Below are 115,343 nucleotides of genomic sequence, written 5' to 3' on the forward strand. Positions count from 1 at the left end.
GTTACCCTCCTCCAGATTTATTTAAAGCGGATAGGTTTTTTAGGGAATGTAACAAGTACATTTAACCAGGAAACAGAGGATGCCGTCCGTACCTTCCAGCAGAAATATGGTCTGAGTGTAGATGGAATTTCAGGTCCTGTAACAGCAAATAAATTATTAGACGTCCTGAAGTGATGAGAAAATGCTTGAATGATTAAAGAATCATGGCGGAATCATGTCCTTAACATAGAACAGTCATGATTCCGCCATCCATATTTCTATTTAATTTTTCTATAAAACTAAAAAATCCCAGTCACTCCTTAACTGCCTGATAGGAAAGATACAGAAAAGTAGCAAACTGTCCACGGGTGACAGCCTCCCGCGGCCGATAATTATTAAGCTGATTGGTAATGCCTAAATCTGCTAAAATTTGTACATTTTCTTTATGACTCTTGCCGACATTGCCTAAGTTGATGTCTACATGAGAAGCTTGATATTTTTCAAGGTCAAAGGCATTAACAAGGGTGGATGCCATTTGTTGTCTCGTTAAGGACTGACCTGGTAAGAATTCTCCATCTCTCCCTTTGAAGATTCCATTTTTGTCAACTGCATGAATAAACTCGGCGTATGGATGATCTGTGCTGATATCCTTAAACATTGACGTTTCTTTGGTTAGTTCCTCTGTTTTCAAATCCAGTGCTCTGGTAAACATAATAGCCGCATGAGCACGGGTGAGGCTTTTGCCAGGGCCGAATGAACCATCTTCATAGCCCTTAATCCCTTTATCAGATATCCAATGAACACCTTCATAATGCGTGTCCCCTGGTGATATGTCCCGATAATATAATGATTGTGCTGCCGGTTCTGTTGATATTCCCATTAATATGGTAGAAACCCCTCGTTCAGATCCACCGGAAGGAGAATTCACCACACTTATCTTTTCATCACCTAGTTGTCGTACGGCCATGGTAGTGGATCCACCTCCATCCAGATTCAAAGCATATTCAGCACCTAAATCTACTAAATACCTGGCAAATTCTGATAGATTCATCCCCCGGCTGTATCCTGGCTGGCGGCCATCTACGGTGACAAAAAAGACCTTTTCGCCTGTAGCATCAATCGCAACGGCTGTTCTTGGTGCCACTAATGAAGCACGATAGCTATCCGGATTCATACTTAAAGAGACTTCCCCATCCTTCACAAGTCTTGGCCCGCTTGCCAGCATAAATTCTGAGTGCATCCATTCACTATTTATATCAATGGATAGATTAATAGAATCACCAGCTTCCAAGTTTGAAAGAATTGTTCTTCCGTCTCCATTACCTGAAAGGACAAAGCCATTTTCAGGAATGGCTACATCCGTCTGATCCCCTTTTTTATAAATGGCCACAACCTCTCCGTTATATGTCTCCCCAAACTGTAAATCGGGTGCAGCAGTTGTTTTAATCACAACTTCTCTTCCATATGGATTGGTGTCGGCATAGCCATTATGATAGCTTGATGTATATAAAATGAGATTATCTTTTTTTCTTTCTTTATTATGGCTGGTGATTTCATATGTATGCCCCTGATGTTCAAACATCAAATCAAGATCATACTCTGCGATTTTAGCTTGTCCATTTTTATCGATTCCAAAAGCAATGGATTCGTTTACATAGGCTTCATTTGATTCACCCACTTTGCCCGCGCTAATCAGGCGATTATCTTTGGAAATCAGATTCATGGGTTCTCCGTTACGGGTGTAATAAAAACCCCCATTAATCGCACCCGCAACCTGATGTCCATCCTGATGATATTTCATGGCCTGTGACGTTGTTTCCTGCAATGTGGTTAAAGATGATGGATAGCCAACCTCTACATTCGTATATGTATCACTTAAGTCTATTTCCATGACACGCATGGAATTAGGAGAATCCTGTTGACCTACCTGTAATTCCTGATAGTAAGTTCCACTTGATACCTGGTACTCATCCTTTACCGTTGATGCCTGTATATGTATGGCATGAAATGTAAATCCTAAAATTAACAGACAACATATTAGAAGTCTTAACCTGTTCGCTCTTTTCACTATATGCCTCTCCCCTATTACTTATAGTCCTAGACTTATTTTAACAAAAATATCGACAATTTTTTATATTATTTTTAAAATAAACATAGTTAAAACTTGATGTACTTGAAACACAGGATACTTTAAAGCATAATAAACAAGTGATAAATTGAAACGCGAGGTGCCATAATATGAGCAAGATTCAAAGAAATGAACCCTGTCCATGCGGGAACGGCAAAAAATATAAGAAGTGCTGCGGTATGTTCCAGAGCGATGAAGTGAGCCTGATTAATGAAGAACTGACTCACTTGCATCAGAAGTTCATTTCCTTTTCACAAGACCATTATCAGGAAAAAATTGATAAACTCGTGGAATCCTATCTGAGTCCGGAACTAAAGAAACATAGCGACCTGGCTGATATCTTTAGAATGGGGGTTACAATCTGGATTCTCATAAACGTGTCTTCATTTGAAAATCATCGTACTTTATTAAATCTCTTTCTGGAGCAACAGGATGCACCATTACATCCTCAAACGTATAAGAGAATGGAAAACTGGATAAGTCGACAGCCATCTGTCTATAAAATCTTGAGTACTAATAAAGAAACCCATTATGTAACTATCGAGGATTTAAGAGACCATAAGACTTATTCCATTCGTTACTATGAAGGGAATGAATTTATCGAGGGAAGTGTGCTGATTGGTACACTGGTTCCGTTTATCGAGGCTCAGAACTTCCTTTACAGCATGATTAAGTTATATCCACAAGATGAGGAAAGTGTGCCACAGCTATTGCAGGAATATACGGAAAAGGATGGCGGTTTAGCCGAACATTTCCCTGCCTTTTTAAACGACGCTCTCCTGCTTGGTCACGACGGGGGTGAAACAAACCCACAGTATGAAGAAGTGGTCCAAATATTTGCCGATCACATGGTCGATAAGGAGATGAGTGATGAAGTTATCCTAAAAGGGATTTCTCTTTGGAATCAATACAGCCAGAAGGAACATCCATCTTTGAAAAAGCCGGAATCATACGCAGCAGCTTTAGAGTATTATGTGCAGAAGGTTGTATTGAAGAATGAAACGGTTACGCAATCTCAAATTGCCGAGGAATATGGTGTGCCTCATGGGTCGGTGTCTAATAATTATCGGAAATTGTCTAATGTGTTGGCGTGATTGATAAAGGGATGATTACTTGGGGGCCTTATCATCGGCAGGTAGCATACGAATTACAAGTTCCTAAGTCAAATACTGGGGTGAGCACATCGCTCACTCCTAATTTATGCGATCCGAAATGTTATATTTTGACTGATGATGTAATAACACATTTATTCTGAAGCGGCTAAATAGTCTAAAACCAAATGCATTTCTTTTAATCCAACAGGGGCCAATTGCTTCGCTGTTTCAAACCACAAGCATAAAGCTTTCTTTAAGCTCTGTTTAATTCACTTGATTTTTCCCTGTAGTAATTTATGTACCATAACTGCTTGTCGGTTAAGTTCTCATAATGCTTATAAAACACGTGTTGCATTCGTTTACACTTCTTACGATCGTAATCATCAAACTCAATTTGCACCTTCCGTCGAACTCTTTCTAAAGCCCAATAGATATACCGACAAAAGTGAAATCGATCAGCTACTACAATTGGTCGTCCCAGGGCTTGATCAACAGCTGCTTTGAAGGAATGACTCATATCCATGACGACGAACTCAACGTTATCTCCATGTTCTCGTACATAGGCCATTAGTGTCTCTTTTTTTGTGGTCTTTCTAAATCTCTAATGGCTTTCTTTCAACCGAATCGGCAATAACGGTTTGTTACTTTTCGCCACTTGCATCTCCCTTATATTCATCTATCGCAATAACCTAAGGTAACTTCTTTGTTTCACTTAACATCGAAGCACTAACCTGATCAAAACGGCGCATAACCGTTGTAGGAGAGGTGTCGAAGCGATCTGCGGCATCCTTAAAGTTCTTACCATTGATTAACTCACTACCTATCGCCTGGTTAAACTATAGAGACTGCCTATGATAACGCTCCACAATCGAATTATCTTCATAAAACCGTTTACCGCAGTTTTCATTTTCACAAACATACCGACGTTTTTGGTAAAATAAGACTGTTCGTCTACCAAAAATATGATTATGTTTAATCTTTTGTACACGGTAATCATGGACTCGATCCGTAACTTGTCTACAACACGGACATTGGTGAGGTACACGCTCCAACTCCACATGAAGTTGATAGTACGCGGCTTTCTCGAATGTTGGTAATGATAAACTCTCCTAATCCTGGTAAAGAAAAATTAGAATGCAATTGCACGCATCTCCTTTTTGTGGTTGTTTATTGGTCTAAACAAAGTCTAACAAAATTAGGAGATTGCGTGTTTTCTTATGCCCCGAAAAGTTATCAGAAAATTGTCGGCACCCCAACATATATTTTAGAGCCAATTTAAAAGTCTGTAGATTTGGGTGTCTACAGGCTTTTTTGTACAAGTTTTCTTCAATACCCACTTAGTTATATAAAACCTAGAGACGAGCAATCCCAATGTTTGAAAAAGAAGCCCTGCAGAGATTGATCTCCACAAGACTTCCATACATTCCAATTTAGTTCCTTAGAGCGGCGGGGGAACTGACCCCTATATTTAATTTTGCAAATTTGATTAGGCATGAATAATAGCTGCTAATATACCAGGAAAATGGCTACCAATAAATACAAACCATTTAATATTATTCCTGTAATCCCCATCCAAATCATGGAATCAGTACTTCTATTAAACCTTGAAAGTCCGATTGTTGATATTATTAAGCCTGTAAATGGAACAATAACAATAAATGATAAAAATATAGATATAATTCCTAGCGAGAAACCTATTGCACATAATTTATTTACACTTTTATTAGTTGTGTACTCCATGTTTATACCCTTTCTTTTTCACTTTTAACACGAGGAAAGTCCTCCCTTTATGGAGAACACGAAGTCCCTCTAAATGCGGACATTGCCACACTTTCAAAATTCGACAAAATTCGGGTGGTGACAGGCACCGTAACTACAATTTATAATATACTGCCTTTTCTTCTTTCATATTAAGTGCGTTTTTTGTATCGAATATTATATTGGAGAACTTTTTAATTCTATCCAGGTCGAATGTTGAGTGATCTGTTAAGATAATGACTACATCGTAATTACGTAATTGTCTATAGTTTACGTCTTTTACATTGTATGTCTTACTGGCTGACTTTAGAGTTGTGACGTAAGGATCAAAGATATCAACCTGGCCATTATATTCTTCCAGCGTATTTACTAGGTTAAAAATAGGAGATTCTCTTACGTCAGAAATATCCTTCTTATACGTTGCACCTAAAATAGCAATTTTACTATTATTCATCGTAACATCTATATCATTTAAGATACGCATTAGCTTGTTGACAGTATAATCATTCATTTGACTATTTATTTCACCAGCAGTGTTGATAAGTCTTGTATTCACACTATAGTCCTTTGCTTTATAAGTTAAATAGTAAGGGTCTACCGGAATACAGTGGCCACCAATACCAGCAGTTGGATAAAATGCCATGAAGCCGAATGGTTTTGTTTTAGCTGCATCAATTACTTCCCAAACATCAATGTTCATCTTTTCACTGACTTCTGCTAACTCATTAGCTAATGCAATATTTACGAAACGGAATGTATTTTCAAATACTTTTGCCATCTCTGCAACTTTTGTAGATTCTACTACGTGTGTAAGCCCACTAATAAACAGTTCTGCAACTATACCACAATGTTCTGTATGCCCACCAATTACTCTTGGTGTGTTACGTAAGTCGTATACTTTATTAGAAGGGTCAATTCTCTCTGGGGAATAAGCAACAAAGATATCATGACCAACCTCAAAACCTTTTTCTTCTAGTTTATTCACAACATATTCTTCTGTTGTTCCCGGGTAAGTTGTACTTTCAAGAATAACTAAACTACCAGGCCTTACATTTTCAGTAACGTCATTCATTGCAGATTCAATAAACCTCAAGTCTGGCTGCTTATGTTCATCTATAGGTGTGGGTACACATATCGTAATGACATCTACAGTATTCAATTGTGAAGCATCTGCTGTTGCTTTTACCATTCCGCTTTTTACTAATTTACTTAATTCAGACGTTTCTACGTCATCAATATAGCTAATTCCATTGTTAATATTATTAACTTTAGACTCATCTTTATCAAATCCAACTACATTAAATCCATAAGATGCCCGGTGTATTACGTTTGGAAGCCCTACATAGCCTAATCCTATAACACCAACTACAGCCGTCTTTTCTTCAATTTTATCCTTCAGACGATTAAAATAAGCTAATTTATTTGTCATTAAAGTTGACAATGATATTCCTCCAATTTCAAATTAATTATCTGTTGGTTTCTCTATTCATTTAAGACTTCATATACTACTAATTACCTTGTTCCCCAGTTATCTGCTTTTATGGTTAATAATGAAAATACTCGTACTGGGAAAAGGATTAGCATATGCATTAATGCAAAAAATGGTGAGAGTAAATAAACTAACGGATTTCTAAATACATAGTAAATTCCACCAGCCAATGATGATAATGTTAGATAAGCCATAGAATATATTAGGAGAAGATATAGTGCAGTTGTAGATCCAGTTAACAAGGAAACCAAACTGGAAATTCCAAAGATTAGCCACACGAATCCTTCTGCTAATACCCAAAACAGAACGTTTGGTCTCTTCCAGGCAAATTTTAATGTCTCTAACGTATATAAATAAAAGGATTTATTCCATCTAACTTGCTGCTTAAAGAACTTACCTGTTTTTTCCGGTACATCGGTAATACATAGTGCGGTGCTTTGATATTTAGTTTTACCACCATTTTCTAAGGACAGCATGGTTAAGCATCTGTCATCCCCTGCATCCATTTTGATCCCCATCGCAGTTCCTTCTGCAAAACGATCTAAATTATTTAATATAAAGTTCTTTCGATGCATTGATAACGCACCAGAACATACTAATACAGAGTTCGTCACTGATTGTGCACCTCTACCAATTCGAAATGCACTGGTATAAAGGATATCTTGTAATCTAGTAATTAAGCTATCTTTACTATTCCTTGGGTTAATATGACCAACCACAGATGTTACTTTTTTATCTCTAAAAGGTTTTAACAGTTCTCTTACTGCATCTGGATAAATATATCCATCTGAATCACTAAGCATTAAGATATCGCCTTCTGCTCGCTTGAATGCCCAGGTTTGAGCAGCCCTCTTACCCTGATTCTTAGTAAAGCGATGCGCGGTGATTTTAGGTAAATGTGAGTCAGGCTTTTTTTCATTTATAGCTTTAAATTCTTCAGACATTTTTACCGCTGTTTCATACGCTTCAATACTATCACTACCATCATCAATAAAAATTATTTCGTGGACAGGATAGTCTTGATTTACAAGGCATTCAATCGACTTCTTAACACTTTCGGTACCTTCGTTGAAACTAGGTAATACGACAGAAACTTTATGATCAGAAAGTGGATCTTTCTTTACTGATTTATAGAAAAAAGAAATCACAACCTTTAATAAGAAATAGATGAATGATATAGAAGTAAGAAGTCCTATATAATAATCAAAGTCCTTAACAAGGTTGTGATCAATAACTAGTGTCATTAAATATATACAAAGCAAAAATATTGTAATTGCTATTGTCTTTCCTAAAAAACTATCCATAAATAGATTTTGAGTGCTTCCTAGCTGATTGGCAGTTGCATTTGATTTTCGATAATCAAATTGCATTCTATCTCCCCTTTTTTAATATGAACTTCTTTGGTGTCACAAGGATTAATTTTAGTACAAAGGAACTATAAAATCATCAAGTAATTTTTGCTAAAGAAATACATACTAGGATAGGAAAATTCTATTAAAAAATATATACATTTATACGGTATATTGGTAAAATAATGTTAGGCTACCTTGCATTGCTAGCCTATACTTATTTTATAGAAGGGATTAAAACAACATGAAAAAAAACTTTTTTATTACAATCCTATCTTTTATTTTGTCAGTTGTTTCTTTAACCTCATTCGAAAGCGTTTCAGCACAATCAATTGTAAGTCTGTCTTCGATTGATAAGAATAATGAGATAATGAAAGAAAATCAATTACTAGCAACAGAAAATTATCGAACGTGGGTTTGGAATACAAAAGAAGTTATTTACGATAGAGAAGTCTTTCTTCATAACCTATTAAAAGAAAACGTAAATCGCATTTACCTGCAAATAAATCGGGATATTTCAATGCATGATTATCGACGTTTTGTACAATCAGCAACAAATCATGGTATTTCCGTCTATGCATTAGAAGGATCACCCAAATGGTTGGATAACAATAACAATCGGAACTTACTTTTTAAAAAATGGATTAAAAAATACCAGCAACGTGCTCTTCAATCACAACAATTTGAGGGAATTCACCTTGATGTCGAACCTTATTTAAATGATATTTGGGACATAAATCAAAATAAGGCCATAGAAAAATATCAAAATATCTTACATCAATATAAATTTTTCACTGAGCGATTAGACATCAATTTTGATGTGGACATACCATTTTGGTTTGATGGAAGGTTTTATAAATCTGACAAATATGGTGAGGGGCGTCTAAGTGATTGGGTTATTCAAAATACCGATGGCGTAACGATTATGGCTTATCGTAACTTTTCTGAGGGTAACAATGGTATTATTAAGCTCGTTTCGAACGAGTTAGACTTTGCAGAAAGCATTAACAAAAAAGTCGTTATTGGTGTTGAAACTAAACAATCAGGAATTCCATACTTATCCTTTTATAATTCAGGACATGAATTGATGTATAATGTATTTAACGAGGTAACCAACCATTATATGAATATGTCAAGTTTTGATGGTTTTGCTATTCATAGTTATGAGGGTTTACAGGCATTGGAATAATAATCCTAAATAAAATTTTTTATACATAAGTGGTGAGCATTTAGCTCACCACTTATGTATAAAAAACGTTTTTTCTTCAAAATCCCATAATGATTTTCCCAATAGTTATTTATACTCGTTCTTTCTTTTCTCACTTACTATGCTGAAAGGAGACCACAAATATCTCGTGACACAATCAATCTTATAGAGCGTGTATATAAGGAAAATCCATTACTATCGTCCGAAACGATTCATGAAAAACTAAAACTTTTAGGTTTAAAAAATCCTCCAGCACCGCAAAATACTTCCCAGATACCAGTAAGCCGCCTACTCAAAAACAAATACAGTCATGGAAAACATTTTTGAATAATCATCGAAGTGAAATTTGAGCGGCTAACTTTTTAACGATTCCTACATTAAAGCTTGACGTTCTTGATGTGATTATCCAACACAAAACCATTCATTTGCTGTAACAAAAAATCCAAATGCTGAATGACTGAAGCAACAATTTCGTAATGCTACTCCTTTTGATTGTTTATAGCAAACTAAAAATGTAGTCTTTGGAGTTAATTTATGTAGTTACCGAATGAGGGGGCTATAAAACGATAGAAAAGAATACTGTCCTTTCTGCCATGTAAACTTGCAAGGTGATCCAATACCAGAAGAACAACAGCATCACTACGAATCAACACACTTTAGTAGAAAAATCGGCATTTCCAGTATAGAAGAGGATTGGATAGTTAGATGACAGTGTCCTGATTGTGGATGGGAATGGTAGCGCGCGTAATATCCAGTTTTAGGCTTCCAAATTTAAAAACCTTATTTACTTTTCTTTGTCCAAACAATATTGTGCATATTTTCTTTCCTAAGTTGACCACCATGTGAAATAGTGTCATCATGTCTATCCATTTCGGCTAATAATTCATATACATCATCTTCATTAATATTTAAATGCTCAGCAACAGTTTTAGTTTTTGCAACCATTGAGATATTAATGAACTTTAAAGCTTTTTCTTTTAATTTATCTTTTCTACTTACATCATGGTTACCGCCATCGTTATTTATGTTTCCATTATCATCTACCAAATCAGAAAGCGTTTTTAACTTTTCGGAATATTCGTCTTTAAACGCCTGAAATTCATTTAACAACTCAATATTAGATTCACCAATATCCCTCTTACTCTTCTGTAAAATATGGTCTATGTAAACTGCTGCAATTGGTATTAACACACCAACTATTGCCCCAGCCCACTGTCCAATAGCACTAACTGCATCCCAACTAGTTTCGAGGTTCGGAGAGTATGTTATTCTAAACCCAAGAATATATAATACAGACATTAATATCGCTATTACTAAAGTAAGCCAAAAATAAACTGACTTAACCACTTTCATAATAATTTTCTTTATATTGTTCATTTAATCACCACACAGGTTTAAGAGTATCCTCATTATATTTTAATAATTACAGGAAGTAACTTTCCCAATTTAAAAGTTTAATAGATAGATGATCCCAGTTTGTTAATTGGTCAAATCACCCCAGTAATTTTCATTATTACACTTGCCATAAGTACAAGTGTGCCACATCTATTTTGTTATTTATATCAAGAGCTTCACTTGGAATTAGATAAGCCTTTTCACCATAGGTAACTTCATAATCACAGGAAAGACATTCTTTTTCATTTTCGTTCAATCCATATGGTCTCTCGATTAATAAATAACCCTTTTCGATTTTGAAGGTCGAATTTGTAATCCTATATCTAACACTTCGTTTTAACCTTATTTCATTAGATATATCTAGAAGGTTATTGTCACCCAAATCATCTACAAACAACGTAATATTGGCTTTTATATCATCATAATAAGTTCTTCTTATTGACTCCCAGTATAAACTTGTACTCATTGACGGTTTCACGAACTCTAGTATTAATGAATAGATTAATTCCAGACCTAGTTTTGTGATTATTAATTGAAATTTAGTTTTTTTATTAATGTAAGAACAAGTTATTTCATTGTTCTTTATAATAATCGAGTTCTTTGAATGAACCGAAGCATTTCTTAACAATTTTAAGATTCTAAATAGCTGACTTAAAATAAGTTCATCATCATTAGTTTTAGGCAGCCTTTTATGTCGTTGCCTAAATGATTTACCATCTAGTTCCGGATAAAGTAAATCAACTTTTGCATCTAAAATACTAAAAAAGAGCATTATTCCTAAATGGACGTTATCAGAAATGTTTGCAGTATTTACATAAACTACTTCCGAGTCTGACATTAGTAGTGAAGTTGTATTCCCTTCGTATGTAACGGTTCGTGTCTCTGGTGTATGAATGCGGGTATTCGTCCTTTCAAGAAACGATACTGTTTGTTTTATAAAATCATCAATCATATTTTATCACCACTTCCCTTGAGACGATAATTGTTATTTTTAAATACGCACTTTATTAATATTTACTCACCAAAAACCACCCATTCTTTAGTTGCTCCCTATTATAGTAAAACCGCTCATTATCCTCATGCCTCGTCACTATTCCGACTGCTGCTTCAACAATGGCTTGTCCAGCCCAGTTTCCCATTCCATTGTCGGCGCATATCTTGGGTAATAATCTGCTCTTCCTTCTGCAACTAAACAAAACTTGAGAGAACTTCCTGATGAAACAACTTCTACCGTTCCATGCTTTGCTTCTAATTTTTTAATAAATGCTGAGACCTGCTCGCAACGATACGTGTAACCTCATTGTCTTCAACAATAGGCAATCGTTCACACTAATGTCTATTAATTTTTCCTCACTCGTTATGGAGACTTTAGAAGCATTCACTAGCTTATATAAACTGGAAAAAATGTTCTATAACCAATTAGCTATCTATCGTTGTGCTATAATCCAAATTCTCAATAGATTGTATTAATCCATTCACTTGTTTCTCTACTTGCATTGCTTGCTCCATGACTTTTTCCATTTCACCTACTACCTCATCAGTTGCTCTAAATCCATTTGGTTTGATGGAAGCGACATTTGATTCGTGTTCTAGGGTGTATTCTAACGACTGCACCATATCAAATAATCTTACATGAAGTCCTCGCTTTAATTCTTGAATAAGTAATTTATTCGTTAGTTCTACACCTTCCTCTTCATACTGTTCCTTTATTTCATCCATTGCAACTGAGACTGACTCAGACATAAATGGACTATCTGGCTCTAGTTCTTCAACGTTTCTTCTAAACCAGATGGAGTAGAGATTCTTGTTAAATGTAGCAAACACAGAATGGAACATATTAATACTTAGAATCGATGGCAATTCCTCGTCACCTGTCCAACCGTATTCCTTTATTTCATCCTTTAAGGTTTCCTTCATTACTTTCTCAATGTCACCCTTTAGACTCTTAGGTACTTTACCAAAACCTAGTTCTTGTCCGATTTTATTTATATGATCCTCCAACCAATCAGCTAAATCATCGAAGTCCATGATATCTTGTAATTCAAATCCATAACTCATCAAAGAATCTCCTTTATACGTTCTACTATTCTTTCATTATATCATTGTGAGAGAAACTATAGAAACCAAGAATCAGATGGTTTGAGCAGCGTTGTTAAATTCTTTAAAATAAGCTAAAATAATATTCAAAAAATGCGGAGTGATGTCGAATGTTTAATCTTAATGGCAAAGCTTTGTATCAATACCTTAAAGATTGGTTACGTTATTTACTAGATTTCTTTAGACTCTGTTTAACATCAAATTATAAACTTAGAATGGAAGTAATTGCACTAAGAAGCCAATTATCTCTTTACGAACATCACTATGAAACTCATAATCTACCGAAACCTAAATCATCTCCTGCCTTTAGACAGCTTTGGGTCTTGCTTTCAAAGTATTTACCAGACTGGAAATCAATCCAACGCATGTTTAAACCGGATACGATTATAAAATGGCATCGTACAGCTTTTTCCGTTTATTGGGCAAAAAAATCACAGAAAAAAGGAAGACCACAAATATCTCGTGACACAATAAATCTTATAGAACGCGTACATAAGGAAAATCCGTTACTATCACCTGAAAAGATTCATGAAAAACTAAAAATTTTAGGTTTGAAAAGTCCTCCAGCACCGAACACTATTGCAAAATACTTCCCAGATACCCGCAAATCGCCTACTCAAAAACAAATACAATCATGGAAAACATTTTTGAATAATCATCAGAGTGAAATTTGGGGGACTGACTTTTTGACGATTCCTACTTTAAAGTTTGAGGTTCTTTATGTGTTAGTGATTATCCATCATAAAACACGCAAAATCATTCATTATGCTGTAACAAAAAATCCAAATGCTGAATGGCTGAAGCAACAATTTCGTAATGCTACTCCTTTTGATCAAAAACCAAAATACTTAATACATGACAATGATCCTGTCTTTCGTTCAAAGGAATTTCAAGCATTTCTAAGAGCTTCTGGAATTCAATCAAAAGGAACTTCCTTCCATTCACCGTGGCAAAATCCCTATGCAGAAAGAGTGAATGGTACGTTGCGACGAGAACTGCTTGATCATATTATTCCATTAAACGAAAACCATCTGGAGCGTTTATTAAAGGAATACATTGATCAATATTACAATACAGAACGCACACACCAAGGAATCAACGATAAAACACCAGTTCCATCACCTGAATATATACCTATAGATGCGGAGAATATAAAATTAAAAGCAACTCCTATACTGAATGGACTTTACCATAAGTATAATAGAGTTGCTTAAATTGCCAGCACAGCCTAATTGAATATTTTAACTATCCAAGCCTTTTTAAAAACCGGAATTTAAAAGGCTTATTTGTCATGCCATTTTTTATATTTTGCCTTCCTTAATGAAGGCCTCATACGAAACGTTTCTGGAGATTTCCCCTTCTTTTACCGTATTTCAGCATTAAACTTTTACTAATTTGGTAGATTACTAACTACTTTTAGTTACGGATGGACTTTTTGAAGGCGACAGGGATAGGTGTCATCTTATAGATGGATAAATTCTATCTAACTATCATATAACAAAATAAGCAAGGAGATTAACTTCCCCCTGCTTATTACAAACTATTATTTCATGTGAAATAATTTATATTTATTTTTCTACTGAAACAGAATCTCCAGCTTTAACATTGTAATCATTTGTATCTTTAAGAGAATCAGCCAATCCATCATCATCAGATACATCAACAATTTTAGCAGAAAGGTCATTTCCATCTACTACATTTGTCCAGTTTGATTCCGAAGGTGTAACTGTAAGAACTAACTCATTACCAGATGCTTCAGCTGACACTGTATCAGGTATAGAACCACTACCATCCCAGTCAATTGTATCGTTAGTTGATTCAAGAGTTAAATCACTTACATCAAAAGTAGTGTCATCTACACTTTCACTAAACGTGAGTTTAAGTATATTAGATGATACTAGCTCAGCACCTTGAAGTGTTGCAGGAGTGTTGTCAGAAACTAAAACTGAATCTGATGTTGCTGTTACTACATTCCCATCAGCATCTTCTACGCCAGAAACTGAAAGAATGGCATTTGTTCCTGAAGAATCTCCAATATTTACACTGCCCTCTGGCAATTCAATAACAACTACGTGCTTATTAGAACTATCATCTTTAATGTAGATGTCTGCATTGCTTGGTAATGCATCACCATCTAATTTATAGTTTGATAAATTAAGAGCAGATGTTGTATCTAGCTCTACACCAGAACCATCAACTTTATAAGCAATTTCAAATGTATTTGGAGTTGTTCCTGTAACAGTTGCGTTTAACTCAGGTTCCTCTGATTCTTCAGCATCAACGCTTACACTAGTAGTTGCTAATGCATTTTTGTTATTTTCAACTAAGTCAGCAACTGCTCCACTTTCTAAACGGAAAGTGTATGTTCCTGCCTCAAAAGCATTACCAGAAGAAAGTTCTACATCAACTTTTGTATTATCATCTTCGTTTGAAGAAATAGATAAACCTGAAACATTTATACCATCACGGCGTACAACAAATTGTGAATTCTCTTCTACAGTTACACCTTCGCTAAATTCTAATGTAATCGTCTTGTTATCATCAGATACACTTGCACCAGATACTGTTGGAGCAACTGTATCTTTTGTCATTGTAACATCGTGAGAAGATGCATCATTTTTGTTTCCATAAACATCAACTAAACCATCATCAGCAAATACAAGAGATAAATCTTGACTTGTATCATTTCCATAAAGGTCAGCTGACGTGAAGTCAATATCAAATGATTTTCCAGTAGTATCACCAGGAGTAACTCTTACTTTATCAGGAGCAAATGCTGCTCCGTCTTTCATAACTGTTAGAGCACTTCCAAGGTCAGTTTTTGCATCAGCGCTTATGGAACCCAATTTTTTATTAAATACAATTCTTAAGGAGTCTGAATCGACTTGTTCTATGGAGCTAACATCAAGAGCAGATGTGTCTTTTGTAAATGTCACAGAACCATTATAAGATTCTAAGTAATTACTATTATAGTCGGTCGCTCCAGCAATATATAGAGTAGCATTTGAACCAGTTTCTACAGATGCAGGTCTATCAAATGTTAATTCAGTAATTGGTGCTGTTGCAGTGTCAAATGAAACAGGCTTACCATTTACACGTAATACTTCTGGTGTACCGTCAATAGCTTCAGAAAGTTTTACCGTGACTTTATCTGTTGATGCATCATATGATACTTCAGATACTTCTGGTGAAGTTACATCATCTACATTAATGTTATTAATAAATGGTGCAATTGAATCACCTGAAGTTGTTTTAACTGTATCATTAACTGTTACAGTATATTTCCCATCAAAAAACTCTGTACCGTCAGCATTAGTTATTGTGAGTGTTTTTTCGTCCTCACTTAATTTTCCTTCTAAATTAGAAAACGTAATAGATTCAGCTTCAGCGTCACCTTCAATTGAAATAGCAGAAGATAGTAAGGAATAATCATCACTTGCTGCATCAGTAAAAAGTGTATCTCCGTCTACCGCTTGGTTAAACTGAACTTCAATTTGCTTAGCGTTAATCGCACTTACACTCTCAACTTTTGGTTCAGCGTTAAGTACTTGATTAGTCTGATATAAGAAAGTAGCAAATTGTCCACGAGTTACTTCTTCGTCTGGACGGAAATCATCTAATTGGTTAGTGATTCCTAGGTTTGCTAGAATTTGTACACTGGTTTTATGAGTTGGGTGTACATTCTCAAGGTTAACATCTACATCTGCTCCATTGTCTTCAAGACCAAATGCGTTAACGATTGTAGACGCCATTTGTTCACGAGTTAGAGCACGATCTGGTGAGAATTCGTCGTTGCTGTTACCTTTGAATACACCTTGCTCTCCTGCACCAGCAATGTAATCTGCGTAAGTGTGGTCTGAAGAAACATCAGAGAAATAGTCACTTACATCAGATGCGCTTGGCAGATTGTTTTCATAGCCTAGTACTTTAGCGAAAAAGATTGCTGCATGCTCACGAGTTACGGAATCTTTTACACCGTAAGATCCATCCTCATAACCTTGGATCCCTTTTTCTACAACATACTGCACACCATCATAGTGAGAGTCACCTGGTTGAACATCAGTGAATTCACTTGCGTCTGTTGCCGCAGATGCTACAGGAGCGATTGCTGCAACTGCAGCTGTTGCCGCGATGGATGAGGCAGCAAACTTGCGATAAGTCTTTTTGTTTGACATGTAATGTAATCCTCCCTTTAATTACTTGATTTAGTCTATTTGGACCTAGACTACTTTCTATTCAGTTTAGTATGTAAGTCTAGGAAAATAGCTTTCCTAACCTAGAAATAATTGGTTCTTAAAATAGTATAGAGATTAGTAGAATATTTGTCAACAATAATCACCAATAAATCCAATTTCCTGCAAAGTTGGCTGTTTGAAAGGCGAACCTCTTTTCTAGGACAATTACTATTGTACTAGATTTCAGTTTATTTTCAAGTGTAACAATGTGGTAAATTTACTGGTAATATCACCTCCGATAGGTTTTTTTTACCAAATGGAATTAAATTCACCGTAAGTCCGGGGTTATGTGCATGATACACAAATTTTATTTATGAAATGTGCTGTTACTTTCCATTCCTCCTCTCACTCTCTAATGGTTAACTGAAACCTGTATTATGATGCCGGCATTAGTTAAACCTCCTACACAGAACCAAACGCCTTCTGTCGGAAAAGAATCAAAATTACACATAACAAGGTATAGTGAACCATGCTTTCAGTCCACTATACCTGTAGAATCTCAGATGTGTATTTTACTGTTAATGGCATTACGTCTTTTACCACCTGTTCAAACTAATAATATAATGGGAGAAATAAGCAAGGATATATGATTTTTTCACTAATACTAACTTATTAGGTCATCCCCACCATTATGATAACTACAAATATATTCTTATGTGCTATAATAAATGGCGAAATTTGTTTTAAAATGGGGAGATGTCTTTGAAATCAACGTCAACCATATACCTAATCTGGAAACAGCTGAGACCACAGCAATGGTCCAAAAACGTGCTTTTATTTTCAGCATTACTCTTTGCTCAGGAGTATGGGAACATAAATGCTCTCCTTCTATCGGTATTCAGTTTTTTTGCGTATAGTTTAACAGCGAGCAGTATCTATATCTTTAATGATTATAAAGACATTGAGTCGGATCGCAATCATCCTGTAAAGAGATACCGGCCCATGGCTTCCGGTTTACTGAAGCCTAAGCTTGCTTTGGGTATTGGGGCGGTACTGCTACTCGGCTCACTCAGTACTTCTTTTATTGTAAATCCGATTTTCTTCCTTATATTAATCGTCTATTTTGTCACAAATATAATGTACAGCCTGTACCTTAAACATGTGGTTATTATAGATATGATGATCATTGCCTTTGGTTTTGTATTAAGGGCTATTGGCGGGGCTGTAATTATTGAGGTTCCCTTTACACCATGGTTCTTATTATGTGCGATGCTTCTGTCCCTGTTTCTTGCTATCGGAAAACGCCGGCATGAGCTGGTGTTATCCATGGAGGAAAACAAGTCCCATCGTAAGGTTCTGGAGAATTACTCTTTGCCCTTTTTAGACCAGTTAATTAGTATTGTTTCATCTGCGACCATTGTAAGCTATGCAGTTTTTACATTTACATCCAGAAACTCTCCTTATTTAATGTGGACAATCCCCTTTGTGATCTATGGGATTTTTCGCTATCTTTATTTAATCCATATTAAGAAACTGGGAGGTGCACCGGAGAAAATCTTATTAGAAGACAAGCATATTCTAGCCACAGTTATTTTATATACCATGAGTGTGATTGTTATTCTTACTTATTTTTCATAACGTAATGAGAGAAAGGACTTGATGAAGGTGACAAAACCAGTAAAGAAGAAGATATCAGGCTGGGGGAATTATCCGGTTGAATCATGCTTTGTATACCGTCCGGAAAATGAAACAGATATTCACGATATTATAGAAGGCACTCAGGATTTTTCTCACATTGCTTACGGTCTTGGCCGCAGCTATGCAGATACAGCTCTTAATAAGGACCAGGGGGTTATTCGCCTGGAGCAGCTTAATCATTTTCTGCATTTTGATGAGGATCAGAGGCTTCTCACCTGTGAAGCTGGTGTTACATTGAGTGATATTATTGATGTATTTTTGCCCAGGGGCTATTTTCTTCCTGTTACCCCGGGCACAAAACTGGTTACGGTCGGAGGGGCGATTGCCAATGACGTCCATGGGAAAAATCATCATGTGGATGGCTGCTTTTCTGAATTTGTGACCTCTTTTGACTTATTAACCGGAAGTGGAGAGGTTATGACGTGTAGCCGTGAAGAGAATTCGGAAGTGTTTTGGGCAACGGTCGGTGGCATTGGATTAACAGGGATCATCCTTCGTGCCACGATTAGCCTCATACCCGTCGAAAGTGCCTTTATTAATGTGACCTATGAGAAGGCAGGCCATTTAGATGAGGCTTTCGATAAGTTTATCGAAAATGATCAAAACTATAAGTACTCCGTCGCCTGGATTGACTGCCTAAGTTCAGGCTCATCCCTTGGCCGTTCCGTGTTAATGCGCGGCGATCACGCCAAACAAAGCGACTTGCCGATGAACGTGCAGGATCCTTATGCCTTACCCAATAAGTTTCCATTAAAAATGCCGGTTCATGCACCGGGAATGGCTCTTAATTACTGGAGCATATCCGCATTTAATCAACTTTATTATTCCTCATTTAAAGATGAATCTAAGCTGGAGGATTTAACATCGTTCTTCCACCCATTGGATGCGATAGATGATTGGAATAAGCTATATGGAAGAAACGGGTTTGTTCAATATCAGGCTGTCTTTCCTAAAGACCAGCAGCCTAAGGAAGGAATCCGCAAGCTGCTTGAACGGTTAAGCTCGGACAAACGCTCATCCTTTTTAGCGGTTTTGAAGAGTTCCGGACAAGCTAATCATGGAATGCTGTCCTTCCCGATGGAGGGATATACGTTAGCGTTGGATATTCCGAACAAAAAAGGACTGTTTCCTTTCTTAAAAGAATTGGATGAAATTGTTCTTGCCCACGGTGGGCGTGTATATCTGGCTAAGGATGCCAGCCTGGATGAGGAGACCTTTAAGCAAATGTATCCACGCTGGGAGGAATTCCTGAACGTTAAACAGCAAGTGGATCCTAAAGGGGTTTTTCGTTCGTCTATGAGTCGCAGGTTAGGACTTACCGATTAATCCTCTACAAATCCACTTCAACATTAAGATAGGAGGTTGCGTATATGCGCACAATTTTAATATTAGGTGCTACATCAACGATTGCACAGGCTACTGTTCGCAAATTAGCAGCTCGCAGCAACATGAACTTTGTACTGACGGCAAGAAATACAGAGGAGTTAAAACCCTTAAAACAGGACTTGGAAATCCGCTATTCAGCATCCGTTATTTTGAAGTCCTTTGATGCCTTGAATTTTGATCAGCACGAAACCTTTTTTTCTGAGGTTATTGAGGAGGCTGGGGATATTCACGGAGTGGTCCTCATGTATGGGGCAATGACTGATCAAAAGCAAGCAGAAAACGACTTTTCAGCAGCCCGCAATATGATTGATGTGAATTATACATCCGCGGTTTCAATTCTTAACATAGCAGCGAACTATTTTGAGGAAATGAAGCGTGGGTTTATCTGTGCTGTTTCTTCTGTAGCCGGGGATCGGGGACGGAAGAGCAATTATATCTATGGATCAACAAAGGCTGGATTGAGTGTATATCTGCAGGGATTGCGCAACCGTCTCCATGCATCAGGAGTACAAGTACTGACCGTTAAGCCGGGGATGGTGGATACGAAGATGACTTATGGTGTTGTCGAAAACTCTAAGCTGCTCGCTGATCCGAACAAAGTGGCTACTGATATTCAAAATGGACTGGTTAAACGAAGGGATGTTGTTTATACCCCATGGTTCTGGTTTATCATCATGGGTATTATTAAGCTGATTCCGGAAATAATCTTTAAACGGACCGATATATAATGAAAGAATCCGTGAATCAGCCTTTATCTAATCTGGTCTCCAAGCTTATCCTAGGTGTAATCGCGGGGATTATCGTGACGGCTGCTTTTCTGTTCTTCACCGATTTGCAACAGGTCACCAGTCATATTCGTGCCATTCCTGTTGGGTATTTGCTCACAGCTTTTCTCTTAACATTAGGAAGTTACTTGTTACGACTGTGTAAATGGCATCTTTTTTTCAAGTGGTCAGGTTATTCTATCCCCTTGAAATATAATACAACGGTGTTTTTTATTGGCCTGATGATGTCCATAACTCCAGGGAAGGCAGGAGAACTGATTAAATCTTATTTATTACAGCAAAAAGCCGATGTTCCTTACCCAGTGTCGATTTCAATTGTCTTTTTTGATCGATTGACAGACCTTATCGCGATGGCGGCCCTGCTTGGAATCGGCTTGTTTGCGTATCCCTTTGGCGCCACTTCTTTTCTTATTTTTGTTGTGCTCTTAATTTTTTTCTTTGTCGTGGTACGCAGGGAAGGTTTTATTAAGCAAACCATCAATCTGTTGACGAAGCCGGATAAGCTGCGCCGCTTCAGAAAGAGTCTATTAAACTTCTACCAGCAGGTTTATTATCTGCTGCGCTTTCCTCTGTTAAGCTCAAGCTTTTTTATCAGCTTTCTGGCCTGGCTGCTGGAATGCATCAGTTTATATGTTGTAGTAGCCGCCTTCTCACAGGAGTTCTCGCTGGTTCAAAGCATCCTGACCTTCAGTCTCGGGACACTGGCAGGTGCTCTATCGATGATTCCGGGCGGATTGGGAGCGGCAGAAGGAAGTATTACAGGGCTTCTCATCTATTTTGGTATTACCGGTAGTCTGGCCGTGAGTATCGCCCTGATTATCCGATTTGTGACTTTATGGTTTGGTGTAGGTATTGGTATCATTGTCTTTTTCGCATCTGATACCTTCAAATCATTGCGATCGAAAAAAGAGAGTTCATGATGTTTCAATAAGGAGAGAGTTCATATGCCGTATTTTTTAGCACCCTTTGCCGGTTGGCTGGCTTCCGGTTCTCTGAAATTCTTAATCCATTATTTTAAATTTGGAAAAGATGCCCGGCAGCATACCGGTAATGGTGGCTTCCCAAGTACACACACAGCAACGGTTTCTTCCACTGCCTTTTTAATTGGTCTGGGGGAAGGATTTCTCTCCCCTGTTTTCGGATTGGCTGTGACCGTATTATTTATCGTCATTCTTGATGCAACAGGCCTTAGAATTGCCGTTGGAAAACAGGCATTCATTATCAATCGCCTCCATTCAGATGATAGTGGAAAGAAGCTGCGTGAGCGAATGGGTCACAGCCTTACAGAAATTATCGGCGGATTAGTGGTTGGTCTACTGGTCAGTCTTATCCTTTATTACGTATTTCAATGGTGGGGGTGGATGTAGTTGGGGATACAGCTAAAATCAATATTTACAAAAACAAATACAAGTATGCTGGCTATCTATCTCCTGCTGAGCCTTTTTATTCTTAGCCAATCCTACTTGAATCAGGATGGCTATGTCAGCTCAGATTCTGCGCATTATCTGCAAATGGCACTGAATTTATTACACGGAAATGGAATGACTACACCTTCCTATGTTCCGGATATAAGTACATATTTTGCTACCTGGCCGGTGGGTTATCCCGTGCTTATTGCAGGGATATCTTTCCTGACAGGAATCAGTGTGTTTTGGGCTTCCAAGCTTGTAAATCTTATTATGCTGGGTCTTTCGTTTGTGTTAATCAAACGTTTGTTTAAGGCCCGTGCGCCAGTTGTCGTCATGATTTTTTTCATTAGTACATTTACTGTGGATTTTTCCTACACCTGGTCAGAGGTCCCTTTTTTCTTTGGGATGATTTGGCGATTCACTTTGTGGAAACCCAACAGTATAAGTACGGCATCCATATGATGCTTGCCGCTCTTTTTATGTTTCTAATGCGCTATATTGGACTGATCGGTGCCGGAATTGTCGGTTTATTAGGCTTCTATTATCTGTTTAAAAAGCAATGGCGGAACATGGTGATTTGCTGGTTTGCCGGATCTATTCCACTAGTGCTCGCTGGTTTATATCTATTAAAAAATTATGCAGACACAGGTTTAATGACCGGGATGGAGCGTGTTCCATCCATCGAGACTCCTGCTGAATTTCTATACATGCTTTATGAAGGGATTATGGGCGAAATGAACATTTTCTCCACTGATTCCAATATATTTATGCAGGAAAGTCTGATTTTCGTTCTTCTGTCAGTATTTATCTTTATTCGCTGGAAGCATATCAAGTCCTTATTTCAAATTCAGCAGTACCATATTCCTTTTCTGTTCTTATTTACAGGAATGGTTTACTTTATCGTGATTGTTTATATGAGATGGAGTGCTTATTTCGATCCGTTGGGGTTCAGACTCTTAGCTCCAACAACACTAATGGTCTGGTTATTTTTAGTCGGATGGATCGCTCAGGTGAAGGAAGAAGCATGGAGAAGATGGCGCAGTACCCTTATTGTGATACTTGGAGCAGCCTGTCTGTTTAATATTGGTTACAAAAGCTTTACTTCTCTTCAGGATGCGACTCCAACCTATCAGGAAACCATATCTGAGGTTGAAGAAATGTACAATAATCTCCCTGAAGACAGCATCGTTGCGTTTGAAAATATTCACGCCCGATATGTCCGGCCCGATCTTCAGTATATAAAGGTTCATTTTAGACCTTATTTTGCCGAGGATGAAACCTATAAACATTTTATGAATCGTATCACTCCCAACCATGCACAGGGAGTATATTTTGCTGTACCTACTTTCAAAGAGTACCGATTTCATCAGAGTTTTGTGGAGTTGATGGAAAATGCGGAAGCTAGGGAAGACTTTATTAAAGTTGAATAATGGACATCTATAAAAAGCCCAGACCATTTCATATGGTTTGGGCTTTGTTTGATAAAACACTTTTTAAATTTAAGGAAGGTAAATAAATCCTCTTACCTATAAACCAAAAACCAGCCATTCTTCAAATTCTCGCGATTATAATAAAACCGCTCTTCATCTTCATGTCGAATGACCTTACCACCGGCTGCTTCCACAATGGCCTGTCCTGCCCCTGTATCCCATTCCATCGTTGGGGCGTAGCGTGGATAATAATCAGCCTTCCCTTCAGCTACGAGGCAAAATTTCAGGGAGCTTCCCGCTGACACAACATCCACAGTTTTGTTGTCCTCTTTGAGAGAATCAATGAAAGCTTCTGTATCCTCGGACATATGGGAGCGGCTGGCGACAACATGGGTGACATCTGAATAGGTTGTAAGCGGGAGCTGCTGACTCTTTTGAATCAGATCCTCTTCGCTCTGTAATTCTGTCTTGGAAACGTCCTCCAGCTTATAGCCGCCAAGATCCTTCTTACCAAAGTAAAGCGTATCCAGTGCAGGTGCATAAATCACACCCATAGTCGGATATTTCCCTTCAATAAGGGCAATATTGACGGTGAACTCGCCATTTTTCTTAATGAATTCCTTCGTTCCATCCAGGGGGTCCACCAGCCAAAACTGCTTCCAGTCCTTTCTTTCCTGATAGGGAATTTCCGCGCCCTCTTCACTTAAGATTGGAATTTCAGGATAGGCAGCTTCCAACCCATTCACAATTGTCTGGTGGGAGCGTTGGTCAGCAATGGTTAGAGGGGAATCATCGTCCTTCACCTCTACCGTATATTCCTGCTCATAAACATCCATAATTTCCTGTCCTGCTTTTAGGGAAATGCGTGTTAACTGCAGTAAATCAGCCATTTTGAATCATCCTTTCTCTTTGGCGGGGACGGGGACGGAGGGACAGGTTCCTCGTCCCGCTGATGGGTGGGACAGGGAACCTGTCCCCCTGTCCCACTTAGAGATAGCCATTCTCTTTCAGGTAGTCTACAATCTGCTGCACGGATTCTTCCAGGGACTGCTGATCGGTTTCGACAGTGATTTCCGGATTCCCTGGTTCTTCATACGGAGCATCAATTCCAGTGAATCCTTTGATTTCTCCTGCTCGTGCCTTTTTATAGAGTCCCTTTGGATCACGGGCTTCGCAGGCTTCTACACTGGCCTTCACAAATACTTCAATAAATTCACCATCATCAAGCAGTTCCCTCACAGCATCCCTGTCCTCACGGTAAGGAGAAATGAATGCTGTCAGTGTAAACAGGCCTGCATCAACCATCAGCTTGGCTACCTCACCGATGCGGCGGATGTTCTCTTTACGGTCCTCAGGGCTGAAGCCGAGGTTTTTATTTAACCCATGACGAACGTTATCCCCGTCTAATCGATAGGTGTGAACGCCTTGTTTATACAATTCCTTCTCCAGTTCAACAGATACCGTGGACTTCCCGGACCCGGATAGTCCGGTAAACCATAACACCGCACTCTTATGTCCATTCAGCTTCTGTCGTTCTTCCTTTGTAACCTTTGAATCATGCCAGACAATGTTTTCTGATTTTGCCATTGTTTTAACCTCCTAAAACCATACAAAATTTACAATACTTACGGTCGTAAGCATCACGATAATACTTAATGGTGCACCTATCTTTATATAATCGATAAACCGGTAGCCTCCCGGTCCATAGACAATCGTATTCGTCTGATAGCCAATGGGCGTGATGAAGCTGGCTGAGGCTGAAATGGCAACGGTGACCGCAAATCCCATCGGATCTACCTGTAGTTTGTCCGCCATTTCCAGGCCAATTCCAACCATTAACACCGCGGCAGCACTGTTTGTAATTAATTCGGTAAAAATATTGGTGAGTAAGTAAAGAACGAGAATGATTCCAAAAAATCCGAGAGGCTGTCCTATTGCCATAAGCTTGTCCGCGATAAGCTGCGCCAGGTCTGTTTTTGTCATCGCCACCCCTATGCCAAAAGAACTGGCAATGATCAGCAGCACATTAAATTGGACGTATCCTTTTGCTTCCTCTGGTGTAATAATCCTTGTGACTAAAAAGATAAAGACCGCAAGTGCCATGGCCTTGAACATGGATACAACACCAAGGGCCACCAACACAATCATCGCAAGTAATACGGTAATAGAGAACCAGCCTTTTTTCGGATCCTCACTTAGGGATTTCGGTGTATCCAAAGAGGAAACCACATAAAAATCATTCGACTGATGATAGTTCTGAATAAAATCAGGACCAGCAAGCAGTAATAAGGTGTCTCCTGGTTTTAAGACAATTTCCCCGATTTTGCTGTGAATCCGCTCGTTGTTACGGTGAACCGCAATCACCCCTGCGTCATATTTGGAGCGGAAGCGGGATTGCTTAATGGATTTGGACAATAATGATGATTGATGGGACACCACCACTTCCACCAACTGTGAGGTTCCATCCCGTAAATCATCAATTTCGATATTGGTTCCTGTTTCAATGTACAGGCCTTTTTTCTTCTGCAATTCAGCAAGTGTCGAAATCAGTCCGGCGAAAATGAGACGGTCCCCAGCCTGAATCACCGTTGTGGAACGCACAGGTGATATATGATCCTTGCCGCGAATAATTTCTATTAAGTATAAGCCTTCAAGCTCCCTTAGTCCGGCCTGCTGAACACTGCGGTTGATATTAGGGAAATCCTGTCCGACCACAAGCTCAGCAATGTATTCTCTGGATTCCTCCTGTACCTGCTGTTGAATCCCTTTATGCTCCGGTAGTAGTTTATGTCCTACCGTCATGAGGTAGATAATACCTATAAGTGCAATGGGCACACCAACAACAGCTAACTGAAAGAAGGAAAACCCTTCAAGCCCTCTGTTCAGCAGTTCCCCGTGAACAACAAGGTTAGTCGAAGTTCCCATTAGCGTAATCGTTCCGCCTAAAATGGTGACATAGGATAAGGGAATTAAAAATTTTGAAGGGGCAATTTTGTGTTCATCACACCATTTTTTGATTAATGGGGTAAACGTCACAACAATGGGTGTATTGTTTAAAAAAGCAGAGAAAAAAGATGATGGAACGAGCAGACGCAGCATCGATCCGTTTTTGGTTTTGCTCCGGTTGAGCCATGATTTCATAAACTGATCAACTAGGCCGCTTTTCTGCACCGCACCTGCCACAATAAACAGTAAAGCAATCGTCAGCATACCTTGATTGGCAAAGCCTGATAATGCCTCCTGTGTATCCAGTATTCCTGTGATTAAGAAAATAACCAGAACAGAAAAAATCACCATGTCAGGACGGGCTACTTCAAAAAGCAGCCCTGCCAACATGGCCACAACCATGACCAGAACAAATATCATTTCAAAAGTCATGCATACGTGCCCCTTTTATTCTTTCATCCCTTTAATCAATACCTCAGCAACTTCCGGACGAGAGAATTCTTTTGGTGGCTTTTCTCCATTGCGAAGCAATCCGCGAACCTTTGTACCACTTAGATGGACATGATTCTCTTTATCATGTGGGCAGGTTTTTGCCGTTGCCATGTTTTCACATTTCGTGCAGTAGAAGGCATGCTCAAATTTGAAAATGGTAATGCCCAGCTCATCTTCAAATTGGCTGATAAACTCCTGAGCTTCATAAGTGCCATAATAATCGCCTACACCAGCGTGATCACGGCCGACAATGAAGTGGGTACAGCCATAGTTTTTACGGACAATCGCATGCAGGATTGCTTCTTTAGGCCCGGCATAGCGCATCGCTGCAGGATAAATGACCAGGCGTGTACGATCTTCAGGGTAGTAGTTTTTCAAAATCACCTGATAGCTTTCCATACGTACATCAGCTGGAATATCATCAGATTTGGTTTCCCCTACCAGCGGGTTAAGCAGCAGACCATCCACGGCTTCCAGTGCACACTTTTGAATATATTCGTGAGCTCTGTGTACAGGGTTACGGGTCTGGAAGCCAACAACCGTATTCCAGCCAAGATCGGCAAACATTTGACGGGTCTCACTTGGATCCATATAGAAGTTGGTGAAACTACCATGATCTGGGCGATTTAACAAGGTAACCGGACCTGCTAAGTATACATCGCCACGCTCGTACAGCTTTTTCACTCCCGCATGCTCTTCATCAGTGGTGCCGTATACGTTTTGTGCCTCCCGCTTTTTATCGTACGTATACTTTTCCTCCAGCTGGAGAGTGCCGTATATGTAACCATCCTCCCCTTTAAGGGCGATTTTTTCGCTTGTCTGGAAGGATTCTGCTTCCTCTGTGCTTACGGATAGCGTGATCGGGATACTCCAGACGGTTCCATCAGCTAAACGAGTATTTTCGACAACACTTTCATAGTCTTTGGAGCCCATAAAACCTGTGAGAGGACTGAACCCTCCAATTCCAATTAACTCCAGGTCAGAAATGGCCCAGGGAGAAAGTGTTAACGTCTTGAGTGACTCTGCCTCTTTTAAAGCCTCTTCTCTTTCCTTTCCTTCCAATTCACGATTTACAAGTACGCCTCCATGTGCTTCTATTGTCATGGTTTTACCTCCTCTAAATACTCTGAGTTCATCAGTTTTACAAACTAAAGAATATTATATCATGTATTGTAACTAGTTTTCCTCAATAAAATCATGCAAAATCTTCAGCATCCGGTCCTTCCCGGAATGAAACGGCTTCGGCTCAAAATGCTCCGCCTGTTCAATCACATCCTCCAGGCTTTCCCCTTCACTCCAGCTCAGGATATGTCCCTGCTTCTCAAACACATCCACAAGCTCCAGCTGGTGATCATCATTATGCTCTCCGTATTTCTGCAGGCGGGCGGCAGCGATAACTTTTTTGCCTTTCTTCAGACCTGTCGTCACAGATCCAGTCCCTGCGTGAGTAATAATCAATCGGGCCTGCTCAAATAATCTTTCCATTTCATCATAGCTCATAAATGGAATCAGCTTCATATGTTCACTGCTATATCTTGTATTCCCATTCTGAACGATAATCTCATCATCCACCAGACCGGATTGCTTAAGTCGTTCCATCTCATCGAGGAGTCTGGTAAAGGGAAGTTCATGGGTTCCTAAAATCACAAAAATCAATAGATTGACCCCCCGTAGACGGCATTCGGATAAACGTCCTTCATGGATTCCCACTGGACAATAAATAAGTCCGCAATGGGGTAAACCATTTTTCCTGCCATCGTTGGACTGGACGATTTAGCAAAGCTTTCGATAAATACAACCTTTTTGCGAAACAGCTTTGCGATGTAACACATTGGCACCGCTGTATGCACACCGGTTGTAATAATGATGTCAGGCCGTTCGCGGAGAAAAATAAACAAGGACTTTATAATGTTATAAGAAAATTTAAATATGTAGCGAAACGGATAATTTCGTGCCCCATAGACCAAAAACGACATCGGATACTTTTCTCCGAGCTGTTTCGTGATGGCTGATTTCTCCGTTACGATATGATAATCATATTGTTTAAACAGGGACTCTAATTGTAATAATTGGGTTAAGTGGCCCCCTATGGATGAAATAAGAAGCAGCTTTTTCTTCTTTTTCATTGTGCTTTTCCTCCTATGCGGTCATATATGTCCATAAGGTTATCAAGCAGTTTTTCCTGGTCATTTTCCCAGGCTTTTCTTTCACCGTTTTCGATCAGTGTAGCGCGTAATTCCTCGCTATTCATTACCTTTTCGACGGCGTCAGCCAGGGATGCGGCATTCTTCGGCTCAAACGGCACCCCTGCATCCTGCAAGAGGTAGGTTAAGCCCCCGACATCGCTCCCCACAACAGGAGTGTGACAGGACATGGCTTCCAGGGCTACTAATCCAAAGCCTTCCATATGGGATGGAAGCACAAATACATCAGCTGCCGCCATCCAAGTGGCAACCTCGGCCTGATCTTTAGGCGGATGGATATGGACCTCCTTCATAGCTTCCTCATGAATCTTGTGCTTCATTTCATTCATGAATTCCTCATTTTTCACCGGCCCCATTAAGTGCAGCTCCAGATGAGGATTAGTTTGTTTCAGGCTTTTATAGGCCTCAAGCAGCTCCAGTAAACCTTTTTGCTTTATGAGGTTCCCGACAAACAATAAGGAAAATTTCTCCTGGGAGAGTCCAACTGCATCCTTTGCCTGGCCTTTATCCATCGGCTGGAATACCTGACGATTGACCCCCATATTGATGACGGCTGTTTTGTTCTCATCCACTTCAAAGGTTTCTGTAATATCCCTGCGCAGATTTTCTCCAACCGCAACTACATAGTCAGCCTCCTGTAAAATCTGCTTGGTTTTCTTAAAGAAGAAACCGCCTTTTTTGGACATTTTATCAATATCCCCGCCATGTGCCGTTACGACAATTTTCGTGCCAAACCTTTTCTTGAACCATAATGCAAAGAGCCCACTCGGGAATACATAGTGGGCATGCACGAGGTCATAACGACGTCCTTTGGTCAGGAAAACGAGGAGGATACGGATGAGCCATAACAAGTATTTCTTAAGGACAAATGGTTTGCCCATCCGCGGATCATGTACAGCGACAACATCAAGATCCATCCCTCTGTCTTTAATGGCTTCCACCTGGTTTTTGACGAAGATGCCGAATGTTTGACTAATCTTTCCCGGATACATGTTACTTAGAACTAAAACTCTTTTTTCTTTACCCATCTTTTGCTCGGTCCTCCAAGAAATACATAATGCTTGATTGATCCTATATTAATTCAAGCGCTTCTGATATATTTGCTTTTTTAATTTGTAATTTTGATATACTGCCCATAGCAAAGTAGCTGTCCGGTTTGCCTGTTTAAATAATTTCGTATAATCATATCCTTCTTCTTTTAAACGCGAAAACTGTCGGTAGTATGAAGAGGAATCTAATTCCAAAAAGCCTTCAACCGCTGTTATGCTAGCAGTTGCCGCTAATTCTGTTTTTATATAATTCAGTTCGATAAATCCATCGAATGCAATCGCCTGAGAACTGAAAACATCGATGGCCTGCTTTTTATATTTTAGCGTATCGGAAATATCAATAATACAATTAATTTCATCAGGCGGGATGGGGCAATTAATTTCGTAAAGCCGAACCATACATGAATAATTCATTTGTCGTAAAGTATCAGATAGAATCTCACCGGTAGCTACATGGTCAGGATGTGCATCGACAAATGGGGTACAATAGATTAAGTCTGGCTGAATTTTTTCAATTATAGATTTTAATTTCTCCTGAGATTCATTATTACTTTTGACCTTTCCGTCTGGTAAATCCATATAATACACATCTTTAAACCCAATAATCCCCTGCACCTGGTTAATCTCATTTTTTCTTGCAGCTGTTAATTCTGTTTTATCTAAATCACTGACACTGTTTGATCCATCTGTTACGAATACACAGTAGACCTCAGCACCTGTTTGAGTATGTTTATGCAAAGTACCACCCGCACCGATTGTCTCATCATCCATATGAGGGGCTAAAACAAGAACTTTTCGAGCTTTCCCTACTTCTGTTAAAGGCCTGGATGCCTGATAGTGGCGCTTTAGAACAAAACGGGTAATCGGTGTAAGAATGGGCTTGCTTATATTTATAATGAATTCTTTTATACTCAACGTGCTACTCTCCTTAATACATTTATTTGTATTTATTTGCTCAGTTAACCGGATTATACAGACTTGTTATGGAATGCACCTTAACATGTTTATTATACCAGTTTTACGAACAATGAAAATCCATATGTACATTATGTTCCTTCACATATATTTTTTTGATACAATAAAGTGGAATAACGATGTAAGGAGTTAAATCCATGAAAAACCTATTAAGAAAAATTTATCATATCCCCCGAAATATAGAAAGACAAAAGTTAAATAAGCAGGCCACAATTAATCCAAGTCCGTTATTCGTTTTAGGGAACCAGAAAAGTGGTACCTCTGCCATAGGTGCTTTATTAGCTGAGCTCACCAATAAGTCGGTTACCATTGATTTAGTAGGAATTTACGAGCCTAACCAAACAAAATTACATAAACAAGAAATTACCTTCCCTGAGTTTGTGAAAAAAAATAAATATGATTTCTCCAAAGAGATTATTAAGGAGCCTTCTTTAACTTTTCTGTATGATGACATCAAATCCTATTTTGAAACAAATACAAATGTCTTTATTGTCAGAGACCCCCGCGATAATCTAAGAAGCATTTTAAACCGCGTCGATCTGCCTGGTAATGTGGAAGACTTGGCAGAGACATTTCCGACTGAATGGAAAAAGGCCCCTGTCAACTGGAAGCGTGTCATTGACAGCAGATGGCTGGGAATGCCGGGAGATAATTATATCGAATGGATGGCTTATCGCTGGTTAAAGTGCATCGAAATTTATGAGCAAAACAAGGAAGATTTCATTTTAATTAAGTATGAGGATTTCATAGCTGACAAGGAAGGTTCGATAAAAAAATTAGCTGAACAGCTGGATTTACCGGTTCTCAACGACATTTCCAGCAAGGTGGACATACAATATCAGCCTGCAGGGAATCGAAAGGTAAATAAGAAGGAATTCTTCGGAGAGAAAAACCTCAAGCGTATTGAGGATATATGCGGTACCAAAATGAAAGAATATGGATATGAATTTTGATTTCTGATATATATGAAAAGACCTAAGTCGTTTTTATGACTTAGGTCTTCCATTTATCATCACATGGATATGTGCCTTGGGGAGTGGTGCTTCTCCCTGGGCACATCCTTTAGTTCTCTAAAGCAGTTGGGGACTGACCCCAGGTATACCCCATATTCTCCATGAGCTCCCTGCAGTACTGTTCCACGACTTGCTGTTGTTCTTCACTTAAGTTTTTCTTCCACTTTCCAATTGAGCTTGGATTCACCGGTTTATATAAATTGGTATGGTGTGAAAGACGGGTATCCTTTAACTGATCCACACCTTCTACGTGATGCAGCATGGATTCTTCAAATTCAATTCCAAGAAATTCACAAACCTGTCTGAGAACAGGCTCCGGATTACGGACCAGCTCTTCATAGTAAACTTCCATATAACGATTGGATCCAACTTTCTTCCCGAATTTCTGAGCCGTATTTATACTATTAATCCACCGTTGACTGGCTCCCTCTGCATCCTGATAAAGACCTGCCTTGATGTAGGAGCTGACTACATCTCTGGCGTCACGAATCATATGAATAAATTGACTATCAGGGAAAACCTTATCGATAAGCTTTAGGGAGAAGGTGTTTATGGGAGTCTTGTCTCCCCATCTCGTAAAAGTTTCTTTATTTTCCCGCCCGTAAAAGCTGTAAAAACTATGGATGAGAAACTCTAAATTACGATTTTTCCTCTCAATTTTAATGGCTTCCTTATAGAATTCACGAATATCCATGCCCCAGCGCGGAAACCCATGATGACGTTCAAACACCGCACAAAAGACCCCACAAAGGTCTTCCCATTCCATATAGCGGTACATTTTATATTTTCGAATGGCCTCGCCCAGCACAAAGCTTTCCGGTGGTATGACAATTTCATCCTTCTGGGAGAGCATGCTGCGAAACAGTGTATTCCCTGATCGCCCGGATCCAACAATAAAGAATGGATTAAAGTGTTCACTATGATTGATTTTGTGCGATCTCTTCAGGATATTTTTCAGATCGGTTGACCAATCGTACATCGTATACAAAGAAGGATGATTTCCGTAATGCTTTTTGACTGTCTTTTGAATCCTGCTTTTCATACTGTTTTCCCCTTTAACATTGTTAAATTAGGTTCTATATTAAAAGAATTTATAAACCTTTACCTGGAATCTTCTTGAGACGACAATATAGCCAATGGTATTTGTCAGCATAATGGCTATCATACTCGCAAAAGCTGCTCCATTCATCCCGTATTCAGGGATTAACAAGTAGTTTAAGACGACGTTTACTGCAGCCGCTACAAAGTTTGCATACATTTGAAACTTAGGTTTTCCAGTCATGGACAGCATAATCCATACGCTGCCTACTGCTACGTTAAAGAATTGTGCAATGTTCCGTAATAACAGAGCGAATTGACCTTCAACAACTTCCTCTCCGAATACCCATAAGACGAAATCGTCAAAGATGTATAACAGACAGAAATAGGCAAAGGCAAATAAAGCCAGAATTCTCGTTGATTTAATGTAAATAGACCTTAATTCATCCATTTTCTCCTGGTGAAACAGGTTGGAGATTCTTGGCGCAAATACAGTGTTAAACACAAATAGAAACAGAGAAATGGTACTGGAGATCTGAAAGGTGATCTGGTATATCCCCACTTCTTTACTGGTTGCCATATTTCCCAGCATAATAATATCCACTTTATTAATGATGGTTGACATCAACGTAGCAAAAATCAAGGGAAAGGAATATTTTAAATATCCCCAGTCCTTATGAATCCCCTGAAACTTATCCCTCTGATGAAAAATATATATGATATTCGCGATAATAAAGGAAATGTAAACAGCAATGGCTATACTGTATTCGTTTTGTCCGATAAAAAAATAACATGCGACAACGAATGCCACCCGTAGCAGAATAGCTACAAAGCCATTAATGAAATAGTATTCCTTAATTTTACCTTCTGACCGGTATAAGGCAAAAAACAGTTGCTCTGCTGAGGCTAACCATATAAGAGGTAAGGTGAACCAAATATAGGGTTCATTGATAATAAAACCGGCGATTAATGACAAGCCAAAAGCCATTATAAAGTTTACAAGAAAACTAAAGGAAACATGTTTAAATTTATTTTTGGGAATGGAGTACATTAATCCATTGTCAAGTCCGGCCTTTGCCGGAATCATTAATAACGTAACAATTGTAAATGCATATGTATAAACGCCAAAGGTTTCAACCCCATACAAACGGGTACATAGTAATGAGAAGAGCATCGTAAATACTAAATAAGATATTCTCCCAAAAAACGATTCCATTAATTTTTTCAGAAAGGTACTTTGCTTAAATTGATTGATCATTGTTTTAACGGACATCTTACTCCTCCATTACCTTCACCTATTCGGAAACTCATGCCTGATGGTGCTGCTTTGCTCTATATCATTCGAATACGTAACTATCATATAAGGGGTGCATTTATTATAAATAATGCCTGTTTATAAATCAATTTCTTTTACATTGAACAAAATGAAAGCTCCTTTCATCAAAGACAAAAGGAACTTTCACCTTGGAATATCATTTTTATGGTCGTCCAATGGAATAATACTCAAGTCCCGCTTCTTTCACCTTATTAAGAGCAAAACAATTCCGACCATCAAATAAGACCGGCTGATTAAGGTTTTGTTTATATTTTTCCATTGGATACTCTTTGATTTCCTTCCAATCCGTTAAAATAACCGCAAAATCAGCAGACTTTACTGCTTCATCGATACTATCCATGTAGGCAACATCTTTTGGTAAGACTTTTTTCGCGTTTTCCATGGCTACGGGATCGTATGCTTGAATGTTAACCCCTCGTTCAACCAGATCCTTAGATAAAGGAATCGATGGTGCTTCCCGCATGTCATCCGTATTCGGTTTAAATGACAGCCCTAATAGAGCTACCGTTTTGCCCGACAGGTCTCCAAACCTTTGCAGCATTTTGTCTATAATCACTTTCTTCTGCTGCTCATTGACTTCCACCACACTTTGGAGGATTGGCATTTCATAATCCACATTGCGACCAATCGAAACCAGTGCGTTGGTATCTTTAGGGAAGCATGATCCCCCGTAACCGATGCCTGCATTCAGGAAGCTGTTGCCGATACGCTTATCCATACCTATTCCTTCTGCCACGTTTTCTACATTGGCACCCATTCTGTCACAGAGATTGGCGATTTCATTGATAAAGCTGATTTTCGTGGCCAAGAAGGCATTCGCAGCATATTTAATCATTTCTGCACTGCGTAAATCGGTTTTCACAATCGGAATATTAAAAGGCTTATTGACGTCTTCAATTGCCTTTAATGCTTCCTCATTATCCGAGCCAATTACAATCCTGTCACCATTAAACGTATCAAAAACCGCTGAGCCCTGACGAAGGAATTCAGGGTTGGATACTATTTCAATGGAGATATTCTGAGTCAGGTTTTCAGTAATTCTGTTTTTAATATGTTCATTAGTTCCAATCGGCACCGTACTTTTTGTTACTACAATAGCATCATTTTTCAAGTGCTTAGCAATGCTGTCACAAGCTGCATTTATAAAGGTTAAATCTGCTGAGCCATCCTCTGCCTGAGGGGTACCCACGCCAATATAAACCGCTTCTTTTGCTTCTAAACCTTCCTCATAGTCTGTTGTAAACCGTACCGTCTCTTTGGCAATGTTCTTCTCCAAAAGTTCTTCTAAGCCATTTTCATAAATAGGTGACTTTCCATTTTTTAAGGCCTCAATTTTATTTTCATCAATGTCAATACAGGTTACCTGATGTCCTATTTCAGCAAGACACACACCGGTGACCAGACCAACATAACCTGTACCAATCACAGCTATATTCATGTGAAAAACCTTCCCTTATTGAAATTCAAAAATCATTTAGTTTCTGTTTTAAATAGTCTGCTACATCTTCTTTTAAGTCATTACGTGACAATGCAAAATCAATCGACGCTTTCATAAAGCCTAATTTATTTCCAATATCATAACGTTTCCCTGAGAAATTATACGCCAGTACCTTCTGACTTTCGTTAAGAATCTGAATGGCATCTGTCAATTGAACCTCATTCCCTTTGCCAGGAGGAAGGTCTTCCAAAATATCAAAAATTTCAGGTGTCAGGATATATCTCCCCATAATCGCTAAATTTGAAGGGGCTTCCTCAACAGGGGGCTTTTCCACAAAGGATTTTACACCAATGGTATTGGGACCTAAATCTTCCCCATCCAGAGGTTCAACAACCCCATATTTGGATACTTCTTCATCGGATACACCCTGAACTCCTACAATGGAAGATTGATGCTGATCAAACGTTTGTATAAGCTGTTTTAAACATGGAGTATCCGCCTGCACAATGTCATCACCCAATAAGACAGCAAAAGGCTCATCACCAACAAACCTGCTGGCAACAGAAATCGCATGTCCAAGTCCTTTTGGTTCCTTTTGTCTTATGTAATGGATGTTGGCCAAATTTGAAATGGACCGAACCATTTCAAGCATTTCCGTCTTCCCTTTTTGCTCGAGCTTTTCTTCAAGCTCATAAGAAATATCAAAATGATCCTCGATCGCCCGTTTTCCTCTTCCGGACACAATAATTATATCTTCAATTCCTGATTCTACAGCCTCTTCCACAATGTATTGAATCGTTGGTTTATCCACAATAGGCAGCATTTCTTTCGGCTGCGCCTTTGTTGCTGGTAAAAATCGCGTGCCTAGTCCTGCTGCTGGTATAATTGCTTTACGAACTTTCATTTCAAAGCTCCTTTTATTGTTTTCATACTTATTTTCATTCGGCATACTTCCATTTTGATTTTATCATAACCGGTTAAATATAGGCAATTTTACTTTTGGCCTATAAAATGAAACTTCTGTAACATTCATTTTTCAAAATGTATATAGGGCGTAGCCACATAAGTAGATACGCCCCTTTCTCAATAATTTATTTATTTACCTCTTCTTTCATTTCGTCTTTTGGAGCATTCTTATACTTATCTGTGTATACATACAGAAAACTTAACAGTAATGCCAGATAATATCCTGAAGCCGGTGCGGAAAGAATATGACCAGCCGCAAAGGCAATACCTAACCCTAATCCTGCTCCAATCCCAAAAATCATTGTCGTCCGATTTAAAAGGGCGAATTTGCTTTTCCATATATTCCGTAAGATTATAAACCCAATAAATATGAAGGGGGCAAATAAAGTAATGAGTCCGACCACACCAAAGTTGAAAAAGTAATCAAAAAAGTCCATCTCAACCAATTTTGGCATACGCCCCATACCAAATACCTTTTGCATCATGGGTGCATCATCGTAATGCTCCCACTGATTGGCCAGATAATCCCCTCTGCCACTTAGTAACACCTTCCTCACTTCTTCCGCTGATGGCTGTTTCTCAATATTTTCCTTTTCCTGATCTAACCCCTGTTTTTCCGGATTATTAAATTGAAATAAATCAAGAACTTTCGTATCTAAATTATTACCGATGGCTGTATTTGGAATCATAAAGACTGAAAAAACAGCCAGGACACTGACTAAAACAAGATTATGCCATTTTTTTCTGTTCTTGATAAAATCAATCAGGGTGATAACCAAGACCGTTGCCAATACAATTAACATGGCTATTAAACCTACTTTTGTGCCAATGGTAAGCATCGACCATAAAATAAAAAATAAAAAAGGCAACATTATCATTTTTCTCGTTAATACTTTGGAGCTTATAAAATAAAGAAGAATGATTCCAAGTCCCATGGCTAAAATGGCACTTAATTCATTAGCTGAAAAAAACCATCCTGAATGACCTGCTTTAGCCAGGGCATTATAGCTTCGTTTTCCTGTGTCTGTCAGTTCAGCAATTACCATTACAGCACCTATCATGGACAGGGCTATGGAAACATATTTCTGGATGATACGCTGCCAATCTTCTCTTTCGCTAAATGCTTTGAAAATATACGTATAAATCATGACCATCAAAATAACATAAGTGGTTTTAATGATATACTCAATTTCAACTGTTAAGGAAAACTCCTGTCTAAACATGAAGGTAGTAATCAAATTAATGAGCATTAGGAAACCTAAAATAAAGATATAGATCATAGCCTTCTTTTTATGTTTCAAACCAGGTTTAAAAAGTATATAAATAAAACCGATCAGCATAGCTAATGCACGTATTGGTGTGGATAATGGTAAGCCTATAAAAGCTAATAGATCTAATATTGGCTGAAATAAAATAAATATTATAAAAAATAATTCAATTTTTCGATGTATATCAGAATTTTTCTCCAGGATACTCATTATTATGCCCCTCCGCTAATTCTATCTTGTTGTTACGTCTGTTTACGCTGTTTTCATCATTATACAATGGGATAATGACGTTTACTAATGTTTTATTATCCAATATCCCCATAAAATTATGACAATAATTTATTGTAAGATTTGCATATATTCCAGTCAATAATTATCTTGAAAATTAATGTATTTGTAATATGCGGGAAAGTGACAGCTGTTCATGCGACCAGGTAAACAGGAAGTGATTTAGGGCTTTTGCTCCACATCTTTTTCTCTTTGGTAAGTCTTCTCTTTTGCTAACAGCTTCCACAGCATTTTCGTTACAGGCTTTTTCCCTTTTCCCACAATCCCAACAATCTCCGCAAAAATATGAATCAAAATCAGCAATGCGAACATCACCAAGTAAGACACGGTTAAATTCGTTGCCAGCGAAAACAGAATCGCAAGCCCGCCAAACAGCACACTGAATCCATACAAAATCAGGACAGTGGTGCGATGGCTGAATCCGGCGGCAAGAAGCTGATAGTGAACGTGTTTTTTGTCGGGCATCATGATTGGTTCTTTATTGACCATTCTGCGGACAATGGCGAACAGGGTATCCAAAATCGGAACACCCAGCACGATGATAGGAATAATAAAGCTGAATAAGGCAATATTTTTAAATAACCCTAACATAGATATGACTGCGACGGAATATCCAAGAAACAGGGATCCGGTGTCCCCCATATAAATTTTTGCCGGATGAAAATTGTGGAACAGGAAGCCCAGATTACTGCCAATCAGTGACACACAGATATAAACGACGATTAAACGATAATCAATAATCGCCATCACCAAAATGCTTGATATGGCAATCGTGGACACGCCGGCTGCGAGCCCATCCAATCCGTCAATGAGATTAATCGCATTGGTGACGCCTACAATCCAGAGAATTGTAAGCGGAATGCTGAAATAGCCGAGTTCAATGACACCGAAAACCGGCAGTGTGATCTTTTCAATAATAATCCCGTCCGAAATCAGGACCACAGCTGCCAGCAGCTGACCTGAAAGCTTAATGATCGGCCGGATCTGATATTTATCATCAATCATCCCTGTAACAACGACAATTAATGAGCCAAGAGTAATGGCGGACATCTGCGGATGATCCGGAAATATATAGAGCATTCCGAGAACCGTTCCCAGATATATACTAAGCCCCCCTAGTCTTGGGGTGACGCTTGTGTGTATTTTTCGATGATTGGGTACGTCCATAACACCCATTTTCAACGCCAATTTTTTGATCGGATAGGTTAACAACAGGCTTGAAATCAGTGCTATGAAGAAAGCGACAATTAATTCGGTTAGATTAAACATATTATCCCTGCTTTTACGTAAATTCACTCTAATTATCTTACCATAATTTGTCGAGTTTGTGACCAATCTTACCCTTAGTATTAAGTAACAGGGGTGCTTTTATAAGGGGAATGGGGAATCGACAAAAACTGTTATTTTGGGTGGGGTGGCGGATTGATTCGCGGGGTTGCGGGTTAATTTCATTGGTTTTGGATGGATTTGGTTGTTTGGGGATATTCGCAGGTGTTGCGGATTAATTCATCTGTTTGGGGATTAATTCCGATAAATGTAGATTAATTTATTTAAAATCGTAATTATTTCTGAAATGGGTTGAATTATTTTTAAAAGTGGAGGGATTATTTGTAAAATAATCCGGGATGGGGTGGATCAATTGGAAGTATCTCGAATGAATTCAGCAGTTTTCAGACGATAATGCTCTATCTAGGTTTAATTCCCACAACTCTGGATCAATGAACCCTTCTGCGGACTTATCATTAACTTTCTGGATCAATCCTTCAACTTTTGGATTAATCTCTTTCAAAATCGGATTAATTAATTTTAAATTTGGAGGAATTACTTTTAAAACGCGCTTAATCCACGAGTAGCTGGATTAATAATGATAACAATGGATTAATTCCAAATCCACAGGCATAATTCCCCTGTCTCGGCTTATTCTCCCCAAAAGCCGCTGCTCCAAATCATATCCATCAGGCATTACCTGGTACCTCGCTCGAATTTTTATTAAAACAAAAAAGTCTTGCAGAGATATTCTCCACAAGACTTTTTTTAATTTACTTTAGTTCTCTAAAGCGGTGAGGGACAGTCCCTATTTATTTTTCCTTACTAAACCACCCGACAACTTTCCGGGAAAAGTCGTCAAAATAGGTGTAGACGACTGGAATCAGTAACAACGTAAAGATTGCTGAAACTGTAAGTCCAAAGATGATCACAATTGCCAGTGGCTGCTGGGATTCTGAGCCTTCGCCGAGACCCAGTGCCAGTGGGATCATCCCGAGCACAGTTGTTAGGGTCGTCATGAGAATCGGGCGCATTCGGCTTGGGCCTGCGTTCAGGATGGCCTCATACCGCTCCTGGCCGCGATTTCTCAGGATGTTGATATAGTCGACCAGCACAATGGCGTTGTTGACGACGATCCCGGCGAGCATGATGAACCCAATGAAGGCCGGTATGCTTAGCGGCGTCTGGGTGACATACAGTCCGACGATAACCCCGACAATGGTGGCTGGCAGTGAGAACATAATGACAAATGGGTGCAGGAAGTTCTCAAACTGCACGGCCATGACCGCGTAAACCAGGAATATTGAGAAGATTAAGGCTAAGCTTAATTGCCCAAAGGATTCAGCCATATCCTGCGCCTGGCCTCCAACCGAGTAGGAGTAGCCTTCAGGGAATTTCATGGTGTCGAGTTTTTCTTCCACATCGGTCATGATGCTTCCCAGATCTCTGTCGACAATATCACTGCTGATGCTTATCTGACGCTGCTGGTTTTGACGGCTAATGGTGCTTGGTCCCTGAATCTGTTCCAGTTCAGCTACCGTTGAGAGCGGAATGAGTGCTCCTGTCTGAGTCTGAATCGGTAAGGTTTCCAGGTCCTCTATTGTCGTGCGCTGATCTTCAGGCAGCATCACTCTTACGTCCAATTCACTTCCGCCGGTTCGATATCTGGATGCGATTTGGCCGGTGAAGCCCATCTGCACCTGGCTCATAACCTGCTGGTAGCTTAAGCCGTACTGTGCGGCCCGCTCTCGGTCCACATTTACATTCACCTGTGGACTTCCTTCTGATGCTGAGGATTCAGGGTTGTGTATGCCTTCAATATCCTCCATCAAATAGACCACCTGATCGCCCAATTCTTTAAGGACATCATAATCCGGTCCGGAAATTTGCAACTGGACAGGTGAGCCTAAGCCGCCCATGCTGCCTCCCATGGCACTTACGGTGATTTCGGCACCAGGAATTTTTTGCAGGCCTTCATCCATTTGGGTAACGACTTCCGTGGTGGTTACATCCCGATCCTCCTGAGGGACGAGCTGAATCATGTAGCTGGCCTGATTGGACGATCCGCCGCCACCAACCATGCCGCCTGATCCTCCCACGGTGACAAAGTTGGTTTCGATGACATCCTCATAGTTACTGAGCTTTTCATCAACTTGATCCGCTATTCCTTCGGTTGATTCCAAATGTGTTCCTGTTGGTGTGTTGACGTTAATCTGAATTTGGCCCTGGTCCGATTGAGGGATGAACTCAGCCCCAATCATCGGAATTAAGGCCAGGCTTAAAGCAATCGCGGCAATCGTGCCAAATACGGTTGTTTTCCGGTGGCCGAGCACAAATTTCAGAACCCGCCGGTACCCATCATTAATTTTTCCTAATACTTTATCAAACCAGTACCGTCTGCCTTCCTCCTGCATTGATTTTGTCAGCAGCTTGGAGGCAAGCATTGGAATCAGGGTCACGGAAACGACAAGCGACGCCAGCAGTGCAAAGGAAATGGTTAACGCCAGCGGGACGAACATTTCCGCCGCGATGCCTTCCACAAAGATGATTGGCAGGAAGACGACAATCGTTGTAGTTGTCGAGGCAATGACCGCTGGTGCGAGTTCAGATGCCCCCCGCTTGGCTGCTTCTTTCAATGTATGACCCCGCTGCCGGTACGAGACGATATTTTCCAAGATGACGATGGATGAATCGACCATCATCCCGATTCCGAGCGCGAGTCCACCCATGGTCAGAACGTTTACGGTTTCACCTGTAAAGTACATGAGTGAAAATGTTGAAATAATCGCAATTGGAATCGAAAGTCCGATAACAAGTGTTGCCCGGAAGCTTTTCAGGAATAAAAGTAAAACAAGTGCTGAGAAAACTGCTCCCATCAGCATGTTGCGGACAACGGAATCGATGGACATTTTAATAAAGGTTGAATTATCAAAAACAACATCCAGATTGACTCCATCCGGAAGCTCTCCCTGCATATCTTCAACGGCAGCATGCATGGTGTCGGCAACCTCTACCGTATTTCCATCGGTTTTCTTCAGAATGGACAGAACGACAGACGATTTATTATTGACGTAGGAAACCGAGCTTTGATCCTTAGTTTCCCGACTCACATTCGCTATGTCCTCTAAATGGAGGGTTGCCCCATTTGGAGTTTGAACAATCGTTTGTTTGATATCTTCAAGGGACGCATAATCGCCCTGAATACGGATTTGCAGGTCCTGATCCCCTTTGGCAATCACACCGGCCGAGCCTGACTGGTTTGCCGCTCCAATTGCCTGCATAATGCTCTGGGTATTTAACCCATATTGGGCGAGCTTAGCCTGCTTCAGCTCCACCTGAATTTCATCGGTGGTTCCGCCTTCTACTGTTACAGATGCAACCCCGTCCTGTCTTTCAAAATAAGGAACAAGATCATCGTCGGCAATGTTTTGCAGTTCTTTTACGTTATCTCCGGTTAAACCGACCCACATGACCGGCATTTGCTGCGGATCAAAGCGGAGCACATTCGGTTCACCCGCTGTTTCCGGGAGCATGCCCTGCACCGAGGACACCTGCTCCCGAACCCGCAGTAAGGCCGAGTCCAAATCCGCTCCTGTGTTAAACATCATCACCACAAGGGATGACCCCTGGGAAGACTGGGATTGAACCGTATCAATGCCCTCAATGGAGCTTACGGCTGATTCGATTGGTCTTGAGACGAGCTCCTCCACATCTTCCGGAGCAGCTCCTTCATATGTAGTCGCAACAACCGCAATCGGCAATTCGATATCCGGAAAAAGGTCAATGGTTAAATTACGAAGGGACATAATTCCGAGTGCTATGATAGCTGCTACGATCATAACAACGCCAACGGGACGGCGTACTGAAGTATTTACGAGTTTCACTTACTCTTCCCCCTTCATAACTTCCACTTTACCACCATCAGTCAGAGTCAGCTGTCCTTTGGTTACAACCTCTGCCCCTTTCTTGATATCTCCTTTGATGGCTGTGGACTCCGTTTGTGCCCCGAGCACTTCAACCTCTGTATAGTGGGCGGTATTATCCTTAATGACATAAACGTAGCTGGCGTTGTTTTCTTCCACAATCGCCGCTGTCGGGACAATCAGAGCATCCGAAATTTTCTCCTCAGGAATCGTGATTTCCGCAACCATCCCCGGCTTTATTTTATGATCTTCATTTTCAAAGGAAGCTGAGACTGGATAAAGTCCGGTATCATCGGTCTTAACCGCAATGCTTTCAACCGTTGCTGTTACATCCTTTTCGAGTGTGGAGAAATTCAGTGTAACTTCCTGGTCCTCTTTAAATAAATCCAGCTGTTCCTCGGTCACCTGCATACCTGCGTTCAGCGAATCCAAATCAATAATGGATGCTACCGGATTCTGATTGGAAACGAGGGAGTCCTCATTCATCGTCAAATCCTGCACAATCCCGGCAATGGGCGCTTCAATAGCGAGATTCCCCGGTGACGTACGGGCCAGTACCTCATCTTCTTCCACTTCATCGCCATTTTCCACATTCAGCTCAGAGATTTCCCCTGCATTTGTTGGAATCACCTGTGCCATGCGATCAGCTGTCACACGGCCAAAAAATGTCTGCTCAATTGTCAGGGAGCCCTTCTCAACCTGAGCCGTTTCCACAGGCGTAATCAGCTCCTCCTCTTCCTCATCCGCCTGATCGGATTCATTTGTACAGGCTGTCATCAGAAAAGCAGCTGCAAGTAAAACAACCATACCCTTTTTCCACTTCATGACACGTCTCTCCTTTTATGTATCAGATTCTCTAAAATTTATTCGCGATTTATATGTATTACACAGTCCTTAACAATACCAGTATTTTGTACGTATTTAAAGCAAATGGGTTTCATCTTTTTTCCGGTAGGATTCGTTTGTCTATGTGGGATTATACATTGTGGTGCCTGTCACGACCCGGAATTTGTCGAATAATCGCTATGATAGGCATAATTAAAAGCCTCTCGCTTAAGTGAATCAACGAAAGGCTTATCCTCAATCTTTATCTATATGGATCTTATTAACTAGAGGCCTGATCTCTATTCTTCTCTTCTTCGTCATCCTGAACACTGGACCACAGAATGTCCCGGGATAATGCGGCGATCACCGTTGCAGTCACATACATTTGCCGCCTGAAGGTAAAAAATGAAGTATCAATCACTGCTGTTGTACGGTTCGAGAAGACGAGATTGGTTTTATCATTGTTATCATTGGATTTGAGGTACTCTTCGATGTGGTAAAAGGAAAACCAGCTGCAGTTGAACTCCTTTGGTGATTTATTGGGAAAAAAGAATGCTCCCATACCTGGATTGACCGGGATCGGAAGTTTGATATTCGTATTCAGAATATACTCGACCGATTTTCGTCTGCCATCTAGGGATGCACCACCCTCCAGGCAAGCTTTTTCGAGAATCTGCTTTACTGATTTTGTACAAAAAATTTCTCTGCCGGTTTCAATAATTCTGCTTTGATAATCAGGCCCAGAATGAGGAATAATCGCCATCGTTTTCCGATTCACCCGATATGTATCCGTTACATCCATGAAACCTCCTCCTATTCAGAAAAAATGTAGTATGCAGGACAATTGTACTACAAAATCTTCCAAAAGTTAATAAATTTTACAAAATTTTCGTAAAATTTCGTCTGAAAATGTCAAAATATATCTTTTAGCTAAGGATTTAACTCATTTTTCCGATCATACCAAATAACACCTACATGTAAATTCATAAATAATGTCTCCCAAATGAAGAACGCTATATGTAAGCATGGCTTTTCCTGTTTCTTATATTTTGACATATTTTTATAAATTTAAGGAAAAGCTACGCATGATTAACTTTTCATTGAAGGAGGAAATGGATATGTCACAAAAATGGTTATGGAAATTGGGTCTTTCTTTCATGGCCTTTTCCCTTGCAGCAGGCTGTGCTCAAGAGGATAACAACGAACCTGCTGAGGAAGAAACACCAATGGAAGAAGAGGAAAACGGCGGCACTGAGAATGGTAATCAGGGCACAGGAACAGAAAATAGTGGTACTGAGAATGGAACTGAAAATAACGGTACCGACAATGGCAATGGCGAAAATGGTACAGAAGATGACATGCTTCCAGACGAGGAAGAAACGAATGAAAATGGAACTACTGAAAATGGAACTACCGAAAATGGCGGCGAAACTGGCGAAAATGGTACCAACGGCAATGGTGAAGGTTTAAACGAAGGTAATGATGCAGATTTAACCGGAGATGAGGAAGAAGAAGATAAATAAAAATTAAGCTCGAAACCCGTGTCAGCTGATGCGGGTTTTGTGCTGAAAGTTAGGTTCTGCGCTTGACGGTCGTGCTGGCCAGTGAGTGTGCGGTGTTGCTTGTATGGTTTAGGTTAGCAGGAGATTTGCTGAATTAATGAGTTTCTGGATTAAATTCTCAGGTTTAGGATTAATGGACGATGTTTAAGATTAATGAACGGTTTTATGGAATGATTGTCTTTATATTGGCTTGATTGTTTAAGCATCAGATTATTCCTTTCCAAAACCGGATGGATTCTTTTTAAAATTGGACGAATTATTTTAAAATGCGCTCAATTCCGGCTGCGCTGGCTCATTCAAAAGTATAAGGACCCATTCATAAATTTTCAGACGAATAAACTCTATACAGTACTAATTCCCACAACTCCGGATCAATCCCAGCCTGCCAGAAATCGTCCCCGGAAATCTGCCCAAAACACCAAAAAACTACCCCAGCACCAGGAGGTAGTTTCCATTAACCTTCACTATTTACTTCTCAATCGCAAATGTAATTTCTGCTTCACAGGCGACTTCACCGTCTACGGTTGCGGTGCCTTTGCCTTTTCCGATGGGGCCTTTTACCCGGGTGATGTCAACCTCGAGTCTGAGAACGTCGCCGGGTTTGACCTGGCGTTTGAAACGGCATTTATCGATTCCTGCAAGAAAGCCGATCTTGCCCTGATTTTCTTCCTTTTGCAGGATGGATGTGGCGCCTACCTGTGCCATGGCTTCGACGATAAGGACGCCGGGCATGACTGGGTAATCCGGGAAGTGGCCCTGGAAAAAGGGCTCGTTTGCGGATACATTTTTGATCCCGACTGCTTTCTCGCCTGGTGCGACTTCTTCAATTTTATCAACCAGCAAAAATGGGTAGCGGTGCGGGATGACTTCTTTAATTTGACTGTTGTCCATCTCCATCAACTGAACCTCCTTCAGCTTTCCATTGAACATTTTTATGTATGTGAATCACTCTTATCATACCAGAAAATTTCCTCAAACAGAAAAATGGACTTTATCAATGAAAGTCCATCTGGTTATTCCGTCTTGACGATATCAATTATATGCTGCCATGTGGATGGGTCCAAAACATCTGTGGGTTTTCCTTCGCCGATGATGCCATAGCCAACCATTAATCCCCCGGCTAAGGCGATCACGCTCAGAATGGTGATTACGATAATGCGTGCCCATAAGGGGAAAATTCGTTTGCGTGGTTTTTTCGGCTTTTTTTCGGCTTTCTGCGATTTTTGCTTTTTTTGCTCGGCACGTTTGGTTTGTTTTTCTTCTTTCCGGGCTGACCGTTTGCGTTTTCGTGCTTCCTCTTTTGTTTGTGCACGGCTTTTCTTTTGCTCTGTCACCATAGATGAAGCTCCTCGTTCATTTTAAAGATTTATTTGTAATTCACAGGCTGATGAACCAGCTTAGCTCCGGAGCTGATTAATTAGGCCGGCCATCTGATCGCCCATCGAGATGGATTGTGAATTCATTTGGTAAGCTCGCTGCATTTCCAGCATATTGGTCATTTCCTCGCCCATATCCACATTGGACGATTCAAGTGCGCCTACGTGCAGGCCTGGGTCTGGTGCCACTGCGGTCATGCCGGCTGCCGGAACGTTATCCGGAATCCGATACCGATTACCGCCTGCAGTTTCAAGAGAGCGTGGACGATCAATCTCCATCACTTCAAGGGAGGCCTCAACTTGTTGTTGTTCCCCTCTTCTCACCAGAATATTTCCGTTATCTTGAATAGAAATCTCATCCATGTCGCTTTGAAGCACAATCGGCCCATTTTCACCGATCACAGGATTTCCCTGAGCGGTAACCAGGGAGACCTGCTGATTGTTATTGATCGGCTGCAGATAGAAGTTTCCCGCTCGCGTATATTGCGTTTCCGCGGCGCCATTTTCCGTTACCTGCACCTGGAAAAAGTGCTTTTCTCCGCTGAGGGCTACATCCAGAGGACGCTCTGTCTGGGTAATGGTTCCGGCATCCATTCGTACTTTGGTATGCCCCAGCTTAGCACCTGTCCCCTGGCGAAGGCCTTCAGGGGTCTGTCTTGGTGCTTCCCCGTCAATACCGTTTTGATTGATCTGCTGATGAAGCAGGGAGGAAAAATTGGCGGTCCTTGCTTTATATCCTGTTGTACTGGAATTAGACAGATTATGTCCGATTAGATTTAACTTTTGCTGAAGCTGCCCCATCGTTGTGGCTGCAAGATATGAACTACGCATTTAAAATCCTCCTTTAGCGAAGACGCCCGATTTGATTGACGGCCATGTCCATGCTTTTATCATATGCTTTTAATACCTGCTGATTGGCCTCAAAGTTCCGGTAGGTCTGCAGCATTTCCGTCCTCGTCTGCGTGGTATCCACGTTCGACCGTTCAATCATGCCCTGGCGAACTTCAAACGTTACTCCGCCTGCATTACGGGCATTCACCGGTGCTTCACCGTCTTCCTCAAGGTTGTACAGGTCGTTATTTCCTTTAGTAAAATCCTGTGCGGCATTCGGGTGATAAACAATGCCCAGTGGGGTCACTCCGCCATTTGCCTGAATTTCACCGTTTCGGGTTACATTAAACTCATCATTATTGACCTGAATCTGGTTCCCGCCTTCATCAAGAACGTAATGTCCGCTGTTGGTCACGAGAAAACCGTTCGCGTCAATGGTGAAGTTCCCATTTCGGGTATAGCTTGTACCCCCGTCCTGATTCTGAATGGTGTAAAACAGGGAACCCGTGTCATCCGGCATTTGTCCGTTCCAGATGGCCAAATCTGTGGACATGCCTGTTTCCTTTAAATCCCCTTGTCCAAAATCAGGAATCGTCTCCTGCATATAGACACCTGTATTTAAACTCCCAATCAGCTTATTATTCGGGATGTTCACGGAATGATGAACAGGGAGCTGTTTGGAATCGGTCCGTTCAATTAACATTTCAGGAAAAGCCCGCATCGTGGTCTGATCGGCTTTATATCCCGGGGTTAGCGCATTGGCCATATTATTTGAAAGCACATCCTGACGACTCTGCTGTGTCATCATCCCTGATGCTGCTGTATAAAATCCTCTTAACATTATTTCAGCCTCCTGGTGGCAAGTCCATGTTAATTTTTCACATTGGGCAGTTTTTCGATTTGTTCGAGCATAAGGCCTGTCCCTTTTGCCACGCAGAACATTGGCTCCTCGGCAATGATGACAGGTACTTTTAATTCTTCGGATAGGAGCTGATCAAGCCCATTCAATAGTGCTCCTCCACCGGTCAAAATAGCTCCGCGGTCAATGATATCAGCGGAAAGCTCAGGCGGTGTCCGCTCCAGTACAGTTCGCGCAGCTTGTACAATAAGGGAAACCGATTCTTCCAGGGCATCATTGATTTCTTTTGAGTTCACCGTAATCGTGCGTGGCAGCCCTGTGACAAGGTCCCGTCCGCGGATGTCCATTTCCTCATAACGGTTGTCCGGAAATACGGTGGCTACATTAATTTTAATATCTTCTGCTGTACGGTCGCCGATTAACAGCTTGTACTTCCGTTTAATGTGCTGAATGATTTCATTATCAAACGTATCTCCGGCCATTTTTATGGAGGAGGCGGTGACAATATCTCCCATGGACAATACAGCTATGTCCGTCGTTCCACCGCCTATGTCCAATACTAAGTTGCCGCTTGGCTGAAAAATGTCCATGCCTGCACCAATGGCAGCCACTTTCGGTTCTTCTTCAAGATAGACTTTTTTGCCGCCGCTCTTTTCAGCAGCCTCTTTAATCGCCTTCTGTTCGACCTTGGTAATGTTGGTCGGGCAGCAAACTAAAATTCGTGGTTTGGACAGGAAGCCTCTCACATTGATTTTTTCAATAAAATACCTTAACATGGCTTCCGTCACGTCAAAATCAGCAATGACGCCGTCTTTTAACGGTCGAATCGCAATTATATTTCCTGGAGTACGTCCAATCATACGTCGGGCAGCTTCCCCAACTTCCAAAACTTTTCCTGTGTTTCGATCCATGGCAACAACTGCCGGCTCATTTAAAACAATTCCTTTGCCTTTAACATGAATGAGTACATTAGCTGTTCCTAGATCGATGCCAATATCCCGTGAAAACATGAACCATTCGTCCTCCCTGCGTAGCTTTCTATATTACATTTCACCTATTATCCGCAATCGTACTACTCTATTTCTACATTTTAACATAAAAATTGTCATATCGTCTCACATTTTTTCGAAAAAAATATATTCAATATCCGTTGACTGGTGCATGAAGATGCGGATGCAGTGGCGGACTTTTCCTGGTATAGATAAAACTGTCATATTCGGTGCTGCGTCGCTGTACAGGTGCTGTCGTGGCAGAGAGATTTTATGTAACATATGTATTCGTTTTGCGACGTTTATTCTAGCTATGTCCAGGTTCTGCTGCGGCTGCTGGTTCGCTGATTAAAGATAAGCCCGATTATGTTTTCGAACGACCTGGCTCATGTCCATTAAGTATTTCGGGAGAACGCGGCTTGGGGCTGTTCGCTTTGGAATGAGTTCTCTTCGTGGCTGTTTGTAATAGGTGAGCTGGGTTGCTGGAAGCTTTGTTTCGAAGGCATTTGCAGTGGTTTTGTCGTGATGTTTTCATCTTGTTGTTTTTGATATGTTGAGGCTTCGTGCTGTTCTCTTTGGTGTGATTCTACGGTGTTATTTTTTGAATGATTATAGTGGGATTTAAATAACCGATTTTCTCCCATATTGAATGACTTTTAATTTTGAGATTGAATGGAATGTTGTTATTCCATTTAAAATATACTGGATGTCAGATTAGCATTTGGAAGCTGGATCTGCCTGAAAATCTTTTATGGATCGGATGAATGGTTGTTCATCATAAGGAAATAAAAATGACAATTAAACCGGCTCCTTTTTGTCCTCATCATTGTACTTCTGCTTTGTTGCGGCTCCACCACGCAGATGTCGAATCGACTTATGGTAGGTTAATATTTCCTTCACTTCCTTCCAAAGCTCGGGATTGATTTCCGGAAGCCGCTCGGTCAAATCTTTATGGACCGTACTCTTGGAAACCCCAAACTCCTTTGCGATTACGCGGACCGTCTTCCTTGTCTCCACGATATATTTCCCTATCTTGATTGTACGCTCTTTGATGTAATCGTGCACACCACTCGCCTCCCTGAGTTGGATCTCTTAAAGGCGTGAAATGAGACAAGGTGATTTTTCCGGGATACCTGTAGTAAATTTGATTGCCATCCAGAAGTCCGTTTCCTATTCCCTCTAATCCTCTAGCTGCGTCACACACTTTCCCACCTCAAACCTTTCTTTGAACTTGTTTGTAACATTTTATTAACGAAACTGTGCGAATATGCTTAAAATTCAAGTAGGACAAGGTGTTTGTTGGTTTTTTTAAAGGGAGGGACCGGGATTCTTGGGATTCTGAGCTAAGTATTTCGAGGATTAGGCGGGCTTGGGCTGGCGTTTCCGGGATTGAGCTGAGCTCTTTGGGATAGAGCTAAACTCCTCCATAATTATCCAAATAGTTTTTCCTTTAAAATTTTGAAAATTTTTGATAACGTTTGCAGTAATCGAAGTTTTCTCTTCTTTCAAACAACTGCTTTTCTAGCTGGTACTATTTATACGACAAAGGAGATGATGCTATGATGACAGCTGCATGGAACTGGTTATGGGATATGCATAACCAGGCCAAGGATTTGCTGCGTTTTTTTGCCAGGCCCTCTTCATCGAGTCTCGGGTCTGAAGGTACGAATCCAAACACGATTCGGCGCGAGAACAATCGGGGAAATGGAAATAACAATGGAAATGGGGACCGGCTATTTAAACCCGGACAGATGATTGGTCTGATTCTCGGCCCTGCACTGTTCTTTTTAACGTTACAGTTTTTCCATCCGGATGGCTTGTCCGATGCCGGCGTTGCGGTTCTGGCCAGTACGATATGGATTGCGATCTGGTGGATTACGGAGGCTGTGCCCATTCCTGTTACCTCCTTATTACCGATTGTCCTTTTTCCACTCACTGGCGGTCTTGATATCGGGGCGACGACCTCTTCCTATGGGGACGACACGATTTTCCTATTTATGGGAGGCTTTATGATTGCCCTGGCTATGGAAAAATGGAATCTGCACCGGCGGATTGCCCTATCTATCATTTCCGTCATTGGCACAAATTCAGAGCGGATTATTCTTGGGTTTATGGTGGCTACCGGATTTTTATCGATGTGGATTTCCAATACGGCAACCTCTATGATGATGGTTCCAATTGGGCTTGCGATTATTTATCAGGTGGCCGAACAATTAAAAGATGACCATTCGATTGATACCTCTCAAGAAAACTTCGGATTTGGCAAGGCGCTGATGCTGGGGATTGCTTATTCCGCTTCTGTGGGAGGAATTGCGACCTTAATCGGAACTCCGCCTAACACTGCACTGGCGGGTGTGATTAATAATATGTACGATATTGAGATCACCTTTGCCGGCTGGATGCTTTTCGGGGTTCCTATTGCGTGGATTTTTATTTTCATTATCTGGTATTATCTTGTGAAAGTATCCTACCCTCTTAAATTTAAGCATTTGCCTGGCGGACGAGAAGTAATTAAGAATGAAAAAGAGAAATTAGGCAGCGCCTCTTTTGAGGAGAAAGGAGTTATGGTCATTTTCGTTCTGGCCGCTTTTGCGTGGATCAGCCGTTCGTTTTTGCTTACTCAAATCAATGAAAATATTAATGATGCGATCATTGCGATTACAGCTGCGGTGATTCTATTTATCATTCCGTCCAAAAATCGGAAAGGCGATTATCTGCTGGACTGGAATACCGCTGTGAAGCTTCCATGGGGAATTCTGCTGCTATTTGGCGGCGGTCTCGCCATCGCAAGCGGATTCAGCAGCTCCGGACTTTCCGAATGGATTGGAAGTCAGTTAAGCGTGCTGGATGGAATCAATATTTTCCTTATCCTGTTAGCTGTAGCAGCCATGGTTATTTTCCTGACCGAGGTAACCTCCAACACAGCGACTGCCAATATGATGTATCCAATTATGGCTTCACTGGCCGTTGCTCTGGGGATACACCCTTATGCCGTTATGATCGCTGCCGCCGTTGCAGCTTCAAGTGCCTTTATGCTGCCGGTTGCTACACCTCCAAATGCGGTCGTGTTCGGTTCAGGGTACTTACGGATTCCTGATATGGCTAAAGCAGGATTTGCCCTGAACATCATCGGTGTGCTCCTCGTTGCCCTTGCCATTTACTTCTGGCTGCCGGTAGTCTGGGGCATTGATTTAACCGAAATCCCGGCAAGCATGAAAAATTAATAACAAAGGCGGAAGCGCCCGTTTAGCGACGTACGGACTGGACTGAGCCGGAGGAGATAAAGGAAACACGACGAACAGCGTGAGTCGATGTTGACTTATCGGACGGAGGGGAAGGAAGTCACGCTAGTCGCCGGGCGCTGGAGCCGGACGTGGTCACTCAGGATTTCTTATCCACAAAACCGTTTACTTTATCATTTTCGTGGCCGTAAATAAACTGCACCTCAATATGAGCCTGATCCATTCATTGAGGTGCAGTTTTCTTTTTCAAAATCCGCTTCTGCAGGTTATTGGCTTCGGTTTTAGAAGATAGATGCTTTACGGTTATCCATTGACGTTAGTACTATTTCTTTCCGCTGCATTTTGCTTCCTTTTCCTGACAACGGTAAACCGGCTTAATGTATAAAGCACAGGAATACAGCTTAGCGTAATCACAATCCCTGTCCAGCCCATCGCATTCCATAATGGCCCCAAAGCTTGAGCTTCCGAGCGAAACGCCGACATAATAGAATACGAGATAAAGACTGGAGGCACTCCCTTTATGATGGGTGACCTCAAATCCCACTGATGAGGCGGTAATGGAGTGGGCGGTGAAAAAGCCCAGACAGGTGATACAAAGCCCTATCGCGATCATCCATACCGTGGGTGCCAGGGTCATCAGAATCCCCAGTGACATAACGACAATTCCCGCTGCCCGAACGATTAAAATGCCAAATCGCCCTGAAAGCCAGCCGGCAACAGGAGAGCCGACAACTCCGAGTCCATAAGCTAAAAACAGATAGGATATGGCTTCTAAGGACAACGAAAACGGCGGACCTTCCAAATGAAACGGCAAATACGTCCATATCCCGGTAAACGAAAGCTGGATAACAACTCCGATTCCAAAGATCCACAGCAGTCCCGGGTTTTTTAAGTGATACAGAAAGCCTTTCATATCCCGGGAAAAGGTTAATTGGCTGGGTGTAAAAAAACGCGAGTGAGGCAGCATAAATAAAACCGCCACTAACACCACAAACCCCAATCCGCCTAATAGATAAAAAGCCATTTCCCAGGATAAATGGTCCGAAACATAGCCTGTCATTACGCGTCCGACCATCCCTCCAAGCGCATTGCTGGATATATATAGTGCAGTTGCCAGAGGGAGGCTGCTTTTGTCAATCTCCTCCATCAAATAAGCCAACGCGGCAGCAGGAAGCCCGGCTAATGCAAAGCCTTGTAAAAAACGAAAAATCAGGAATAATAAAAAGGAGTCTGATAAAGGAATCAACAGAAAAGGGATCGCTGCCCCTGCCAGTGATAATTTTATAAACATCGTACGCCCATTACGGTCCGATAGAAATCCGAGTACAATTAATCCGATAATCAGTCCAATGATGGTCAGGGACACGGAAAGGGACGAGACGGATACCGAGACATCGAATTCCCGTACAAATAAAGGCAATAGCGGCTGGGTGGAATACATAGCCGCAAAAACAAAAAAAGACGAAACAGCCAGGCTGATGGTAATCAGCCAAAATTGAGAATCCTTTACTGTATATGCGTGCTGGTTGTTTGTTTGCTTTTTCATTTTATGTAGTCTCAACACCCCTTCACTCGATGAATTCGTCTGATCGGCCGGACTTCATTTTATGGCCAATGAGTTGATTTTATCATAAAGTGAAACTTCCATCAGTGGGGGTCTCCATCCCCACTTAGTCTTGTTGGGGTAACTTCAGGACTTGAAGTGGGGGTACTACGGCCAGTTCATGCGTGATAAAAGGGATGAGCCAAAAAAAAGACTGCCTCACTGAGACAGTCTTTTTTATCATTCCTTATGCAGTTGCGGAGGATGCAGAAGATTCAGGCTGTACATCAGTGGAGTCATCTTCTTCACCGTCTGAACCGTTGTCTTCATCACCTGAGTCTCCCTGGTCATCGGTGTTTTCTTCCTGACCAGAAGTTTCTTCATCAGATGCTTCGTCATCGGTTGCTCCGTCTTCAGAAGCTCCATCCTCAGATGCTCCATCTTCTTCGGTGCCATCCTCTTCATTTCCGTCTTCCTGATCTCCATCTTCTTCATTTCCGTCTGAAGGAAGTTTAATTTCACTTAAAGATTTGTTGAAATACTCTTCCGGATCCACGCGGGTTCCGTCTTTACGCAATTCAAAATGTACATGAATACCATTGGCTTGTCCATAAAGGTTTTGACCAGCAGTTCCAATTACGTCTCCCTGCTCAACTTTTGCTCCAGAATCCACGGTTACATCTTCAAGACTTGCATAGTTGGTCGTTACTCCATTTTCGTGAGTTAACTCAACAACCATACCCAGCAACGGATCGTCTTTAACGTCGGTAACCTTACCACTCAATGCAGCTGTTACATCAAATGGCTCTTCATTCGTGGATGCGATATCAATTCCTTTACTTTGGTAATACTTATTATTGTAAAGGACGAGTGCCTGTTCCTGCTCCTTTTCTGATGCATTGTAGTCGTAGAATTTCGTTACAATCTCGGTTTCCTTTGCATTGGCTACAGGCATCATAACTTGCTCATCTTGCTCGATGACTGGAACTGAATCGCCTTCAGGACGTTCACCAACCTGGTCTGTGTTTTCAGAGTCTAGCTGGTCTGTCTGGTCCTGAGCTTCTTCCTCTGGTAAATCAATCGCTGCATTTTGATACCAGAGAACTCCAGTTAAAACCAATGCTGCAAAAGTTAAATAAACTGCTGGATAAAACCACTTTTTGCGTACTAACTTCCTCCATCCGGAATTTTTTGAGTTAGGATTCTTTCCTTCCTCATTCATTTTATCACCACCTCAGCAACCATTCTGAGCAGATTGAGGAAGATATATACCTTATTTTCAAATTTTTTTACACTTATTTTTCGACAAAGTGGATTTTTTTATGCGTTTTTTATAAAAAAAGTTTATATCGGGTGTGGCTACCCAAAACAAAAAACGGACCCGCTAAGGCCCGCTATTCGTTCAACACCATCACACGTTCAGCGTTGGATTCAATTTGGGAAATTTTTGTTCCTTTATAGTAATGTTTAATAATATCTTTATACGTATTGCCTTCCTTAGCCATGCCGTTTGCGCCGTATTGGCTCATGCCGACGCCGTGACCGTAGCCTTTCGTGGTGAAAATGAGGTGCTCATTTTTATGCTGGATTTTAAAGTCGCTGGATCGGAGGCCTAAAGCTTCCCGGACTTCACGGCCAGTGAAATTTTTACCGGCAATTTTAATGGATTCGACTCTGTTGCTGCTGGTACGTTTGATATCCTTTAAAACCGGATTGGAGCTGAAGTTGATTCCCAGTGCTTTTTCAGCTTCTTTAATGGTCACGATTTTCTGATCTTCAAATTTAGGGGACTGCTGATCCCACGGGCTTTCTACACTGACTAAATAAGGGACTGGGTTTTGCCAGTAATCCTCGGCGTTTTCGGTATGGCCGTTGCTGGTTGAAAAAAAGGAAGGGGTAATTGGATTGCCCTTATACGTAATAATTTCGCCTCGGGTGGCATTGACGGCCTTCTTGATCTTCTGCATTTTCCAGGTGAAATCCCCCTTCCATTGCTCCTTCAGTTCGGCCTCGCTCTTATAAACCTGATGCTGAACCGTGTCTGTGATGGGCTCCTGCTTTTGATTCTCTTCTTTATTCAGCACATACTTCACAATATATGTTCTGGCTGCGAGCGCCTGTGCTTTGAGTGCCTCGAGCTCAAATTCAGCAGGCATTTCGGAGGCTACAACTCCCGCGACGTATTTCTCCAGTGGTACATTATCGACCGTTTCTTCCTGTGAGCGGAAAACGGAGACAACGTAGGAATCCTCTTCCGCGGTTGCCTGTTCATCTGGTGAATCTTTTGCTGCTGTCGTTTTCACCTGATAGTTATCGTTGGTTCCCGCACCGATAAAGGGGGTCACAATAGCGGTCGGAATAATAACAACGATGGCAATCATGACAAGTGCGGCGAATATACTGACCTTTTTGATGTTCACTGCATACGGCCTCCTTTCTCAATCTACTAAAATATTTATTCGTGAGGCCGATTTAATAGAACTAAAAAATGAGGAATTGTGTATCTATGGAATAGTAAAGGGAAACTTCCATCAGTGGGGGTTTTCTCCATCCCCCACTTAGTCTTGTTGGGCTATCCTCAAGACTTGAAGTGGGGGTATTACGGCCAGTTCATGCGTGCTAAAAAAATAGACAGGCCCAAAATAGACCTGTCCATCACTTGCTATATTCTCTTCGTATATTCGGATTAATGATCGCGGTTTACAAAATAGGTTAACAGCTGCTTTAAAAATGCGGTATTCCGGGGGACTTCCTGCAAGGCGTCCATGGCCTCACAATAATGATCCCACATTGCTTTTCTGGCACCTTCTACTCCTAAGATGGATACAAAGTTTGAATGGTTGTTCTCAGCGTCGATGCCGGTATTTTTCCCGATTCGCTGCTGATCTCCTTCCACATCCAGCAAATCATCTTTAATCTGGAAGGTAATCCCGAAATGGCGGGAGAATTTTTTCAGTGCACTGATCTCGCTTTCTCCTGCCTGGGCGAGCATGGCTGGAAGGACGAGGGCAACCTCAAATCCAAGACCGGTTTTATAAAAGGAGATGGTATTCATTTCGTCCAGTGTCAGATTTTTTCCTTTAGCGTTAAGATCCATCACCTGACCCTTACACATTTCCTCGGTTGATTTTGTTGAATAGTGAATGACCTTAAGAACGGTGTCGGCGTCAAATGCATCAAGCTTCGTTTCCTCCCTGACCGCCCGCTGCGTCATAAAGAGAGCCGTTAATTCCGCAATACTTGTACGATATACCTGATGCAGGGTCGGCTTCCCTCTGCGGGTCGTTGCATTGTCCTGGGATGGAAGATCATCAAAAATCAGGGAAGCGGTATGCATGTATTCCAAGGATTTGATCAATGGCTCAATTTCTGAACTTTTCAGGCCATATCCATGCACACCCATCATCCAGGTCACAATCGGCCGGAGCCGTTTCCCGTCCCCACTCAGACTGTAATTAGCCGCATCTATAATGGGATCTTGTGGTAATGCATCCTCTTCAGGCATCGTTAACATTTGATTAATCCGGGGATGAATTTTCTCAATGCTTTTGAAAAATTCCTCCTGTTCCCTGCTGCTGTTTCTTAAATCAGCAATCAGCTGATCTCTGATTAATTTATCTAAAAATGCCACATCGTCCACTTTATGACTTATCTTTTGTACCAGGTTGTTGAGCTTCGGAATCCCTGAGGCAAATCGATTCATTAATTCATTATATTTTTCTGTACCAAACTGTGCTCTTAACCGTTTCAGACCATTGATTGCTCGTCCCAGGATGACTTCACATGTTTTTGGGTCTGAGTGATAAATGTTGTGAATCAGGTTATGGGTAACGGCCCAGTATAATTCAAATGGATTGATCAGGTCGGGGCGTTCTTTATGGTGCTTTAAATAATAGGTATATGGAGTTACCGTACCCTCTTTCAGGTCACTGTACATGTCTCTCAGATCATCTGAAAGCTGGTTGTATATGCCGTAATAAAAGGTGTACTGGTCCAGGCCTTCCGTATTTTCACCACTGGTTATCGCATGGATCATTAAACGGGATGAAGCCGATTTAAGTATGACAGGAATGAAGATATCCTCGTTGGTATAGCGGCCATTGAGCAAATCCTTATTCCGGTCTTCCTCCTGTGCTTGGAAAAACACATACGCCTGTTCCAAAAAGTTGTTTTTCGTGCTTTCGGTCTGATGATTTTTGATATATTCAAAGGCTTTTTTCAGTTCTGAATGAGCAAATTGAACCAAATGTCTGTTCTTCCCTTGCCACTTGCCTAAAGCTGGTACCGATCCTGTTACCAAGGTTGTCCGAATGATTTCGGAATAGCGTTTTGCCTCTTCTTCTGATAAAACCTTGCTGTCCAGTAAATCATCAATAAATGGATAGGTCAGACCATAAGCGTAGCCAAGCCTGACAGCTGTATCAAGAGTCCGGGAAAGCTCCTCGGGCGACATCCCCTCCCCCTTTTCCTCCAGCTCATTAATCATCACGCCGGTAATGATTTTAATGAGTTTTAGCTGGGCTTTTTCAGCATCCATTTCTTCGGGGATTACTGAGGAGATTGTCTTCAGTTTCTCGATAAACCAGATCATCGTTGACTCAAACTGGTATTTCTGTGCAATCCGGTACAGCCAGGCAATATTAAATTGCTCAGCATCCAGATCACTTTCTTTTCGTTGGGAAATTTGCTTTTTCAGATGCTCCACGACATTCCGAACCTTTATGCGAGTACCTGCCGAACTTAAGTCCTTGCCCATATCCCTAAGGTAAATATAGGAGACACTCCGCTCTAAATAGTCATCGAGCTTCCCTTTCTGTTCCAGCCATTTAACATAATGGTTATAGCTTTCAGGCTTTTTTCTATGTGATGAAAATAAGGAGAAAAGGGAATGACGATGACGTCGGTGATGACTCCAGGATTTCAGATCTGTTATCAGCGGCGGGATATGCGTCTTCTGGTGGATCTGATCATATAATATATTAAAATAGTCAGCTGCTTTTTCCTCTGCCAGCCAATAGCAAGTATCCGTATTTACGACAATCTCCTCATTCATATAAACATAACCTCAATCTAACGTTTCTATATTTTGTATGAATCATCATACATTTGTAGTACGTCTATATTATCATTCCATATGTCATTTTTCTACAAAATTCGGGAGGTTCATGGGAGATTGATCGATTATTTTGTGATGCGGATCTGGCTGTGTGTTGGGGGGGTGGCGGGGATGTGATGATTGATCCGAAATTATGTGAATTATGCCTGTTTTAGCGGGATTGGTCTCAGTTGGTGATAATTGAGCGGAATTCAATCTTTTTAAGCCCGCATAACCGCTTTTCACGCCTATTTTCAATTCTTTTAATCCATTTCTGAAATGATTTAATCCTATTTTCGTAGTTTTCTGTCCGCTTTTGATATAATTAAGCGGATTTTTATGGAATGAATCCGGCCCACTCCTGATTCAGCATATATTGTCTGTTTTAATCCGGCTTATCTTTAATTGAGCCGGAAAATCCAGGTTTAAGCCAACTTTGCCATTATTCATCCAAAACTCCGGTAATTGAACCTCCTCCGCTATATGCATAAACAAGGGCTCAAAAAAACAGACGAATTGGAAAATCCAACCCGTCTGTTCTCACTTCATCCTATTCCATTCTACTTATAATGAGCTGATTTGGTCATCGGCTTCTGTCATAACTTCTTCTTCCTCTTGTTCTTCAGAGGCATCTCTTACCCGGATAATATCTGCACCCAGTTGTTTCAGCTTACCTACAATGTTTACGTATCCACGGTCCAGATGTTTTAATTCGGTCACACGTGTATAACCGTCAGCTACTAATCCGGCTATGATTAAAGCTGCGGCTGCTCGCAGGTCGGTTGCTGTAACTTCAGCTCCCTGCAGGTCAACTGGACCTTCAACGATTGCGCTTCTGCCTTCGATACGAATATTTCCGTTGATACGTCCGAATTCCTCGACATGCATAAAGCGGTTCTCGAATACCGTTTCACTAATCACACTTGTGCCTTCTGCTTTCATCGCGAGTGTCATAATCTGTGGCTGCATGTCAGTAGGGAATCCAGGGTATGGCAGCGTTTTTACATTGACCGACTTAAGTTCTTCAGGACCTATTACGCGGAGCCCCTCTTCTTCCTCTTCAATAATGACCCCCATCTCTTCCAGTTTTGATATGGTTGAGGTCAAATGATCGGCGACTGCGCCTTTAATATAAACATTTCCACGTGTGATGGCAGCTGCAGCCATAAACGTTCCGGCTTCAATTCGGTCCGGAATAGTTGTGTGTTCAGTTCCCTTAAGAGAGTCTACACCTTCAATTTTGATCGTTTCTGTTCCGGCACCAATGACTTTAGCACCCATCTTATTTAAGAAATTGGCCAGGTCTACAATTTCCGGTTCTCTGGCGCAGTTTTCCAGTATTGTTTTTCCTTCAGCCAGTGCGGCTGCCATCATAACATTCTCTGTGGCGCCTACACTTGGGACGTCTAAATATATTTTTGCACCTTTTAATCGACCGTCTGTATATGCTTCAACAAAACCATTTCCAACATGTACTTTGGCTCCCATTGCTTCAAAGCCTTTCAAATGCTGGTCAATGGGTCTGGAGCCAATTGCACAGCCACCCGGCATTGCTACCTTCGCGTGGCCATAGCGTGCAAGAAGAGGACCTAAAACAAGGACAGATGCGCGCATTTTTCTGACGTATTCAAGTGGTGCTTCTGTTGTTAAAGGTCTTGCTGAATCTATAACGAGTGTATGATCATGAGATAATACATTCACATTCATGTTTCGAATCACTTCACTCATGGTTTCCACATCAGCGAGTGCTGGTACTTCATGAATCACACTTTTTCCTTCACTTGCCATTATACTTGCTGCAATGACGGGCAGGACAGCATTTTTAGCACCGGAGACCTTCACGGTACCCTTAAGCTGCCTCCCACCACTTACGATGATTTTATCCAATACTTTCCCCTCCGCGTCCTCATTTTCACTATATTAATATTCAGTTACAAGGATTGGCGTTCCTATGATGACATTCGATCCATGCGCCAAACCATTTCGTACAGCCATTTGAACATTCATTTTTTCTCTCTGTGATATAGGTATTTCATCTATTGTCCATTTGTGAATATATCCTGATACGGTTTCAAAATTTTTTTCATTCAACGTTTTTAGCTTATCCATGTTCGTCTGTTCCTGAAATTTATCAACCAAATAATTACTTTTAATATTATCACTAGTTTGTGCCCTCATACAAGTGAAAATCGCAGGTATTTTGTCGAATAATTGCAAAACTTGCTGGTTTAATGTTTGTTTTACCATTTTTTCGACATTTTCGTCCCACTTTTTTCCTTTTAGTATATATTTAAATTCAGCTGTAGCAGAATTTTTCTGGTGCACTATGGATAACTGTTCGGTAAAGCCGCCCATTTTATTATGGTTGTTTATTATAATTTTTTCGGCCTGGTTATCCAGCCTTTGAACATCAACGGACGCATCAGGGAATTGACGGTTTAAAATCTGTTCCACACTTTTGGATTTCAGCTTTACCTTATCACGCATCAGGACCTGCCACTCTAAAAGCTCTAATTGCTCATTCTGAAAAAATGAATAGATCTCATTTAATGGTTGCAGATTATGGGACGCCTTAGCCTCGGGGGCAGTCAGATTGAGGTTCATAAAGAAAATTAATAGACTAATAGATATGATTGCTTTTTTATAGATTTTATTCATTAGAAATCCCTCTCCCGTACTTTTTAGTCTTCATTATGGGCAATTGGGAGAAGGTTTAAACGTTGGGAAGTGATTTTTGTGCGGGGGTGATGACTTCGGCGAAAAGCTCGCGTAAAATGACATCTATTTGCCTGGATTCTGTGCCTATTTGCCAGGATTGGAGATTTAAGCCTATAAATAAAAATAGCAGAAGATCAAGCGTCCTCTGCTATTTCCATTGTACCTTTAAAATAAATAGATTAAATCCTGTGCCCAGGAAAGGATATCAAGGAAGAAGTTACTGGCTGTTGTCCCGATGGTTATGCAGACAAGTATGAATAGGATTCGAGCTTCCATGACCTTGCCTTTTTTGAAAAACTGTTCAATCCGCAGTCCCTCGAGAACCTTCCATGTAAGAACAAAAAATACAATATGTGAAACTAAGCCTGTTAGTGCTGTTATTCCGATTGATTCCATGATTTCGACCCTCCTACATTGTCTCTATTTACTTTGCAATAGAAAGGCGGGCGATGTCAATTCGATTGGATTATGAAAAGAAATTCAAGGCTAAAAACGGGAAGATTCCCAGTCCAATAGTGCCAATCAGACAAAGGAGCAAAGGAGTCCATTGCAGCACCGTAATTCGCGGCCTCTCTTCCTCCTGAGGTCTGCGGATAAACATCTGGACGAATATATTGAAATAATAAATATAGGATATCACCGTCATAAGTGCCATCATTCCGGCTAACAGATATTGGGCGGGGTTTGCGATAACCGCTCCTATAAAAATATTCAGCTTCCCAACAAACCCGGCTGTACCCGGAATTCCAGCAAGTGAAGCAAGGAAAATGGTCATCACCACAGCTAATTCGGGAGATTTTTTATATAAACCTGTGAAAATGGATAAATCCTCTGATTCTTTCTGCTGTTCCAGTATGTATACCACCATAAATGCTCCTATCGTCATAAACACATAGGCCAGCAGGTAAAACCAGATATTTTCCAGGGACATCGGCGTTAACGATACAAGCGGAATCAGAATATAACCGGCGTGACCGATGCTTGAATAAGCGAGAAGCCGCTTCATGTTTCTCTGTCTGAGGGCAATGATATTTCCCACCACCATCGTTAAAATCGAAACGGTGGCGACAAACCCAAACATCGCTTCAAACAGTGCCTCATTTTCCGCGGCCACCCCAATTGAATGGAAAAGGTCCCAAAAGAGGCGAATGATAATCATAAACCCCGCTGCCTTGGAAATGACACTTAAAAACGCACTGACAGGAGTGGCGGCACCCTGATATACATCTGGGGTCCACATATGAAAAGGAACGGTGGAAATTTTAAAGCCGAGTCCAATAAACAGAATGATAAAACCTATGAGGGCAACCGGCTCCCCGCTTCCGAGTGAACCGGACATTTCCCGGGAAATATCGACAAGTTTGGTTGATCCTGATACTCCGTAGACGTAGCTCATGCCGAAAAGCGTAAAAGCTGTCGCAATTCCTCCATTTATCACATATTTCAGCGCTCCTTCATTGGAGTGAGCATGCTGTTTCCGCAGCCCGACCATAATGTAGGAGGATAAGGACAGCAGCTCAAGTCCTACAAAAAGAGTGATCAGGTCGGCACTGGAAGCCATCATCATGGTTCCCAGTAATCCCGCCAAAAGTAAGTAGACATATTCGCCTCTGTCTTCAATTTCCTGATGAGCGGTTCTTGATAGAATCATGAGGAAAATCAGAAAACTGCCCAGCAGCAGGATGAATTTAAAGTAAAAGGAAAACGAATCAAAGATATACGTATCATAGAGAATCGACACATCCTGATGCCCAGCCTGAAACCCTAAGAAGAGGATCGAAATTCCAATACTGATGATGGCAAGCCAAGGCAAATGCCCCTTCCACTGTTTTTTTCCAAACAAATCAATCAGGGACAGCAGAATTCCCGCAATTAAAATGGTAAACTCTGGTGCCATCATTCCCCATTCAAAGCTTCGTAATGTTTGTAAATCCATGACTTATCCCCCTATCCCCATAAGTATGGTTTCAAGTGTCTGCTGGATGGTCAGTGCAATCGAGTTCGGAAATACGCCGATACCAATGATACACAGAAGCAAAGTCGCTGCTGAGAGCCCTTCATCCATGTTTAAGTCTTTAAGATTTCCAAAGGTATTTCGATAGCTTCCGAATGTCATATTTAATATGGCTCTAAGGAAATAGACCACGGTCATGATTAATCCGAGTGTTCCTATTACTCCAACTACAGGCATCGTTTCAAAGATTCCGATAAAAACGGTAAATTCACTGACAAAGCCGCTCATTCCAGGCAGTCCAAAGCCTGCTAACGCGGCTGCCAGGAAAAATCCTGCGAGCAGCGGGGTTAATCGGGCAAGGCCGCTCAGTCGTTCCAAACGGGTCGTCTGCGTTCGCACGAGCAAAATCCCTACAAGCAGGAAAAATAATGCAGAAATTAACCCATGCGATACGGCCTGGAAAATCGCTCCCTGAATTCCCGCCTCATTAAGGGCAGCCACCCCGAGGAGAATCAGGCCCATATGGGAAATACTCGAATACGCAAGCACCGCCCGTAACTCATCCTGCACAAAGGCCAGAAAAGCTCCGTACAATAGATTTATTAATCCCAGAATGGCGATCACCGGAGCCAGTTTTCCAAAAGCTTCCGGAAAGAACGCTACCCCGAATTTAATCAGTCCATAAGCTCCGATTTTTAACAATACCCCTGCATGAATCATCACCAGAGCCGGCGGTGCGTGGACATGGACCTTAACCATCCAGGAATGAAGCGGGAAAATGGGCAGTTTGACACCAAAAGCAAGCAATAACGTGATAGCAATCCCCAGCTGAAGACCTTCCTGTTCCCCGCGGCTGAAGTATTCCGCTACGACTGAAAAATTCGTGTTTCCAGCATTCACAAATATAACGGCTATCGCCAGCAGAAGCAGCATGGATCCCAAACCGTTATAAATGATATAGCGAAAGGCTGCTTCCTCCCGATCCGTGCCGCCCCATTTGCCGATTAAAAAAAACATCGGAATAAGGGTAATTTCGAAAAATACGAAGAAAAGGATCAGGTTATCAGCGGAAAACACTCCGAGAATTCCCATTTCCAGAATAAACATGAGGATAAAAAAACATTTTACGTCTTTGTCAATCAGCCACCGTGCTGATAGGATAGCAAGTAACGAAACCACCGTGGTCAGCAAAATCAATACCACACTAAACCCGTCTGCTGCCAGTTCATAATTCAGGATTAACGTCCGCTCAACCACCTGAAAAGTTATCCATGAAACCTGCTCTGTCAGGCTATTTCCGGCCTGAAACTGAACAAATACCAGTATGGAAAGGAGGAGAGGAACAAAGCTTGCCATTAATGCCAATACGTGAGTGCGTTGCTGATCAACCGAATTTCTCGTAAACAGAAAAGCCAGAATCCCAATGACAGGGGAAAATACAAGCAAGGTAAGGATACCCATCTCTTAAAATCCCCCTTTCATCATGTATACAGCCACAAAAACAACCATTCCCAAAAAAGCAACCGCTGTGTAAGTCTGTGTCTGTCCTGTTTGTGATTTAGAACCTGATTTACTTAACGTAGTCACCAGTTCCCGGAAAAAGGAAACCAGGAACCCAACTCCATATCGTTCAACGTAAACGAACATCCGGCCAAGCCATCCTGCACCCTTAACAAAGGAGGCGTCATAAAATTCATCAATGTAGTATTTGCGGGTCAATAAGTTGTACGTTCCCGCCATGGATGACTTCCATGCTTCCTGATTCATCTGTTTCTTTATATAAATCATGTAAGCGAGCAGGATTCCTCCCAACGATACCAGGGTAGCTGCAACCATAACCCATACGGAACTTCTATGATGGGTTTCAGCTAAAGCAGGGCTTTCCCGCAACAACCAGTCTCCCAGAAAGGAACCGAACCAGCTTGTATTGAAAAAACCTGAAGCCACCGCGAAAACAGTCAGAATCACCATCGGAAGTTTCATCATAAATGGGATGGGGCGCACCTGATCGATTGGCTCCCTGCTTTCCCCATGAAATACGAGAAAATATAAACGGAACATATATAGAGACGTTAAGAATGCCGCAATCAGTGCAATTACCCACAGCCCGTACTGTCCATCCGCCCAGACTGCCGATAAAATTTCCTCTTTGCTGAAAAATCCGGAGAAAAGCGGGAAGCCGCTTATGGCCAGAGCACCAATCGCAAAGGTGATACTCGTGAGCTTTAAGCGATGATGAAGACCTCCCATTCTTTTAATGTTTTGGGTATGAACCGCATGAATCACCGCGCCTGCAGCCAGGAATAACAACGCTTTAAAGAAGGCATGAGTAAATAAATGGAATACACCTGCTGTATAGCCTAACGTCCCCATCGCCAGCATCATAAAGCCAAGCTGGGAAATGGTTGAATAGGCCAGCACCTGCTTTATATCATTCTGAACAAGTCCGATTGTCGCCGCATAAATCGCTGTAAATCCTCCGACGACGGCCACTACGATCAGAGCGGTTGTACTGGCCATATAAAGAGGATACATCACAGCAACAAGATAAACCCCTGCGGCGACCATGGTTGCTGCGTGAATCAATGCGGAAACCGGCGTTGGCCCCTCCATCGCATCGGGAAGCCAGGTATGCAACGGAAACTGACCTGATTTTCCAATCGCACCGATAAAAATAAGAATTCCAATCAGGGTAAGCATTCCCCCATCCACCTGACCACCAGAAATCGCGGTAAATATAGCTTCAAACTGGAGACTTCCCGTTTGCCAGAAAATCAGGATGAGTCCGATTAACAGTCCCATATCCCCGATGCGAGTCATAATAAAAGCCTTTTTAGCCGCCTGCTTAGCCCTGTTTTTATAGAAATAAAAGCCGATTAACAGAAAGGAACCGAGCCCGACAAGCTCCCAAAACATGTAAAACTGCAGTAAGTTTGGAGATAAAACAAGTCCGAGCATGGCAGCGGTAAAAAGACTTAAATAGGCGAAAAAGGTCGTCAGCCGCTTATCGTTTTCCATATAACCTATCGAATAAATATGTATACACAAACTGATAAAAGCAACTAAAATCAGCATGAGGCCGTTTAAAGGGTTAAGCAGTGTTCCAAATGAAATCTGAGTGGAACCAATCACAAGCCATGTCCACTCCTGAAGAGCTGTTCCTGTATCCAGCAGCTGAATGAACACAAGAGCAGCTAAAAGAAAGGCCAAAACGGATGACAGTACAGCGATGTAGCCACCTATGTTTTTCATCTTGTCCCTGAAAACGATGAGCAGAATAAACGTAAGCAAAGGTATTATTGGGATCAGCCATGTGAATTCGATCATTTCTAAAATCCCTTCCTTCTGGATAAAGTGAAACTTCCACTGTGGGGGGTTCTCCATCCCCCATTGATGGTTAGCTGAACTTATCAGAATTCATTGACCGTTTATCCCCCACTTTGTCTTACTGATTTACCCTCAACTTGAACTGGGGGTAGGTCAGTTCATGCGTGATAAAGAATTCCTTAACCTGTCTGTCAGCCTTTCAAATCATTTCCGTCATCGATGTTGACACTATGTTTTCTGCGGTACCATGCAATTAAAATAGCCATGCCGACAGCAACCTCAGCGGCGGCAATCGTAATGGAAAACAATGAGAAAACCTGACCCGTAATATCCGGATGGGCCCCGTACTTACTAAAAGCGACCAGGTTTACGTTTACAGCGTTCAGCATGAGCTCAATACAAATAAGAACAATAATCGTATTCCGTTTCGTTAATGCGCCAAACAGACCGATACAGAATAAAATCAGGGCAAGAATAAGAAAGGGCTGCAAAGGGATTGAACTCATTGGTCTTCCCCCTCTCTTCTTCGTGTCAATACGACGGCACCCATGAGAGCAACCAGCAGAACGATGGAAACCAGTTCAAACGGAATGACGTAATGGCTGAAAATACTTTCCCCGACTTTCCGGGTGTTGTCTGCATGCAGCGTCTCTGCCCCCGGTCCAAAATAAAGATTACGGATGCCCGCATATACAGTGAAGAAAAAGATGATTACCCCAAGACCGGCTAATGCTGCCCTGATTCGGCTGGAGACTCTATCCTCCTCTGCCTTGTGATCGGTCAGCATAATGCCAAACGTCAATAAAATCGTAATTGCACCTGAGTAAATGAGGATTTGCACTACAGCAACAAACTCAGCAGACAGCAAAACGTAAATACCTGCCAGACTGACAAAGGTAAGAACAACAGATAACAGCATATGCACGACCTTCTTCAGGTTAATCATGAGGATCCCACCAAGGATGGCTGTACCTGAAAGGATTAAAAAGGCGAGAAATTCCCCATTCATGGTCAATTCTCCTCCCGAATATTTGTATCATTTTCATCCAGCCATTGAAGGTCCTTGAAGTGTTCATCTCTTGAGTAATCCGCCAGTTCAAAATTATTGGTCATCACAATCGCCTCAGTCGGACAGACCTCTGTACAAAGATCACACAGGATACAAATTTCAAAATTAATATCATACGTTTCAATAATTTTTCCTTTGCGATCCGGGTCCGGATGCTTTTTCCCAGTCAGCTGAATGCAGTCAGTCGGACAGATGTTCACACACTGGTTACAGACAATGCATTTTTCCGGATAGAACTTCTGAATCCCCCGAAATCGATCAGGCATGGGGATCGGTTCATCCGGATAGGAGTAGCTCAAATTTTCTTTGGACATATGACGAATCGTATGAGCTAAGCCTTTTGCTAAACCTTTCATGATTCCACCACCTTTAAAAATGTTAAGGATGTTTTTGCACATACCTTATGATACTCTAGCTTACCGCAGTTGAAATACACTTCGCTTTCCGCGGGTGAGCGGTGAGCCTCCTCGCTGCGCTGCGGGGGCTCACCTGTCTCACTCTTCCCGCAGGAGTCTACGTGTATTTCAACTGCTTGTATAGATGTAACCATTGAGTTCAGTTAAATATTAAACACTTTTAAAAGAATAATTCTTTTAAGATAGCAGATAGGAATATATTGGCCATGGCTGCGGGCAATAGTATCTTCCAGCCGAATTCCATGAGCTGATCAGCACGCAGGCGGGGCCAGGTTGCGCGGATCCACATAAATACGTACACAACGATGCTGAACTTAATGCCGAACCAGATAAAGTCGGGGATAAAACCAAGTCCCGGGATGGGATTCCAACCTCCGAGAAATAACACGGTTATCAGCGCTGACATCGCAAATAAGTAGACATATTCGGAGAGCATGAAAAACGCAAAACGAAAGCCCGAATACTCCACATGATAGCCGGCAATTAATTCAGATTCCGCCTCGGGTAAATCAAATGGAATGCGGTTAAGCTCAGCCGTTGCAGAAATAAAAAAGATGATAAATCCGATTGGCTGTAACAGGATATAAGGAACATATTGCTGCTGCTCAACGATTTCAACCAGATTGAGACTGCCAGCAAACAGAACCACTCCGATAAGGGACATCAGAAGCGGGATCTCATAGGAAATCATTTGAGCGGCTGAGCGCATACCTCCCATTAAGGCATACTTGTTATTAGAGGCCCAGCCTGCTGTCAGCATTCCCAAAGTTGATATTCCGGATATGGCAATAAAATAAAGAAGACCTACCCCAAAATCGGCGAAGAGAATCGATTCGGTAAAAGGGATGGCTGCTAGAACCATAAACGAAGGAACAAAGGCTATCACCGGGGCCAACCAGAAGAGTGCCCGGTCTGCCTGTTTCGGCCGTGTATCCTCTTTAATTAAAAGCTTCAAAACGTCAGCTACAGTTTGCAGGAGTCCGAACCTTCCCCCTGTACGATTGGGGCCATAGCGCAGCTGCATATAGCCAAGCACTTTTCTTTCAGCTAAAATGGCATAGGTGACAAAGCCCAGGACAATGGACAATAAAGGCATAGTGATGAGGATAAAAGTAAATAGATTCGAGCTTGCCGGTTCGCTTGCCAGTAATTCATTCATCCATTTCATCAGCCATCCACCTCCCCCAGCACAATATCAACGCCACCCAAAATAGCGATTAAATTGGCCATATTTTCTCCTTCCAGCAATTTGGGCAGGATCTGCAGATTGTAAAAGGAAGGCCTGCGAAACTTCAGCCGGTAAGGTGTTTTCTTCCCATCACTCGCAATATAGCAGCCGATCTCCCCCCGCGGAGATTCAATACGAACATAGACTTCACCCTTGGGCGGCTTAATAATCCGTGGGACTTTCCCCATTGTTTTCCCACCTTCAGGGAACTGATCAACCGCCTGCTCTAAGATTTTCAGGGATTCCTCCATTTCAGACATACGGCATAAGTAGCGGGACCAGGCATCCCCTGTTTCACCCACAGGGACATGAAAGTCAAACCGGTCATAAATCGAATAAGGCTGCTCTTTTCGCAGATCGTAAGGAATCCCTGTACAGCGGAGATTTGCTCCGCTTAAGGAATATTGAATAGCTTCCTCCTGTGTATACTGGCCCACTCCTTTAACACGGTTCAGAAAGATTTCATTGCCTGTAACCAGTTCATGATATCCCTTCACCTGTTCTCTCATGTAAGGAATAAAATCCCGTACTTTGTCAATCCATCCATCAGGAGCATCCCACTTCACTCCGCCAATCCGCATGTAGTTGAACGTAAGACGAGCTCCACAAAGTTCGTTTAGTAGATTTATAATCATTTCCCTCTCCCGAAATGCATACAAAAATGGACTTGTTGTTCCAATGTCCATTAAATAGGTGCCATACCATACGAGGTGGCTGGCGATCCGTCCCAGCTCCATGGCAATGACACGTAAATATTCCGCACGTTCCGGCACTTCCAGATCCATAAGCGTCTCAACTGCATGACAGATCACATAGTTATTTGTCATGGCTGACAGGTAATCCATCCGGTCTGTATAGGGAATAATTTGCGTATACTGCAGATCCTCGGCCAGTTTTTCCGTACCTCTATGTAAATAACCAATGACAGGTGTAGCTTCCTTAATGATTTCTCCATCCACTTTCACGACCAGGCGAAACACCCCATGGGTACTGGGATGCTGCGGGCCAACATTTAACAGCATTTCCTCGGTACGAATCATTCGCTACACCTCCACATCATACGGTTCATAATCCTTGCGAAGAGGATAGCCCTCCCAGTCCTCCCCGAGCATAATCCGTTTCAAATCGGGATGATCCTCAAAGGTAATCCCAAGCAAATCGTAGGCCTCATTTTCCGGCCAGTTCGCCCCCTTCCACAGGGGAACCAGAGATGGAATCACAGGATTGTCCCGGTCAAGCTTTACCTTTAAAGCCACAGACTGTTTTTTTGTCATGGAGTATAAATATACGTAGATTTCCATATGACTTTCATAATCAATTCCGTGTAAATCTGACAAAAATTGAAACTGGAGTTCTTCATGATCTCTAAGGAGTTTGGCAATGGAAAAGTAGCTCTTTGGGGTCGCTGTGATGGTAGGAAGTTCTTTGGATGAACGATTGACGAACGCTTCTTCGATGGAATCGTCCCCGAGGCTGTTTTTTATCATTTTTACATAGTGGTCTAATAATGGCTGATTAGGTGATGGTTCCTGCTTTTCGGGCGGCTGATCTTTTTTCGTGCGTTTTTTCCGTGGACGTTTCGGTTTTTCAGACTTGGAGGTGGTTTCTGATGAATCGGCTTTAGGCGGGCGGTCTGAAGATTGGTTGATTTCATCTGATTCTGCAGTGGGTGCATCTTCCTGGTTTGTGGGTGCTTGTTTCTGATTTTCATGTTCCTTTGGTTTTGCTTCTTCTGATTTTGAACTTATGTCCTCATTTTGTTGTGGTTTGTTTTCATTTTCCTCTGTCATGTATTTGTCACCCGCTTTCCGGTTTTTGCTTCATAGCGGATTTTTTCCTGCAGCTTATTGATCCCGTAAATGAGTGCTGCCGGATTCGGCGGACAGCCAGGAATATAAACATCGACGGGAACGACCTGGTCGACACCTTTGACGACTGAGTAGGAATAAACATAAGGTCCTCCTGCCGTTGCACAGGATCCCATGGCAATGACCCATTTGGGCTCAGGCATCTGATCATAGAGTCTGCGAATAATCGGGGCCATTTTTTTCGTTACCGTACCTGAAACAATCATGCAGTCGGAATGTCTGGGTGATGAACGGAATATGGATCCAAACCGGTCTAAATCATAATGGGAGGCACCGACGCCCATCATCTCAATCGCGCAGCAGGCCAGGCCAAACTGAACTGGCCAGAGCGAGTTGCTTCGTGCCCAGGATTTAAGCTGCTCAAGCGTCATAAAAAAGACATTCCGTTGCATTTCCTCCCGTTCCTGCACTGAAATATCCTCAAGATTCATTTCCATTTAAGCACTCCCTTTTTCCATGCGTAAACTAATCCGAGAAACAGAACGACAATAAAAATCAGCATCTCAATCAGGGCAAAAATCCCCAGTTGTTCATAGGCCACAGCCCATGGATATAAAAAAACCGTCTCCACATCAAATAACACAAACATTAATGCGATCAAATAGTAGCTGACATTAAATCGGACCCTCGCATCCTGAAAAGGTTCAATTCCACTTTCATAGATTTTCCGTTTGGCTTTTGTCGGTTCATGCGGCCGCAACAGTCTTCCTGCTGTTAAGGCCACAATCGGGAGCATAACAGCGATCAGCATAAATACTACAATCATCGTATAGCTGTTCTGATAGACATGAAGAGAGTCCATGGCTTCACCTCTCTTAATCTATTTTCGGAATAATCGAAAATTTTTGTAATCGCTTTCATTGTAGCACTATAACCTGAAATTGTCGATAGCGCAGGGGTTATAGACATGTTCATTTGTTATATTTGTATGCCTTGGGGATCGGGGTCATGCAGGAAAATTGAATGGCGGGGAGATTTGGGAATATGGGTTTAGGGGCATTTGGATTAATTTTAATTAGGCTGGTTTTGGGATAATTCTGGGTGGTTTGGCTTAATTACGGCTGGATTGGATCAATTAGCTATTTACAGGTTTAATTGATTTTTTTAGGGCGATATCTGCCATTTCAGGTTTAAATACTCTCCATCCGGATTAATCTTTTTCAAATCAGGTTTAATTATTTTCCATTCTGGTCGAATTATTTCCAAAATAGGTTTAATTCCGGTGGGGAGCGGATTAATAATTGCTTTTATAAAATAATTAATTTCTTACAGGATTAATTCCAATTGTTTTGGATCTGATCAATTCCCGACCCCGGGGATTGATTCCGCCTGACTAAGATTAATCCCGCATGCCTGGATCAATTCTACCCTTCCCGGATTAATCCCCCATGCATAAGACCAATTCTCCACTTTTCGGCTTAGTCTCAACTGCAAGCCCATCCCTGAATAAACAACAAAAACCGGAATCCCCATCAATAATGAGAATTCCGGTTTTCATTAAACTTTTATTTTCCTGTTCCTGCGATATCCAGACGATTGATCGCGCGTTGCAGGGCTAACTGGGCGCGCTTGAAGTCGATATCGTCTTGTTTGGCATTGAGACGGCGTTCGGCACGTTCTTTGGCTTTGCGTGCCCGTTCAACATCGATGTCACCTGGTTTTTCAGCGGATTGGGCTAAAATGGTGACATTGTCAGGGCGGACTTCCAGGAAGCCACCGCTGACGGCGAGTTCATCCTCGTCTCCTTCTTTTTTTAAACGTACAGAGCTGATGGTTAATGGCGCAACGAGGGGAATGTGCCCTGGCAGGATCCCAAGTTCGCCATTTTCTGCTTTACAGCTAACCATTTCGTACGCATTTTCCAATACAGGGCCATCAGGAGTGACAACACTCACTGTCACTGTTTTCATGGTTAACCCCTCCTTGGGCTTCTAATTAGAAAGTTTGCACTTCCCCTAAGACTCTATTTGTTCAGCTTTTTCAACAACTTCCTCGATGCGTCCAACCAGACGGAAGGCATCTTCCGGAATGTCGTCATATTTACCATCAAGAATTTCCTTGAAGCCACGAACGGTTTCTTCAACTGGAACATAGGATCCTGGCTGACCAGTGAACTGTTCAGCCACGTGGAAATTCTGAGATAGGAAGAATTGAATACGACGGGCACGGGCAACGGTAAGTTTATCCTCATCGCTTAATTCATCCATACCTAAGATGGCAATAATATCCTGAAGCTCTCGATATTTCTGCAGAGTACTTTGAACGTTACGTGCTACTTCATAGTGCTCTTCACCTACTACGTTAGGGTCAAGGGCACGGGAAGTTGAAGCAAGCGGGTCCACAGCTGGGTAAATACCCATCTCTGATAAGGAACGCTCTAGGTTTGTTGTCGCATCCAAGTGAGCGAAAACGGTCGCTGGTGCCGGGTCTGTATAGTCATCGGCAGGAACGTATACAGCCTGAATGGATGTGATAGAACCTTTGTCGGTTGATGTAATACGCTCTTGCAATTGACCCATATCCGTTGCAAGGGTTGGCTGATAACCAACGGCAGATGGCATACGTCCAAGTAACGCGGATACCTCTGAACCAGCCTGTGTAAAACGGAAAATGTTATCGATAAACAACAGTACGTCCTGGCCTTCTACATCACGGAAGTATTCAGCCATTGTCAGACCTGTCAGGGCTACACGCATACGGGCACCTGGTGGTTCGTTCATTTGTCCGAATACCATGGCTGTTTTGGAAATAACTCCGGAATCTTTCATTTCAAAGTAAAGGTCGTTACCTTCACGGGTACGCTCTCCAACACCGGTAAATACGGAAATACCTCCATGCTCCTGGGCAATGTTGTTAATGAGCTCCTGAATCAATACGGTTTTACCAACACCGGCACCACCGAACAGACCAATCTTACCACCTTTTGTATAAGGAGCAAGCAAGTCTACAACTTTAATTCCGGTTTCAAGAATTTCAGTTCCTGTTGACAGGTTCTCAAACTCAGGAGATGGACGATGGATTGGATTACGATCCACTTCTTCGCCAATTTCATCTTCTAAGTCAATTTTATCGCCTAATACGTTAAATACACGTCCAAGGGTTTCATCACCAACCGGAACGGAAATCGGCGCGCCCGTATCCTGAACTTCCATTCCACGTACAAGACCTTCTGTACCTGACATGGCAATGGCACGAACGGTGTCGTCACCTAAATGCAAAGCAACTTCCAATGTAAGATCAATATCAACGCTTGAGTCATCCTGCGCTTCATGCTTAACGACTAAAGCATTATAGATTTCAGGCAGGTTGTCGGAATCAAACTTCACGTCTACTACCGGACCTGTTACCTGAGTGATATATCCTTTGCTCATCCTTTTCCCTCCTTACTGCATTCATGTCCTATTCTAGAGCTGATGCTCCACCAACAATTTCGGAAATCTCCTGAGTGATGGCTGCCTGACGTAAACGGTTATACGTTAAGCTTAAGTCATCAATCATATCGTTCGCATTATCGGTAGCATTCTTCATAGCCGTCATACGTGCGGCATGCTCACTTGCTTTACTGTCTAAAATCGCACCGTATACCAGACTTTCAGCATACTGCGGCAGTAAAACATTTAAAATATCTTCCTGATTAGGCTCGTATTCGTAAGAGCTTGAAGTCTTCTGATTCCCACTGTCTAAATCTGTTAATGGAAGCAATTTCTTTTCGGTCACTTTCTGGGAAATTATGCTTTCAAAATGATTGTAGATCATATAAATTTCGTCAACTTCTTCATTAACGAACAGATTTACCGTCTCGGTCGCCAGTTCTTTAATGTCGGCAAAGTCCGGCTGGTCGTCGATACCTACAACCTCTTTCGCGACAGGCATGTTCCGTTTTCTGCAGAACTCCCGGGCCATTTTTCCGATAGCAATGACCGTATATTCATCTTTTGACTTGTGCTTCGAAAGGTTGTTATTTAATTCCCGAAGTACGTTACTGTTAAAAGCACCTGCCAGACCACGATCTGCCGTAATGACAACGTAGCCGGTCTTTTTCACATCTCTGGACGTCAACATTGGATGATTGGCGTCAGAGTCACCAGAGGCAATGCTGGCTACAACCTCCTGAATCTTTTCCATATAGGGAACAAATGACTTGGCATTTTGTTCAGCACGGTTCAGCTTGGCTGTAGAAACCATTTCCATTGCACTCGTGATTTTTTTCATATTTTTCGTTGAATTAATTCTGCCTTTTATGTCATTAAGGGATGCCACACCATTTCACCACCTTTTTCTGGACTAGCCATTATGCAAATCACTTATTCGGATACAACAAACGTTTTCTTGAAGCTTTCAATCGCATTGTTGAAGTCTTCTTTTTCTGGCAATTGACCTGTTGAACGAATATGCTCCAGAATTTCGGTTGCATTTTTATCCATCCAGTCGAACAATTCGGATTCAAAGCGCTGCACGTCTTCAACTGGGATGTAATCGAGATATCCATTGGTCAATGCGTAAATAATGGACACCTGCTTTTCAACCGGCTGTGGCTGGTGAAGTCCCTGCTTCAGCATTTCAACGGTTCTTGAACCACGGTTCAGTTTATCCTGTGTTGCTTTATCCAGGTCGGAACCAAACTGAGCGAATGATTCAAGCTCACGGAAGGAAGCAAGGTCAAGACGGAGTGTACCGGCAACCTTCTTCATCGCTTTAATTTGGGCGTCCCCACCAACTCGGGATACGGAAAGACCTGCGTTAACCGCCGGACGTACACCGGAGTTAAATAGATCCGTCTCTAAGAAAATCTGTCCATCTGTAATGGAGATTACGTTGGTCGGAATGTATGCAGAAATGTCTCCCGCCTGAGTTTCAACGAAAGGAAGTGCGGTTAAGGATCCGCCACCTTTGTCATCACTAAGCTTTGCTGCACGCTCAAGCAGACGTGAGTGAATATAGAAAACATCTCCCGGGAATGCTTCACGGCCTGGTGGGCGGCGAAGTAACAGGGAAAGTTCACGATATGCAGCTGCCTGCTTGGATAAGTCGTCATAAACTACTAATACGTGCTTTCCGTTATACATGAACTCTTCACCCATAGATACTCCCGCATATGGAGCCAGGTATAAGAGTGGTGCCGGGTCGGATGCACCAGCGGAAACAACAATGGTGTAATCAAGCGCACCATTTTGGCGAAGGGTTTCCACTACCCCACGTACGGTTGATTCCTTTTGTCCGATGGCTACATAAATACAAATCATATCCTGATCCTTCTGGTTAATGATTGTATCTAATGCAATCGCTGTTTTACCGGTTTGACGGTCACCGATCACAAGCTCACGCTGACCACGGCCAATTGGAATCATAGAGTCAATAACCTTCAGACCTGTCTGTAATGGTTCATCAACAGATTTACGATCCATTACCCCAGGTGCAGGTGATTCAATTGGGCGAGTTTTACCTGTTTCAATATCCCCTAAACCATCGATTGGCTGGCCTAGAGGGTTTACAACGCGGCCTTTAAGCTCCTCCCCGACAGGAACCTGCATAATACGGCCTGTACGGCGAACTTCACTGCCTTCACGAATTTCTGTGAAAGGTCCAAGGATGACAATACCAACGTTGTTTTCTTCAAGGTTCTGTGCCATACCCATTACACCATTGGAGAACTCAACAAGCTCACCGGACATGACATTATCAAGACCATGAACACGTGCGATACCGTCACCAACTGTAATAACAGTACCTACATCATTTACTTCTATATCAGATTCATAATTTTCGATTTGCTGTTTGATCAGCGCACTGATTTCTTCAGCATTGATGCTCATCCACTTTCACCCCTATCTTATTTGTTTGCAGAAACCAGCTCACGTTCGATACGCTCTAACTTTCTACTTATCGTACCATCATAGATGCGATTCCCTATTTTGAGCTTCACACCGCCAATAAGGGATGGGTCTACGATATTGGTAATATATAGAGAGTTTTTTCCCAGCTTCTCTGCAAACACTTTTTCTAATGACTGCTTTTCTTCATCCGATAATGCACGAACGGAATATACATCGGCTTCAGCTACTCCCCGAGATTCGTTCGTCATCGATATGAAGGCTCTTGTCATCGCTGGTATTTCCGTTTCACGATGTCTTTCTGTCATAATAAATAAAGTGTTCAATAATTCCTTTGAAACATCTTTAAAAGCATCCTTCAGAAGAGCTTTCTTCTTTTCAATAGAAATGCTTGGAGAACTCAGGAATGTTGTTAAGTCCTGACTTTCGTTAAAAACGGTCTGTACCGCCTGAACTTCGGTTAAAAGCTGATCGAGTGCTAATTTCTCTTGTCCTAGTTCAAAAAGGGCTACGGCATAACGATTGGCAACAACTGAATCACTCATCGTTATCTCCTACCTCTTTTAAATATTCATTGATAAGCTCCTCCTGATCCTTCTCAGAAAGCTCTTTTTCAATAACCTTGCTTGCAATTCTTACGGACAAGGACGCCACTTGATCCTGAAGGGCTGTAATAGCTTTATCTTTCTCCTGCTCGATTTCCTGACGAGCGGTTTCTTTCATACGGTCTGCTTCACTGCGAGCAGCGCTAATAATGGATTGTTCCTGTTCCTTCGCCGTTTGCTTAGCATCTTCAATAATCTTCTGAGCATCCTGTCTGGTGCTCTTAATGTTTTCTTTTGCCTCAGCTGCTAAGCGTTCTGCTTCCTGGCGATTTTGTTCTGCCGTATCGATTTCACTTGCAATATGATCCTCACGCTCTTTCATTACGTTCATTAATGGACCCCATGCAAATTTCTTCAAAAGATATAGCAGAATAGTGAACGTTAGTAAGGAAACAATAATATCTCCACCATTAAAGCTGAACCCACTAGCGTTTAATACGAGAACGCTTGTATCTAACACGCCACACACTCCTTTCGCCAAAACATTTGATATCGGCTTTTCAATCGTCGAACTTGTTTATGAAGCTAGGACAACACCTAATGTTGGATATGCTGCCATTAAGATAGTGCATATAACCCGCTCCGGAAATATACTTCGCTAATGTCATTTGCTGTTTTCCTTATAGCAGATGACCTAGCTTCTTACACTACAAGTTCAGATGGCGAAAAGCTTTTTTCATGCAATTATGGAGGCTAAGCTCCAGGTTAAGGGTTAAACAATCGTTTGTTTGTGAAACGAATAAGCCTGGAGTTTCAGGCCTCCGGTTTTTTCTGAGATTTTACAGTTGATGTTGTCTGATTGGCTCCAAGCCGTCATAAGCATAATCCGCTCCGTGGCCAAAAGCACGCCACTCCGCGTATTCTGCTTATGCGGTCGGAGCTAAGCGGGGCCCTTCCACTTTTAAACCTACATTACCATAAATGCGATTACGACGGCGATGATTGGGAGTGCTTCGACCAATGCTACACCGATGAACATGGTTGTTTGAAGGGCACCGCGGAGTTCTGGTTGACGTGCGATTCCTTCTACTGTACGACTTACGATAAGACCGTTACCAATACCTGCTCCTAATGCTCCTAAACCTACTGCAATTGCTGCTGCTAAAGCTCCTGACATTTGAAATTCCTCCTCATATTTTCGAAATTAGATTTTTTCAATATAACATTAATGGTCCTGACTCACTTTGTGGGACATATAGACCATTGTCAACATTGTAAAGATAAATGCCTGAATTGCTCCTATAAAGATACTGAAGCCTTGCCAAGCTAACATTGGAATAATACCACCTAAGAATCCAACGGCTCCAGTTGTCATGAGTCCTGCCAGCAGAGTTAAAAGAATCTCCCCTGCATAAATGTTACCAAACAGACGAAGACCTAACGTCAACGTGTTGGCAAATTCCTCAATAATGTTAAAAGGTAACATTAGTGGGAGTGGTTCGAAATAGCTCTTTCCATACTTTTTCGCACCTAATGTTTTCACACCATAATAATGGGTTAAAACAATAATCAAAACAGAAAGTGACAATGTAATGCCTGGATCAGATGTTGGGGATTTCCACCATAAATCATGATCAATGGTAATCAGCATGATAACCCCTAAAATATTCGAAACGAAGATGTATGTAATCAACGTCATCCCCAGGGGTAAAAACTGTTTACCCGTCTTCCAATCCATGTTGTCACCAATGATTCCTTTAACAAAATCAATTAACCATTCCATAAAGTTCTGCAGACCGGTCGGTTTTCGCTTTAAATTCCGACTGGCTAAAATTCCTATAATAAATACGATCGTTGCGGCAATCAGCATCATCACCACATTGGAAAGGTTAAAGTCCAGCCATGAAATACCAAATAAATCCTGGTATATCGGTGCCTCGTGATCCAAAATTTTCACCTCACTTCCTAGGGTTTAAATCTTTTAGATGTAGTGCATAATCTATGATAATGACAAAGTAAGATGTCATTAATCCCAATACAACGGGTATTACCTGGAAATATTGCGGGTAGCGGATGGTTATGACCACCGCGAGTGCTGCACTTGCAAAGCGTGAAAACGTCCCGATTGCCCGGGAAGTTACGTTTTTGGATGCAGCATGTCCAACCTGATTAACCTTGCGTTGTATCAGCCAGAGGTTAAAAAAGCTTAAAGAGGAGCCTAAGATCAGGCTTAAAAATATTTTGGGATAAGGCGAAAATCCCCACCCAAGAACAAAGAGGGCCAGTATATAGAGCATCCATTTTCGTTGTCGATTGACCATCACCTTGTATTGCTGCATGTCAGTTATCTCCTGTGTATTTATTGACTAAGTTAATTGTGCCATAAACCCCTGCACCCAAGCCAATAAAAAGTCCAATAATCAGAAAAGTCGGTGATGTTCCAAGCTTCTGGTCAATCCATCTGCCAAAAAAAATGCCCACCAGCGTACTCCCTGACAAACAGGAAACAATCGCACTTGTCAACGCAAAGGCATGAAAAGGCTTTTGATCCTTACCCATGAGGCCACCTCCATGGGTTATTCATTCAAATTCCTTTATGTGAAAACCCTATCATACACCTAGATTAGCATACAATAGTCCCCTTTTTGTGTCAATAATATCACAATTTAAAATTCGGATGGGTGCTGTAAAAGTTGAAAATCTGTCACAATTGAACTGTATTTTTGGCCGTTTAACACCTTGACAAGTGCAAGATAATGATCTTCCCCTACTTCTTTTCTTGGGATAATCCCGTCGATCATCCCCGCTTCTACATCTTTTTCCCGAACAATGGTTTTTATATAGCGCAGAGTTTCCGGATCATAAAGATCAATCGTTAACTGATCCGCACCATCAGGCAGATACATCCGGTATTTTAGCTGATTTTGTTCAAATGGTGAGACTGACAGCTCCAATCCATCAATTTTGGGATAGTCGGCCGTTTTATTGACAAATAAGTAGGGCAGCTTTCTGGGTTTGTTTTCATTATATAGGGTCAGCCAGCCTTGATGCATTCCTTTTTCTAAATTTCCAGAATGTACCCGAAGATTTATGCTGATTTTCTTTTTCTCGCCCGGCTTTAAATAAAAGGTCTGCGGAACATCCCACGTTACCCCCTCTGAATCATCCGGAATCTCAAATCGGAACTTTCTCTTTTGATCTGATCGGTTTTCAATCATCATATTTACCGTTTTCGTTTCATTTCTTTTCGTAACTTTTCCAAACGTAAGCCGGCTTCCATGGATGAGAACTTCCGGGTTAATGCTTTTTTCCGGCTGAATTTCCCCCATCCCCTGTGCAATGGGAGCATATAAGCCCCCCTCTTCATTTTTGAAGGGGATTGCGGTTGAGAGAACAGCTGCCTTCATCCTTTCCGGACTCCAATCCGGATGGGCCTCTTTAATCAGGGCAAGAACCCCCGTAACAAACGGGGCCGCCATACTCGTACCCTGCAGCTCCTGATAGCCCCCGGGAACTGTACTTGCAATGTTTACCCCAGGAGCGAGCACTTCCGGTTTAATATCCCAATTGGCGACAACCGGACCTTTAGAGCTGAAGGAGGCCAGTTTATCCTCCATATGCTTGTAGGAGGTACGAAGCCACAAATCTTTTTCCGCTTTTTCCAGCAGCCATTTCCCATTCTTTTTTGAAACGGCAGCAACCGGAATCGATGGCGGCACGGTCAAGCCACCTTCCAGCTTTCCTTTTTCATTATTATAAATAATCGCTGCGACGGCTCCTGCTTCTTCTGCCTTCTGTACTTTTTCCGTAAAGGGAATGTCACCTCGTTCAAAGAGCACGATTTTTCCTTCTGCATTCTCAACGGGCTCTTTGCCTAAGCCTCCATCCACCAATTTATAGGGTTTTTGAAGATTCCATTCAGGCGCACCCATCATTGGGGTTAAGCCAATTGCTTTATCATCCAGTGGCGCGGTTACATAAGGTATTTTCATTTCTGTAATGGATGCTCCTACAGATAGAGCCTTGACGGATGTGGCAGGTGATGAAACCGTCCAGTTTTCAGGGCCGGAGTTTCCATTGGCAATCACCACCGCTACCCCTTGATCAATCGCTTGATTAACAGCCATACTTGTCGGCCAGTCCGGACTATTAACGGTGCTTCCGAGAGACAGATTAATGATATCCATGCCATCTTCTACCGCCCGCTCTATAGCCGCAATAATCCCAACGGACGAACCCACACCACCCGGGCCGAGCGCGCGGTAGGCATAGATGTCCGCATCCGGTGCCACACCCTTCATCTCCCCATTAGCGGCAATAATACCCGACACATGGGAGCCGTGTAATGTCGGCGGACCTTGGGTTGGGAGGGTTTCCATCGGGTCCTCATCAAATTCCACGACGTCATAGCCGCCGTGATAATTTGCTTTCAAATCCGGATGTTCGTAGGCGATACCAGTATCAATCACACCGACCTTGATGCCTTCCCCGGTATATTCGGAATCTACCGGGCGGTCAGGGGGCTCTATGGCATCAGCGTTTTGCGGACTTTGGTTTTGTTTCGCAGGTGATTCGGAAGCTTTTTCTGCTTCAGAACGGTCTGATTGTTCTCCTTTCTCTGTCTGCTGATTGGATTGCAATGACGGCTGGGGAACTTCATATTTTTGTGCCGGAAACACATGCTGGATAAAATCTTCCTTGTCAATACCATAAACATCCTTCGCTTCCCCTTTAATCGCCAGGGCGTTAAGCAGCGTATCATACACATGTACAACTTCCACGAATGGATGATAGTCTTCTATGTAATCCTTCCATTTATAGGGATCCCCCTCCACTTCAACAATAACTGAAACCTCCTCCTCCAGAGCGGTAACCTTATTTTGGGGATTCATGGGCATGAAAATGGCTGCTGTGACGATGAAAAGAATAATGGTCGTATGAGTGATGGCTTTAATGTTCATTGTTGATACGCTCCCACTTTTTTCTTATTAGTTTTTGCTGTGGGGCCGGGGATTATTCAGATGGTTGCGGTGGGGTATGGCCTGGATTTCGGAATTTAGCCGGGAGAGGCGGTTTTTCGGCCTGGATTTCCGGAATTAAGCCACACTTCCTGTTATTATGCCAACCCACCGGTATTTAAGCCACATCAATCCAGACACAATATAAATTTTCTCAAACCAAAACAAAAACCTGACCCTCCAAAGAGTCAGGTTATACAAAAGCAGTCAGGTCTATCTAATTTTCACTTCTCATTAAAGTGGGATATAATTGCGTCTGCGATTCTTCCGGAGGCCTGTCCGTCACCATATGGATTGGAGGCGCGGGCCATCCGTGCGTGGGCTGCTTCATCCGAAAGCAGTTCATCGGCCATGGTGAAAATCGCCTCTTCCTCCGTGCCTGCGAGTTTCAATGTGCCGGCTTCCACGCCTTCAGGTCTTTCGGTTGTGTCCCTGAGAACGAGGACCGGCACACCGAGGGACGGTGCTTCCTCCTGGACCCCTCCTGAATCGGTCAGGATAAAGTGACTTCTGGCGGCAAAATTATGAAAATCCAGGACCTCGAGAGGTTCGATGAGGTCAATACGGTCATGATCTCCCAGAATTTCCTTTGCCGTCTGCTGAACGACAGGATTCAGATGAACAGGATAGATGACCTGGATATCCTCATGCTTGTCAGTCAAACGTTTGATTGAACGAAACATCTGCTCCATTTTTCCACCCAAATTTTCCCGGCGATGGGCCGTCACCAGTACCAGTCGTTTTCCTTCCGCCTTTTTTAATCCCTCGTGTTTATAATCAGGCCGGACCGTTGTTTTTAAAGCATCAATGGCCGTATTTCCTGTGACGAAAATCTGTTTCCGCTGTTTTCCTTCCTGAAGCAGGTTCTGCTCAGCCTGATGGGTCGGTGCAAAATGCAGATCGGCCATAACTCCTGTTAGCTGACGGTTCATTTCTTCCGGGAAAGGAGAATATTTATTCCAGGTGCGCAGGCCTGCCTCCACATGACCAACCGGAATCTGATTATAATAGGCGGCCAGGCTTGCTGTGAAGGTGGTTGTCGTATCCCCATGGACCAAAACCATGTCAGGCGCGGTTTCCTTCATAACTTGATCGAGACCTTCAAGAGCCCTCGTTGTTATTTCAACCAGTGTCTGCCGCTGTTTCATAATATTCAAATCAAAATCTGGTTCAATTCCGAAAAGGCCCAGGACCTGATCCAGCATTTCCCGGTGCTGGGCAGTAACGGTTACAATGGGTTCAAATTGCTTGTTGCGCTTTTTCAATTCTAAAACCAAGGGTGCCATTTTGATAGCTTCAGGTCTGGTTCCAAAAATCGTCATTACTCGAAGGCGCCTGTTCACTTCTCCCCACTCCCTAACTTTCAAAAAATTACTTCGTGCCGTATAAGCGGTCTCCGGCATCCCCAAGACCTGGAATTATGTAGCCTTTTTCATTTAACTTTTCGTCGAGTGCAGCCAGGTAAATATCAATATCCGGATGCGCTTCTTTCACTGCCTCAACGCCTTCAGGTGCTGCGATCAGACACATGAGACGGATCTGCTTTGCGCCACGTTTTTTCAGGGAATGAATCGCTTCAATCGCTGAACCACCTGTCGCAAGCATTGGGTCAATCACAATCAGTTCGCGCTCTTCAATATCAGATGGTAATTTTACATAGTATTCCACAGGCTGGAGTGTTTCCGGATCACGATATAAGCCAACATGTCCTACTTTCGCGGCTGGAATCAGCTGTAAAATTCCATCGGTCATGCCTAAACCTGCACGTAAAATCGGAATAAGTCCAAGCTTCTTACCCGCTAATACTTTTGATGTTGCCGTCTCCACAGGGGTATCAATGGTGACCTCCTGAAGGGGCAGATCCCGTGTGATTTCAAAAGCCATCAGCGTGGCAACCTCATCAACAAGCTCTCTGAATTCTTTGGTTCCCGTACTTTTATCACGAATAAATGTTAATTTGTGCTGAATCAATGGATGGTCAAATACGTACACTTTTCCCATGAGCCGAACTCTCCTTTATTAAAAGATATATCCTACAAATTGTACTGAAATAAAATCGTCGTTTCAACCGAATCACGGATTTCTGAAAAGTTTCATAATTGTGCCGGCATAATCGTTACAGCTGGCGGGCTATTCTCTGTTGCTGACTGCCGGGATCAGCGGATCATCCCAAAATCCCTCACAAAAAAGACTGGCATCTATCGTCCTTTGCCAGTCTTTCTCTATTCAGCTGCCGGGCATGCTCTGCCCCGGAATCAGCCTCAGCCACAGGTCGCCAGGTCACGGGCTGAGAACGTCCCGCTTTTCCGTGACAGGCCGGCAAAACAAATCTACTCCTCATACAGCGGATATTTCGCTGTTAAGGCTGCTACACGTTGTTTTGCTTCCTTCAGCTTCTCTTCGTCTTCTGTATTTTTTAACGTCAGTGCGATGACAGCCGCAATTTCATCCATCGCCTCCACATCAAAGCCGCGGGTGGTGACGGCTGCGGTTCCAATCCGAATACCACTGGTTACAAATGGGCTTTCCGGATCAAATGGAATCGTATTTTTATTAGCCGTAATTCCTACTTCATCAAGGGCTTTTTCTGCTGTTTTTCCGGTAAGTTCAAGTGGGCGCAGATCGAGCAATAGTAAATGGTTGTCTGTACCACCAGAAACGACTCGGACCCCTTCATTCGTCAGGGATTCACCCAGACGTTTGGCGTTGTCAATGATTTGCTGTGCATACTCCTTAAAGCCTGGCTCAAGCGCCTCTTTTAACGCAACAGCCTTGGCAGCAATAATATGCATGAGTGGTCCGCCCTGAATGCCAGGGAAAACGGATTTATCCAGTTTCTTCGCGAATTCCTCCTGGCAGAGAACCATTCCGCCCCGCGGTCCCCGAAGAGTTTTATGGGTGGTTGTTGTGACAAAATGGGCCTGTGGAACCGGATTAGGATGAAGACCTGTGGCGACAAGTCCGGCAATATGGGCCATGTCGACCATTAAGTATGCGCCAACTTCATCGGCAATTTCCCGGAATTTTGCAAAGTCGATTTCCCGTGGATAGGCACTGGCTCCAGCCACAATAAGCTTTGGCTGTACCTCTTTTGCTTTCGCTAAAACAGCCTCGTAATCAATTTGTTCGCTGTCCTCATCCACCCCATAGTCTACAAAGTTGTAAAGGGTTCCGCTAAAGTTAACTGGACTGCCGTGGGTTAAGTGACCCCCATGGTTTAAGTTCATGCCTAACACGGTGTCTCCTGGTTCAAGAACCGTGAAGTAGACGGCCATATTTGCCTGGGCACCGGAGTGAGGCTGTACGTTGACATGGTCCGCACCGAACAGCTTCTTCGCGCGGTCACGGGCTAAATTTTCGGCAACATCGACATACTCACAGCCTCCGTAATAGCGGCGACCTGGGTAGCCCTCTGCATATTTGTTGGTCATGACGGATCCTGCTGCTTCCATCACGGCTTCCGAGACAAAATTTTCCGATGCAATCAGTTCAATTTTATCCTGCTGTCGCTTTTTTTCCTTCTCAATCGCTTCCAAGATTTCCGGATCTACGTTTTGTAAATGCTCCACAGCTTTCTCCTCCTCACATGATTAATCACATGTATGGTTTAATGAGTCTTGTTCTGATAAAGTGAAACTTCCATCAGTGGGGGGTCTCCATCCCCCATGATTTGGCCAGCTGCGGCTCCCAGGTCAAGGCGGATATAAGCCAAAGCCATTCCGTGGCCAAGCCCATGCCACTCCATGTCTTCGTCTTATCCCGCATGATCTAACCGGTCGCCTCCGCTTTTCTTGTTAGTTGAACTTATCAGGGATTTACTGGCCGTTTATCCCCCACTTATTTTTGTTGGTTTACCCTCAAGCCTTGAAGTGGGGGTATTACGGCCAGTTAATACGTGATAAAGAATAAACCGCCCGCTCGCCTCCGATTAGTTTTGGACGGGTATAGGCGGCTGTAACATGGGCTTCCCCAAGGGTTTTCCGGCTTAACCGCACCGGGACAGCTACAGGCTTTAAGTGCATACCAATAAACGTATCCCCAATATCCATTCCTGCATGGGCCGTGATGGATTCGACCAATACAGGCTGCTCCATATGCTGATACGCATAGGCTGCCATCGATCCGCCTGCCTTTGGTACGGGTACAGCAGACACTTCAGTGAGTGCGTATTTTTCCATCGCCTTCTGCTCCACAACCAGGGAACGATTTAAATGTTCACAGCATTGAAACGCCAGGTGGATACCGCTCTCTTTTTGCAGCCTCTGCATTTCCTGAAAAATAACGCTGGCAATCTCTTCGCTGCCTGAGGTCCCGATTCTTTCCCCGGCAACTTCACTGGTCGAACAGCCCAGGACAAACAGCTGACCTGGCTGTAAATACTCACTTCTGCGCCAATCGTCAACCAGTTCCTTGAGATGACTTTTGATTTCTGTCTGTAAATCAGTCATAGTCCATCACCTGATTCCGCGAAAAGACGGGGCAGCCTGAGCTTGGCGCATGCCCTGTCTCTTCCGTAATTTTGTTAAAAACTTACTTATTCTCGTACTCCGTGATTTTTCCGATGCGGTTTTCATGGCGGCCGCCTTCAAATTCGGTCTCCAGCCATGCTTTTACAATCTCTTTTGCCAATCCAGATCCAATTACACGCTCTCCCATGGCAATCACGTTGGCATTGTTGTGCGCCTTTGTCATTTTCGCACTGAATACATCGTGAACAAGAGCACAGCGGATTCCTTTTACTTTGTTGGCAGAGATGGTCATGCCGATGCCTGTTCCGCAAATTAAAATCCCTAAATCATAGTCTCCAGCTGCAACCTTTTCCGCGGCCGGGATTCCATAGTCAGGATAATCAACGGAGCCTTCACAGTCACAGCCCATATCGTCATACTCTATATTCATTTCCTGCAAAAGACCTGCAATTTCCTGGCGCAGATTGACACCACCGTGATCGGATGCGAGTACAATTTTCATAGCGGTCAGCTCCTTTCTCTATTTTTCGAATTTATGAATTTGCCTATTCAGCTGCTGCGCCTGCTGTTCCAATTGGGCAGCCATTTGACTGATTTCTTCAATAACGGCATTCTGCTCCTGAATCGAAGCACTTACTTCTTCCGTACCAGCCGTCGTTTCCTCGGCAATTGCTGCAACTTCTTGAGATTCCTTTGATGTTGCTTCCATTGTTTCTAGTTGTTTATCCATCAGGTCAGAAATATGTCCGACAGCATCTGCCACCTCGTTGACCGAGGACGATACGTTGGCAATAGCGACGTTGGATTCTTCCCCTTTAGAAGCTTCCTGTCTGGCATAGCTGACCTGACCTTGGATCCGCTCTACCACTAATGTAATAATCTTTTCAACCTCTGTCGCATTATTCTCCAGACGTTCCACCGCTTCCAAAGAGTTTTCCTGGTCTTTAGAGATATTCTGCACACTTGTAACGAGCTTTCCGATAATCCCTTTAGACTGGTCAAGCGTCTCCAGCATCCCCTGTGACAGGGAATGGGAATGCTTAGCCTTTTCCTGGACCTCTCTGGCCAATCTTGTTGCTTCCTCTACTGAATCTGCCGTTTGTAAAATCGATGACGAAGAGTTTTCGGCACCTGAGGCAATCTCCGTGATAGTCTGGGACGGGGAAATTGCTGAACAGACCAATCTTTTAGCCTTAAATGCCTCGATTGAAGCGGCCAGAGCCGGGGAGCATGGCCAGGGCTTTGCGGTTGTCGCCGAAGAAGTTCGTAAGCTGGCGGATGAAAGCTCAAATGCTGTGCAGAATATTTCCGGATTTATTACCAATACTCAAAAGGATGTCAGCAGTGTAAATGGACGTCGCCTGCTGTTCCGCATTCATAGCCGATTCCCTGATGGCGCCCACGGACTGAATGGTCTGATCAAAATTTTTCTCTATATTCGTTATGATACCACGCAAACTGGCCAGCATGGTATTAAATGCTACCCCAAGTGAACGAATTTCATCATCCGATTTTGACACATCGGCATCCTCTGCAATATTGCCGCTCGCTGCTTCTGTGGCAGCATCCTTTAGTTTCAACAATGGTTTAATAATCAGGCCCGCTGCAAAATAAGCCAAAATCCCTGACCAGAAAATCCCGAGCAGTAATACCAGGATTGTATAAACTGCCTCCGATACTCCTAAAAACGATTGCAAAAAGTCACTTAGTACATAAATAAAGAAGGCGCTCGTCCCGTATGTAATAAGAGCTAAAACCGTTATGAAAATGACAAGCTTTACCCTCAAGCTAAAACGGTGCTTTTCTGTCATTCTCGTCTCCCCCTGTTTCCCGATTCCCTACTTATTTCCATTGTCCAACTTTTTTACAAGAAGTTCAATATATTTTTCGAGTTCTTCCAGGGTTTTTCGATAAACGTTCACATCTCCGCCAAATGGATCCTGAATATCCTGACTGTCCATCTGTTTTTCCAGATGATCGATTTTTTCCTGAATTTCTTCTACTTCTTCAGAGAATGCCTGGTTGCTGGAGGATTTGAGAAGTGCTCGATGACTCTCGAGGGTTGCATACGCCTCCTTAAGCTCCTGCCAGATTTTCTGCTGGCTGTCATCCACATATTCCTTTAAAGTAAATACCTTTTCCTCAGCTGCTGGATACTGCATGATGATAGATTGCTTATGATTGGCCGTCATGGTCAGGATCACATCCGACCACTCAACGAGATCGGGAGTCAGGGGCTGGGATTGATGATTAAGCCGGATTCCTTTTTGCGCAAGGATTTCCTCTGTCTGCGGAGATGCAGGTGCTCCCTGTCCGGCAAAAAGACCCGCCGACTTCACTTCAGCATCTTTATATTTATGCTTTAAAAGTGCTTCTGCCATTGGACTTCGACACGTGTTTCCCGTACAGACAAACAGTATATGATTCATGCTGGTACCCCCTCATTTCTTCTTAGCCAAAATATATCATTAAACAGGGAGAGCTGTCACTTTTCGGGTGGATATGGGAGATGGTATGGATAAGTGTTGGTGAGCCTGCCGGAGTATGGTGTGGAGCGGATTGGGCGGGGCGTGGTGGCTTAATCCCGGGGGTGAGCGGATTGATTCCGATTTTTTCCGCTCAAATCCCGGGACGTGCGCCGATAAAAGTGATTGTTAGCTCAATAAATAATATTCCGGATGAATACCTGTAAAATCGGATTAATTCTTATGACATTGGACGAATCATTTTTAAAACAGGATTAATTATTTCCGGAATTGGATTAATTATTTCGAAAACAGGCTTAATCCCGAGCTTGAGCGGATTGATTTTGGATAAAATAGACGAATTTTATAAAAATCGGATCAATTCCACAATTTCAGGACGGATCACCACGGATCACGCTCCACAATTTCAGGCCGAATCACGTTCCATTCCGCCGCCCTCGATCTCAGCAACAGCCTCAGTCGCAACAGCTCCGAATTTACCACTTACAATAACAGCTGTATCCCAAACGCACAGAGGATGCTTCCGCCGAGCACTTCACTGTAGGAGCCAAGCAGACTGGACGCTTTCCGGGCGAGAATAAAGCCGAGCCAGGTGAGCACCATGCTGAAAAAGCCGAACAAAAACAGGGCTACAACGGTCCGGACGCCGAACATGCCCAGACTCAGTCCCACAGAAAAGCTGTCCAGGCTGACGGTGAGAGCAAACAGGAATAAGCCTAACCCTCTTACTAAGTAGGTATTGTTCTGCTCTGAAAAGGAATGGATAAACATTTGGATGCCTAATACAATGAGGAGGATTCCCCCCACATAGATGGCGAAAGATCCGAATTTTTCCGATAAAATATTTCCAAGTACGATCCCGAAAAACGGCATGAAAATATGGAAAATTCCAATTAATATTCCTATAAAAGCGATTTTCCGCAGGCGGAGATTGAGCATTCCCATTCCTAAACTGACTGAAAATGCATCCATTCCGACTGCAATGGCCATTAATGATAAGGTCAGCCATTCTCCGATTACATATGAAATCATGTGAACCCTCCTCGGACATGCTACCTCCAATATATGCGGGGAGGGTTCGGTTTAGACTAGCTGTTTAAAGTCTCACTTTATGATTTTCGTTGCTGCTTTTTCCAGCCGGTTCATCACGGCAACACCTACTCCCTTTTTCGGAAAGGTTTCCCCAAGGATTATATCCACAGAGGAGTCGTTAAAGAATCGCAGGCAATCGTATATTTTATGGGCCACTTCATGCAAATTTTCCTGTGATCCACAGCTTCTGACCGTGGCGCCCTGATACTGATCGGTGTGCTCCTCACTGGCAATGAGACCGACCGTGTGTCCCTCTTTATTCAGGCGATTGATTTCCTGCTGCACTTCATCAACTCCACCCTCAACTAACCAAAAAGGGGCATCCGGGGCATAATGGGTATATTTCATCCCGGGTGCTTTGGGTTGTTCTTTTTCATTTTTAAAATCGGTGGCTGTTTTGACCGGACCAATGACTGCCTCAAGGTCCTCCTTTGTAGCGCCTCCCGGACGAAGGATAACGGCGGTCTCTCCTGTACAATCCACAACCGTTGATTCCACCCCTACTCCAGTTGCTCCCCCGTCTACAACTCCGTAAATTTTTCCGGTTAAATCATCTAATACATGCTTGGCAGTCGTAGGACTTGGCCGGCCGGATTGGTTGGCACTTGGCGCAGCAACCGGAAGCGCGCAGGCCTTAAGCAGCGCCTGGGCTACAGGATGATCCGGCATCCTGATCCCTACTGTGGATAAACCGGCCGTTACATTTTCCGCGGCTGATCCATTACTCTTTAAAATAATCGTTAATGGACCCGGCCAGAATGCATCCATAAGTTTGCGTGCCTGATCGGGAATGTTTTCAGCTACCGTTTCCACCTGCTCACGGGTGGCAATATGGACGATTAACGGGTTATCCCCAGGCCGGCCCTTGGCTTGAAAAATTTTATCCACAGCTTCCGGAGTTGTCGCATCCGCCCCCAATCCATAAACAGTTTCAGTCGGAAAAGCTACCGCCTCCTGACTCTGGATAGCCGCAGCTGCTTCCCGAATGTTTTCGTTTGTTTCCTGAATTTCTTCTTGCTGAACGTTCCAGTATTTTGTCTCGTATGGTCTGTCTGTCATTTCCGGCACTCCCAGATGAATTTTTTCTGTACTCTATTATGGGCTTGTTGAGGGGGCGTTGGCAAGTCAAGTGAAATCTAACGATTGAAGCGGAATGGTTTTGGATTTTTTAAAAGAATATGTTTCGAACTCTACTCCCCTTCCCGAAACACTTCCATCCACTTTTCCACAGATGCTCCTTTACAGACTTAAAACAACCCTCCTTATCCACAAGGGAAGGAGGGTTATGCACAGGTTATTCACGTTATACACAAGTTTTGCACAATTTATCAAGGGGTTTTATCCACATTTGTGGATGATGTCACGGGGGTCATCCACCATTCTCCCTCTTCACTCGGTTTATCCACAGAAATCGGGGGCTTGCCGGTGATTTTTTCGAATCCCCAAGTTTCAAACAGGGTATCTGTTGATAAACGGTGACTGAAGACCATGAGCTGCTGGTAGCCATTTTCAGCTGCTTCGTCTTTGATCCAGTCAATGAGCGTAAGTAATAGACTTGCCTGCAGCTGCTCGGTAAAATACAAGGTTCGCAGCTGGCCGATTCCCTTTTCTTTGGGAACGATCGCATAAAATCCTCTGCGGCCGCCGTTTATTTCTATAAATCTACCATGGGTAAGCAGCTCGTGGCGGTTCGTCTGGCTTGTCCAATGGTCACCAAAAAACGTTTCGACCGTTGTGGCATCATATTTGCTTGCTGGTACTATGTTTAACATAAAAATCACTCCCGCATCTTCATTTCTAGTATTACTCTATGAAAATGGGGAGTAAATTATGTCAGGAAAATAGATTTTTTATCCAGTCTACAATATTATGGAACCAGTCGATGACAAAAAATTTAACTTCGACCTTTTGTTCATCCGGTGTTGGAGTGGCTGATTCTTCCTCGGCGGATGCTACTGTTGTCCCATTTGAAAAGTCGAGAAAACAGAGGGGCGGAAACAGTACGCACCACCAGTTGTCTCCCTTTCCATCACCAATGGTAATTAACAATGCTTCGTAGGTTCCGGCCGGATAGACCTTGCCCCCATACAGTTTGCTCGGGAATTGGACATCGCCAAATTTTAAATCAAATGTTTGTTTAATGTCGTTTTGCTCAAGAACCGTGCCTACAATCTTTTCTATTTCCGGGAGTTTTGATTGAATCAGTTCACGCGCGCCTTCAATATCGTTCAGCTCGTTCACCCATTTCGTAATTTCTGCATTGACCTGATTGCGGATTTCATGCTTTACTTCCTGGTCCTTCTCGCTGTTGGAATGAGCCAATATTCGAAGGCGAATGGATTCGTCCGGGATCACCTGGTATTGTTCTCCCTGATTCCCATCAGCATTTCCGTACCCTATCATTGGATTATAAAAAAATATAAATGCACTTACAAAGATAAAAATCAACTTCTTCATGACTCTTCTGCCCCCTTAACCTTGCGTTCTGGTCACAAGTATGGGCAGCAATCTAGCATTTTATACATCCAATATAAAAATTTTTAGTTTGATAGATTCTGTTTCTATTCTCATCTATCTATCAGACCCATGAATAGACGATTCGATCCTTCTGATTAATATCCTGAACGACTTTTGGCTCAACATTCGGGAAGGTGGATTGGAGCAGATTCTTTACAGCCCCGCCCTGTTTGTCACCAATTTCAAAGGCGACCAGGGCACTGTCTGCCACGACTTTCGGAAGCTGCTCGATGATTCTTTTATAGGCGGCCAATCCGTTATCCTCGGCAAACAGCGCCAATCCGGGATCATGCAAACGGACTACATCGTCCAGGCTTGCTTCATCTTCCGGCGGTATGTAGGGAGGATTGGAAATAATAACTTCTGCCTTTTGCCCGGCATTTATGAATGGTGTTAAAAAATCACCCTTTAAAAATTCAACATCAGCTTCAAGTTCTTGCGCATTTTGCCTGGCCACATTTAAAGCATCCGCTGAGATATCCACACCCTGTACCTGCAGGGATGGATGCTCCTTTTTCAGAGTGATGGCAATAATTCCAGAGCCTGTTCCCACATCGATAACCTTTACAGGCTGCTTGTCCTTAAATTCCTGAGCAATCTGTCCGAGAGCAAGCTGGACGAGCTCCTCGGTTTCCGGACGGGGGATGAGAACAGCCGGGCTTACGGTAAAATTCCGCCCGTAAAAATGGGCATAGCCTGTCAAATGCTGAACCGGCGTACCGTTTTCCACATGTTGATAAATCTGTTTGATAAATGTGTCCTGAACGGCCTGTGGAAAGTCATCCCGCATCGCTGCCAGGAGCTGGGCTTTTGACATCGACATAAGATCCATTAGCAGCAAATCGGCTACGCCTTCTTCACGGTTATGCTCTTTTAAAAAAAGGGAAGCCCAGCGGCGGGCCTCCCAAAGGTTTGAAAATGCTGTCACATTAATCACCGATTTCTTCAAGTCTGTTGGTCTGCTCTTCAATAATGAGTGCTTCCGTAATTTCATCAAGGTTTCCTTGTAAAACCTGATCGAGCTTTTGAATGGTTAAGCCTATACGATGATCTGTCACACGGGACTGCGGGAAATTGTATGTACGGATACGCTCAGAGCGATCCCCGGAACCAACGGCAGATTTACGTGTTTCATCAATTTCTTCCTGTGCTTCCTGTTGGAATTTTTCATAAACACGGGCGCGGAGAACCTTCATGGCCTTCTCCTTGTTTTTAATCTGGGATTTTTCATCCTGACAGGACACCACAATGCCTGTTGGTTCGTGGGTAAGACGGACAGCTGACATGGTCGTGTTTACACTTTGCCCGCCTGGACCACTGGATGCAAACGTATCGACACGAATATCCTTTTCATTAATATCCACTTCAACTTCTTCCGCTTCCGGCAATGCGGCTACCGTTGCAGTCGACGTATGAATACGTCCCCCGGATTCTGTCTCCGGAACACGCTGAACACGATGGGCTCCATTTTCAAATTTTAATTTGGAATAGGCACCGTTTCCGTTTACCATAAAAATAATTTCTTTAAAGCCGCCAACATCTGATTCATGGGACTCAATCACATCAATTTTCCAGCCCTTGGATTCCGCATAACGGGAATACATACGGAATAAGTCTCCCGCAAACAATGCAGCTTCATCACCGCCGGCAGCACCACGAACCTCCATAATGACGTTTTTCTCATCATTTGGATCTTTAGGGATGAGCAGAACTTTCATCGTTTCTTCAAGTTCCTCCTGCTCGGTGGTCAATTCGGAAATTTCCTCCTTGACCATATCCTGCATATCATCATCTAACTGATCATCAAGCATTGCTTTCGCATCAGTCAGCTCATCCTTCACCTCTTTATAACGGCGGTACTTTTCCACAATTTCCTGGAGATCTGCCTGTTCTTTGGAATACTCTCTTAATTTCTTTGTATCATTAATAACTTCAGGATCACTTAGCATTTCATTTAGTTTGTCATAACGATCTTCAATGGATTGTAGCTTCTCTAACATGTTCTCCACCTCTACTTTTCATAAACCATACTTATTATATTATAGGATATGTACAATGGTCAAAATTGGGATGGAGGCAAATAGGGGATGAACGGCTGCTGAAGGAGCTATAAGCGGGGGAATCAACCATAAAATAAGTCTAAAATATTATGAATTCATCCGGCCTGTTTTCAAATATTGAAAAAGAGGCCGGGATATCACTCATTCGCTTCACCTAAACCGAATAACAGGATATCCTAGCGGAGGAAAGATACGTAGACTCCTGGTCGGTTAAAAGCGGCACGTCCTGTGCCAACACCGACACTAGAACGTCCTGTTCGTCGTGGGAGGAGGGCCTAGGTGAGACCCCGCAGTGCGATAGCGCGAGGAGGCTCACCAGCCGCCCACGGCAAAGAAGACACTACGAAAACGACCTTAGGGAGTTTGAGTAGATGTCGCACTTGTGCCCTTGGGTGAAAGCGAAGTATATTTCCGTAGCGGAGGCCAACACCTATCAACAGTTCAGATTTATTCTTAGCGAGAGCACTTTCGTCACAGCCTCTACTCTGAATTATTTAACGGTTGTTTTTTTTAGCTTGTCCACGATTTCCGGTCTGTTTGGCACTTCATGATGGTGTCGGCAGCGGGGCTCATAGGATTCGGATGCTCCGACTAAAATAACAGGATCATCATAAGAAGCCGGTCTGCCATCAATTAATCGCTGAGTTCTGCTTGCTGGTGAGCCGCACACAGGGCAAATGGCGTTCAATTTCGTTACGGATTCGCTTAAAGCCATTAAATCAGGAACCGGTCCAAAAGGCTCACCGCGAAAATCCAAATCGAGGCCCGCTACGATGACACGGTAGCCCTGTTCCGCTAAGTCCTGACTGACAGCAACGACCTGCTCATCATAGAACTGGACTTCATCGATGCCAATGACGTCATCATTTTCATTAATGTGATCATAAATGTTACTGGAGTGTTCGATGGGTCTGGCAATAATAGAATTTCCGTTGTGGGAAACCACCGATTCATCCGAATAACGATTATCTATGACAGGCTTAAATACCTTCACCTTTAAATGACCGTATGTAGCACGGCGAACCCGTCTTATGAGCTCCTCAGATTTTCCGGAAAACATGCTCCCGCATATAACCTCTACCCAGCCGCTTTGCTTCATGATATTCACTGAAGCCTCTCCCCTTTCCATGCATCATTGCTTATCTCAATCGTTACATATTGATGTTCAAGATTCGATGTTTTTTCAATTTAGCTTTTTGTTGAAGCAGGATTAGTGGTCATTCCTACAGCAGTGGATCCTGTAGAACCATGGCAATGATAAGAAAAATAAAAAGATAATATGAATGGCAAATAATCAAAGCTAAGAATTGATGATTTTCTTCCTTAGTTTATACGAATTTGACGAATAAAAAAACAGGCAAATTTAAGCAAGTTTGCCTGTTTTTTTAACTGTACTGCCCTTTCCTTTAAGGGAGAAAAACATAAATAGATTTGCTTTTAAAGAGGAAAAATCGGCTAATCAGCCGATTTTTTTCTCTTATGTCGAGCTAAAGGCCGATACAGCCGCCTTCGCTTTTCTTTCTTACTTAAGATTATATTTTTTCTTAAAGCGGTCTACACGTCCGCCTACTTTGTCGGCTTTTTGCTTACCAGTGTAGAATGGGTGGGATGCAGAGCTGATTTCCACGCGAATGAGTGGGTAAGTGTTGCCATCTTCCCATTCAATGGTTTCATCAGATGATTGAGTTGATCCGCTCAAGAATTTGTAATCTGAACTTGTATCAAGAAATACAACTTTTCTGTATTCTGGATGAATTCCGTTTTTCATGCTTTTCCACTCCTTTTTGCCCTGAATCCTTTGGAAACAGAGTAATTGTCGAAAATCGCAGTTAGACGATTTTAGTTTGAATTTAAGCTCACATGAACAGATTATACCAAGCTGATATTCTTTTTGCAACCATGATTAGAATCGGTCAATTAAATTTAAAATGGCTGCTTAAGCTTAAGAACAATACCACATGTGCCTGTTATATAATAAAGTTTCCCAATGCTGTTATACAAATGCACCCACATCAGGCCTGTGCATAAAAACTTCACGCTATCAAATCAGACCCGCTTCACTTTCCCTTTCATTTCTTTCTCCATCATTTGGAAGAATTCTTCGTTCGTTTTGGAACCTCTTAACCTTCTCAGGAAGCGTTCCAGGAAATCAGGGGAATCCTGCATCGTTTTATGGATGGCCCACATTTTCTCAATATGTGATTTCGGTAATAGCAGTTCTTCTTTTCGTGTACCGGATTTGGCAATATCGATCGCCGGGAAGATTCTCCGCTGAGCCAGACTACGATCAAGGTGTAACTCCATGTTTCCTGTTCCTTTGAATTCCTCATAAATGACATCATCCATACGTGAGCCTGTATCCACCAGGGCAGTGGCTAAAATTGTTACACTGCCACCTTCTTCAATGTTCCGGGCGGCTCCGAAAAATCGTTTAGGGCGGTGGAAGGCTGCCGGGTCAATACCCCCGGATAAGGTTCGTCCACTTGGAGGAATGACCAGGTTATAGGCACGGGCCAGTCTTGTAATACTATCCATAAGGACGACCACATCTTTTTTGTTTTCCACTAAACGCATGGCACGTTCCAGCACAAGCTCTGACACTTTAATATGGTTATCCGGCAGTTCATCAAACGTTGAGCTTACAACATCTACATCATCATGTACGGACCGTTCAATATCGGTCACTTCCTCTGGACGCTCATCAACAAGCAGGATGATTAGCTTCGTGTCCGGATGGTTGACCGAAATACTGTTAGCGATTTCCTTTAAGAGCATCGTTTTCCCTGCTTTTGGCGGGGCCACAATCAATCCCCGCTGTCCATAACCGACAGGGGCCATGATGTCCATAATTCTGGTTGAGAGATTGTTCGGTTTGGTTTCAAGCTGCATTAAACGATCTGGGTATAAAGGAGTTAAGGCTGGGAAGTGAACCCGTTCTTTTGCTGTCTCAGGGTCCTCGCCGTTAACTGCATCAACATGGAGGAGTCCGTAGTAGCGTTCATTCTCTTTTGGTGGTCTTACTTTTCCTGAAACTTTATCCCCATTTCTTAAATCAAAGCGCCGAATCTGTGAGGCTGAAATGTAAATATCCTCTGCACTCGGTGAATAATTGATCGGTCGCAGGAATCCAAATCCTTCTGAAGGGATGACTTCCAGAATTCCGTCCATAAACAGAAATCCGTCTTTTTCAGCCTGTGCTTTTAAAATAGCAAAAATTAATTCTCGTTTTGTTAATTTACTGTAATACGAGATTTTAAAATTTCTCGCCTGTGTATATAATTCTTTTAATGTCATTGTTTCTAGTTGTCCAATTGTAATCGTTGACACAATATCACCACTTTTGCTTTCTATTAATTAAACTTATTTAAAATATAACAATATGAAACCATTAAATAGGAAATCCTTCTGGAGAGAAGAATATGAAGTGATTCTGTTCTGAAGTCACTTTGAACAGGGGGATCTATTATAAAACATTATCATTTTAACCTTATTTGTATAATTTATTCAATACAAAATGTGAAATTCCTTTATTTTGTTTGAACTTATACTTAATCTGAAGAACAATTAGTATAAGTGCTTAACCTGCCGCAGTTGAAATACACTTCGCTTTCCGCGGGTGAGCCTCCTCGCTCCGCTGCGGGGTCTCACCTGTCTCACTTTTCCCGCAGGAGTCTACGTGTATTTCAACTGCTAGTGAAGTTATTGTTATTTTAATAAGAATATTTTTTATTTAGATACCAGGCTTTAAGTTATCTGGATTAGTCAGAGATCTTCCCCTATAGCTGCTATAGCTACTGAATAGGCGATAATGGTCAAAACGCGAGCAAAAGTTAACTAAATCTCCTTCGATACTCAAATAAAGGAATGCATTTATGGATTAAAACTGACCGTTCATAAATACCCCAAAAAACCTTCATATGAGAAGTGCTAAGCAGGATGTTCTCTGCTTAGCACTTTTTCTATTTGTTAGCTATCTTTCATCACAAGGTTTGGTTTTTTCTGCAGGCTGTGATTGCCGTCGATGAATCGTACTGTTCCCGATTTTGCCCGCATGACGACGGTTTCGGTTGTTCCTTTGGAGCCCTTAAACTGCACGCCTTTCAAAAGCTCGCCGTCTGTAACCCCTGTGGCTGTGAAGATGGCATCGTCTCCGCCACAGAGATCCTCCATGGTGAGTACGCGGCTTACGTCATCGATGCCCATCTTCAAACAGCGTTGGTATTCTTCGTCATTCTGTGGAACTAACTTCCCTTGAAGCTCACCGCCTAAACATTTTAAGCCAACAGCTGCTAAGACACCTTCAGGGGCGCCGCCGATTCCAAGCAGCATGTCGACACCTGTATGATCAAAGGCTGTATTAATGGCTGCGGCAACATCGCCGGCTGGAATCAGCTTAATACGGGCTCCGGCCTCTCGAATATCCTCAATAATGCGGCTGTGACGTTCACGGTGCAGTACCGTTACGACCACATCTTCCACATCTTTATTTTTCGCTTTTGCCACAGCTTCCAGATTATCTTTTACCGGAGCATTAATATCAATTTTTCCTACCGCTTCAGGGCCTACTGCGATTTTATCCATATACATATCCGGAGCATGCAGCATTTTGCCCCGATCCGTAACAGCTAAAACGGCTAAGGCATTCCAGACACCTAAGGCAACAATATCGGTTCCTTCCAGTGGATCCACCGCAATGTCCACTTCCGGACCATCGCCACTGCCCAATCTTTCACCGATGTAAAGCATGGGAGCTTCATCTCTTTCTCCCTCTCCAATGACGACTCTTCCTTTCATCGGGATGGTATCAAAAACCTTTCGCATGGCTGTTGTCGCTGCATCATCAGCCTCTTCCTTCTTTCCTTTTCCCATCCATCTGGCAGAGGCTAATGCCGCCGCCTCTGTTACCCGAACGAGTTCCATTGTTAAACTTCTTTCCATGGTTAGTTCCTCCCCTGATTTTCTCTATCTCTTTATCTTTTTATATTTTCTCTCATATCCCATGGAAAACAATGTCATTACGAATTCTGGAATTGTTCAGCTTCTTCCTCCGTCATATTTTCACGCCATACATTTGCACCCAGCTGTTTTAATTTTCCTGTCAGGTCTTCATAGCCTCTGTCAATATGCTCCAGCCCGGCAATTTCCGTGATTCCCTCTGCCACGAGGCCTGCAGCCACAAGTGCCGCTCCAGCCCTGAGATCAGTTGCTTTTACTTTAGCACCTTCCAGCTGTACGGGCCCGGCTACAACAGCTGAACTTCCCTCAACCTTTATATCTGCATTCATGCGCCGCAGTTCATCAATATGCTTCAGGCGTGACTGGTAAATTGTATCCGTTACAATCCCAGTTCCATCTGCCTGAGTAAGCAGGGTTGTAAACGGCTGCTGCAAATCTGTCGGGAACCCCGGATAAACCAGCGTTTTGATATCAACACTTTTCATTCTCTTATTGCCACGAACAATTAATTGATCCTCAACAACATCAATAATGACTCCCATCTCCTGCAGTTTCGCAATAATGGACTCCAGGTGTGTCGGGATGACATTATCAATCAGAACCTCTTCACCAATCGCTGCCGCAATAATCGTATAGGTTCCTGCTTCAATACGGTCAGGAATAATCGTATGCTGACAGCCGCTCAGGTGATCGACCCCTTCTATTCGGATCACATCGGTTCCTGCTCCTTTAATCTTTGCACCCATACTGGTTAAAAGCGTGGCCACATCAATAATTTCCGGCTCTTTAGCTGCGTTTTCAATCACAGTTTTTCCTTTTGCCTTTACAGCAGCAAGCATAATATTGATGGTTGCGCCAACACTAACCACATCTAAATAAATTCTTGCCCCTCTTAATTCATCCGCTCGAAGGTAAATCGCTCCCTGCTCATTGGTCACCTTAGCTCCCAGGGCTTCAAATCCTTTAATGTGCTGATCAATCGGGCGGGGACCCAGATTACAGCCACCAGGAAGACCGATAACTGCTTTTTTAAAACGCCCCAGCATGGCACCCATGAAATAATAGGAAGCACGGAGCTTTTTCACCTTCCCATTCGGCAAAGGCATGGAAATCATAGCTGAAGGATCAACGGTAATATCCTGTCCGGACTGATCCACCTTACCGCCGATTTCTTCAAGCAGGTTTCGTAAAATTTGTATATCCGATATATACGGAAGTCCCTCTATAGTGACGGGGGACTCAGCCAGAATGGTAGCAGGAATCAGCGCAACAGCACTGTTTTTCGCTCCGCTGATTCGCACCTCACCTTTGAGAGACTTCCCGCCCTCCACTAACAATTTTTCCATCTTGATTACGCTCCTCTAACAACTACCAAAAGTTGTAAATGGTTGTATCTATACTTCCCTATAGATTTTATACAATTATTTTTTACCATATCATAAGATTTATGCTTACTTCTGTTGATTCCAATCATTAAGAAATTTCTCAATTCCCTGATCGGTTAATGGGTGCTTCACTAAACTTTTCAGAACCTTCAAAGGGACAGTGGCAATATGAGCACCGTTTGCGGCTGCTTCTGTCACGTGCATAGGATGGCGTATGGATGCTGCAATAATTTCTGTGTGGATATCGTGGATGTTGAAAATGTTAGAAATCTGGGCGATTAAATCAATGCCATTGTGGCCAATGTCATCAAGCCGCCCGAGAAACGGAGATACATATGTAGCGCCTGCACGCGCTGCCAGTAATGCCTGATTTGCGGAGAATACTAAGGTTACGTTGGTCTTGATATGCTTATCACTTAGAGTTTTAACGGCTTTTAGTCCTTCAAGAGTCATTGGAACCTTAATGGTTATATTCGGTGCAATGGCTGCGAGTTCCTCTGCTTCTTTTAACATTCCGTCCGCATCCTCGGAAATGACCTCTGCACTGACAGAGCCGTCAACCTCAGCAGTGATTTCCTTTAAACGATTATGAAAGGAGACACCCTCTTTAGCCACAAGGCTCGGGTTGGTCGTTACCCCTGCTAATACTCCGAGTGCTTTTGCTTCCCGAATCTCCTCTATACTTGCAGAATCGACAAAAAACTTCATGATATTCCCTCCCCTTTAATTTCAGTCATGCATGAAAAGGAAACCATCCCTCAGACGGCTTCCTTTTATAAATGTTATGACTTGTTTGATGAACCAAAGTTTCCTCTAAAGGATAATGAGAGCCGTCGATCATAACGGAGGTGAAGCCCGCCTGAATGGCTTCAGCACATTTCTCAAAACTGGATCCGTGATCAAGATGAATCGCGATAGGTACAGTTGAGCCATAGGAGTCCATCAATGATTTAACGATAGAAACCGCAACATTAAACCCACCCATGTAACGCGCTGCACCCTCAGATACACCTAAAATAGCAGGAGACTTTTCTTCTTCAGCTGCCTGTAAAATCCCTTGTGCATATTCAAGGTTATTCAAGTTAAACTGCCCGACTGCATATCCGTTGTCTTTCGCCTTGTTAAGCATTTCTTTCATGGATACTAACGGCATGACAGAGCCTCCTTTTACACATACGAGCTGTCTTTGAGATAATCCTGACATCCTTACTTTATGTAAATCTTATCACTTTTATAGCATATCAAGACAGACTACCATGTGCAACAAAAGGAGCGCCAACCGCTGTCGACAAAAACGTTCATAAAATGAGTGTTTTAGCCGAATGGACTTCCTAGGAGACATGTTGCTTTAACAGGCTTTTTACTTCAGCTACATCAAAGGGCTTCTCCAAAAATTTCTTTACATTCGATGGGGTTTCCTTTAAATCGGTCTCCTGAATGGAAAAACCACTCATTATACAAACCCCTGTTTCCTCACCGAAGCGTTTTTCCAGTTCTTCAGCAACTTGCCTCCCATTCATTAGAGGCATATTATAATCCACAAAAACAAACGCAGGCTGTCCGGTTTCACATTCCTTCAGCATTTCCTGGCCGTTCTCAAATTCCTTCACCTCATAGCCTGCATCTAAAATAATTTCTTTTAATAATAATCGTATGCCCATTTGGTCATCTACAATGTACATCATTTTTCCTTCCATTAACATCACCCTATGTATAACGTATTTAAACCGTTCACAACACACACACCTTTACATTTCGATATAATCAGAAAAATTCCTCTATATTTTTTACATAATTGGTGATTTTTGAAAGTTTTTGCAGGATGAGAATTGGAAATATGAAAGGGTTAAGTTGAATGCTAACAAAAAAGGCTGATACCAAAAGTGCCCACATGACACTTTCAGATCAGCCTTTGTGCATGGTTAATTTTTATGATTCAGGGATTCTTTGACAAAGTCACGGAACAATGGCTGCGGCTTTGTTGGTCTGGATTTAAATTCAGGATGGAACTGGGAAGCCACAAACCATGGATGATTTTTTAATTCAATAATTTCCACTAAACGACCATCAGGGCTTGTCCCGGAAAATACAAATCCGTTTTCCTCCATTTGCTGGCGGAATTGATTGTTAAATTCATAACGGTGACGATGGCGCTCATAAACGACCTCATCCTGATAGGCTTCGTAGGCTTTCGTTCCTTTTTCCAGCTTACATGGATAAACACCGAGACGAAGGGTTCCGCCTAAATCATCAATGTCTTTTTGTTCAGGTAGCAGGTCAATCACAGGTGCTTTGGTATCAGGTTTAAACTCTGATGAATGTGCGTCCTTCATTCCTAATACGTGACGGGCAAATTCGACGGAAGCAAGCTGCATACCTAAGCAGATTCCAAGGAAAGGAATGTGATGTTCTCTTGCGTATTTGGCCGTGGTAATCTTTCCTTCAATGCCCCGGTCACCAAAACCGCCTGGAACAAGAATTCCGTCTGCCCCCTTTAAAACTTCGGCAACATTTTCTTCATGAACATCCTCGGCATTGATCCATTTAATATCGATGTCTGAATTATAGGTATAGCCGGCATGCTTAAGCGCCTCAACGACGGATAAATACGCATCCTGCAATTCAACATATTTACCAACCAGTGCAATCGTTACGGTTTCCGTCAGGTTTTTTACATTGTCGACAAGCTTATGCCAGTCAGTCATATCAGCGGATTCACAGGATAATCCAAAGTGGTCACAGGTAAGTTCATCCAGCTGCTGTTCTTTAAGCTCCAGAGGAATTTCATACAGCACGTCACAGTCCTTTAACTCAATAACCGCTTTTTTATTGATGTCACAGAACAACGCAATTTTATCCTTCATTCCCTGACTGATTTCCTGCTCTGTTCTTAAGACAATGGCATCCGGCTGAATCCCAAGTGAACGGAGCTCCTTCACGGAATGCTGGGTCGGCTTTGTCTTCAGTTCGCCTGCTGCCTTAATGTAAGGTACGAGTGTACAATGGATGTACATCACATTGTCTTTACCGATATCGCTTTTGATCTGGCGGATCGCTTCTAAAAACGGAAGAGATTCAATGTCGCCAACTGTTCCTCCGATTTCGGTAATGACCACATCGGCATTGGTTTCTTTCCCGGCACGGAGAACCCGATCCTTGATTTCATTCGTAATATGAGGAATAACCTGAACGGTGCCTCCCAGATATTCTCCTTTACGCTCTTTGCGGATAACAGAAGAATACACCTTTCCTGTCGTTACGTTGCTGTATTTATTTAAATTAATGTCGATAAAACGTTCATAATGCCCGAGGTCCAAGTCTGTTTCTGCACCATCTTCGGTAACAAAAACCTCGCCATGCTGGTAAGGGCTCATGGTTCCGGGGTCCACATTGAGATAAGGATCAAATTTCTGAATGGTTACGCTCAGTCCCCGATTTTTTAACAATCTGCCCAGTGATGCAGCTGTAATTCCTTTTCCTAATGAGGAAACAACCCCACCCGTTACAAAGATGTATTTTGTCATTTTCTACCCCTCTTCCATTTCTAAAGCTAAATAGTATAAGTGAAAATTATAGCTGATTCCTAATTGACTAAAAATATGTACGGCCTTAGTTTGACCGATTTAAGTAAATATAACCAAAAGAATACGCGGGTTGTCCCGATTCTTTATAGAGCTTATCATTCTCTATATAAAATACGAAAAGCGCCCCCGACTTATCATCGGGAGCGCTTCAATCCGTTCTAAAGAGCCCAAATAAAATTCTATCCATTTCTTTCAGGAAAGTCAATACTGTTTTTAATCTTCATCTTTATTATCACTGGAGGAGGTGTCTTCACCTTTTTCATCATCAAAGCCCTCATCCAGGTCTTCATCTAAATCTTCATCCAGATCCAGATCCTCATCAAGATCGGCTAAATCATCTTCTATGTTATCTTCCGGGTCATCCTCAGGGGGCGCTTCAGGCAATTCTTCTTTTGGTTCTTCTTTTTTCTTCTTCTTTTTCTTTTTCTTCTTTTTGCCACCTGTATGATGAACATCATCATCAATCTGATCAACTGGGTACCAGCGCTTGGCTCCCCACATATTAGAGCCCACTGTCAGGAATCGTCCATCTATGTTTAATTCAGCATAAAACTGGGAGATATTTTCTTCTTTTTGCTCAGTGGTAAACCCTTTTGCTTCAGCTACCAGGTTATATAGTTCATTGAATTCCATTGCCCGTTTTTCTTCAGCTAATATTTCAATGGCTACATTTAACATTGACATTTCTTCTAATTCTTCTTGAGTGTATGTTTCCAAGCCCATGACCAGCACTCCCTTTTCTATCATTTGCTAACCTAACAACGCTTCACACTTCATGTTTTCCGGTTTTAACCATAGTATACATTATATACAAAAAAATAGCATTTATGCTACTAACTTTCAAGTGATGAGGCGAGATTAAGGTTTGAAAATGGTAGTGTTATATTTTTCATCCTGCAATATAGAGGATAAACGATGAACTCCTGGAGGCGATGATGGCGGGAGAATAAAGGCAACAGGAATCCGCCATCATCGCCTCCATCGGTTCATGCCATCAATGATTATGAATGGATGTAATATCTCTACGTTTTATAGTTTGTTATGATGTCTTCCATTTTATATTCTGCCATTCCAGAATTTCTTTGTCTAGCTGCGGGGCCCAGTCGCCTCCGCTTTTCTGCCTGTCCAGCTGCGGCTCCTAGGCCCAAGCAGTCATAAGCATAACCCCCTACGTGGCCAAAACCACGCCACTCCGGGGGTTATGCTTATGCTGTCGGGCCTGAACAGTCGCCTCCGCTTTTCTGCCTACATATTCCTTCTATATTGGCCTCCTACTTGGTAGAGGGCGTTGGTGATTTGGCCCAGGCTGGCGTGTTTTACGGTTTCCATAAGTTCGGCGAAAATGTTTCCGTTTTCTGCTGCTGTTTTTTTCAGTCGATCAAGTGCTTCTTCTGTTTTGTCTTTGTGCTGGTTCTGGAACTGGCGGAGATGTTTAATTTGCTGATCTTTTTCTTCCTTAGACGCACGGGCAAGCTCCATGGAGTTAATATCGTCTTCGGATACAGGGTTTGGATTCAGATAGGTATTGACACCTACAATTGGCAGCTCTCCTGAATGCTTCTGACCCTCGTAATAAAGGGATTCCTCCTGGATTTTTCCACGCTGATACTGACGCTCCATCGCTCCCAGTACTCCGCCTCGGTCATTGATTCGTTCAAATTCCTGAAGAACCACTTCCTCCACCATGTCCGTGAGCTGCTCAATAATGAAGGAGCCCTGGATGGAGTTTTCATTTTTCGTTAAACCAAACTCTTTATTAATAATCATTTGAATGGCCATTGCACGGCGCACAGAATCCTCTGTCGGTGTCGTAATGGCCTCATCATAGGCGTTCGTATGCAGGGAGTTCGTATTATCCTGAATAGCAATTAACGCCTGCAGGGTTGTGCGAATATCATTAAAATCGATTTCCTGAGCATGGAGAGAGCGCCCGGAAGTCTGAATATGATATTTCAGTTTTTGACTTCGCTCATTGGCTCCATACTTTTCCTTCATCACAATGGACCAGATTCTTCTTGCCACCCGGCCAATCACGGAATATTCCGGATCAAGCCCGTTGGAAAAGAAGAACGATAGATTTGGCGCAAAGTCATTGATATCCATCCCCCGGCTCAAATAGTACTCCACGTAGGTGAAGCCATTGGCAAGCGTAAAGGCCAGCTGTGTAATTGGGTTTGCGCCTGCTTCGGCAATGTGATAGCCGGAAATGGACACAGAATAATAGTTTCGCACGTCTTTATCAATAAAATACTGCTGAATATCCCCCATCATACGAAGGGCAAATTCCGTAGAAAAGATACACGTATTCTGTCCCTGGTCTTCCTTTAAAATGTCAGCCTGAACCGTACCTCTTACGACCGATAAGGTTTTCGCTTTAATGTTTTCATATTCGGATGCATCCGGCTCCCGGCCCTGCTCTTCCTTAAACTTTTTCACCTGCTGGTCAATTGCCGTATTAAAGAACATCGCTAATATAATAGGGGCCGGGCCGTTAATCGTCATTGAAACTGAGGTGGTCGGATCACATAAATCAAAGCCATCATACAGCTTCTTCATGTCCTCCAGTGTACAGACATTAACCCCGCTTTCACCAACCTTTCCGTAAATATCCGGACGTTCATCAGGGTCCTCACCATATAACGTCACGGAATCAAACGCCGTACTTAACCGTTTGGCAGGTTCATCTTTGGATAAATAATGAAAGCGGCGGTTCGTCCGTTCCGGAGTTCCTTCCCCTGCAAACTGACGGGTTGGGTCCTCTCCCTTTCGCTTAAACGGGAATACTCCTGCCGTAAATGGAAAGGCTCCGGGTACGTTCTCCTTCAGCATCCAGAGCAGACGATCCCCCCAGTCGTTATAGGCAGGAAGGGCCACTTTAGGAACCTTTAATCCCGACAGACTCTCCGTTTTCAGATCCATCGTAATTTCTTTGTTGCGTACTTTATACGTTATTTGATCCTGATTATACTGCTCTTTCAGTTCATCCCAGTTTTCCAGCATTTCCGTATTTTCATGATCAAGCTGTTTTTCGTACTCTTCAATGGTCTGATGGAGCTCTTTTACGACCGAGCCCTCTTTGATATCCTCGGCAGCTCCTTTTAGCTGATAGAGCTTTCGTGCGGCCTCTGCCTGCTGTTCCGCCTTTTTATGATAGCCCCTGACCGTTTGGGCTATATCCCGTAAATATTGCTTCCGCTCATTCGGAATAATGAGGTTCTGCTTTTCCACATACTTTGTTTTTTCCAGTGAAGTTGTCACATCCCATTGGTAGTCTTCGTTCAGTTTATCAATTAATGCACGAAAGAGGGTATTGGTCCCCTGATCATTGAACTGACTGGCAATGGTCCCGTACACTGGCATGGTTTCCGGACTTTGGTCGAATAGCATATGACTGCGCTGATACTGTTTGCGAACCTGACGCAGGGCATCCTCTGATCCCTTCTGCTCAAACTTGTTAATGACGATAAAGTCGGCAAAATCAATCATATCAATTTTTTCAAGCTGGGAAGGAGCACCAAATTCACTGGTCATCACGTACATAGATAGGTTGGTTACATCGGTAACGGCCGCATCTCCCTGGCCGATGCCACTTGTTTCTACAATAATAAAGTCATATCCGGCGGCTTTGACCACTTCAATCGCGTCGTGTATCGAATGGGACAGCTCTGTTCGGGACCCCCGGGTTGCAAGCGAGCGCATGTAAATACGGTCATTGAAGATGGCATTCATCCGAATCCGGTCCCCAAGCAATGCTCCACCTGTTTTCTTTTTTGTTGGATCAATGGATAAAATGGCCAGCTTTTTTTCCGGAATTTCATTTAAAAACCGACGAATCAGTTCATCTGTTAATGAGCTTTTGCCTGCTCCGCCTGTACCTGTTATTCCCATTACAGGAACCGTATCGAGGTTATCCCTGGTCGCCTGCTCTAAAAGGGCGGCTGTTTCTTCCTTGTGATTCGTCTGATTTTCAACATAGGTAATCATTTTCGCGACGACCTTGGGCTCTCCAGCTTTAAGACCATCAATATCCACTTCAGGCTGTGTACTCTGGACGGCCTGATCACATTCTTCCAACATGGTGTTAATCATTCCCTGCAGTCCAAGCTCCCGGCCGTTTTCCGGTGAAAAGATGCCCGCTACACCATACTCATGAAGCTCTTCTATTTCCCGCGGGATGATCACACCACCGCCACCTCCATAAACACGAATGTGGCCGGCTCCTTTTTCCCTCAACAAATCCACCATATATTTAAAATACTCCACATGTCCGCCCTGATAGGAGGAAATCGCAATTCCGTTTGCATCCTCCTGAACAGCTGCATTGACGACTTCTTCCACAGAACGGTTGTGGCCAAGATGAACGACTTCCGCTCCACTTGCCTGTAAAATCCGGCGCATAATATTAATCGATGCATCGTGACCATCGAACAAGCTGGAAGCGGTTACAAAACGTATTGGATTTTTCGGCTTATAAACCTCTGTTTTCCCCATCTGTTGTCTCCTCCCTTGCTTTTTTACGATGAACGTTCCGGTAAGTTCAGTGATTGAAACAGAAGGTCAATCTGCTTATCCGTATATTCTTCAATGGTAAACTCCTTCTGCATGAGCCACCGGCGGAATCCCCACATCTGTCCGTGAACAAAAATATTGTTCGCCACAAGCTTCAGGTCCTTTTCCGCTATGGAATAGGGCAGGCTGTTCCCGATTACAACCTCAAGCATATGCACCATGTCCCGTTCCTTCTGCAGCACATACTCCTGAGCGTCTCTGGATAAGGCTTTTACCTCCTGATACATCACCAGCACCTCATCCTGCATCTCATCCATCAGCCTGAAATAAGAGCGTACCGCATCACTTAAGCAGTCCACACTTTTCTTTTCCATATCGAGCACCTGCCCCATCCGTTCTTTTACCCGTTCATAAATATAATCACAGACCAGGAAAAGGACGTCCTCTTTTTTCCGAATATATTCATAGAGGGTTCCGATACTAAAGCCCGAAGCTTCAGCAATTTCTCTCGTTGTTGTACGGTGAAACCCCTTTGCTTTAAACAGGGTCACAGCCCCCTTCACCATCTGATTCCGGCGTTTTTCAATTAAAAACTGGTCTTTAATCGAGGTGGGCACATTTTTTACCATCCTATTCACCCCCTGTACGTTCGTTTCCATTCTGAGAGCCACTGTTCGGCTATTTGATAGGGATCCTCCATTTGCTGAAGCTCCTGCCGTTTGGCCTCATCTGCTTCAATAAATTCGGCAACGTCCTTCCACAATTCCTCACGTATCAGCTCATAGACCTCAAAGCTGAGCTGCTCCTGTCTCTTTTGTTTTCCTTCTTCGGTTTCTGTTAAATACGTTTCATGGGCCCGGCACTTTTCCCAAAGCTTTTCGATGCCTTTATTTTCCGTTGAAATCGTCTCAACGATCGGCGCCTTCCAGCCATCAGGATCCATGATGTGCAGAAAATCCTTTAGTTGACCCCGGAGTTTTCCCACTCCATCCAGGTCTGCTTTGTTAATGATAAATAAATCGGCAATTTCCATAATGCCTGCTTTAAAAATCTGCAGGACATCGCCACTGTTCGGTGTAAGAACCACAGCGGTTGTATCCACAACCTTCATAATATCAAGCTCAGATTGGCCCACGCCTACTGTTTCAACAATGACATAATCAAAACCGTATGCGTCACACACACGTATGGCATCCTTCGTTGAGCGGGCAAGCCCACCGAGACTCCCTCTTGTTGCCATACTGCGAATAAATACACCCGGGTCGGTAAAATGGTGATGCATGCGCACACGATCACCGAGCAATGCCCCACCGCTGAACGGACTCGTCGGATCAACGGCAATGACCGCAACCGTCAAGTCCTGTTCCCTTATATGAGTAACCAGTCGATCGACTAACGAGCTTTTACCTGCACCAGGAGAGCCGGTAATCCCGATGTAATAGGACTGTTTTTTGAGGGAAGCAATATCACTCAGAAGAGACAGCTTCTCCTGGTCATCATTTTCCACCATGGAAATCGCTCTCGCTAACGCCCGCTGATCCTGTTTCTGTATCCGTTCAGCCAGTGAATGCATCGAATCTTCCTTTCTATTCTTTCGTAACCATCCTGCCTATGACAAGACGCTGAATTTCATTGGTTCCTTCATAGATTTGCGTAATTTTCGCATCCCGCATATAGCGTTCCACCGGGTAATCCTTTGTAAATCCGTAACCGCCAAAGACTTGAACAGCCTCAACGGTGGATTTCATCGCTGTGTCTCCGGCAAACAGCTTAGCCATGGCAGACGCCTTCGCATAAGGGAGTCCTTCTGATTCAAGGTACGCAGCCTGGTAGGTCAGAAGTCTTGAAGCCTCCACCTCTGTTGCCATGTCTGCCAGTTTAAAAGAAATCCCCTGATTCTTAGCGATTGGCTTGCCAAATTGCTCTCTTTCCTTGGCATAGTCCGTAGCGGCATCCAGTGCGCCCTGGGCAATTCCTACTGCCTGAGCGGCAATCCCGTTTCGGCCGCCATCAAGGGTCATCATGGCAATCTTAAAACCCTCTCCCTCTTCTCCAAGCAGGTTTTCCTTTGGCACTTTACAATTTTCAAAGATTAATTCTGTTGTAGGAGACGAACGAATTCCCAGCTTCTTTTCCTTCTTTCCAAATGAAAAGCCTGGTGTACCTTTTTCGACAATAAAGGCGCTTACTCCTTTGTGACGTGCATCCGGATCTGTTTTGGCAAACACGACGTAAATGTCTGCAACCCCGCCATTGGTGATCCATACCTTATTTCCGTTTAAAACATAGTGATCCCCTTCATCTGTAGCAGTGGTACGCATGGATGCAACGTCTGAACCTGCGCCCGGCTCGGATAATGCGTAGGCACCCAGCTTTTTCCCGGAGGCAAGCTGCTGCAGATAATGCTTTTTCTGCTCTTCATTTCCATACTTATAGATCGGCCAGCTTGCCAGTGAAATATGAGCGGACAGGGTCACACCCGTGGAGGCACAGACTCTGGAAAGCTCCTCAATTGCAATCACGTAGCTTACAAAGTCGGCTCCAATTCCTCCGTATTCTTCCGGCCAGGGAATTCCGGTTAACCCCAGTTCTGCCATCTTATCAAAAATTTCACGGTCAAAGCGTTCTTCTTCATCCCGCTCGGCTGCAGTTGGCTCTACATCGTTTTTTGCGAAATCCCGGACCATTTTTCGGAGCATTTCCTGTTCTTCGGTTAATTGAAAGTTCATGCGATTTCCTCCCCTTGTTAATCTTAATTTTGATGCTAATCCCGCCGCAGTTGAAATACACTTCGCTTTCCGCGGGTGAGCGGTGAGCCTCCTCGCTACGCTGCGGGGTCTCACCTGCCTCACTATTCCCGCAGGAGTCTACGTGTATTTCAACTACTTGTATAGTTTGTCATCATCTATAATTAGTTTGAAAAAATACATTTAAGCAACAAACTTGTTTAACGACAATCAATTTACTTATGTCAAATTCCCAGTAAATGTTTGCTTATGACTTTATGCTGGATTTCATTGGTTCCTTCGTAGATTTCTGTGACTTTGGCATCCCGGAATAGGCGTTCTGCCGGGTAATCCTTTGTGTATCCATAGCCGCCAAAGATCTGGACGGCTTCTATGGCTGCCTGTCTGGCGGTTTTGGAGGCATACATTTTTGCCATGGAGGCTTCCTTTCCACAGGGTAAGCCTTTAGATTGGAGGCTTGCGGCGTAATAGGTTAGTTGTCTGGCCGCTTCTGCCTGAGTCGCCATGTCAGCCAGTTTAAAAGAGACGCCCTGATGCCTGGCAATGGGTTTGCCGAACTGATGTCTTTCCTTTGCATAGTCTGTGGCGTGTTTTACGGCTGCCTCTGTAATGCCAAGTGCCTGAGCTGCAATACCGATCCGCCCACGGTCCAGATTTGCCATGGCGATTTTAAAGCCTTCTCCTTCTTCCCCCAGACGGTTTTCCTCGGGAACCTCACACTGATCAAAGGTAAGGGTGACTGTGTTTGAGCCGTGCAGCCCCATTTTCCTTTCCTTTTTCCCAACAATCAGTCCCTTCGCATCCTTTTCCACAATAAAGGCTGTGACTCCCTTTGCGCCTTTTTCCGGACTTGTGCGGGCAAACACCACATAAGTATCAGCTTCCCCTCCATTGGTGATAAACACCTTGGAGCCCGTAATAAAATAGTTATCTCCTTTTTTCTCAGCCTTTGTCTTTAACCGGGCAGCATCTGAACCGGCCCCGGGTTCTGTCAAAGCAAAGGCTCCTAAAAATTCACCGGATGCAAGCTTTGGAACGTACCTTTGCTTCTGCTCTTCGGTTCCGAAGTAGAGAATCGGATTGGTTCCCACTGATGTATGAACGGATAAAATCACTCCCAGAGCCGCATTTTCCCTGGCCAGTTCATGAATCGCAATAATGTAGGAGGTGAAGTCAAAACCAGAGCCTCCATACTTTTCGGGTATGGGAATCCCCATCAGCCCCAGCTCTCCCATTTTCTGTACAAGCACCCGGGGGAACCGGTCCTCCTCTTCCATACGCTTAACAGCTGTTGCTACCTCCCGCTGAGCAAAGTCACGAACCATTTTCTGCATCATTTCCTGTTCTTCTGTTAATTGTAAATTCATGTCGTCACCACCGTTAATTGTCATACACGTAAAAGCCCCGGCCGGTTTTTCTGCCTAACCAGCCCGCTTTTACATATTTTCTCAGCAGCGGACATGGACGATATTTGCTGTCTCCAAAGCCCTCATAAAGGACCTCCATTATATACAGACATGTATCGAGGCCGATAAAATCCGCCAGAGTGAGCGGTCCCATCGGATGATTCATCCCCAGCTTCATCACTTCATCTACCGATTCAGGTGTGGCTACCCCCTCATAGACGGTAAAAATCGCTTCATTAATCATCGGCATCAAAA

The 115,343-nt window shown here is 42.7% G+C and carries 103 protein-coding genes and 5 pseudogenes (2 of these 108 only partly in view); 17 read left to right on the forward strand and 91 right to left on the reverse strand.

The features are described from left to right. Positions 1 to 174, forward strand: partial view of a glycosyl hydrolase family 18 protein gene (locus ACZ5OK_RS15490; protein ID WP_343838386.1) — the final stretch only. The gene continues 1,896 nt to the left of window position 1, outside the view; 174 of the gene's 2,070 nt are visible here — the last part of the coding sequence; the start codon falls outside the window, past its left edge; the stop codon is at positions 172 to 174. Between the two features lie 118 nt (positions 175 to 292). Here ACZ5OK_RS15490 and ACZ5OK_RS15495 read toward each other — a convergent pair whose 3' ends face one another. After that, positions 293 to 2,047, reverse strand: a complete 1,755-nt coding sequence (locus ACZ5OK_RS15495) for a phosphodiester glycosidase family protein (protein ID WP_343838388.1) — start codon at positions 2,045 to 2,047, stop codon at positions 293 to 295. 170 nt (positions 2,048 to 2,217) lie between these two features. Between ACZ5OK_RS15495 and ACZ5OK_RS15500 the strand changes: the two are divergent. Both ACZ5OK_RS15500 and ACZ5OK_RS15505 read left to right on the forward strand, forming a co-directional pair. Beyond that, positions 2,218 to 2,286: pseudogene (locus ACZ5OK_RS15500) on the forward strand (SEC-C metal-binding domain-containing protein); the annotation flags it as partial. Beyond that, on the forward strand, positions 2,287 to 3,201 hold the full coding sequence (locus tag ACZ5OK_RS15505) for a cyclin family protein (protein ID WP_343838390.1): 915 nt from the start codon (positions 2,287 to 2,289) through the stop codon (positions 3,199 to 3,201). A gap of 99 nt (positions 3,202 to 3,300) precedes the next feature. Here the strand turns inward: ACZ5OK_RS15505 and ACZ5OK_RS15510 are convergent. The 3 genes and pseudogenes from ACZ5OK_RS15510 to ACZ5OK_RS15520 all read right to left on the reverse strand — a co-directional run bounded on the left by ACZ5OK_RS15510 (position 3,301) and on the right by ACZ5OK_RS15520 (position 7,818). Beyond that, positions 3,301 to 4,347: pseudogene (locus ACZ5OK_RS15510) on the reverse strand (ISL3 family transposase). A gap of 727 nt (positions 4,348 to 5,074) precedes the next feature. Continuing rightward, a complete protein-coding gene (locus ACZ5OK_RS15515; RefSeq protein ID WP_343838394.1) occupies positions 5,075 to 6,400 on the reverse strand; it encodes a nucleotide sugar dehydrogenase in 1,326 nt (441 codons plus the stop codon). Positions 6,401 to 6,471: 71 nt separating this feature from the next. Continuing rightward, complete coding sequence (locus tag ACZ5OK_RS15520; RefSeq protein WP_343838396.1) at positions 6,472 to 7,818, reverse strand: glycosyltransferase family 2 protein; 1,347 nt, start codon at positions 7,816 to 7,818, stop codon at positions 6,472 to 6,474. A gap of 223 nt (positions 7,819 to 8,041) precedes the next feature. Here ACZ5OK_RS15520 and ACZ5OK_RS15525 point away from each other — a divergent pair, with 223 nt between their 5' ends. Next, entirely contained in the window at positions 8,042 to 8,986 is a 945-nt protein-coding gene (locus ACZ5OK_RS15525; RefSeq protein ID WP_343838398.1) for a hypothetical protein, read from the forward strand. A 798-nt stretch (positions 8,987 to 9,784) separates the two neighbouring features. Here the strand turns inward: ACZ5OK_RS15525 and ACZ5OK_RS15530 are convergent. The 3 genes from ACZ5OK_RS15530 to ACZ5OK_RS15540 all read right to left on the reverse strand — a co-directional run bounded on the left by ACZ5OK_RS15530 (position 9,785) and on the right by ACZ5OK_RS15540 (position 12,457). Continuing rightward, complete coding sequence (locus ACZ5OK_RS15530) at positions 9,785 to 10,381, reverse strand: hypothetical protein (protein WP_343838401.1); 597 nt, start codon at positions 10,379 to 10,381, stop codon at positions 9,785 to 9,787. Between the two features lie 136 nt (positions 10,382 to 10,517). Then, positions 10,518 to 11,351 carry a hypothetical protein gene (locus ACZ5OK_RS15535; protein ID WP_343838403.1) on the reverse strand — a complete coding sequence of 278 codons (834 nt, stop codon included), beginning with the start codon at positions 11,349 to 11,351 and terminating at the stop codon, positions 10,518 to 10,520. 467 nt (positions 11,352 to 11,818) lie between these two features. Then, positions 11,819 to 12,457, reverse strand: coding sequence for a hypothetical protein (locus tag ACZ5OK_RS15540; protein ID WP_343838405.1), 639 nt, complete (start codon positions 12,455 to 12,457; stop codon positions 11,819 to 11,821). Positions 12,458 to 12,606: 149 nt separating this feature from the next. Here ACZ5OK_RS15540 and ACZ5OK_RS15545 point away from each other — a divergent pair, with 149 nt between their 5' ends. Further along, a complete protein-coding gene (locus ACZ5OK_RS15545) occupies positions 12,607 to 13,710 on the forward strand; it encodes an integrase core domain-containing protein (protein WP_343838407.1) in 1,104 nt (367 codons plus the stop codon). 354 nt (positions 13,711 to 14,064) lie between these two features. Here the strand turns inward: ACZ5OK_RS15545 and ACZ5OK_RS15550 are convergent, their stop codons facing one another. Continuing rightward, positions 14,065 to 16,671, reverse strand: a complete 2,607-nt coding sequence (locus tag ACZ5OK_RS15550) for an S-layer homology domain-containing protein (RefSeq protein ID WP_343838409.1) — start codon at positions 16,669 to 16,671, stop codon at positions 14,065 to 14,067. Between the two features lie 756 nt (positions 16,672 to 17,427). Between ACZ5OK_RS15550 and ACZ5OK_RS15555 the strand changes: the two genes are divergently transcribed. Genes ACZ5OK_RS15555 through ACZ5OK_RS15585 form a run of 7 tightly spaced genes read left to right on the forward strand, consistent with a single transcriptional unit; the run spans position 17,428 to position 23,379 of the window. Beyond that, positions 17,428 to 18,309 carry a decaprenyl-phosphate phosphoribosyltransferase gene (locus tag ACZ5OK_RS15555; protein ID WP_343838411.1) on the forward strand — a complete coding sequence of 294 codons (882 nt, stop codon included), beginning with the start codon at positions 17,428 to 17,430 and terminating at the stop codon, positions 18,307 to 18,309. Positions 18,310 to 18,330: 21 nt separating this feature from the next. Continuing rightward, on the forward strand, positions 18,331 to 19,695 hold the full coding sequence (locus ACZ5OK_RS15560) for an FAD-binding oxidoreductase (RefSeq protein WP_464758225.1): 1,365 nt from the start codon (positions 18,331 to 18,333) through the stop codon (positions 19,693 to 19,695). Positions 19,696 to 19,739: 44 nt separating this feature from the next. After that, a complete protein-coding gene (locus tag ACZ5OK_RS15565) occupies positions 19,740 to 20,483 on the forward strand; it encodes an SDR family oxidoreductase (protein WP_343838415.1) in 744 nt (247 codons plus the stop codon). Continuing rightward, on the forward strand, positions 20,483 to 21,460 hold the full coding sequence (locus ACZ5OK_RS15570; protein ID WP_343838416.1) for a lysylphosphatidylglycerol synthase transmembrane domain-containing protein: 978 nt from the start codon (positions 20,483 to 20,485) through the stop codon (positions 21,458 to 21,460). The genes ACZ5OK_RS15565 and ACZ5OK_RS15570 overlap by 1 nt, the downstream gene beginning before the upstream one ends. 24 nt (positions 21,461 to 21,484) lie before the next feature. Continuing rightward, positions 21,485 to 21,907: a divergent PAP2 family protein gene (locus tag ACZ5OK_RS15575; RefSeq protein WP_343838417.1), complete on the forward strand. Its 423-nt coding sequence runs from the start codon at positions 21,485 to 21,487 to the stop codon at positions 21,905 to 21,907. Continuing rightward, on the forward strand, positions 21,908 to 22,411 hold the full coding sequence (locus ACZ5OK_RS15580; protein WP_343838418.1) for a hypothetical protein: 504 nt from the start codon (positions 21,908 to 21,910) through the stop codon (positions 22,409 to 22,411). Further along, entirely contained in the window at positions 22,375 to 23,379 is a 1,005-nt protein-coding gene (locus ACZ5OK_RS15585) for a hypothetical protein (RefSeq protein ID WP_464758226.1), read from the forward strand. The genes ACZ5OK_RS15580 and ACZ5OK_RS15585 overlap by 37 nt, the downstream gene beginning before the upstream one ends. 92 nt (positions 23,380 to 23,471) lie before the next feature. Here the strand turns inward: ACZ5OK_RS15585 and cysQ are convergent, their stop codons facing one another. The 8 genes from cysQ to ACZ5OK_RS15625 form a co-directional block, all read right to left on the reverse strand. Further along, complete coding sequence (gene cysQ, locus ACZ5OK_RS15590) at positions 23,472 to 24,269, reverse strand: 3'(2'),5'-bisphosphate nucleotidase CysQ (RefSeq protein ID WP_343838422.1); 798 nt, start codon at positions 24,267 to 24,269, stop codon at positions 23,472 to 23,474. 97 nt (positions 24,270 to 24,366) lie between these two features. Continuing rightward, positions 24,367 to 24,966 carry an adenylyl-sulfate kinase gene (gene cysC / locus ACZ5OK_RS15595; RefSeq protein ID WP_343838424.1) on the reverse strand — a complete coding sequence of 200 codons (600 nt, stop codon included), beginning with the start codon at positions 24,964 to 24,966 and terminating at the stop codon, positions 24,367 to 24,369. Positions 24,967 to 24,978: 12 nt separating this feature from the next. After that, entirely contained in the window at positions 24,979 to 26,757 is a 1,779-nt protein-coding gene (locus tag ACZ5OK_RS15600; protein WP_343838426.1) for an SLC13 family permease, read from the reverse strand. Between the two features lie 15 nt (positions 26,758 to 26,772). Continuing rightward, positions 26,773 to 27,921, reverse strand: coding sequence for a sulfate adenylyltransferase (gene sat / locus ACZ5OK_RS15605; RefSeq protein WP_343838428.1), 1,149 nt, complete (start codon positions 27,919 to 27,921; stop codon positions 26,773 to 26,775). 72 nt (positions 27,922 to 27,993) lie between these two features. Beyond that, positions 27,994 to 28,464, reverse strand: coding sequence for a PssE/Cps14G family polysaccharide biosynthesis glycosyltransferase (gene pssE / locus ACZ5OK_RS15610; RefSeq protein ID WP_343839015.1), 471 nt, complete (start codon positions 28,462 to 28,464; stop codon positions 27,994 to 27,996). A 5-nt stretch (positions 28,465 to 28,469) separates the two neighbouring features. Next, on the reverse strand, positions 28,470 to 28,943 hold the full coding sequence (gene pssD / locus ACZ5OK_RS15615; RefSeq protein ID WP_343838430.1) for a PssD/Cps14F family polysaccharide biosynthesis glycosyltransferase: 474 nt from the start codon (positions 28,941 to 28,943) through the stop codon (positions 28,470 to 28,472). Continuing rightward, positions 28,940 to 30,049, reverse strand: coding sequence for a glycosyltransferase (locus ACZ5OK_RS15620; RefSeq protein WP_343838432.1), 1,110 nt, complete (start codon positions 30,047 to 30,049; stop codon positions 28,940 to 28,942). Before ACZ5OK_RS15620 ends, pssD begins: the two co-directional genes overlap by 4 nt. Positions 30,050 to 30,097: 48 nt before the next feature. After that, the gene (locus tag ACZ5OK_RS15625) at positions 30,098 to 30,985 is read right to left on the reverse strand and encodes a PIG-L deacetylase family protein (RefSeq protein WP_343838434.1); all 888 of its coding nucleotides are present in this window, start codon (positions 30,983 to 30,985) and stop codon (positions 30,098 to 30,100) included. A 197-nt stretch (positions 30,986 to 31,182) separates the two neighbouring features. On the opposite strand from ACZ5OK_RS15625, the gene ACZ5OK_RS15630 reads away from it, so the two are divergent. Then, on the forward strand, positions 31,183 to 31,998 hold the full coding sequence (locus ACZ5OK_RS15630) for a sulfotransferase domain-containing protein (protein WP_343838436.1): 816 nt from the start codon (positions 31,183 to 31,185) through the stop codon (positions 31,996 to 31,998). A gap of 109 nt (positions 31,999 to 32,107) precedes the next feature. On the opposite strand, the gene ACZ5OK_RS15635 is transcribed toward ACZ5OK_RS15630, so the two are convergent. From ACZ5OK_RS15635 to ACZ5OK_RS15675, 9 genes are all read right to left on the reverse strand, one after another. Beyond that, positions 32,108 to 33,100, reverse strand: coding sequence for a sulfotransferase family protein (locus tag ACZ5OK_RS15635; protein ID WP_343838438.1), 993 nt, complete (start codon positions 33,098 to 33,100; stop codon positions 32,108 to 32,110). Positions 33,101 to 33,139: 39 nt separating this feature from the next. Next, a complete protein-coding gene (locus ACZ5OK_RS15640; protein ID WP_343838440.1) occupies positions 33,140 to 34,369 on the reverse strand; it encodes a flippase in 1,230 nt (409 codons plus the stop codon). 205 nt (positions 34,370 to 34,574) lie between these two features. Next, positions 34,575 to 35,870 carry a UDP-glucose dehydrogenase family protein gene (locus ACZ5OK_RS15645; RefSeq protein ID WP_343838442.1) on the reverse strand — a complete coding sequence of 432 codons (1,296 nt, stop codon included), beginning with the start codon at positions 35,868 to 35,870 and terminating at the stop codon, positions 34,575 to 34,577. Positions 35,871 to 35,895: 25 nt separating this feature from the next. Then, on the reverse strand, positions 35,896 to 36,774 hold the full coding sequence (gene galU / locus ACZ5OK_RS15650) for a UTP--glucose-1-phosphate uridylyltransferase GalU (protein WP_343838443.1): 879 nt from the start codon (positions 36,772 to 36,774) through the stop codon (positions 35,896 to 35,898). Positions 36,775 to 36,961: 187 nt separating this feature from the next. Beyond that, positions 36,962 to 38,314 (reverse strand): O-antigen ligase family protein, encoded by a 1,353-nt coding sequence (locus ACZ5OK_RS15655; protein WP_343838445.1) that lies wholly within the window; start codon positions 38,312 to 38,314, stop codon positions 36,962 to 36,964. 240 nt (positions 38,315 to 38,554) lie between these two features. Further along, entirely contained in the window at positions 38,555 to 39,661 is a 1,107-nt protein-coding gene (locus tag ACZ5OK_RS15660; protein WP_343838447.1) for a glycosyltransferase family 4 protein, read from the reverse strand. 809 nt (positions 39,662 to 40,470) lie between these two features. Beyond that, on the reverse strand, positions 40,471 to 43,542 hold the full coding sequence (locus tag ACZ5OK_RS15665; protein WP_343838449.1) for an efflux RND transporter permease subunit: 3,072 nt from the start codon (positions 43,540 to 43,542) through the stop codon (positions 40,471 to 40,473). Then, positions 43,543 to 44,406, reverse strand: coding sequence for an efflux RND transporter periplasmic adaptor subunit (locus tag ACZ5OK_RS15670; RefSeq protein ID WP_343838451.1), 864 nt, complete (start codon positions 44,404 to 44,406; stop codon positions 43,543 to 43,545). 280 nt (positions 44,407 to 44,686) lie between these two features. Continuing rightward, on the reverse strand, positions 44,687 to 45,208 hold the full coding sequence (locus tag ACZ5OK_RS15675) for a competence protein ComK (protein WP_343838453.1): 522 nt from the start codon (positions 45,206 to 45,208) through the stop codon (positions 44,687 to 44,689). Between the two features lie 316 nt (positions 45,209 to 45,524). On the opposite strand from ACZ5OK_RS15675, the gene ACZ5OK_RS15680 reads away from it, so the two are divergent. Beyond that, the gene (locus ACZ5OK_RS15680) at positions 45,525 to 45,929 is read left to right on the forward strand and encodes a hypothetical protein (RefSeq protein WP_464758227.1); all 405 of its coding nucleotides are present in this window, start codon (positions 45,525 to 45,527) and stop codon (positions 45,927 to 45,929) included. A gap of 507 nt (positions 45,930 to 46,436) precedes the next feature. Here the strand turns inward: ACZ5OK_RS15680 and fabZ are convergent. The 7 genes and pseudogenes from fabZ to spoIIID all read right to left on the reverse strand — a co-directional run bounded on the left by fabZ (position 46,437) and on the right by spoIIID (position 51,088). After that, a complete protein-coding gene (fabZ, locus tag ACZ5OK_RS15685; RefSeq protein ID WP_343839017.1) occupies positions 46,437 to 46,859 on the reverse strand; it encodes a 3-hydroxyacyl-ACP dehydratase FabZ in 423 nt (140 codons plus the stop codon). 122 nt (positions 46,860 to 46,981) lie between these two features. Continuing rightward, positions 46,982 to 47,146: a DNA-directed RNA polymerase subunit beta gene (locus ACZ5OK_RS15690; protein WP_464758802.1), complete on the reverse strand. Its 165-nt coding sequence runs from the start codon at positions 47,144 to 47,146 to the stop codon at positions 46,982 to 46,984. A gap of 21 nt (positions 47,147 to 47,167) precedes the next feature. Then, positions 47,168 to 47,314, reverse strand: a pseudogene (locus ACZ5OK_RS15695) (hypothetical protein); the annotation flags it as partial. A 51-nt stretch (positions 47,315 to 47,365) separates the two neighbouring features. Then, complete coding sequence (locus tag ACZ5OK_RS15700) at positions 47,366 to 48,175, reverse strand: flagellar hook-basal body protein (protein ID WP_343838459.1); 810 nt, start codon at positions 48,173 to 48,175, stop codon at positions 47,366 to 47,368. Positions 48,176 to 48,188: 13 nt separating this feature from the next. Further along, a complete protein-coding gene (locus ACZ5OK_RS15705; RefSeq protein ID WP_343838461.1) occupies positions 48,189 to 49,016 on the reverse strand; it encodes a flagellar hook-basal body protein in 828 nt (275 codons plus the stop codon). Between the two features lie 29 nt (positions 49,017 to 49,045). Further along, complete coding sequence (gene mreB, locus ACZ5OK_RS15710; protein ID WP_343838463.1) at positions 49,046 to 50,044, reverse strand: rod shape-determining protein; 999 nt, start codon at positions 50,042 to 50,044, stop codon at positions 49,046 to 49,048. Positions 50,045 to 50,821: 777 nt separating this feature from the next. Further along, the gene (gene spoIIID, locus ACZ5OK_RS15715; protein WP_044162357.1) at positions 50,822 to 51,088 is read right to left on the reverse strand and encodes a sporulation transcriptional regulator SpoIIID; all 267 of its coding nucleotides are present in this window, start codon (positions 51,086 to 51,088) and stop codon (positions 50,822 to 50,824) included. 494 nt (positions 51,089 to 51,582) lie between these two features. Between spoIIID and ACZ5OK_RS15720 the strand changes: the two genes are divergently transcribed. Then, a complete protein-coding gene (locus ACZ5OK_RS15720; RefSeq protein WP_343838467.1) occupies positions 51,583 to 53,247 on the forward strand; it encodes an SLC13 family permease in 1,665 nt (554 codons plus the stop codon). Between the two features lie 340 nt (positions 53,248 to 53,587). On the opposite strand, the gene ACZ5OK_RS15725 is transcribed toward ACZ5OK_RS15720, so the two are convergent. The 35 genes from ACZ5OK_RS15725 to ACZ5OK_RS15895 all read right to left on the reverse strand — a co-directional run bounded on the left by ACZ5OK_RS15725 (position 53,588) and on the right by ACZ5OK_RS15895 (position 89,529). Beyond that, the gene (locus ACZ5OK_RS15725) at positions 53,588 to 54,811 is read right to left on the reverse strand and encodes an MFS transporter (protein ID WP_343838468.1); all 1,224 of its coding nucleotides are present in this window, start codon (positions 54,809 to 54,811) and stop codon (positions 53,588 to 53,590) included. A 244-nt stretch (positions 54,812 to 55,055) separates the two neighbouring features. Then, entirely contained in the window at positions 55,056 to 56,030 is a 975-nt protein-coding gene (locus tag ACZ5OK_RS15730; RefSeq protein ID WP_343838469.1) for a peptidoglycan DD-metalloendopeptidase family protein, read from the reverse strand. A 172-nt stretch (positions 56,031 to 56,202) separates the two neighbouring features. Continuing rightward, the gene (spoIID, locus tag ACZ5OK_RS15735) at positions 56,203 to 57,228 is read right to left on the reverse strand and encodes a stage II sporulation protein D (RefSeq protein WP_343838470.1); all 1,026 of its coding nucleotides are present in this window, start codon (positions 57,226 to 57,228) and stop codon (positions 56,203 to 56,205) included. A gap of 266 nt (positions 57,229 to 57,494) precedes the next feature. After that, positions 57,495 to 59,861 (reverse strand): polyprenyl synthetase family protein, encoded by a 2,367-nt coding sequence (locus ACZ5OK_RS15740; protein ID WP_343838472.1) that lies wholly within the window; start codon positions 59,859 to 59,861, stop codon positions 57,495 to 57,497. 606 nt (positions 59,862 to 60,467) lie between these two features. Continuing rightward, the gene (murA, locus tag ACZ5OK_RS15745; protein ID WP_343838474.1) at positions 60,468 to 61,790 is read right to left on the reverse strand and encodes a UDP-N-acetylglucosamine 1-carboxyvinyltransferase; all 1,323 of its coding nucleotides are present in this window, start codon (positions 61,788 to 61,790) and stop codon (positions 60,468 to 60,470) included. Positions 61,791 to 61,823: 33 nt separating this feature from the next. Next, positions 61,824 to 62,561 carry a YwmB family TATA-box binding protein gene (locus tag ACZ5OK_RS15750; protein ID WP_343838476.1) on the reverse strand — a complete coding sequence of 246 codons (738 nt, stop codon included), beginning with the start codon at positions 62,559 to 62,561 and terminating at the stop codon, positions 61,824 to 61,826. Positions 62,562 to 62,786: 225 nt separating this feature from the next. Continuing rightward, positions 62,787 to 63,017: a DUF1146 family protein gene (locus tag ACZ5OK_RS15755; RefSeq protein ID WP_425542186.1), complete on the reverse strand. Its 231-nt coding sequence runs from the start codon at positions 63,015 to 63,017 to the stop codon at positions 62,787 to 62,789. Between the two features lie 70 nt (positions 63,018 to 63,087). After that, positions 63,088 to 64,557 carry an NADH-quinone oxidoreductase subunit NuoN gene (nuoN, locus tag ACZ5OK_RS15760; protein WP_343838478.1) on the reverse strand — a complete coding sequence of 490 codons (1,470 nt, stop codon included), beginning with the start codon at positions 64,555 to 64,557 and terminating at the stop codon, positions 63,088 to 63,090. Positions 64,558 to 64,560: 3 nt separating this feature from the next. After that, entirely contained in the window at positions 64,561 to 66,036 is a 1,476-nt protein-coding gene (locus ACZ5OK_RS15765) for a complex I subunit 4 family protein (RefSeq protein ID WP_343838480.1), read from the reverse strand. A gap of 3 nt (positions 66,037 to 66,039) precedes the next feature. Continuing rightward, positions 66,040 to 67,959 (reverse strand): NADH-quinone oxidoreductase subunit L, encoded by a 1,920-nt coding sequence (nuoL, locus tag ACZ5OK_RS15770; RefSeq protein WP_425542187.1) that lies wholly within the window; start codon positions 67,957 to 67,959, stop codon positions 66,040 to 66,042. 134 nt (positions 67,960 to 68,093) lie between these two features. Further along, complete coding sequence (gene nuoK, locus ACZ5OK_RS15775; protein ID WP_343838484.1) at positions 68,094 to 68,408, reverse strand: NADH-quinone oxidoreductase subunit NuoK; 315 nt, start codon at positions 68,406 to 68,408, stop codon at positions 68,094 to 68,096. Beyond that, positions 68,405 to 68,911 (reverse strand): NADH-quinone oxidoreductase subunit J, encoded by a 507-nt coding sequence (locus tag ACZ5OK_RS15780; protein WP_343838486.1) that lies wholly within the window; start codon positions 68,909 to 68,911, stop codon positions 68,405 to 68,407. Before ACZ5OK_RS15780 ends, nuoK begins: the two co-directional genes overlap by 4 nt. A 2-nt stretch (positions 68,912 to 68,913) precedes the next feature. Beyond that, positions 68,914 to 69,327 carry an NADH-quinone oxidoreductase subunit NuoI gene (nuoI, locus tag ACZ5OK_RS15785; protein ID WP_343838488.1) on the reverse strand — a complete coding sequence of 138 codons (414 nt, stop codon included), beginning with the start codon at positions 69,325 to 69,327 and terminating at the stop codon, positions 68,914 to 68,916. Between the two features lie 220 nt (positions 69,328 to 69,547). Next, positions 69,548 to 70,555 (reverse strand): NADH-quinone oxidoreductase subunit NuoH, encoded by a 1,008-nt coding sequence (gene nuoH / locus ACZ5OK_RS15790; RefSeq protein ID WP_425542188.1) that lies wholly within the window; start codon positions 70,553 to 70,555, stop codon positions 69,548 to 69,550. Next, entirely contained in the window at positions 70,555 to 71,655 is a 1,101-nt protein-coding gene (locus ACZ5OK_RS15795) for an NADH-quinone oxidoreductase subunit D (protein WP_343838490.1), read from the reverse strand. The genes nuoH and ACZ5OK_RS15795 overlap by 1 nt, the downstream gene beginning before the upstream one ends. Positions 71,656 to 71,658: 3 nt before the next feature. Next, entirely contained in the window at positions 71,659 to 72,405 is a 747-nt protein-coding gene (locus tag ACZ5OK_RS15800) for an NADH-quinone oxidoreductase subunit C (protein WP_343838492.1), read from the reverse strand. Further along, positions 72,402 to 72,920 carry a NuoB/complex I 20 kDa subunit family protein gene (locus ACZ5OK_RS15805; protein WP_343838494.1) on the reverse strand — a complete coding sequence of 173 codons (519 nt, stop codon included), beginning with the start codon at positions 72,918 to 72,920 and terminating at the stop codon, positions 72,402 to 72,404. The genes ACZ5OK_RS15800 and ACZ5OK_RS15805 overlap by 4 nt, the downstream gene beginning before the upstream one ends. Beyond that, a complete protein-coding gene (locus ACZ5OK_RS15810) occupies positions 72,911 to 73,285 on the reverse strand; it encodes an NADH-quinone oxidoreductase subunit A (RefSeq protein WP_343838496.1) in 375 nt (124 codons plus the stop codon). The genes ACZ5OK_RS15805 and ACZ5OK_RS15810 overlap by 10 nt, the downstream gene beginning before the upstream one ends. A 703-nt stretch (positions 73,286 to 73,988) precedes the next feature. Next, positions 73,989 to 74,393, reverse strand: coding sequence for a F0F1 ATP synthase subunit epsilon (locus ACZ5OK_RS15815; RefSeq protein ID WP_044162387.1), 405 nt, complete (start codon positions 74,391 to 74,393; stop codon positions 73,989 to 73,991). A gap of 45 nt (positions 74,394 to 74,438) precedes the next feature. Beyond that, positions 74,439 to 75,854 carry a F0F1 ATP synthase subunit beta gene (atpD, locus tag ACZ5OK_RS15820; RefSeq protein WP_343838498.1) on the reverse strand — a complete coding sequence of 472 codons (1,416 nt, stop codon included), beginning with the start codon at positions 75,852 to 75,854 and terminating at the stop codon, positions 74,439 to 74,441. Between the two features lie 28 nt (positions 75,855 to 75,882). After that, on the reverse strand, positions 75,883 to 76,743 hold the full coding sequence (gene atpG, locus ACZ5OK_RS15825) for an ATP synthase F1 subunit gamma (protein ID WP_343838500.1): 861 nt from the start codon (positions 76,741 to 76,743) through the stop codon (positions 75,883 to 75,885). 44 nt (positions 76,744 to 76,787) lie between these two features. Further along, a complete protein-coding gene (gene atpA, locus ACZ5OK_RS15830) occupies positions 76,788 to 78,296 on the reverse strand; it encodes a F0F1 ATP synthase subunit alpha (protein ID WP_343838502.1) in 1,509 nt (502 codons plus the stop codon). Positions 78,297 to 78,313: 17 nt separating this feature from the next. After that, positions 78,314 to 78,859 (reverse strand): F0F1 ATP synthase subunit delta, encoded by a 546-nt coding sequence (locus ACZ5OK_RS15835; protein ID WP_343838504.1) that lies wholly within the window; start codon positions 78,857 to 78,859, stop codon positions 78,314 to 78,316. Beyond that, positions 78,852 to 79,379: a F0F1 ATP synthase subunit B gene (locus ACZ5OK_RS15840; protein ID WP_044162397.1), complete on the reverse strand. Its 528-nt coding sequence runs from the start codon at positions 79,377 to 79,379 to the stop codon at positions 78,852 to 78,854. The genes ACZ5OK_RS15835 and ACZ5OK_RS15840 overlap by 8 nt, the downstream gene beginning before the upstream one ends. Positions 79,380 to 79,826: 447 nt before the next feature. Next, a complete protein-coding gene (gene atpE / locus ACZ5OK_RS15845; protein ID WP_343838522.1) occupies positions 79,827 to 80,036 on the reverse strand; it encodes a F0F1 ATP synthase subunit C in 210 nt (69 codons plus the stop codon). 48 nt (positions 80,037 to 80,084) lie between these two features. Next, positions 80,085 to 80,807 carry a F0F1 ATP synthase subunit A gene (gene atpB, locus ACZ5OK_RS15850; RefSeq protein ID WP_343838523.1) on the reverse strand — a complete coding sequence of 241 codons (723 nt, stop codon included), beginning with the start codon at positions 80,805 to 80,807 and terminating at the stop codon, positions 80,085 to 80,087. A gap of 10 nt (positions 80,808 to 80,817) precedes the next feature. Next, on the reverse strand, positions 80,818 to 81,198 hold the full coding sequence (locus ACZ5OK_RS15855) for an ATP synthase subunit I (RefSeq protein ID WP_044162400.1): 381 nt from the start codon (positions 81,196 to 81,198) through the stop codon (positions 80,818 to 80,820). 1 nt (position 81,199) lies between these two features. Next, positions 81,200 to 81,418, reverse strand: coding sequence for an AtpZ/AtpI family protein (locus ACZ5OK_RS15860; RefSeq protein WP_343838524.1), 219 nt, complete (start codon positions 81,416 to 81,418; stop codon positions 81,200 to 81,202). 107 nt (positions 81,419 to 81,525) lie between these two features. Next, complete coding sequence (locus ACZ5OK_RS15865) at positions 81,526 to 83,820, reverse strand: S8 family serine peptidase (protein WP_343838525.1); 2,295 nt, start codon at positions 83,818 to 83,820, stop codon at positions 81,526 to 81,528. A gap of 281 nt (positions 83,821 to 84,101) precedes the next feature. Then, positions 84,102 to 85,220: a non-hydrolyzing UDP-N-acetylglucosamine 2-epimerase gene (gene wecB / locus ACZ5OK_RS15870; RefSeq protein WP_343838526.1), complete on the reverse strand. Its 1,119-nt coding sequence runs from the start codon at positions 85,218 to 85,220 to the stop codon at positions 84,102 to 84,104. A 28-nt stretch (positions 85,221 to 85,248) separates the two neighbouring features. Next, complete coding sequence (gene upp / locus ACZ5OK_RS15875) at positions 85,249 to 85,878, reverse strand: uracil phosphoribosyltransferase (RefSeq protein WP_343838527.1); 630 nt, start codon at positions 85,876 to 85,878, stop codon at positions 85,249 to 85,251. Positions 85,879 to 86,207: 329 nt separating this feature from the next. Further along, complete coding sequence (locus ACZ5OK_RS15880) at positions 86,208 to 87,446, reverse strand: serine hydroxymethyltransferase (RefSeq protein WP_343838528.1); 1,239 nt, start codon at positions 87,444 to 87,446, stop codon at positions 86,208 to 86,210. A gap of 309 nt (positions 87,447 to 87,755) precedes the next feature. Beyond that, positions 87,756 to 88,325: a TIGR01440 family protein gene (locus ACZ5OK_RS15885; protein WP_343838530.1), complete on the reverse strand. Its 570-nt coding sequence runs from the start codon at positions 88,323 to 88,325 to the stop codon at positions 87,756 to 87,758. Between the two features lie 82 nt (positions 88,326 to 88,407). Beyond that, a complete protein-coding gene (gene rpiB, locus ACZ5OK_RS15890; protein ID WP_343838531.1) occupies positions 88,408 to 88,848 on the reverse strand; it encodes a ribose 5-phosphate isomerase B in 441 nt (146 codons plus the stop codon). A gap of 18 nt (positions 88,849 to 88,866) precedes the next feature. Further along, entirely contained in the window at positions 88,867 to 89,529 is a 663-nt protein-coding gene (locus tag ACZ5OK_RS15895) for a methyl-accepting chemotaxis protein (protein WP_464758807.1), read from the reverse strand. Between ACZ5OK_RS15895 and ACZ5OK_RS15900 the strand changes: the two are divergent. Further along, positions 89,513 to 89,657: pseudogene (locus tag ACZ5OK_RS15900) on the forward strand (methyl-accepting chemotaxis protein); the annotation flags it as partial. The gene ACZ5OK_RS15895 and the pseudogene ACZ5OK_RS15900 overlap by 17 nt on opposite strands. On the opposite strand, the gene ACZ5OK_RS15905 reads toward ACZ5OK_RS15900, so the two are convergent. Further along, complete coding sequence (locus ACZ5OK_RS15905; RefSeq protein ID WP_343838532.1) at positions 89,633 to 90,157, reverse strand: HAMP domain-containing protein; 525 nt, start codon at positions 90,155 to 90,157, stop codon at positions 89,633 to 89,635. The pseudogene ACZ5OK_RS15900 and the gene ACZ5OK_RS15905 overlap by 25 nt on opposite strands. Positions 90,158 to 90,184: 27 nt before the next feature. Further along, positions 90,185 to 90,775, reverse strand: a complete 591-nt coding sequence (locus tag ACZ5OK_RS15910) for a low molecular weight protein arginine phosphatase (RefSeq protein WP_343838533.1) — start codon at positions 90,773 to 90,775, stop codon at positions 90,185 to 90,187. Between the two features lie 80 nt (positions 90,776 to 90,855). On the opposite strand from ACZ5OK_RS15910, the gene ACZ5OK_RS15915 reads away from it, so the two are divergent. Continuing rightward, the gene (locus ACZ5OK_RS15915; protein WP_343838534.1) at positions 90,856 to 91,038 is read left to right on the forward strand and encodes a hypothetical protein; all 183 of its coding nucleotides are present in this window, start codon (positions 90,856 to 90,858) and stop codon (positions 91,036 to 91,038) included. Between the two features lie 277 nt (positions 91,039 to 91,315). On the opposite strand, the gene ACZ5OK_RS15920 is transcribed toward ACZ5OK_RS15915, so the two are convergent. The 22 genes and pseudogenes from ACZ5OK_RS15920 to ACZ5OK_RS16025 form a co-directional block, all read right to left on the reverse strand. After that, positions 91,316 to 91,861 carry a manganese efflux pump MntP gene (locus ACZ5OK_RS15920; RefSeq protein ID WP_343839022.1) on the reverse strand — a complete coding sequence of 182 codons (546 nt, stop codon included), beginning with the start codon at positions 91,859 to 91,861 and terminating at the stop codon, positions 91,316 to 91,318. Between the two features lie 75 nt (positions 91,862 to 91,936). Next, positions 91,937 to 92,983, reverse strand: a complete 1,047-nt coding sequence (locus ACZ5OK_RS15925; RefSeq protein ID WP_343838535.1) for an L-threonylcarbamoyladenylate synthase — start codon at positions 92,981 to 92,983, stop codon at positions 91,937 to 91,939. Positions 92,984 to 93,252: 269 nt separating this feature from the next. Then, a complete protein-coding gene (locus tag ACZ5OK_RS15930) occupies positions 93,253 to 93,696 on the reverse strand; it encodes a GNAT family N-acetyltransferase (RefSeq protein ID WP_343838536.1) in 444 nt (147 codons plus the stop codon). 61 nt (positions 93,697 to 93,757) lie between these two features. Next, on the reverse strand, positions 93,758 to 94,381 hold the full coding sequence (gene spoIIR, locus ACZ5OK_RS15935; RefSeq protein WP_343838537.1) for a stage II sporulation protein R: 624 nt from the start codon (positions 94,379 to 94,381) through the stop codon (positions 93,758 to 93,760). A 121-nt stretch (positions 94,382 to 94,502) separates the two neighbouring features. Next, positions 94,503 to 95,378, reverse strand: coding sequence for a peptide chain release factor N(5)-glutamine methyltransferase (gene prmC, locus ACZ5OK_RS15940; protein WP_343838538.1), 876 nt, complete (start codon positions 95,376 to 95,378; stop codon positions 94,503 to 94,505). Beyond that, entirely contained in the window at positions 95,371 to 96,441 is a 1,071-nt protein-coding gene (gene prfA / locus ACZ5OK_RS15945) for a peptide chain release factor 1 (RefSeq protein ID WP_343838539.1), read from the reverse strand. Before prfA ends, prmC begins: the two co-directional genes overlap by 8 nt. A 550-nt stretch (positions 96,442 to 96,991) precedes the next feature. Further along, the gene (locus ACZ5OK_RS15950) at positions 96,992 to 97,609 is read right to left on the reverse strand and encodes a thymidine kinase (protein WP_343838540.1); all 618 of its coding nucleotides are present in this window, start codon (positions 97,607 to 97,609) and stop codon (positions 96,992 to 96,994) included. A gap of 414 nt (positions 97,610 to 98,023) precedes the next feature. Further along, on the reverse strand, positions 98,024 to 98,269 hold the full coding sequence (locus ACZ5OK_RS15955) for a type B 50S ribosomal protein L31 (protein ID WP_044162427.1): 246 nt from the start codon (positions 98,267 to 98,269) through the stop codon (positions 98,024 to 98,026). Between the two features lie 278 nt (positions 98,270 to 98,547). Beyond that, entirely contained in the window at positions 98,548 to 99,828 is a 1,281-nt protein-coding gene (gene rho, locus ACZ5OK_RS15960; RefSeq protein WP_343838613.1) for a transcription termination factor Rho, read from the reverse strand. 639 nt (positions 99,829 to 100,467) lie between these two features. Further along, on the reverse strand, positions 100,468 to 101,439 hold the full coding sequence (gene glpX / locus ACZ5OK_RS15965; protein WP_343838614.1) for a class II fructose-bisphosphatase: 972 nt from the start codon (positions 101,437 to 101,439) through the stop codon (positions 100,468 to 100,470). 77 nt (positions 101,440 to 101,516) lie between these two features. Beyond that, positions 101,517 to 102,803, reverse strand: a complete 1,287-nt coding sequence (locus ACZ5OK_RS15970) for a UDP-N-acetylglucosamine 1-carboxyvinyltransferase (RefSeq protein ID WP_343838615.1) — start codon at positions 102,801 to 102,803, stop codon at positions 101,517 to 101,519. Positions 102,804 to 102,908: 105 nt separating this feature from the next. After that, entirely contained in the window at positions 102,909 to 103,550 is a 642-nt protein-coding gene (gene fsa, locus ACZ5OK_RS15975) for a fructose-6-phosphate aldolase (protein WP_343838616.1), read from the reverse strand. A 94-nt stretch (positions 103,551 to 103,644) separates the two neighbouring features. Then, a pseudogene (locus ACZ5OK_RS15980) lies at positions 103,645 to 103,995 on the reverse strand (class II fructose-bisphosphate aldolase); the annotation flags it as partial. A 178-nt stretch (positions 103,996 to 104,173) separates the two neighbouring features. Then, complete coding sequence (locus ACZ5OK_RS15985) at positions 104,174 to 104,539, reverse strand: response regulator (RefSeq protein WP_343838617.1); 366 nt, start codon at positions 104,537 to 104,539, stop codon at positions 104,174 to 104,176. A 225-nt stretch (positions 104,540 to 104,764) separates the two neighbouring features. Beyond that, positions 104,765 to 106,366, reverse strand: coding sequence for a CTP synthase (locus tag ACZ5OK_RS15990; protein ID WP_343838618.1), 1,602 nt, complete (start codon positions 106,364 to 106,366; stop codon positions 104,765 to 104,767). Between the two features lie 273 nt (positions 106,367 to 106,639). Further along, the gene (rpoE, locus tag ACZ5OK_RS15995) at positions 106,640 to 107,149 is read right to left on the reverse strand and encodes a DNA-directed RNA polymerase subunit delta (RefSeq protein ID WP_343838619.1); all 510 of its coding nucleotides are present in this window, start codon (positions 107,147 to 107,149) and stop codon (positions 106,640 to 106,642) included. Positions 107,150 to 107,671: 522 nt separating this feature from the next. Further along, positions 107,672 to 110,917 carry a fused isobutyryl-CoA mutase/GTPase IcmF gene (gene icmF / locus ACZ5OK_RS16000; RefSeq protein ID WP_343838620.1) on the reverse strand — a complete coding sequence of 1,082 codons (3,246 nt, stop codon included), beginning with the start codon at positions 110,915 to 110,917 and terminating at the stop codon, positions 107,672 to 107,674. A gap of 23 nt (positions 110,918 to 110,940) precedes the next feature. Next, positions 110,941 to 111,564 carry a TetR/AcrR family transcriptional regulator gene (locus ACZ5OK_RS16005; protein WP_343838621.1) on the reverse strand — a complete coding sequence of 208 codons (624 nt, stop codon included), beginning with the start codon at positions 111,562 to 111,564 and terminating at the stop codon, positions 110,941 to 110,943. 5 nt (positions 111,565 to 111,569) lie between these two features. Beyond that, a complete protein-coding gene (gene meaB, locus ACZ5OK_RS16010; RefSeq protein ID WP_343838622.1) occupies positions 111,570 to 112,508 on the reverse strand; it encodes a methylmalonyl Co-A mutase-associated GTPase MeaB in 939 nt (312 codons plus the stop codon). 13 nt (positions 112,509 to 112,521) lie between these two features. Beyond that, positions 112,522 to 113,664, reverse strand: coding sequence for an acyl-CoA dehydrogenase (locus ACZ5OK_RS16015; protein ID WP_343838623.1), 1,143 nt, complete (start codon positions 113,662 to 113,664; stop codon positions 112,522 to 112,524). 242 nt (positions 113,665 to 113,906) lie between these two features. After that, complete coding sequence (locus ACZ5OK_RS16020; protein ID WP_343839024.1) at positions 113,907 to 115,049, reverse strand: acyl-CoA dehydrogenase; 1,143 nt, start codon at positions 115,047 to 115,049, stop codon at positions 113,907 to 113,909. Between the two features lie 13 nt (positions 115,050 to 115,062). Continuing rightward, positions 115,063 to 115,343: the 3' end of a 3-hydroxybutyryl-CoA dehydrogenase gene (locus ACZ5OK_RS16025; protein ID WP_343838624.1), read on the reverse strand. The gene runs 574 nt beyond the window's last position; the window shows 281 of its 855 coding nt (coding positions 575-855); its start codon lies off the right edge, out of view; it ends in the stop codon at positions 115,063 to 115,065.

It is taken from the genome of Salinibacillus aidingensis, assembly GCF_055393355.1.

Bases quoted from the DNA above. Each gene is read 5' to 3' on its own strand.
- ACZ5OK_RS15505 (WP_343838390.1), top strand. From the start codon at position 2,287: ATGTTCCAGAGCGATGAAGTGAGCCTGATTAATGAAGAACTGACTCAC.
- ACZ5OK_RS15520 (WP_343838396.1), bottom strand. From the start codon at position 7,818: ATGCAATTTGATTATCGAAAATCAAATGCAACTGCCAATCAGCTAGGA.
- ACZ5OK_RS15525 (WP_343838398.1), top strand. From the start codon at position 8,042: ATGAAAAAAAACTTTTTTATTACAATCCTATCTTTTATTTTGTCAGTT.
- ACZ5OK_RS15530 (WP_343838401.1), bottom strand. From the start codon at position 10,381: ATGAACAATATAAAGAAAATTATTATGAAAGTGGTTAAGTCAGTTTAT.
- ACZ5OK_RS15535 (WP_343838403.1), bottom strand. From the start codon at position 11,351: ATGATTGATGATTTTATAAAACAAACAGTATCGTTTCTTGAAAGGACG.
- ACZ5OK_RS15540 (WP_343838405.1), bottom strand. From the start codon at position 12,457: ATGAGTTATGGATTTGAATTACAAGATATCATGGACTTCGATGATTTA.
- ACZ5OK_RS15545 (WP_343838407.1), top strand. From the start codon at position 12,607: ATGTTTAATCTTAATGGCAAAGCTTTGTATCAATACCTTAAAGATTGG.
- ACZ5OK_RS15550 (WP_343838409.1), bottom strand. From the start codon at position 16,671: ATGTCAAACAAAAAGACTTATCGCAAGTTTGCTGCCTCATCCATCGCG.
- ACZ5OK_RS15555 (WP_343838411.1), top strand. From the start codon at position 17,428: ATGTCTTTGAAATCAACGTCAACCATATACCTAATCTGGAAACAGCTG.
- ACZ5OK_RS15560 (WP_464758225.1), top strand. From the start codon at position 18,331: ATGAAGGTGACAAAACCAGTAAAGAAGAAGATATCAGGCTGGGGGAAT.
- ACZ5OK_RS15565 (WP_343838415.1), top strand. From the start codon at position 19,740: ATGCGCACAATTTTAATATTAGGTGCTACATCAACGATTGCACAGGCT.
- ACZ5OK_RS15570 (WP_343838416.1), top strand. From the start codon at position 20,483: ATGAAAGAATCCGTGAATCAGCCTTTATCTAATCTGGTCTCCAAGCTT.
- ACZ5OK_RS15575 (WP_343838417.1), top strand. From the start codon at position 21,485: ATGCCGTATTTTTTAGCACCCTTTGCCGGTTGGCTGGCTTCCGGTTCT.
- cysQ (WP_343838422.1), bottom strand. From the start codon at position 24,269: ATGGCTGATTTACTGCAGTTAACACGCATTTCCCTAAAAGCAGGACAG.
- cysC (WP_343838424.1), bottom strand. From the start codon at position 24,966: ATGGCAAAATCAGAAAACATTGTCTGGCATGATTCAAAGGTTACAAAG.
- ACZ5OK_RS15600 (WP_343838426.1), bottom strand. From the start codon at position 26,757: ATGACTTTTGAAATGATATTTGTTCTGGTCATGGTTGTGGCCATGTTG.
- sat (WP_343838428.1), bottom strand. From the start codon at position 27,921: ATGACAATAGAAGCACATGGAGGCGTACTTGTAAATCGTGAATTGGAA.
- pssD (WP_343838430.1), bottom strand. From the start codon at position 28,943: ATGAAAAAGAAGAAAAAGCTGCTTCTTATTTCATCCATAGGGGGCCAC.
- ACZ5OK_RS15620 (WP_343838432.1), bottom strand. From the start codon at position 30,049: ATGGGTAAAGAAAAAAGAGTTTTAGTTCTAAGTAACATGTATCCGGGA.
- ACZ5OK_RS15630 (WP_343838436.1), top strand. From the start codon at position 31,183: ATGAAAAACCTATTAAGAAAAATTTATCATATCCCCCGAAATATAGAA.
- ACZ5OK_RS15635 (WP_343838438.1), bottom strand. From the start codon at position 33,100: ATGAAAAGCAGGATTCAAAAGACAGTCAAAAAGCATTACGGAAATCAT.
- ACZ5OK_RS15640 (WP_343838440.1), bottom strand. From the start codon at position 34,369: ATGTCCGTTAAAACAATGATCAATCAATTTAAGCAAAGTACCTTTCTG.
- ACZ5OK_RS15645 (WP_343838442.1), bottom strand. From the start codon at position 35,870: ATGAATATAGCTGTGATTGGTACAGGTTATGTTGGTCTGGTCACCGGT.
- galU (WP_343838443.1), bottom strand. From the start codon at position 36,774: ATGAAAGTTCGTAAAGCAATTATACCAGCAGCAGGACTAGGCACGCGA.
- ACZ5OK_RS15655 (WP_343838445.1), bottom strand. From the start codon at position 38,314: ATGAGTATCCTGGAGAAAAATTCTGATATACATCGAAAAATTGAATTA.
- ACZ5OK_RS15660 (WP_343838447.1), bottom strand. From the start codon at position 39,661: ATGTTTAATCTAACCGAATTAATTGTCGCTTTCTTCATAGCACTGATT.
- ACZ5OK_RS15670 (WP_343838451.1), bottom strand. From the start codon at position 44,406: ATGAAGTGGAAAAAGGGTATGGTTGTTTTACTTGCAGCTGCTTTTCTG.
- ACZ5OK_RS15675 (WP_343838453.1), bottom strand. From the start codon at position 45,208: ATGGATGTAACGGATACATATCGGGTGAATCGGAAAACGATGGCGATT.
- ACZ5OK_RS15680 (WP_464758227.1), top strand. From the start codon at position 45,525: ATGTCACAAAAATGGTTATGGAAATTGGGTCTTTCTTTCATGGCCTTT.
- fabZ (WP_343839017.1), bottom strand. From the start codon at position 46,859: ATGGACAACAGTCAAATTAAAGAAGTCATCCCGCACCGCTACCCATTT.
- ACZ5OK_RS15700 (WP_343838459.1), bottom strand. From the start codon at position 48,175: ATGCGTAGTTCATATCTTGCAGCCACAACGATGGGGCAGCTTCAGCAA.
- ACZ5OK_RS15705 (WP_343838461.1), bottom strand. From the start codon at position 49,016: ATGTTAAGAGGATTTTATACAGCAGCATCAGGGATGATGACACAGCAG.
- mreB (WP_343838463.1), bottom strand. From the start codon at position 50,044: ATGTTTTCACGGGATATTGGCATCGATCTAGGAACAGCTAATGTACTC.
- ACZ5OK_RS15720 (WP_343838467.1), top strand. From the start codon at position 51,583: ATGATGACAGCTGCATGGAACTGGTTATGGGATATGCATAACCAGGCC.
- ACZ5OK_RS15725 (WP_343838468.1), bottom strand. From the start codon at position 54,811: ATGAAAAAGCAAACAAACAACCAGCACGCATATACAGTAAAGGATTCT.
- ACZ5OK_RS15730 (WP_343838469.1), bottom strand. From the start codon at position 56,030: ATGAATGAGGAAGGAAAGAATCCTAACTCAAAAAATTCCGGATGGAGG.
- ACZ5OK_RS15740 (WP_343838472.1), bottom strand. From the start codon at position 59,861: ATGAATGAGGAGATTGTCGTAAATACGGATACTTGCTATTGGCTGGCA.
- ACZ5OK_RS15750 (WP_343838476.1), bottom strand. From the start codon at position 62,561: ATGAATAAAATCTATAAAAAAGCAATCATATCTATTAGTCTATTAATT.
- ACZ5OK_RS15755 (WP_425542186.1), bottom strand. From the start codon at position 63,017: ATGGAATCAATCGGAATAACAGCACTAACAGGCTTAGTTTCACATATT.
- nuoN (WP_343838478.1), bottom strand. From the start codon at position 64,557: ATGGATTTACAAACATTACGAAGCTTTGAATGGGGAATGATGGCACCA.
- ACZ5OK_RS15765 (WP_343838480.1), bottom strand. From the start codon at position 66,036: ATGGGTATCCTTACCTTGCTTGTATTTTCCCCTGTCATTGGGATTCTG.
- nuoL (WP_425542187.1), bottom strand. From the start codon at position 67,959: ATGGAGAACCCCCCACAGTGGAAGTTTCACTTTATCCAGAAGGAAGGG.
- nuoK (WP_343838484.1), bottom strand. From the start codon at position 68,408: ATGAGTTCAATCCCTTTGCAGCCCTTTCTTATTCTTGCCCTGATTTTA.
- ACZ5OK_RS15780 (WP_343838486.1), bottom strand. From the start codon at position 68,911: ATGAATGGGGAATTTCTCGCCTTTTTAATCCTTTCAGGTACAGCCATC.
- nuoI (WP_343838488.1), bottom strand. From the start codon at position 69,327: ATGAAAGGTTTAGCAAAAGGCTTAGCTCATACGATTCGTCATATGTCC.
- nuoH (WP_425542188.1), bottom strand. From the start codon at position 70,555: ATGAAATGGATGAATGAATTACTGGCAAGCGAACCGGCAAGCTCGAAT.
- ACZ5OK_RS15795 (WP_343838490.1), bottom strand. From the start codon at position 71,655: ATGATTCGTACCGAGGAAATGCTGTTAAATGTTGGCCCGCAGCATCCC.
- ACZ5OK_RS15800 (WP_343838492.1), bottom strand. From the start codon at position 72,405: ATGACAGAGGAAAATGAAAACAAACCACAACAAAATGAGGACATAAGT.
- ACZ5OK_RS15805 (WP_343838494.1), bottom strand. From the start codon at position 72,920: ATGGAAATGAATCTTGAGGATATTTCAGTGCAGGAACGGGAGGAAATG.
- ACZ5OK_RS15810 (WP_343838496.1), bottom strand. From the start codon at position 73,285: ATGGACTCTCTTCATGTCTATCAGAACAGCTATACGATGATTGTAGTA.
- ACZ5OK_RS15815 (WP_044162387.1), bottom strand. From the start codon at position 74,393: ATGAAAACAGTGACAGTGAGTGTTGTCACTCCTGATGGCCCTGTATTG.
- atpD (WP_343838498.1), bottom strand. From the start codon at position 75,854: ATGAGCAAAGGATATATCACTCAGGTAACAGGTCCGGTAGTAGACGTG.
- atpA (WP_343838502.1), bottom strand. From the start codon at position 78,296: ATGAGCATCAATGCTGAAGAAATCAGTGCGCTGATCAAACAGCAAATC.
- ACZ5OK_RS15835 (WP_343838504.1), bottom strand. From the start codon at position 78,859: ATGAGTGATTCAGTTGTTGCCAATCGTTATGCCGTAGCCCTTTTTGAA.
- atpE (WP_343838522.1), bottom strand. From the start codon at position 80,036: ATGTCAGGAGCTTTAGCAGCAGCAATTGCAGTAGGTTTAGGAGCATTA.
- ACZ5OK_RS15855 (WP_044162400.1), bottom strand. From the start codon at position 81,198: ATGCAGCAATACAAGGTGATGGTCAATCGACAACGAAAATGGATGCTC.
- ACZ5OK_RS15860 (WP_343838524.1), bottom strand. From the start codon at position 81,418: ATGGGTAAGGATCAAAAGCCTTTTCATGCCTTTGCGTTGACAAGTGCG.
- ACZ5OK_RS15865 (WP_343838525.1), bottom strand. From the start codon at position 83,820: ATGAACATTAAAGCCATCACTCATACGACCATTATTCTTTTCATCGTC.
- upp (WP_343838527.1), bottom strand. From the start codon at position 85,878: ATGGGAAAAGTGTACGTATTTGACCATCCATTGATTCAGCACAAATTA.
- ACZ5OK_RS15885 (WP_343838530.1), bottom strand. From the start codon at position 88,325: ATGACTGATTTACAGACAGAAATCAAAAGTCATCTCAAGGAACTGGTT.
- rpiB (WP_343838531.1), bottom strand. From the start codon at position 88,848: ATGAAAATTGTACTCGCATCCGATCACGGTGGTGTCAATCTGCGCCAG.
- ACZ5OK_RS15905 (WP_343838532.1), bottom strand. From the start codon at position 90,157: ATGACAGAAAAGCACCGTTTTAGCTTGAGGGTAAAGCTTGTCATTTTC.
- ACZ5OK_RS15910 (WP_343838533.1), bottom strand. From the start codon at position 90,775: ATGAATCATATACTGTTTGTCTGTACGGGAAACACGTGTCGAAGTCCA.
- ACZ5OK_RS15915 (WP_343838534.1), top strand. From the start codon at position 90,856: ATGGTATGGATAAGTGTTGGTGAGCCTGCCGGAGTATGGTGTGGAGCG.
- ACZ5OK_RS15925 (WP_343838535.1), bottom strand. From the start codon at position 92,983: ATGACAGACAGACCATACGAGACAAAATACTGGAACGTTCAGCAAGAA.
- ACZ5OK_RS15930 (WP_343838536.1), bottom strand. From the start codon at position 93,696: ATGTTAAACATAGTACCAGCAAGCAAATATGATGCCACAACGGTCGAA.
- spoIIR (WP_343838537.1), bottom strand. From the start codon at position 94,381: ATGAAGAAGTTGATTTTTATCTTTGTAAGTGCATTTATATTTTTTTAT.
- prfA (WP_343838539.1), bottom strand. From the start codon at position 96,441: ATGTTAGAGAAGCTACAATCCATTGAAGATCGTTATGACAAACTAAAT.
- ACZ5OK_RS15955 (WP_044162427.1), bottom strand. From the start codon at position 98,269: ATGAAAAACGGAATTCATCCAGAATACAGAAAAGTTGTATTTCTTGAT.
- glpX (WP_343838614.1), bottom strand. From the start codon at position 101,439: ATGGAAAGAAGTTTAACAATGGAACTCGTTCGGGTAACAGAGGCGGCG.
- ACZ5OK_RS15970 (WP_343838615.1), bottom strand. From the start codon at position 102,803: ATGGAAAAATTGTTAGTGGAGGGCGGGAAGTCTCTCAAAGGTGAGGTG.
- fsa (WP_343838616.1), bottom strand. From the start codon at position 103,550: ATGAAGTTTTTTGTCGATTCTGCAAGTATAGAGGAGATTCGGGAAGCA.
- ACZ5OK_RS15985 (WP_343838617.1), bottom strand. From the start codon at position 104,539: ATGGAAGGAAAAATGATGTACATTGTAGATGACCAAATGGGCATACGA.
- ACZ5OK_RS15990 (WP_343838618.1), bottom strand. From the start codon at position 106,366: ATGACAAAATACATCTTTGTAACGGGTGGGGTTGTTTCCTCATTAGGA.
- rpoE (WP_343838619.1), bottom strand. From the start codon at position 107,149: ATGGGCTTGGAAACATACACTCAAGAAGAATTAGAAGAAATGTCAATG.
- icmF (WP_343838620.1), bottom strand. From the start codon at position 110,917: ATGGGGAAAACAGAGGTTTATAAGCCGAAAAATCCAATACGTTTTGTA.
- ACZ5OK_RS16005 (WP_343838621.1), bottom strand. From the start codon at position 111,564: ATGGTAAAAAATGTGCCCACCTCGATTAAAGACCAGTTTTTAATTGAA.
- meaB (WP_343838622.1), bottom strand. From the start codon at position 112,508: ATGCATTCACTGGCTGAACGGATACAGAAACAGGATCAGCGGGCGTTA.
- ACZ5OK_RS16015 (WP_343838623.1), bottom strand. From the start codon at position 113,664: ATGAACTTTCAATTAACCGAAGAACAGGAAATGCTCCGAAAAATGGTC.
- ACZ5OK_RS16020 (WP_343839024.1), bottom strand. From the start codon at position 115,049: ATGAATTTACAATTAACAGAAGAACAGGAAATGATGCAGAAAATGGTT.